The 114,423-nt window shown below is 70.2% G+C and carries 109 protein-coding genes and 2 pseudogenes (2 of these 111 running past the window's edge); 57 read left to right on the forward strand and 54 right to left on the reverse strand.

Features of this window, described 5'->3' with window-relative positions; translation table 11 throughout:
• Positions 1–133: the start of a hypothetical protein gene (locus IF188_RS05580; protein WP_191170808.1), read on the reverse strand. Its footprint begins 686 nt before the window's first position; 133 of the gene's 819 nt are visible here — the first part of the coding sequence; it begins with the start codon at positions 131–133; its stop codon lies beyond the left edge, outside the window.
• A 91-nt stretch (positions 134–224) separates the two neighbouring features.
• Here IF188_RS05580 and IF188_RS05585 point away from each other — a divergent pair, with 91 nt between their 5' ends.
• From IF188_RS05585 to IF188_RS05625, 9 genes are all read left to right on the forward strand, one after another.
• A complete protein-coding gene (locus IF188_RS05585; protein WP_191170809.1) occupies positions 225–1,511 on the forward strand; it encodes an adenylosuccinate synthase in 1,287 nt (428 codons plus the stop codon).
• A gap of 116 nt (positions 1,512–1,627) precedes the next feature.
• Positions 1,628–2,812: a lactonase family protein gene (locus tag IF188_RS05590; RefSeq protein ID WP_191170810.1), complete on the forward strand. Its 1,185-nt coding sequence runs from the start codon at positions 1,628–1,630 to the stop codon at positions 2,810–2,812.
• A 71-nt stretch (positions 2,813–2,883) separates the two neighbouring features.
• Positions 2,884–3,717, forward strand: a complete 834-nt coding sequence (locus IF188_RS05595) for a hypothetical protein (protein WP_191170811.1) — start codon at positions 2,884–2,886, stop codon at positions 3,715–3,717.
• The gene (locus IF188_RS05600) at positions 3,717–4,550 is read left to right on the forward strand and encodes a hypothetical protein (RefSeq protein ID WP_191170812.1); all 834 of its coding nucleotides are present in this window, start codon (positions 3,717–3,719) and stop codon (positions 4,548–4,550) included. The genes IF188_RS05595 and IF188_RS05600 overlap by 1 nt, the downstream gene beginning before the upstream one ends.
• A 58-nt stretch (positions 4,551–4,608) precedes the next feature.
• Positions 4,609–6,231, forward strand: coding sequence for an AAA family ATPase (locus IF188_RS05605; protein ID WP_191170813.1), 1,623 nt, complete (start codon positions 4,609–4,611; stop codon positions 6,229–6,231).
• Between the two features lie 14 nt (positions 6,232–6,245).
• The gene (locus tag IF188_RS05610; protein ID WP_191170814.1) at positions 6,246–6,461 is read left to right on the forward strand and encodes a DUF2997 domain-containing protein; all 216 of its coding nucleotides are present in this window, start codon (positions 6,246–6,248) and stop codon (positions 6,459–6,461) included.
• Positions 6,458–7,267, forward strand: a complete 810-nt coding sequence (locus IF188_RS05615; protein ID WP_224751521.1) for a 4Fe-4S single cluster domain-containing protein — start codon at positions 6,458–6,460, stop codon at positions 7,265–7,267. The genes IF188_RS05610 and IF188_RS05615 overlap by 4 nt, the downstream gene beginning before the upstream one ends.
• Positions 7,264–7,788 carry a hypothetical protein gene (locus IF188_RS05620; protein ID WP_191170815.1) on the forward strand — a complete coding sequence of 175 codons (525 nt, stop codon included), beginning with the start codon at positions 7,264–7,266 and terminating at the stop codon, positions 7,786–7,788. The genes IF188_RS05615 and IF188_RS05620 overlap by 4 nt, the downstream gene beginning before the upstream one ends.
• Positions 7,785–8,663, forward strand: a complete 879-nt coding sequence (locus IF188_RS05625) for a ComEA family DNA-binding protein (RefSeq protein WP_191170816.1) — start codon at positions 7,785–7,787, stop codon at positions 8,661–8,663. Before IF188_RS05620 ends, IF188_RS05625 begins: the two co-directional genes overlap by 4 nt.
• A 119-nt stretch (positions 8,664–8,782) precedes the next feature.
• Here IF188_RS05625 and IF188_RS20650 read toward each other — a convergent pair whose 3' ends face one another.
• The 4 genes from IF188_RS20650 to IF188_RS05645 all read right to left on the reverse strand — a co-directional run bounded on the left by IF188_RS20650 (position 8,783) and on the right by IF188_RS05645 (position 14,110).
• A complete protein-coding gene (locus IF188_RS20650) occupies positions 8,783–9,196 on the reverse strand; it encodes a helix-turn-helix domain-containing protein (RefSeq protein WP_396652741.1) in 414 nt (137 codons plus the stop codon).
• A gap of 722 nt (positions 9,197–9,918) precedes the next feature.
• Positions 9,919–11,037 carry a flavin-containing monooxygenase gene (locus IF188_RS05635; RefSeq protein ID WP_191170818.1) on the reverse strand — a complete coding sequence of 373 codons (1,119 nt, stop codon included), beginning with the start codon at positions 11,035–11,037 and terminating at the stop codon, positions 9,919–9,921.
• Positions 11,038–11,199: 162 nt separating this feature from the next.
• Positions 11,200–12,807, reverse strand: a complete 1,608-nt coding sequence (locus IF188_RS05640) for a LuxR C-terminal-related transcriptional regulator (RefSeq protein WP_191170819.1) — start codon at positions 12,805–12,807, stop codon at positions 11,200–11,202.
• Between the two features lie 61 nt (positions 12,808–12,868).
• A complete protein-coding gene (locus tag IF188_RS05645) occupies positions 12,869–14,110 on the reverse strand; it encodes an AI-2E family transporter (protein WP_191170820.1) in 1,242 nt (413 codons plus the stop codon).
• Positions 14,111–14,258: 148 nt separating this feature from the next.
• Between IF188_RS05645 and IF188_RS05650 the strand changes: the two genes are divergently transcribed.
• Positions 14,259–14,552, forward strand: coding sequence for a chorismate mutase (locus tag IF188_RS05650; RefSeq protein WP_191170821.1), 294 nt, complete (start codon positions 14,259–14,261; stop codon positions 14,550–14,552).
• Positions 14,553–14,659: 107 nt separating this feature from the next.
• Here IF188_RS05650 and IF188_RS05655 read toward each other — a convergent pair whose 3' ends face one another.
• From IF188_RS05655 to IF188_RS05665, 3 genes are read right to left on the reverse strand one after another with little or no spacing between them, the layout of a single operon-like run.
• The gene (locus tag IF188_RS05655) at positions 14,660–15,346 is read right to left on the reverse strand and encodes a hypothetical protein (RefSeq protein ID WP_191170822.1); all 687 of its coding nucleotides are present in this window, start codon (positions 15,344–15,346) and stop codon (positions 14,660–14,662) included.
• Positions 15,343–16,257: an ABC transporter ATP-binding protein gene (locus IF188_RS05660; RefSeq protein ID WP_191170823.1), complete on the reverse strand. Its 915-nt coding sequence runs from the start codon at positions 16,255–16,257 to the stop codon at positions 15,343–15,345. The genes IF188_RS05655 and IF188_RS05660 overlap by 4 nt, the downstream gene beginning before the upstream one ends.
• Positions 16,254–16,643 carry a GntR family transcriptional regulator gene (locus IF188_RS05665; protein WP_191170824.1) on the reverse strand — a complete coding sequence of 130 codons (390 nt, stop codon included), beginning with the start codon at positions 16,641–16,643 and terminating at the stop codon, positions 16,254–16,256. Before IF188_RS05665 ends, IF188_RS05660 begins: the two co-directional genes overlap by 4 nt.
• Positions 16,644–17,001: 358 nt before the next feature.
• Between IF188_RS05665 and IF188_RS05670 the strand changes: the two genes are divergently transcribed.
• From IF188_RS05670 to IF188_RS05690, 5 genes are read left to right on the forward strand one after another with little or no spacing between them, the layout of a single operon-like run.
• On the forward strand, positions 17,002–18,381 hold the full coding sequence (locus tag IF188_RS05670; RefSeq protein ID WP_191170825.1) for a quaternary amine ABC transporter ATP-binding protein: 1,380 nt from the start codon (positions 17,002–17,004) through the stop codon (positions 18,379–18,381).
• A complete protein-coding gene (locus IF188_RS05675) occupies positions 18,378–19,340 on the forward strand; it encodes an ABC transporter permease (RefSeq protein WP_191170826.1) in 963 nt (320 codons plus the stop codon). The genes IF188_RS05670 and IF188_RS05675 overlap by 4 nt, the downstream gene beginning before the upstream one ends.
• 17 nt (positions 19,341–19,357) lie before the next feature.
• A complete protein-coding gene (locus IF188_RS05680; RefSeq protein ID WP_191170827.1) occupies positions 19,358–20,248 on the forward strand; it encodes a glycine betaine ABC transporter substrate-binding protein in 891 nt (296 codons plus the stop codon).
• A 39-nt stretch (positions 20,249–20,287) separates the two neighbouring features.
• The gene (locus tag IF188_RS05685) at positions 20,288–21,124 is read left to right on the forward strand and encodes a patatin-like phospholipase family protein (RefSeq protein ID WP_191170828.1); all 837 of its coding nucleotides are present in this window, start codon (positions 20,288–20,290) and stop codon (positions 21,122–21,124) included.
• 5 nt (positions 21,125–21,129) lie between these two features.
• Positions 21,130–22,185, forward strand: coding sequence for a 1-acyl-sn-glycerol-3-phosphate acyltransferase (locus tag IF188_RS05690; protein WP_191171053.1), 1,056 nt, complete (start codon positions 21,130–21,132; stop codon positions 22,183–22,185).
• Positions 22,186–22,520: 335 nt separating this feature from the next.
• Here IF188_RS05690 and IF188_RS05695 read toward each other — a convergent pair whose 3' ends face one another.
• From IF188_RS05695 to IF188_RS05725, 7 genes are all read right to left on the reverse strand, one after another.
• A complete protein-coding gene (locus IF188_RS05695) occupies positions 22,521–23,468 on the reverse strand; it encodes a hypothetical protein (RefSeq protein WP_318152799.1) in 948 nt (315 codons plus the stop codon).
• 52 nt (positions 23,469–23,520) lie between these two features.
• Positions 23,521–24,315: a hypothetical protein gene (locus IF188_RS05700; protein ID WP_191170829.1), complete on the reverse strand. Its 795-nt coding sequence runs from the start codon at positions 24,313–24,315 to the stop codon at positions 23,521–23,523.
• Between the two features lie 73 nt (positions 24,316–24,388).
• A complete protein-coding gene (locus IF188_RS05705; RefSeq protein WP_191170830.1) occupies positions 24,389–24,526 on the reverse strand; it encodes a hypothetical protein in 138 nt (45 codons plus the stop codon).
• A 15-nt stretch (positions 24,527–24,541) separates the two neighbouring features.
• Positions 24,542–26,872 (reverse strand): phosphoribosylformylglycinamidine synthase subunit PurL, encoded by a 2,331-nt coding sequence (gene purL / locus IF188_RS05710; protein WP_191170831.1) that lies wholly within the window; start codon positions 26,870–26,872, stop codon positions 24,542–24,544.
• A gap of 91 nt (positions 26,873–26,963) precedes the next feature.
• Positions 26,964–28,232: an ATP-binding protein gene (locus tag IF188_RS05715; RefSeq protein WP_191170832.1), complete on the reverse strand. Its 1,269-nt coding sequence runs from the start codon at positions 28,230–28,232 to the stop codon at positions 26,964–26,966.
• 169 nt (positions 28,233–28,401) lie between these two features.
• Positions 28,402–28,848 (reverse strand): hypothetical protein, encoded by a 447-nt coding sequence (locus IF188_RS05720; protein ID WP_191170833.1) that lies wholly within the window; start codon positions 28,846–28,848, stop codon positions 28,402–28,404.
• Between the two features lie 287 nt (positions 28,849–29,135).
• Entirely contained in the window at positions 29,136–32,873 is a 3,738-nt protein-coding gene (locus IF188_RS05725) for a YobI family P-loop NTPase (RefSeq protein ID WP_191170834.1), read from the reverse strand.
• A gap of 501 nt (positions 32,874–33,374) precedes the next feature.
• On the opposite strand from IF188_RS05725, the gene IF188_RS05730 reads away from it, so the two are divergent.
• The 6 genes from IF188_RS05730 (at position 33,375) to IF188_RS05755 (ending at position 42,027) form a co-directional block, all read left to right on the forward strand.
• The gene (locus IF188_RS05730; protein WP_191170835.1) at positions 33,375–36,209 is read left to right on the forward strand and encodes a discoidin domain-containing protein; all 2,835 of its coding nucleotides are present in this window, start codon (positions 33,375–33,377) and stop codon (positions 36,207–36,209) included.
• A gap of 68 nt (positions 36,210–36,277) precedes the next feature.
• On the forward strand, positions 36,278–37,519 hold the full coding sequence (locus IF188_RS05735) for an extracellular solute-binding protein (RefSeq protein WP_224751522.1): 1,242 nt from the start codon (positions 36,278–36,280) through the stop codon (positions 37,517–37,519).
• A 60-nt stretch (positions 37,520–37,579) separates the two neighbouring features.
• On the forward strand, positions 37,580–38,458 hold the full coding sequence (locus IF188_RS05740; RefSeq protein WP_191170836.1) for a carbohydrate ABC transporter permease: 879 nt from the start codon (positions 37,580–37,582) through the stop codon (positions 38,456–38,458).
• On the forward strand, positions 38,445–39,332 hold the full coding sequence (locus IF188_RS05745; protein ID WP_191170837.1) for a carbohydrate ABC transporter permease: 888 nt from the start codon (positions 38,445–38,447) through the stop codon (positions 39,330–39,332). The genes IF188_RS05740 and IF188_RS05745 overlap by 14 nt, the downstream gene beginning before the upstream one ends.
• Positions 39,333–39,340: 8 nt before the next feature.
• Positions 39,341–40,774, forward strand: a complete 1,434-nt coding sequence (locus IF188_RS05750) for a glycoside hydrolase family 5 protein (protein ID WP_191170838.1) — start codon at positions 39,341–39,343, stop codon at positions 40,772–40,774.
• A 17-nt stretch (positions 40,775–40,791) separates the two neighbouring features.
• Positions 40,792–42,027 (forward strand): ROK family transcriptional regulator, encoded by a 1,236-nt coding sequence (locus IF188_RS05755; protein ID WP_191170839.1) that lies wholly within the window; start codon positions 40,792–40,794, stop codon positions 42,025–42,027.
• A gap of 373 nt (positions 42,028–42,400) precedes the next feature.
• Here the strand turns inward: IF188_RS05755 and IF188_RS05760 are convergent, their stop codons facing one another.
• Complete coding sequence (locus tag IF188_RS05760; RefSeq protein WP_191170840.1) at positions 42,401–42,847, reverse strand: very short patch repair endonuclease; 447 nt, start codon at positions 42,845–42,847, stop codon at positions 42,401–42,403.
• 363 nt (positions 42,848–43,210) lie between these two features.
• Between IF188_RS05760 and IF188_RS05765 the strand changes: the two genes are divergently transcribed.
• The 6 genes from IF188_RS05765 to IF188_RS05790 all read left to right on the forward strand — a co-directional run bounded on the left by IF188_RS05765 (position 43,211) and on the right by IF188_RS05790 (position 47,612).
• Entirely contained in the window at positions 43,211–43,597 is a 387-nt protein-coding gene (locus IF188_RS05765) for an ArsR/SmtB family transcription factor (protein WP_191171056.1), read from the forward strand.
• Between the two features lies 1 nt (position 43,598).
• Positions 43,599–44,579: an SRPBCC family protein gene (locus IF188_RS05770; protein ID WP_191170841.1), complete on the forward strand. Its 981-nt coding sequence runs from the start codon at positions 43,599–43,601 to the stop codon at positions 44,577–44,579.
• A gap of 20 nt (positions 44,580–44,599) precedes the next feature.
• Positions 44,600–45,484, forward strand: a complete 885-nt coding sequence (locus tag IF188_RS05775; protein ID WP_191170842.1) for an alpha/beta hydrolase — start codon at positions 44,600–44,602, stop codon at positions 45,482–45,484.
• Positions 45,485–45,523: 39 nt separating this feature from the next.
• Positions 45,524–46,426, forward strand: a complete 903-nt coding sequence (locus IF188_RS05780; protein WP_191170843.1) for a TerC family protein — start codon at positions 45,524–45,526, stop codon at positions 46,424–46,426.
• A 36-nt stretch (positions 46,427–46,462) separates the two neighbouring features.
• Positions 46,463–47,158 (forward strand): helix-turn-helix transcriptional regulator, encoded by a 696-nt coding sequence (locus tag IF188_RS05785; protein WP_191170844.1) that lies wholly within the window; start codon positions 46,463–46,465, stop codon positions 47,156–47,158.
• 88 nt (positions 47,159–47,246) lie between these two features.
• Positions 47,247–47,612: a VOC family protein gene (locus IF188_RS05790; protein ID WP_191170845.1), complete on the forward strand. Its 366-nt coding sequence runs from the start codon at positions 47,247–47,249 to the stop codon at positions 47,610–47,612.
• 176 nt (positions 47,613–47,788) lie between these two features.
• Here the strand turns inward: IF188_RS05790 and IF188_RS05795 are convergent, their stop codons facing one another.
• From IF188_RS05795 to IF188_RS05850, 13 genes and pseudogenes are all read right to left on the reverse strand, one after another.
• Complete coding sequence (locus IF188_RS05795) at positions 47,789–48,466, reverse strand: response regulator (RefSeq protein WP_191170846.1); 678 nt, start codon at positions 48,464–48,466, stop codon at positions 47,789–47,791.
• Entirely contained in the window at positions 48,463–50,988 is a 2,526-nt protein-coding gene (locus IF188_RS05800; RefSeq protein WP_191170847.1) for a sensor histidine kinase, read from the reverse strand. The genes IF188_RS05795 and IF188_RS05800 overlap by 4 nt, the downstream gene beginning before the upstream one ends.
• Positions 50,989–51,100: 112 nt before the next feature.
• Entirely contained in the window at positions 51,101–51,721 is a 621-nt protein-coding gene (kdpC, locus tag IF188_RS05805; protein WP_191170848.1) for a potassium-transporting ATPase subunit KdpC, read from the reverse strand.
• Positions 51,722–51,746: 25 nt separating this feature from the next.
• Positions 51,747–52,493: pseudogene (locus tag IF188_RS05810) on the reverse strand (HAD-IC family P-type ATPase); the annotation flags it as partial.
• A 38-nt stretch (positions 52,494–52,531) separates the two neighbouring features.
• On the reverse strand, positions 52,532–52,834 hold the full coding sequence (locus tag IF188_RS20655; RefSeq protein WP_396652742.1) for a hypothetical protein: 303 nt from the start codon (positions 52,832–52,834) through the stop codon (positions 52,532–52,534).
• A gap of 2 nt (positions 52,835–52,836) precedes the next feature.
• On the reverse strand, positions 52,837–54,519 hold the full coding sequence (kdpA, locus tag IF188_RS05815; protein WP_191170849.1) for a potassium-transporting ATPase subunit KdpA: 1,683 nt from the start codon (positions 54,517–54,519) through the stop codon (positions 52,837–52,839).
• Complete coding sequence (locus IF188_RS05820) at positions 54,519–54,608, reverse strand: potassium-transporting ATPase subunit F (RefSeq protein WP_191170850.1); 90 nt, start codon at positions 54,606–54,608, stop codon at positions 54,519–54,521. The genes kdpA and IF188_RS05820 overlap by 1 nt, the downstream gene beginning before the upstream one ends.
• On the reverse strand, positions 54,605–54,745 hold the full coding sequence (locus IF188_RS05825; RefSeq protein ID WP_191170851.1) for a hypothetical protein: 141 nt from the start codon (positions 54,743–54,745) through the stop codon (positions 54,605–54,607). The genes IF188_RS05820 and IF188_RS05825 overlap by 4 nt, the downstream gene beginning before the upstream one ends.
• Before the next feature lie 187 nt (positions 54,746–54,932).
• Positions 54,933–55,331 (reverse strand): PIN domain-containing protein, encoded by a 399-nt coding sequence (locus IF188_RS05830; RefSeq protein ID WP_191170852.1) that lies wholly within the window; start codon positions 55,329–55,331, stop codon positions 54,933–54,935.
• Complete coding sequence (locus IF188_RS05835; protein ID WP_191170853.1) at positions 55,316–55,573, reverse strand: type II toxin-antitoxin system Phd/YefM family antitoxin; 258 nt, start codon at positions 55,571–55,573, stop codon at positions 55,316–55,318. The genes IF188_RS05830 and IF188_RS05835 overlap by 16 nt, the downstream gene beginning before the upstream one ends.
• A 47-nt stretch (positions 55,574–55,620) precedes the next feature.
• Entirely contained in the window at positions 55,621–56,073 is a 453-nt protein-coding gene (gene sufU, locus IF188_RS05840; RefSeq protein ID WP_191170854.1) for a Fe-S cluster assembly sulfur transfer protein SufU, read from the reverse strand.
• A complete protein-coding gene (locus IF188_RS05845) occupies positions 56,070–57,362 on the reverse strand; it encodes a SufS family cysteine desulfurase (protein ID WP_191170855.1) in 1,293 nt (430 codons plus the stop codon). Before IF188_RS05845 ends, sufU begins: the two co-directional genes overlap by 4 nt.
• Before the next feature lie 213 nt (positions 57,363–57,575).
• The gene (locus IF188_RS05850; protein ID WP_191170856.1) at positions 57,576–59,726 is read right to left on the reverse strand and encodes an APC family permease; all 2,151 of its coding nucleotides are present in this window, start codon (positions 59,724–59,726) and stop codon (positions 57,576–57,578) included.
• 75 nt (positions 59,727–59,801) lie between these two features.
• Here IF188_RS05850 and IF188_RS05855 point away from each other — a divergent pair, with 75 nt between their 5' ends.
• Complete coding sequence (locus IF188_RS05855; RefSeq protein ID WP_191170857.1) at positions 59,802–60,869, forward strand: VanZ family protein; 1,068 nt, start codon at positions 59,802–59,804, stop codon at positions 60,867–60,869.
• Positions 60,870–60,984: 115 nt separating this feature from the next.
• Here IF188_RS05855 and IF188_RS05860 read toward each other — a convergent pair whose 3' ends face one another.
• The 3 genes from IF188_RS05860 to IF188_RS05870 all read right to left on the reverse strand — a co-directional run bounded on the left by IF188_RS05860 (position 60,985) and on the right by IF188_RS05870 (position 65,124).
• Positions 60,985–62,211 carry an amidohydrolase gene (locus IF188_RS05860; RefSeq protein WP_191170858.1) on the reverse strand — a complete coding sequence of 409 codons (1,227 nt, stop codon included), beginning with the start codon at positions 62,209–62,211 and terminating at the stop codon, positions 60,985–60,987.
• Between the two features lie 138 nt (positions 62,212–62,349).
• Positions 62,350–63,369, reverse strand: coding sequence for a LacI family DNA-binding transcriptional regulator (locus tag IF188_RS05865; RefSeq protein WP_191170859.1), 1,020 nt, complete (start codon positions 63,367–63,369; stop codon positions 62,350–62,352).
• A 57-nt stretch (positions 63,370–63,426) separates the two neighbouring features.
• Entirely contained in the window at positions 63,427–65,124 is a 1,698-nt protein-coding gene (locus tag IF188_RS05870) for a glycoside hydrolase family 13 protein (RefSeq protein ID WP_191170860.1), read from the reverse strand.
• Positions 65,125–65,277: 153 nt separating this feature from the next.
• On the opposite strand from IF188_RS05870, the gene IF188_RS05875 reads away from it, so the two are divergent.
• Positions 65,278–65,793, forward strand: coding sequence for an adenine phosphoribosyltransferase (locus tag IF188_RS05875; RefSeq protein WP_191170861.1), 516 nt, complete (start codon positions 65,278–65,280; stop codon positions 65,791–65,793).
• A gap of 18 nt (positions 65,794–65,811) precedes the next feature.
• Here IF188_RS05875 and IF188_RS05880 read toward each other — a convergent pair whose 3' ends face one another.
• From IF188_RS05880 to purS, 5 genes are all read right to left on the reverse strand, one after another.
• Positions 65,812–66,393 (reverse strand): pyridoxamine 5'-phosphate oxidase family protein, encoded by a 582-nt coding sequence (locus IF188_RS05880; protein ID WP_191170862.1) that lies wholly within the window; start codon positions 66,391–66,393, stop codon positions 65,812–65,814.
• Positions 66,394–66,469: 76 nt separating this feature from the next.
• Entirely contained in the window at positions 66,470–66,940 is a 471-nt protein-coding gene (locus tag IF188_RS05885) for an anthrone oxygenase family protein (protein ID WP_191170863.1), read from the reverse strand.
• 14 nt (positions 66,941–66,954) lie between these two features.
• Positions 66,955–67,887, reverse strand: coding sequence for a 2-hydroxyacid dehydrogenase (locus IF188_RS05890; RefSeq protein ID WP_191170864.1), 933 nt, complete (start codon positions 67,885–67,887; stop codon positions 66,955–66,957).
• Positions 67,888–68,011: 124 nt separating this feature from the next.
• The gene (purQ, locus tag IF188_RS05895) at positions 68,012–68,719 is read right to left on the reverse strand and encodes a phosphoribosylformylglycinamidine synthase subunit PurQ (protein ID WP_191170865.1); all 708 of its coding nucleotides are present in this window, start codon (positions 68,717–68,719) and stop codon (positions 68,012–68,014) included.
• Positions 68,716–68,964, reverse strand: a complete 249-nt coding sequence (gene purS, locus IF188_RS05900; RefSeq protein WP_191170866.1) for a phosphoribosylformylglycinamidine synthase subunit PurS — start codon at positions 68,962–68,964, stop codon at positions 68,716–68,718. Before purS ends, purQ begins: the two co-directional genes overlap by 4 nt.
• A gap of 242 nt (positions 68,965–69,206) precedes the next feature.
• Here purS and IF188_RS05905 point away from each other — a divergent pair, with 242 nt between their 5' ends.
• From IF188_RS05905 to IF188_RS05925, 5 genes are all read left to right on the forward strand, one after another.
• Complete coding sequence (locus tag IF188_RS05905) at positions 69,207–70,484, forward strand: ABC transporter substrate-binding protein (protein WP_191170867.1); 1,278 nt, start codon at positions 69,207–69,209, stop codon at positions 70,482–70,484.
• A 222-nt stretch (positions 70,485–70,706) separates the two neighbouring features.
• On the forward strand, positions 70,707–71,726 hold the full coding sequence (locus IF188_RS05910) for a carbohydrate ABC transporter permease (RefSeq protein WP_224751561.1): 1,020 nt from the start codon (positions 70,707–70,709) through the stop codon (positions 71,724–71,726).
• On the forward strand, positions 71,723–72,637 hold the full coding sequence (locus IF188_RS05915) for a carbohydrate ABC transporter permease (RefSeq protein ID WP_191170869.1): 915 nt from the start codon (positions 71,723–71,725) through the stop codon (positions 72,635–72,637). Before IF188_RS05910 ends, IF188_RS05915 begins: the two co-directional genes overlap by 4 nt.
• A 70-nt stretch (positions 72,638–72,707) precedes the next feature.
• Positions 72,708–74,186, forward strand: coding sequence for a glycoside hydrolase family 1 protein (locus IF188_RS05920; protein WP_191170870.1), 1,479 nt, complete (start codon positions 72,708–72,710; stop codon positions 74,184–74,186).
• Between the two features lie 49 nt (positions 74,187–74,235).
• Positions 74,236–75,249 carry a LacI family DNA-binding transcriptional regulator gene (locus IF188_RS05925; RefSeq protein ID WP_191170871.1) on the forward strand — a complete coding sequence of 338 codons (1,014 nt, stop codon included), beginning with the start codon at positions 74,236–74,238 and terminating at the stop codon, positions 75,247–75,249.
• 452 nt (positions 75,250–75,701) lie between these two features.
• Here IF188_RS05925 and IF188_RS05930 read toward each other — a convergent pair whose 3' ends face one another.
• On the reverse strand, positions 75,702–76,670 hold the full coding sequence (locus IF188_RS05930) for an SMP-30/gluconolactonase/LRE family protein (RefSeq protein ID WP_191170872.1): 969 nt from the start codon (positions 76,668–76,670) through the stop codon (positions 75,702–75,704).
• 238 nt (positions 76,671–76,908) lie between these two features.
• Between IF188_RS05930 and IF188_RS05935 the strand changes: the two genes are divergently transcribed.
• Positions 76,909–78,156 (forward strand): sensor histidine kinase, encoded by a 1,248-nt coding sequence (locus IF188_RS05935; RefSeq protein WP_191170873.1) that lies wholly within the window; start codon positions 76,909–76,911, stop codon positions 78,154–78,156.
• On the forward strand, positions 78,156–78,785 hold the full coding sequence (locus IF188_RS05940) for a response regulator (RefSeq protein ID WP_191170874.1): 630 nt from the start codon (positions 78,156–78,158) through the stop codon (positions 78,783–78,785). The genes IF188_RS05935 and IF188_RS05940 overlap by 1 nt, the downstream gene beginning before the upstream one ends.
• A gap of 367 nt (positions 78,786–79,152) precedes the next feature.
• Here IF188_RS05940 and IF188_RS05945 read toward each other — a convergent pair whose 3' ends face one another.
• The 4 genes from IF188_RS05945 to IF188_RS05960 all read right to left on the reverse strand — a co-directional run bounded on the left by IF188_RS05945 (position 79,153) and on the right by IF188_RS05960 (position 83,705).
• The gene (locus IF188_RS05945) at positions 79,153–79,992 is read right to left on the reverse strand and encodes a VOC family protein (RefSeq protein ID WP_191171057.1); all 840 of its coding nucleotides are present in this window, start codon (positions 79,990–79,992) and stop codon (positions 79,153–79,155) included.
• Between the two features lie 287 nt (positions 79,993–80,279).
• The gene (locus IF188_RS05950; RefSeq protein ID WP_191170875.1) at positions 80,280–81,611 is read right to left on the reverse strand and encodes a uracil-xanthine permease family protein; all 1,332 of its coding nucleotides are present in this window, start codon (positions 81,609–81,611) and stop codon (positions 80,280–80,282) included.
• Between the two features lie 124 nt (positions 81,612–81,735).
• A complete protein-coding gene (locus IF188_RS05955; protein WP_191170876.1) occupies positions 81,736–82,716 on the reverse strand; it encodes a phosphoribosylaminoimidazolesuccinocarboxamide synthase in 981 nt (326 codons plus the stop codon).
• 122 nt (positions 82,717–82,838) lie between these two features.
• Complete coding sequence (locus IF188_RS05960; protein WP_224751523.1) at positions 82,839–83,705, reverse strand: DUF4352 domain-containing protein; 867 nt, start codon at positions 83,703–83,705, stop codon at positions 82,839–82,841.
• 165 nt (positions 83,706–83,870) lie between these two features.
• Between IF188_RS05960 and IF188_RS20490 the strand changes: the two genes are divergently transcribed.
• The 4 genes from IF188_RS20490 (at position 83,871) to IF188_RS05980 (ending at position 88,098) form a co-directional block, all read left to right on the forward strand.
• Positions 83,871–85,112 carry a sensor histidine kinase gene (locus IF188_RS20490; protein ID WP_191170877.1) on the forward strand — a complete coding sequence of 414 codons (1,242 nt, stop codon included), beginning with the start codon at positions 83,871–83,873 and terminating at the stop codon, positions 85,110–85,112.
• Between the two features lie 37 nt (positions 85,113–85,149).
• Complete coding sequence (locus IF188_RS20495) at positions 85,150–85,830, forward strand: response regulator transcription factor (RefSeq protein WP_318152802.1); 681 nt, start codon at positions 85,150–85,152, stop codon at positions 85,828–85,830.
• A gap of 82 nt (positions 85,831–85,912) precedes the next feature.
• Positions 85,913–86,533: a PadR family transcriptional regulator gene (locus IF188_RS05975; protein ID WP_191170878.1), complete on the forward strand. Its 621-nt coding sequence runs from the start codon at positions 85,913–85,915 to the stop codon at positions 86,531–86,533.
• Between the two features lie 92 nt (positions 86,534–86,625).
• The gene (locus IF188_RS05980) at positions 86,626–88,098 is read left to right on the forward strand and encodes a DHA2 family efflux MFS transporter permease subunit (RefSeq protein ID WP_224751565.1); all 1,473 of its coding nucleotides are present in this window, start codon (positions 86,626–86,628) and stop codon (positions 88,096–88,098) included.
• A 71-nt stretch (positions 88,099–88,169) separates the two neighbouring features.
• Here IF188_RS05980 and IF188_RS05985 read toward each other — a convergent pair whose 3' ends face one another.
• The 3 genes from IF188_RS05985 to IF188_RS05995 are packed head-to-tail and all read right to left on the reverse strand — an operon-like array spanning position 88,170 to position 90,728.
• Positions 88,170–88,826, reverse strand: coding sequence for a response regulator (locus IF188_RS05985; protein WP_191170880.1), 657 nt, complete (start codon positions 88,824–88,826; stop codon positions 88,170–88,172).
• Positions 88,823–90,013 (reverse strand): sensor histidine kinase, encoded by a 1,191-nt coding sequence (locus IF188_RS05990; RefSeq protein ID WP_191170881.1) that lies wholly within the window; start codon positions 90,011–90,013, stop codon positions 88,823–88,825. The genes IF188_RS05985 and IF188_RS05990 overlap by 4 nt, the downstream gene beginning before the upstream one ends.
• Before the next feature lie 4 nt (positions 90,014–90,017).
• The gene (locus tag IF188_RS05995) at positions 90,018–90,728 is read right to left on the reverse strand and encodes a DUF2306 domain-containing protein (protein WP_224751524.1); all 711 of its coding nucleotides are present in this window, start codon (positions 90,726–90,728) and stop codon (positions 90,018–90,020) included.
• 199 nt (positions 90,729–90,927) lie between these two features.
• Here IF188_RS05995 and IF188_RS06000 point away from each other — a divergent pair, with 199 nt between their 5' ends.
• Positions 90,928–91,083 carry a hypothetical protein gene (locus tag IF188_RS06000; RefSeq protein ID WP_191170883.1) on the forward strand — a complete coding sequence of 52 codons (156 nt, stop codon included), beginning with the start codon at positions 90,928–90,930 and terminating at the stop codon, positions 91,081–91,083.
• Between the two features lie 19 nt (positions 91,084–91,102).
• Here the strand turns inward: IF188_RS06000 and purD are convergent, their stop codons facing one another.
• A complete protein-coding gene (gene purD / locus IF188_RS06005; RefSeq protein WP_191170884.1) occupies positions 91,103–92,377 on the reverse strand; it encodes a phosphoribosylamine--glycine ligase in 1,275 nt (424 codons plus the stop codon).
• Between the two features lie 87 nt (positions 92,378–92,464).
• Between purD and IF188_RS06010 the strand changes: the two genes are divergently transcribed.
• The 4 genes from IF188_RS06010 (at position 92,465) to IF188_RS06025 (ending at position 95,047) form a co-directional block, all read left to right on the forward strand.
• A complete protein-coding gene (locus tag IF188_RS06010; RefSeq protein WP_191170885.1) occupies positions 92,465–93,247 on the forward strand; it encodes an alpha/beta hydrolase fold domain-containing protein in 783 nt (260 codons plus the stop codon).
• Positions 93,248–93,320: 73 nt separating this feature from the next.
• Positions 93,321–94,211: a sigma-70 family RNA polymerase sigma factor gene (locus IF188_RS06015; protein WP_318152803.1), complete on the forward strand. Its 891-nt coding sequence runs from the start codon at positions 93,321–93,323 to the stop codon at positions 94,209–94,211.
• A gap of 70 nt (positions 94,212–94,281) precedes the next feature.
• Positions 94,282–94,653: a sterol carrier family protein gene (locus IF188_RS06020; protein ID WP_191170887.1), complete on the forward strand. Its 372-nt coding sequence runs from the start codon at positions 94,282–94,284 to the stop codon at positions 94,651–94,653.
• A 40-nt stretch (positions 94,654–94,693) separates the two neighbouring features.
• The gene (locus tag IF188_RS06025; protein ID WP_191170888.1) at positions 94,694–95,047 is read left to right on the forward strand and encodes a potassium transporter Trk; all 354 of its coding nucleotides are present in this window, start codon (positions 94,694–94,696) and stop codon (positions 95,045–95,047) included.
• Positions 95,048–95,065: 18 nt separating this feature from the next.
• Here the strand turns inward: IF188_RS06025 and IF188_RS06030 are convergent, their stop codons facing one another.
• Positions 95,066–95,677, reverse strand: coding sequence for a zinc-binding alcohol dehydrogenase (locus IF188_RS06030; protein WP_191170889.1), 612 nt, complete (start codon positions 95,675–95,677; stop codon positions 95,066–95,068).
• A 236-nt stretch (positions 95,678–95,913) separates the two neighbouring features.
• Between IF188_RS06030 and purM the strand changes: the two genes are divergently transcribed.
• Both purM and purF read left to right on the forward strand, forming a co-directional pair.
• Positions 95,914–97,089 carry a phosphoribosylformylglycinamidine cyclo-ligase gene (purM, locus tag IF188_RS06035; protein WP_318152804.1) on the forward strand — a complete coding sequence of 392 codons (1,176 nt, stop codon included), beginning with the start codon at positions 95,914–95,916 and terminating at the stop codon, positions 97,087–97,089.
• Positions 97,090–97,125: 36 nt separating this feature from the next.
• A complete protein-coding gene (gene purF / locus IF188_RS06040; RefSeq protein WP_191170890.1) occupies positions 97,126–98,586 on the forward strand; it encodes an amidophosphoribosyltransferase in 1,461 nt (486 codons plus the stop codon).
• Positions 98,587–98,819: 233 nt separating this feature from the next.
• Here purF and IF188_RS06045 read toward each other — a convergent pair whose 3' ends face one another.
• A complete protein-coding gene (locus IF188_RS06045) occupies positions 98,820–99,386 on the reverse strand; it encodes a DJ-1/PfpI family protein (protein ID WP_191170891.1) in 567 nt (188 codons plus the stop codon).
• Between the two features lie 114 nt (positions 99,387–99,500).
• Between IF188_RS06045 and IF188_RS06050 the strand changes: the two genes are divergently transcribed.
• Together IF188_RS06050 and IF188_RS06055 are read left to right on the forward strand one after the other, a co-directional pair.
• The gene (locus IF188_RS06050; RefSeq protein WP_191170892.1) at positions 99,501–100,265 is read left to right on the forward strand and encodes an IclR family transcriptional regulator; all 765 of its coding nucleotides are present in this window, start codon (positions 99,501–99,503) and stop codon (positions 100,263–100,265) included.
• 73 nt (positions 100,266–100,338) lie between these two features.
• Positions 100,339–101,586 carry an MFS transporter gene (locus tag IF188_RS06055; protein WP_191171060.1) on the forward strand — a complete coding sequence of 416 codons (1,248 nt, stop codon included), beginning with the start codon at positions 100,339–100,341 and terminating at the stop codon, positions 101,584–101,586.
• 73 nt (positions 101,587–101,659) lie between these two features.
• On the opposite strand, the gene IF188_RS06060 is transcribed toward IF188_RS06055, so the two are convergent.
• A complete protein-coding gene (locus tag IF188_RS06060) occupies positions 101,660–101,857 on the reverse strand; it encodes a DUF3073 domain-containing protein (protein ID WP_191170893.1) in 198 nt (65 codons plus the stop codon).
• A gap of 166 nt (positions 101,858–102,023) precedes the next feature.
• Between IF188_RS06060 and IF188_RS06065 the strand changes: the two genes are divergently transcribed.
• Entirely contained in the window at positions 102,024–102,563 is a 540-nt protein-coding gene (locus tag IF188_RS06065; protein ID WP_191170894.1) for a universal stress protein, read from the forward strand.
• A 244-nt stretch (positions 102,564–102,807) separates the two neighbouring features.
• Here IF188_RS06065 and IF188_RS06070 read toward each other — a convergent pair whose 3' ends face one another.
• Together IF188_RS06070 and IF188_RS06075 are read right to left on the reverse strand one after the other, a co-directional pair.
• Complete coding sequence (locus IF188_RS06070; RefSeq protein WP_191171061.1) at positions 102,808–103,416, reverse strand: PadR family transcriptional regulator; 609 nt, start codon at positions 103,414–103,416, stop codon at positions 102,808–102,810.
• Complete coding sequence (locus IF188_RS06075) at positions 103,416–104,315, reverse strand: DUF4097 family beta strand repeat-containing protein (RefSeq protein WP_191170895.1); 900 nt, start codon at positions 104,313–104,315, stop codon at positions 103,416–103,418. Before IF188_RS06075 ends, IF188_RS06070 begins: the two co-directional genes overlap by 1 nt.
• A gap of 153 nt (positions 104,316–104,468) precedes the next feature.
• Between IF188_RS06075 and IF188_RS06080 the strand changes: the two genes are divergently transcribed.
• On the forward strand, positions 104,469–105,239 hold the full coding sequence (locus tag IF188_RS06080; RefSeq protein WP_191170896.1) for a MerR family transcriptional regulator: 771 nt from the start codon (positions 104,469–104,471) through the stop codon (positions 105,237–105,239).
• Between the two features lie 67 nt (positions 105,240–105,306).
• Here the strand turns inward: IF188_RS06080 and IF188_RS06085 are convergent, their stop codons facing one another.
• Positions 105,307–105,471: a hypothetical protein gene (locus tag IF188_RS06085; protein ID WP_185843108.1), complete on the reverse strand. Its 165-nt coding sequence runs from the start codon at positions 105,469–105,471 to the stop codon at positions 105,307–105,309.
• Positions 105,472–105,665: 194 nt separating this feature from the next.
• Here IF188_RS06085 and IF188_RS06090 point away from each other — a divergent pair, with 194 nt between their 5' ends.
• From IF188_RS06090 to IF188_RS06115, 6 genes are all read left to right on the forward strand, one after another.
• Positions 105,666–106,553: an SDR family oxidoreductase gene (locus IF188_RS06090; protein ID WP_191170897.1), complete on the forward strand. Its 888-nt coding sequence runs from the start codon at positions 105,666–105,668 to the stop codon at positions 106,551–106,553.
• Positions 106,554–106,591: 38 nt separating this feature from the next.
• Positions 106,592–106,858 (forward strand): DUF7218 family protein, encoded by a 267-nt coding sequence (locus tag IF188_RS06095; RefSeq protein ID WP_191170898.1) that lies wholly within the window; start codon positions 106,592–106,594, stop codon positions 106,856–106,858.
• A 46-nt stretch (positions 106,859–106,904) separates the two neighbouring features.
• On the forward strand, positions 106,905–107,897 hold the full coding sequence (locus IF188_RS06100) for a DNA topoisomerase IB (protein ID WP_191170899.1): 993 nt from the start codon (positions 106,905–106,907) through the stop codon (positions 107,895–107,897).
• A 178-nt stretch (positions 107,898–108,075) separates the two neighbouring features.
• Entirely contained in the window at positions 108,076–108,489 is a 414-nt protein-coding gene (locus tag IF188_RS06105) for a fluoride efflux transporter FluC (protein WP_191170900.1), read from the forward strand.
• A complete protein-coding gene (gene crcB, locus IF188_RS06110; RefSeq protein ID WP_191170901.1) occupies positions 108,486–108,863 on the forward strand; it encodes a fluoride efflux transporter CrcB in 378 nt (125 codons plus the stop codon). Before IF188_RS06105 ends, crcB begins: the two co-directional genes overlap by 4 nt.
• Before the next feature lie 86 nt (positions 108,864–108,949).
• Entirely contained in the window at positions 108,950–113,293 is a 4,344-nt protein-coding gene (locus IF188_RS06115) for an efflux RND transporter permease subunit (RefSeq protein WP_191170902.1), read from the forward strand.
• Positions 113,294–113,488: 195 nt separating this feature from the next.
• Here the strand turns inward: IF188_RS06115 and IF188_RS06120 are convergent, their stop codons facing one another.
• Complete coding sequence (locus IF188_RS06120) at positions 113,489–114,160, reverse strand: antibiotic biosynthesis monooxygenase (protein ID WP_396652743.1); 672 nt, start codon at positions 114,158–114,160, stop codon at positions 113,489–113,491.
• Between the two features lie 140 nt (positions 114,161–114,300).
• Positions 114,301–114,423, reverse strand: a pseudogene (locus tag IF188_RS20660) (DUF998 domain-containing protein) (its annotated part continues 711 nt past the right edge of the window); the annotation flags it as partial.

Here is a 114,423-nt window from a genome sequence, read left to right on the forward strand (position 1 = left end):
CGGCGAGGTACATCGCGAGGATCGTCACCGGCACCGACAGGCCGATGAGCATCCAGGTGACGCGCGAGATCTGGGCGAGCACCGTCGTCGGCGGTGCGGCACCTTCGGCGCCTTCGGCGGGGTCCGTCATCATCTCGGCAATCCTGTCATGGGGCCCGGAATACGCTCTGACGGACGCCGCCGATAGGATGGGGTGTAACCGTCCATAAACGGGGGAGTAGCCCATGCCAGGCATCGTGATCGTCGGAGTCCAGTGGGGGGACGAGGGCAAGGGCAAGGCCACCGACCTCCTCGGTGAGCGCACCGACTGGGTGGTCAAGTTCAACGGCGGCAACAACGCCGGTCACACGGTCGTGATCGGCGACGAGAAGTACGCCCTGCACCTGCTGCCGTCCGGCATCCTCTCTCCCGGCGTCAACGCGGTGATCGGCAACGGCGTGGTGATCGACCTCGAGGTGCTGTTCGCCGAGCTCGGGGCGCTCAAGTCCCGCGGCGTCGACACGTCGCGGCTGAAGGTGAGCGCCAACGCGCACATCATCACGCAGTACCACCGGACGCTCGACAAGGTCACCGAGCGCTTCCTCGGCAAGCGGATGATCGGCACCACAGGCCGGGGCATCGGCCCCGCGTACGCCGACAAGATCAACCGCGTCGGCATCCGCGTGCAGGACCTCTTCGACGAGAACATCCTCCGTCAGAAGGTCGAGGGCGCTCTCGACCAGAAGAACCACCTGCTGGTCAAGGTCTTCAACCGCCGCGCGATCACGTGCGACGAGATCGTCGACGACCTGCTGTCGTACGCCGAGCGCCTGCGGCCGATGGTCGACGACACGTCGCTGCTCCTCAACGACGCGCTCGACGCCGGTGACGTCGTGGTCTTCGAGGGCGGTCAGGCGACCATGCTCGACGTCGACCACGGCACGTACCCGTTCGTGACGTCGTCGTCGGCGACGGCGGGCGGCGCGGCGACCGGCTCGGGCGTCGGCCCGAACCGCCTCGACCGCATCGTCGGCATCGTCAAGGCCTACACGACGCGTGTCGGCTCGGGCCCGTTCCCGACCGAGCTGTTCGACGAGAACGGCGACTTCCTGCGCTCGCGCGGCTTCGAGTTCGGCACCACGACCGGGCGTCCGCGCCGCGTCGGCTGGTACGACGCGCCCATCACGCGGTACGCGACGCGCATCAACGGCATCACCGACCTGGTGCTCACCAAGCTCGACATCCTCACCGGGCTCGATCAGATCCCGGTCTGCGTCGCCTACGACGTCGACGGCCGGCGCTTCGACGAGGTGCCGGTGAACCAGTCCGACTTCCACCACGCGAAGCCGATCCTGGAGTACTTCCCCGGCTGGAAGCAGGACATCTCCGGCGCTCGCACCTTCGAGGACCTCCCCGTCGAGGCGCAGGAGTACGTCCTCGCGCTGGAGGCGATGAGCGGCACCCGCATCTCGGTGATCGGCGTGGGCCCCGCCCGCGACGCCGTCATCGTGCGCCACGACCTCGTCGACTGACGTCTCTCGCGGCCTGCCCCTCGCTGAGATCAGGAGATCTCGCGTGTGCAGGACCATATTGCGCGGATCCGCCTGTGTGGGCGAGATCTCCTGATCTGGGAAAGGGTGTGAGCCGGGTGAGGTTCTGGCTGGGCGGGTACACCGCCGATATGGGCGGCAACGCGAGCGGAATCGGGATGCTGCTCGCCGGCGCCGCCGACGACGCCTCGGCCGGTGGCGCCCTGGCGTTCGCCGGCGAGGTCGCGCCGACCGAGTCGCCGTCGTGGCTGGCTGCGCACCCGAATCAGGACGTCGTCTATGCCGCGCTGGAGCACCGGCAGGTGGTGCAGGCGTTCCGCCGCACGGGCGAGACGACCTTCGCCCCGCTGGGCGAGCCGGTCGCGGCCGGCGAGGCCGTGTGCCACGTCGCCGTCGCGCCCGACGGCGGGTCGCTGATCGCGAGCTGCTGGGGCGACGGTCGCGTGGTGCGGATGACGGTGGATGCCGCCGGACGGCCGTCTTCGCCGGTCCTGGCTCCGGCGGCCGTGGATCCCTATGGTCCCGACGCCGGCCATGCCGCGTCGGCTCCTGAGCGTGCCGAAGGGCTCGACCTCGCGGCTGCCGCCCGCGCCCTGCGTGAGGCGGCAGGCGAGGAGTTCGCACACCTCGTGCCCGATCACGACAGACCCGACCACGACGAGCACGCCGCGGACGAGGCATCCGGTCGCCCCTCTCGGGCGCATGAAGCAGTGTTCCTGCCCGGCGGACTGGTCGCGACCACCGATCTCGGGTTCGACGTCGTGCGCTTCTGGCGTGCCGGTTCGAGCGGACTGAAGCCGCTGCAGCAGGTCGCACTGCCGAAGGGCAGCGGGCCGCGGCACATGGTGTGGCACCCGAGCGGGCACCTGTACGTCGTGACCGAGCTGTCGTGCGAGCTGTTCGTGCTGGCGGCCGCGGCCGACGGCACCTGGACCGTCGTGGGCGGCACACCGCTCGGCGCCGGGACGCTTGCGGGCGACAGCGCTGCGGAGCTCGCGGCGTCGCGCGACGGCGAGTTCCTCTACGCCGGCGTGCGCGGCAGCAACACCCTCGCCACGCTGCGCGTGCGTGGCGCCGGCGAGTCGGTCGCGCCCGTGGCGCTGGTGGACTCGGGGGTCGACTGGCCGCGCCATCACGTCGTGGTGCGCGACACCCTGCTGGTCGCCGGCCAGCTGTCGGACGAGGTCGCCTCGCTCGCCCTCGACCTGCGCACCGGGGTGCCGGGTCGTGTGCGGCATCGCACGCCCGCACCGTCGCCCACGTGCCTGCTGCCGGTGCGCTGATCCACAGGCCGTCGGGAGGCCGCGCGCGGCCTTGTTAGCCTGGTCGGTGGACGAAAGGGCGAGAGGCGGCGATGAGTTCGAATACGACGCTGAGCGGTGCCGCTCGCAACCGTCTGTTCGCATTCAACGGCACCGCGTGGATCGTCGGCCTCGTGCTCATCGTGATCATCGCGGTGGCGGTGCTCGCGAACGCCGTCGGCGACAGCGGCGGCGGCGCGTCGTCCGACTATGGCTATGAGCCGTGGCTCAACCCCGATCCGCCCGTCGCCACCGACGAGGGCGATGGCGTGTACAGCGGCGTCGACGGGTCGGTGATCCGGCTCACGGGCCTCGATCCGGATCAACCGCTGCTGGTGACCGAGCTGAACGACACCTACGTCGGCAGGGTGTACGTCACCGGACCGGGCGGCGAGGTCCTCACGCCTGGCGAGTACGGCGAGGCTCCCGAGTTCGACTCGTACTCCTCCGACGGCCAGCTGATCCTGGTGCCGCAGGCCGATGTCGAACTGTGGATCGACGGGTTCAGCGACGAGCGGTGGCAGCTCCAGATCACCGAACCCGAGGTCGAGCAACGCTCGGGGGTCGTGAGCGGCATCGGGCCGGCCGCCTTCTTCCTCGGCAGCGACGCCACGACGGCACGAGTGAGCGTGCGCGGTGACGGCTACCTCGACATCGAGACGGTCACTGTGGCCGGTACCACCGACATCTTCAGCTCCAGCGACGCGACCGATCAGTCCATCGCGTGGGCGGATGCCGACCCGGTGCTGTTCCGAATCGAGGCGGGGAGCGACACGGCGTGGAGCATCGACTTCCCTGACGCTCCCGCGGCGTCCGACCAGACGCCGGCGGCCACGCCCACCGAGGGCGCGCCCACGCCGGGCGCGACCGAGGGGGCGACGCCCTGATGAACGGACTGGAGCGCATCCGCCGGTTCTCGCTGGTGACGTGGATCTTCGGCAGCATCGTCGTCGCGGTGATCGCCTTCATCGTGTTCCCGCAGGTCGCGGTGAATCCGCGCACCGGCGAGATCGAGGTGGGAGGCGACGCCTACAACGACGGTCCGCGCCCGTGGGAGGTCGCCGACCCGCAGGAGTACACGGTCGTCGACGGCGAACTGCACGGCACGAGGGCCGGCGGCTTCCTGCGTCTGCCGGCCGGCTCGCCGCTGATACAGCTCACCGGTGGTTCTGACGTCGAGCAGGCTGACTGGGTCGACGTCTACCAGCAGCTGGGCACCCAGACCGACACCGAGGCCGGAGACTGGGATTACCCCGGCTACCTCGGCGCGCTGTACCCGGACGCCGAGGTCCTGGTGCTGGCTTCGACCGACGCGGACGGTCTGCTGTGGTTCGGCCAGTCCGAAGCGGACTGGACGGTGAAGGTGACCGAGCCCGAGGTCACGCCGATGGACACGACGTCCGCGTCGGGCACCGGCAACGCCGTGCTGATGTACGAGGGAGACGCGCTCAGCGGACGCTTCCAGCACACCGGCACGGGCGTGTTCCTGGTCGGTGCCGTCACCGTCGGCGACTGGGAGCGTCTGGTCAACGAGGTCGACGAGGTGGACGAGCGCGTGTCCTGGGACCCGACGGACCGCGTCGTGTTCCAGGTCGAGGCCGACACCGGCGACGGCAGCTGGACGATCACGCTCGACACCCCCGCCGGCACCGCCTCCGAGCCCAGCGCGACCCCCACCGGCGATCCGCCGACCCATGCGACACCGGAGCCGACACCGTGACCGATCGCCGCACACCGGCCGCCGGCATCCATTCGATCCCCCACACCGAGGAGCTGACGTGACGTTCGCCGACACACTCACCGAGGCGTTCAAGGCACGCCTTCCGCTGCTGTACATCGAGACCGGCGAAGAGGTCCGCGCGATCGCGGCGATCTCGGACGCCGCCGAGACGCAGCGCCACCCGCGGGCTCTGTGGACGTGGAGCGCCGCCCTCGGTCTCGTGGGACCCGACGGCAAGTCCGTCGCCAACACCGTCAACCCGGCGCGTGCGCTGCAGCACGTCGCGGGCGTCGATACCCCGAGCGTGTTCGTGTTCTGCGACCTGCACGCGTACCTCGGCGGCGACCACCGCCCCGGCGACCCGGTGCTGGTGCGCACGGTGCGCGAGACCGCTCTGGAGTTCCGCCACGGCGACGTGTCGCGCACGCTCGTGATCACCGCGCCGGTGCGGATCATCCCGCCCGAGCTCGAAGAGGTCACGCACCTGCTCGACTTCCCGCTGCCGACCGCGGCCGAGATCCGCGATCTGCTCGAGACGATGATCGAGAACAACGCGTCCGGCGACGGGCGGATCCGAGTGGATGCCGACGACGCTGCCCGCGAGCAGCTCGTGCATGCCGCACTCGGGCTGTCGATGGCCGAGGCCGAGAACGCCTTCGCCCGGGCCATGGTCAACGACGGCAGCCTGTCGGCGCAGGACGTGCCGATCGTCCTCGACGAGAAGCGCCAGGTGGTGCGCAAGTCGGGCGTGCTGGAGTTCGTCCAGGCCGACATCGACCTCGACGACGTCGGCGGTCTCAACAACCTCAAGCGCTGGCTGTCGCGCCGCGACGGCTCGTGGCTCGGCAGCGCCCGCGACTACGGGCTGCCCGCACCGAAGGGCGTGCTGATCACCGGCATCCCCGGCTGTGGAAAGTCGCTCACCGCCAAGGCGACCGCCGCGTCGTGGGGGCTGCCGCTGCTGCGCCTCGACATCGGCCGCATCTTCTCGGGCCTCGTTGGCTCGAGCGAGCAGAACCTGCGCACCGCGATCGCGACCGCCGAGGCCGTGGCGCCGTGCGTGCTGTGGGTCGACGAGATCGAGAAGGGCTTCTCGAACACGACGGGCCAGGGCGACTCGGGCACCACCGCGCGTGTCTTCGGCACGTTCCTGACGTGGATGCAGGAGAAGCGGCATCCCGTCTTCGTCGTCGCCACCGCGAACAACATCGACTCGCTGCCGCCGGAGTTCCTGCGCAAGGGCCGCTTCGACGAGATCTTCTTCGTCGACCTGCCGACCGCGCACGAGCGCGAGGCGATCTGGCGCCTGCAGCTGCGCTCACGCGCATCCGAGGCGAACGGGCTGGAGGCGATCGCCTCGGACGACGCAGCGGTGGCGGCGCTCGCCGCCGCGAGCGAGAACCACTCCGGTGCCGAGATCGAGCAGTCGGTGGTGGCGGCGCTGTACGAGGGCTTCGGCGGGCGCGCGTCGATCGGGCTCGACACCGTGCGTCAGGTCGTCGACACCATGATCCCGCTCGCGGTGACGCAGGCCGAGCAGGTGCAGCGCATCCGGGCGTGGGCGACCGAACGTGCGGTGCGCGCGACCGGGACCGAGGACCTGGATGCCGCCGAACTGACCGGCGCCACGACCGAGGGCGCACTGTCGTCGCGCCGCGGCGGCCGCACGGTGGACTACTGAGGAGGAGCCGGGACATGGCCAAGCAGCTCGTGGTTCGGCTCCGCGCCGACGGAACGGTCGACGCCGAGACGATCGGCATGCACGGCGCGGAGTGCCTCGACCATATCGAGGCGCTGGAAGCCCTGCTCGACGCCGAGACGGTGTCGTCGAGCTTCACGCAGGATTACACCTCTGCCTCGATCTCGGAGACGGCTTCGCAGGGCGTCGACCAGTCGGACGGCGCGCCATGACGACCGTCGTCGGCCCTTCCGCCCCCATGGCGCAGTCGCCCGGCCGGGGCGGGGCGGACTCGCTGCTCGGCACGGTGGCACCGCCGCCCCGCGCGGCGACCGACGTGCGCTGGTCGCGGTTCCTGCCGGCCACCGAGGCCGAGGGCCCGGGGGTGCGGGCCGCGGTGTGGCTGCAGGGCTGCGCCGTCCACTGCCCCGAATGCTTCAACCCGCAGCTGTGGGCTCCACGCGGCGGCATCGTGACCTCCGTCGAAGAGCTCGCCCCGGCGTGGGTCGAGCAGGCGCTGGCCGCCGGGGCCGACGGCGTCACGCTGCTCGGCGGCGAGCCCTTCGAGCAGGCGCGGGGTGCGGCATCCATCGCGGAAGCGTTCCGCGAGGCGGGCCTGGGCGTCATGACGTTCAGCGGGCATCCGTACGAGCTGCTGCGGACGTGGGCCGACGGTGGGCGCGACGACATCGCGGCGCTGCTCGCTGCCACCGACCTGCTGTGCGACGGACCCTACCTGCGCGACCTGCCCGACACGGCACGACCGTGGGTGGGGTCGCGCAACCAGGGCATCCGCGCGCTCAGCGAGCGTTACGCGGCCGAGGTGCGTCAGATCGCGGCGTCGGGCGGCGCCGATCGCGTCGAGGTGCGGATCGCCCGTGACGGCACGGTCGCGGTGAACGGGTGGGCGACGGATGCCGCGCTGGCGGCGCTGCTCGACGACCTGGGCGTGCGCGCCGACAGCCCGGCCCAGATCGCCGCGGCAGACAGACTCGCCGCGGCAGACAGAGAACGAACGAGAGCGGAGGCCACGCGATGAGCGTGTCGCTGATCCTGATCCCCGCGGCGCTCGCCGCCGCCACCGCCATCTCGGCCGCCGGCGGCATCGGCGCGCTCACGCAGCTGGGCGGTGCGCACGAGCACGACGAGACGCCCGACGCCGCGACCGCCGACAGCGGGCCCCGGCCGATCGAGGTGCGCACCCGCATGAAGGACCCCGACCTGCTCGGCGACGCGCTGCGCGACCTCGGGGCGACGCACGTGACGCAGGCAGCCGATGACGTGACCGCGGTGATCGACGGGATCGAGCTGCGCATGACGCGCTCCGAGGACGGGGTGTGGGCGGCGCACTTCGAGCGCGAGGACGGCCTCGAGCTGGACGAGGCGACGGCCGCCGGCATCGTCGCGCGGCTCGACGCCGCGTACGCCCTGCGCGTGCAGCAGACGGTCGCGGCCCGCATCCGTGAGCGGGCGGAGTCCGCCGGCTTCGAGCTGGTGTCCGAGACGCGGGACGACGACGACACCGTGACGATGGTGCTCGACGTGAAGGACTACGCATGAGCAGCACCGCCCGCACCGCCCCGGCGACAGACGTGCCGAGCGTCGGCTGGCTGCTCGGCATGAGCTCGTGGATGCTGCTGACGCTCGTGCCGGGGCCGATGTTCGCATGGCTCGGGTTCGGGATCGTCGGCGTCGCCTCGCGAAGCCGACGCCTGATCATCCTGGGCGTGGTCTGGGCCGCGGTCGCGATCCTGGTCAATCTCGAACTGTGGGGGCAGGCGCAGCCGATCGTGCGTGCGGTCGCCTACCTCGCCGGCATGGTGTGCGCGCTCGCCGTCAACCCGGGGTGGCTGCGCACGATGTGGCAGCGACGGCTCGACAAGTCCGGCATGGGTGTGACCTCGGCACGTGCCGCCGCGACCGGAGCCGCGGCCTCAGGCGCCGCGACGAGCGGCAACCGGGCGAGCCGCCGCAGCCAGGCCAAGAGCACGCAGCGCGCGCAGCAGAAGGCGGCGCAGCAGAAGGCGGCGCAGCAGGCGAAGACGCAGGCCGCGCCGGCCCGCGATCGCACGGCCGAGCTCGCCGCGGCGGTGGGCGCGACCACCTACGATCTGCTGGACACCCCGGCCGAAACTGCCGCGGAGAGACCGGGGACGTCGAAGCCCGCGGCTGCCCAGGTGCCGGACGCGTCTGCCGAGCCCGTCGACGTGAACACCGCGACGGCCGCCGAGCTCGAGGGCCTTCCCGGGGTGACCAAGGCCCGTGCACGCAAGGCCGTGTCGGAGCGCGAGGAACAGGGCGGCTTCAGCTCACTGGAGGACTTCGGCGAGACGCTCGGCCTCCAGCCGCACGAGATCGTCCGCCTGCGCAAGGTCGCGACGTGCTCGCCCCGCCCCCGCGGCGAACGCCGCTTCGGGCGCCGCGTCGACTACTGATCCGCGCTCGCCGGCCGCTCAGTCCGGGCATACGCGGCACGTCCATGCCCGCACGTCGTCGAGGCACTCGGGCCTGCCGCCGACGCGTACGAGGTTGTTCTCAACGTGTTCGAATCACATCAAACGGATCGGTCGAGGCCGCTGGGGGGCGGGAGGTCGTGTCCGAGTCGTCGTACAACGAGTTCGGGTGGCCTCGAAGAGTGATCTTCCTGTCTGGTGGGAGGATCCGTTTCTCGACTGCCCGCCGACGGGCGAGCCGCAGCCTCGTCTTGATACGCGGCACTCGCCCGAGGCGGTTCCACACCCAACGCTACGAAAACGCGCAGGATCGTGTCGAGCGTCGGATTCGCGCAAGCGCCAGAGGGCGTGCGTCCGCGCTCCAGACACCCATAGGCATGCGCGGATAACCCCGCCTCATTGGCCACCTGTTCCTGAGACCGCCGCTGTGCATTTCTCGCCTGACGTAGTACAGATCCCAGGGATTCGGCCGCTGTCTGCTGACGGGTCACGTGTTCGGCCTCGTTAACTTGCACAGTCCGCTCCTCTTCCTCAAGAGCTTGTATGCGTGAGGATCGCGTCCACGGGCCGAACCAATCTCGCGCTTGGCGCCCGGCATGCCTGTTTCGACCTATGGCTGACGTAGATCTCAGATCTCGTTACTGAATCGTGATATGTGTCCGGGAGTGAGCTTGGTGCGGTCGGTCGGCAGTGTCTCCGAGCGTCGGCGATGTCCGACGCATACTCGCGTCCACTGGATCAATTTCCCAACTGGAGTTTATTGTGCAGCTACGACGGCCCGGATAGCCTGCAGCCAGCATATGACCGAGAGGAAGCGTATAGAAAGTGACACGGTAGTGGTGGCCATTGCTTTGCGCCGACGCGTCTGGTTGATAAGCACACTCCTTGCGGGTTCGGCTTTGGGTTTGTCGGGGTGCGCTGTAGAAGCGCTCCCTGCATACCTCAGGGCTCCGCAAGATTCGTCTGATCAACTCGATATTGACATTTCTACGAGTGGAATCGTCGACTCGAGCACGAGGTATCTCGGTGAAGATTCTCTGGGGGACAGTATCTTCGCGGCGAGCCGTTCGAGAGAGGACGGGAGGACGGACGTTTGCCTTCTGATCGTCGATCCCTCGAACAACTGGGTGAGCGGGTGTGGTGCGGAACTGCCTGTTTCCGTTTCCACCTCAACCGTCACTGGAGTGCTATTTGATGAACCCGTTCAGTCGACTGATACTGGTGAGGTGGTTGGCGACTATGTTGTCGTCACTCCATATCGGCCATGAACGGCTCTGGATCCCGCGCGATCGTGGATGCGGTCGACCACGTACTCGGCGTCGCGCCCCATGCCCATGAGCGTCGGCGATGCGACGGAGTACTGGAACGGCAGGCCGACGAAGGCCAGCCCGGGCACGCGCGTCGCGAGCCCGCGCTCATGGTCGGGCCAGGCCTCGGCGTCGAACGCGTCCGCGATGTCGATGAACGCCAGATCGGGCCGCGAGCCCGTGCACCACACGACCGTGGTGGCGTCCGATGCCTCGACGCCGTCGAGCACCGGTCGCCCGCCCGCGACGCCGGTGACGCGTCCGACGCGACGGATGCCCGCGCGATCGAGGTCCGACAGATGGTTGCGCACGAGGTTGACGCCGTGGCCGCGGTGCTCGGCCGCGAACCGGCGTCCGCGCTCGGTGTCGAGCGTCAGACCGCGCAGCCGCCGGATCGCGACGCCGGCGATGAGGTTTCCTATCACGGTGTCGACGCGGCCGGGGACCTGCCCCGGGTGGCGACCCGCGATCGTCGTCGCGTGGCCCGCGCCTGCCGCCTCGAGGGCGAGGTCGGTGCCCGAGTTGCCCGCACCCACGACGAGCACGGAGCCCGGGGCGAGGTCTTCGGGTCCGCGGTAGTCGAGCGAGTGCACTGTGCGGATCGCCGGATCGAGGTCGCGCGCGAACGGCGGCACGATCGGCACATGGTGGGCGCCGACCGCGATCACGACGTGATCGGCGACGAGCTCATCGCCGCTCGAGAGCGCCAGCCGGAACCGGCCGTCGCCGTCGCGCGAGAGCCGCCTCACGCGGGTCGAGAGGCGCAGCGGTGAGCCGATGGCAGTGGCGCAGCGTTCCAGATAGTCGGCCAGCTGCACGCCTGTCGGGTACGCGAACCAGCCGATGTCGAGGCGCATCCCGGGCAGCTCGGCCCACCGTCGCGGGGTGAAGAGCCGCAGCGAGCGGTAGCGCTCGCGCCACGTGTCGCCGACGCGCTCGGAGCCGTCGACGATCTCGTGGTCGATGCCGCGCGCGGCGAGCAGCCGCGCGGTGTGAAGCCCTGCGGCGCCGGCGCCGATGACGACGGTGTCGCGGTTTGTGGTGTCCATGTCGTCCTCCCTGCGCTCACGGTAGGTCGCGCCTCGGCGCCCGGGCATCGGCAGAATTGACCAATCTGTTCATCCGTCACAGATGTACGCGAACAGCCCGGTTGGGCGTACATCTGTGACGGATGAAAGTGAGTCGGGGGTGGATGCTGCCACCCGCAGCGTCTACCGGGTCGGGGCCAGACCGTGCTCGAACGCGTAGGCGGTGGCGGCCGACCGGCTCGGCACGGCGAGCTTCGCGAGGATGCTGCCCACGTGCCGGGCGACGGTGCGCTCACTGAGGAACAGGTGCTCGGCGATCCGCCGGTTCGACCACCCACGCGACACCAGCGACAGCACCTCGAGCTCGCGCCGGCTGAGTCCTGGATCGGCGGCTGCGGGCGATGCGGCGGCCGCGCGTTCCAGGCGCATCAGATCGGGGATCGCCCCGAGGCCCTCCAGCACAGCCCGTGCCGCGTCGAACTCGAGCTCGGCCCCCTCGAAGTCGCCGAGATCTCGCGTCGCCGTCCCGATCGCGACCCGTGTGAGCGCCGCGTCGTACGGGGCGTCCAGCCGCCGCCACGCCGCCCACGCGGCGCGCAGCCGCGGCAGCGCGTCCGCCGGTCGGCCCTCGGCGATCGCGAGCTCGCCGTCCGCGCGCGACGTCAGCGCCCGCAGGTGCACCGTGTCGAACAGCGCAGCGCACGCCGCGAGCTCGGCTGCGGCATCCCTCGCGTCATCCGTGCGCCCGCGGTCCAGCGCGATCCGCACCGCAGCGGTCAGCACCTCGGCGCGCGTCGACGGATCGACGGCCGCGCCGCGTGCCGCTGAGACCCCGGCCCACGCCCCCGCGATGTCGCCCGCGTCGCGGTGCAGCAGGGCGAGCGCGGGCTGCACCGCGCGCCCGAGCGCGGCCGCGCGTCGCAGCGCGTCCCGGGCGGCCTCGGCGCGCCCCGCGACGCGGTGCAGGTCGGCCACGCGGTACCAGGCGTTCGCGAGCGTCTCGGTGCGCTCCTCGGTGGCGCACACCTGCTCGGCGGCAGCGACGGCGCCGGCCCATTCGCCGCCCAGCTGCATGACGCTCGCGCGGTGCAGCGTGCACTCGCCGCGGAACGGCGCGAGCCCCCGCTGGGCGTCGCACCAGTCGCCGAGTTCGCGCGTCCACACGCGGGCGCGTTCGATGTCGCCGCGGGCGAGCAGGCTCGCGATCACCGCGCAGTACGCGGGGCCCGCAGCGCGGTCGCTCACGAGTCCGTCCGCGATCCGCAGCATGACGCTGTCGAACGTCGCGAACGCCTCGGGCACCCGCCCGTCGGCCAGCAGCGCGCGGCCGAGGCCCATCGTGGCCAGGGTCGCGGTGTCGTGGTCGGCTGCGGCATCCGCCTTCTCGATCGCGTCGCGATAGAGCGGAAGGGATGCCGCAGCCTCACCGTGTGCGAAGGCCGCCGTCGCCGCGCACAGCACGCGAACCGCCTCGGTCGCCGGTGTCGCGGCGGGCCGGGCGCACAGCTCCATGAGCCGCGCCATCCACGCACCTGCGCGGATGGCGTCGCCATGCTCGCTCAGCGTGAAGCCGAGCCAGAACACGCAGCGGACGGCCGCCACGAGGTCGCCGTCGTCGAGGAAGCGCAGCTGCGCGCGTTCCCACGCGCGCTGCGAGACGTCGTCGCGGCCGACGAACCACGCCGCCTGGCCGAGCTCGTCCAGCTCGTCGCCGGCCAGGGTGGCCTCGTGGGCGACGAGCTGCTCGAACCGTCCGGTCCAGTCCACGACGGCGGCGCCGCGGATCGCCATGCGCAAAGTATGGGCGCGCGGGGGTCCGGCGGCAAGACCGCCTACGGCAAGACGCTCCGCGTCAGAACTTGGCGTCCTGCTTGGGGATGAAGACCTGCTTGATGATCAGCAGGATCGAGGCCGTCACCGGGATCGCGACGAGCGCGCCGAGCAGGCCGAGCAGCGTGCCGCCGACCATCGCCCCGATGACGACGAGTGCGCCGGGGACCGCGATCGCCTTGTTCATGACCTTCGGCGTCAGCACATATGCCTCGAGCTGCATGTAGACGAGGTAGATGATCGCGAAGATCAGCGCCGGCAGCCACCCCGTGAACAGCGCGATCACGGTCGCGGTCATCCAGTACAGCACCGAACCGATGAGCGGGATCAGCGTGATGCAGAAAGCCAGCACGCCCATGAGCGCCGGGAACGGCAGCCCGAGGAACAGGTGCAGCAGGAACGCGACGATGGAGTTGCAGAACGCCAGGACGACCATGCCCATGAGGTACGCGCCGATCGAGTCGGTGATCTGGTCGGTCATCGCGCCGGCCTTCGCGCGGTTGCGCGCCGGCGCGAACCGGACGAACGCGACCTTGATGCTCGGCAGTCCTGCGAGGAAGTACAGGCTCAGCACCAGCACGATGATGAGGCCCGAGATCGTCGTGCCGACGTTCACCGCGAAGTTGACCACGCCGCCGCCGATCGCGGCGATGTTCGCGGGGTTGGTCAGGAACTTCTCGACCTGGTCGGTGATCTGACCGACCTGATCGCCGAACGTCGAGCTCAGCCACGCATAGAAATCGGACGCTTGGAAGTCGTCGACGATCTGCGGCAGATCCGAGATGAAGGCCGAGACCTGCTTCACGAGCGTCGGGATCACCAGCAGCAGGACGCCCGCGAAGACCAGCGCGAAGGCCGTGTACACGATCACGATCGCCCACGGCCGCGACACGTGGTGCGTGCCGAACCAGCGCACCACCGGGTCGAGGCCCAGCGCGGCGAACAGTGCGAACACGACGTAGATGATGATCGTCGAGAGGTTCCAGAAGGCCAGGCCCAGTGCCACCGCGACGAGGGCGCCGAGGGTGAGCAGCAGGCCGAGCTGGAACGGGCTGTTGAGGTTGGCCCAGAACGTCTTTCCCGCGGGGGCCTCACCGGTGAACACGGGCTGGCCGTCGGGACCGGTGACGCTGCCGTCGGCGTTCGCCGTGAGGTCGGCCGAGGTCGCCGCAGGCCGCGCGTCGGTGCCCGCGAGCGGATCTGCGGAGAGGGGCTCGGCGGCTTCGGCGCGCGTGGCGCCCAGCGAGGACGAAGCATCGGTCATGCGACACACTCTAGGGCCGCCCACGCGGGCGCACGAGCGACGGGCGGCAACATCACACGGATGACATGACGTGCCGGCACGGCATCACTCCGCCCGGAGATCCGGCGTCAGGCCCCTCGGGTAGGGTCGAGGGGCGAAGGAGGACCCCATGACCGAAGACCCCTCGGCGACGCTCACGCGGCTGCGCAGCAGCATCGACAACATCGACGCCGCCCTGGTGTATCTGCTCGCGGAGCGCTTCAAGGCGACCAAGCAGGTGGGGCACCTCAAGGCCGAGCACGGCATGCCGGCGTCCGACCCGGCGCGCGAGGAGCAGCAGGTCGCGCGCCTGCGCAGCCTCGCCGAGCAGGCCGACCTCGATCCGGCGTTCGCAGAGAAGTGGTTCAACTTCGTGGTGGCCGAGGTCATCCGCCATCACACCGAGGCCGCCGACAGCCGTTGAGAAAGTGGGATGCTGCCCACGCCCTGTCCACGCATCGCTGTGCGGAGCCTCGGGGCCGCGAGGGCCCAGACGCCCGGCATCCCACTCCTCCCGCTGTCGAAGCCGATTCAGGGAGTCGCGCGCCGCAGTGTGAAGAACGACGCCACCGCGATCACCGCTGCCAGCAGGAGACCCCACAGGCTGAGCCCGAGCGCGCCCTGCGTCATGATCCACTCGAACAGCGCCGCCCACGCGTTCGCGCGGCCGACGAGGTACATCGCCGCGACCAGCAGCACGCCGATGCCGACGAGCGTGAGGGTCAGCCCCAACGCGCCGAACCGCTTGTAGAGCAGCGCGCAGCCGAAGCCGACGACGAACAGCAGCATCGCGACGCCGAAGTAGACGACCGCGGCCGCCGCCGGACCCTGCTCCCACACCCACGGCAGGCGGAAGAACCAGCCGTTGAGCCCCCACCCGTTCGTGGCCTGCTCGAGGAAGCCGCCGACGACGAACACGGCCGCGAGGATCACGGACGTCAGCACCGCGGTGAGCAGCGTGCCCAGGTAGAACTCCCGGCGCGTGATGCTCAGCGCCTGCGAGAACGGGAACGACAGCGTCATCGCCTGGACGCCGACCGCGAGGAAGTACCACAGCGGAGCCTGGGCGCCGCCCCCGTACTTGGGGCCGTCGACCGGGATCATCGCGTAGATCGCGAGGCTCATCAGGAACGAGGCGCCGAGGATGATCAGCGGCAGCCAGATGAAGGTCTGCCGGTTGATCAGCTGCATGCGGATCACATTGACCGTGCGGTTCATCGGAGTGCTCCTTCGTCGAGGGCGGACTGTTCCGCGGCGTGCTGCGTCGTGCGGACGATGAGCTGCTGCAGCGAGACGGGTGCGACGTCCAGGCCCGCAACGGCCAGGCGCTCGCGGTCGGCGAGGGTGAGCGCGCCGAGCACGGTGACGGATGCCACATTGCCGAGGCTCTCGCGGTGGATCACCTGCCGACCCTGTACGAAGGCGTCCACGGCCGACGCGTCGCCGACGATGTTCGCCGCGCGATCGCGGACCGCGTCGGTTGCCTCGTCCATCACGATCCGGCCCCGGTCGATCACCAGCACGCGCTCGATGAGGTTCGCCACCTCGTCGATCAGGTGGCTGGAGAGGATGACGGTGCGCGGGTGCTCCGTGTAGTCCTCGAGCAGCCTGTCGTAGAAGATCTGGCGCGCGACCGCGTCCAGTCCGAGGTACGGCTCGTCGAAGAACGTGATCTCGGCGCGCGCCGCGAGCCCGATGATCACGCCGACGGCCGAGAGCTGACCGCGCGACAGCTTCTTGATGCGGCGGTTCATCGGCAGCTGGAAGTCCTCGACGAGGCGATCGGCGAGCTCCTGGTCCCAGTTCGGGAAGAAGAGGCGAGCAGCGCCGAACGCATGACCCGGCTTCGCGTCGTCGGGGTATTTCTGGCTCTCGCGCACGAAGCACATGCGTGAAAGCACCTTGGCGTTCTCGTACGGCTGCATCCCGAAGACGCGCACATCCCCGCTCGTCGCGAAGTTCTGCGCGGTGAGGATCGACATGACCGTGGTCTTGCCGGCGCCGTTGCGGCCGAGCAGGCCGTAGATGGTGTCCTTCTCGATGGTGAAGCTCACGTCGTCCACTGCGACGACGTCGCGGTAGCGCTTGGTGAGGCCCTTCACCTCGATGACGTGCGTCCCGGTCGTCATCGTGGGTTCCCTTCGGTGGTGGCGGCCGTCGCCGAGGCGCGGTCGCGAATGAGCTGTTCCAGGTCTTCGGGCCCGAGCCCGAGCTTGCGGGCTTCGATGAGCAGCGGCTCGACGAAGCGATCGGCGAAGGCGCTGCGCCGCTCGTTCAGCAGCAGCTCGCGCGCCCCCAGCGCCACGAACATGCCGATCCCTCGGCGCTTGGAGAGCACGCCCTTGTCGGTGAGCATGGCGATTCCCTTCGCGGCGGTGGCGGGGTTGATGCGGTAGAAGGCGGCGAGCTCGTTGGTCGACGGCGCCTGTGCCTCTTCGGCGAGGCTGCCGTCGATGATCGCGTCCTCCACGCTCTCGGCGATCTGGAGGAACAGCGCCCGGCCTTCTTCGATCACGTTCCGCTCCGCTTGGTCGGTTAGTTACTTGAGTAACTAACCATGCAACGACGCACGGTGCGGTGTCAAGCCTGGTCGGCGCCCATCCTTCGGCCGCACGTGGTATCACGCGTGCGCGGAGTAGCGAAACGGCCGATCGGTGTCGAATTTGCGACCCATGCGGTCGCATGAAACGGTGGGTGAGGTCCTTCACGGGCCCACACCGACCAGTCCGCGGTCTCTGGTGACGTTCACCCGAGCGTCAGACCGGTGAGCGTATGGTCGGCGGCCGCGGCGCGGATCCGACATCCGCAGCGTGAGCGGCCGCCACCCGGGCGCGACCGATGCAGCTCCTGCACCGGAGCTGCCGAGGTGCACAGTGACGCTTCCGCCTGCCATCGAGGCGAAGAACCTGTTCAAGGTCTTCGGACGCAACCCCAAGGACGCCGTCAAGCGGCTCCGTGCCGGCGCGACGCGCGCCGACGTCGCCGACGCCGGCTCGGCCGCGGTCATCGACGCCAGTTTCACCGTCCAACCGGGCGAGATCTTCGTGATCATGGGGCTCTCGGGCTCCGGCAAATCGACGGTGCTGCGCATGCTCAACGGACTGCTGCCGCCCACCGCGGGCGATGTGCGCGTGCAGGGGAAGAGCGTCGTGGATGCCTCGGCCAAGACCCTGCGCGGCATCCGGCGCCGGTCGATCTCGATGGTCTTCCAGCACTTCGCACTGCTGCCGCACCTCTCGGTGCTCGACAACGCGGCGTACGCGCTCGAGATCCAGGGAGTCGGACGCGACGAGCGCCGGGAGCGCGCACGCGAGATCCTCGACAAGGTCGGGCTGGGCGACCGCGCCGACGCGATGCCCGACGAGCTGTCGGGCGGCATGCGCCAGCGGGTCGGCCTCGCCCGCGCGCTCACCGCGGGCACCGACATCCTGCTGATGGACGAGGCGTTCTCGGCGCTGGACCCGCTGATCCGCCGCGAGATGCAGGAGCAGCTCATCGACCTGCAGCGCGAGCTCGGGCGCACGATCGTGTTCATCACGCACGACCTCAACGAGGCGATGTTCCTCGGCGACCGCATCGCGGTCATGCGCGACGGGCGCATCGTGCAGACCGGCACACCGGAAGAGATCCTCACCGATCCCGCCAACGACTATGTCGCGCAGTTCGTGCAGGACGTCGACCGCGCCCGCGTGCTCACCGCGGGCTCCGTGATGGCCCCGCCGGTGGCGACCACGCCCGTGAGCGCCGGCGTCCGCGGCGCCCTGCGTGTCATGCGCGACCTGCAGGTCGGCTCGGTGTCGGTCATCGAGAACCGCCGCTTCGTCGGTGCGGTGACCGACCGCGCCGTCATCCGCGCGGTCAAGGCCGGCAACACCGATCTGTGCTCACTCGTGCGGGGCGGCCGCCCCGCCGTGCACGTCGACGACCCGCTCACCGACGTCGTGGAGCGTGCCGTCGAGAGTCCCGTGCCGGTCGCCGTCGTCGACGACGCCGGGCGCCTGGTGGGCACGATCCCGCGCGTCACCCTGCTCGCGGCCCTCGGCGACGTGCCGGCGGTCACGCGCGAGAACCCCATCATCGACGTGCCGGCGAGCGTGCCGGTCAGTGAGATCACCCAGACGCTCGCCGTCGTGGAATCGCCGGGCTCGGCCACCGCGACGCTCGGCGGCCGCGCGGCACCGCCCACGCGGATCACCCCGGGCGGAGCCGGCGCCGCAGCAACCACCACCGCGACGGAAGGAGCGGCCCGATGAACGACTTCCCGCGACTCCCGCTCGGCGACGCCGTCGAAGGCGGCGTCCGCTGGCTCATCGACGCCCTCGGAGGGTTCTTCGACGTCGTCGCCGTGATCTTCGGCGGCCTCTACGACTGGCTCGACGCGTCGCTGTCGACTCCGCCGTTCTGGGCTGTGATCCTCGTGATCGCCGCGTTCGCGTACTGGTCGAAGGGCCTCATGCTCGCGATCGGCAGCGCGCTGGGCCTGCTGGTCATCGTGGCCGTCGGCCAGTGGGCCAACGCCATGGACTCCCTCGCCCTGGTGATCCTCGCCGCCGTCGTCGCGATCGCGATCGCCGTGCCGCTCGGCATCTGGGCCGCTCGCAGCGACCGCGTGTCGGCGGTGCTTCGCCCGGTCCTGGACTTCCTGCAGACGATGCCGGCCTTCGTGTACCTCATCCCCGCGATGCTGATCTTCGGCGTCGGACCGGTGCCCGGCATGGTCGCGACCATCGTGTTCGCGCTCGCCCCGGGCGTGCGCCTCACCGAGCTCGGCATCCGCGGCGTCGACGCCGAGATCGTCGAGGCCGGCCACGCGTTCGGTGCGTCGCCCGGCCGCATCCTGCGCCAGATCCAGCTGCCGCTCGCGATGCCCAGCATCATGGCCGGTGTCAACCAGGTCATCATGCTGAGCCTGTCGATGGTGGTCATCGCGGGCATGGTGGGCGCCGGCGGCCTGGGCGGCGCCGTGGTGCAGAGCCTCAGCCGCATCGACATCGCCCTGGGCGTCGAGGCGGGTCTGTCGGTCGTCATCCTCGCGATGATCCTCGACCGCGTGACCTCCGGATTCTCGACGCCGCGCGAGCGCGCGCCGAAGACGAAGGATGCCGCCACCGCCGCGACCGCGACCGCCGCCGCGGCGACCGCCGACGAGCCGAAGGCGGCGGCATCCACTTCCACCACCGCCGCCGACGACCGCAGCCCGGTCGCGGTCTGAGACGAGAGGACCCGCACATGACGAAGCGACGCATGATCGCCGCAGGGCTCGCCCTTGCCGGCACCGCCGCCCTGCTCGTGAACGGCGCGGTCGCCCTGACCGGCGGCACGGACGGCGCCGAGAAGGGCACCATCACGGTGGCCGTGTTCAACGGCTGGGACGAGGGCATCGCCGCGTCCGAGCTGTGGAAGGCCGTGCTCGAAGACGAGGGCTACGCCGTCGACCTCGTGTACGCCGACCCCGCTGCGGCCTACACGGGCATCGCCAAGGGCGAGTACGACCTGACCCTCGACACCTGGCTGCCGCTCACGCACGCCGAGTACATGGAGACCTACGGCGACGACCTCGTCGACCTCGGCTCGTGGAACGACGAGGCCAAGCTCACCATCGCGGTGAACGAGGACGCCCCCATCGACTCGCTCACCGAGCTCGCCGCGAACGCCGACCTGTTCGGCAACCGCCTGGTGGGCATCGAGTCGGGCTCGGGACTGGTGACCGTCACGCAGAACGCCGTGATCCCCGGCTACGGACTGGAGGGCATGCAGTTCGTGACGTCGTCGACCCCGGCGATGCTCACCGAGCTGCAGGCGGCGACGGATGCCGGGCGCGATGTCGCGGTGACGCTGTGGCGTCCTCACTGGGCGTACAACGCGTTCCCGATCAAGGATCTCGAAGACCCGGACGGGCTGCTCGGCAATGCCGAGGGCATCCACACCGTGACTTCGACCGGCTTCGCGGACGAGTTCCCCGAGGTCGCCGCGTGGCTGGAGGCGTTCCGCATGGACAACGAGCTGCTGTACTCGCTCGAAGACGCGATGTTCCGCGACGGCGGCCAGGACGACTACGGTCCCATCGTCGCGGAGTGGATCGCCGACAACCAGGACTACGTCGACACCCTCACGCGCTGACGCCCGGTCGTCATGCCCGCACCGCAATAGGGTGTGGGCATGACGGTGGCCTTCGTGCTGGGCGGCGGCGGTGTCCGCGGCGCGGTGGAGATCGGGATGCTGCGCGCCCTGCTCGAACGCGGCATCCGGCCCGATCTCGTCGTGGGCACCTCGATCGGCTCGATCAACGGCGCGCTCGTCGCCGCCGATCCGACTCCCGCGGTGATCGACCGGCTGCTCGACGCCTGGACCTCGCCCGAGGCGAATGCCGTGTACGGCGATTCGCTGTTCGCGCAGTTCGCCCGGCTCGTCAAGACAAAGACGCACCTCAACTCCCCGGCGCCGCTGCGGCACCTGCTCGAGCGCGCGCTGGGCGCCGACACCGCATTCGAGGATCTTCCGGTGCGGCTGCGCGTCGTCGCGGCGAGCATCGAGCGCGCGGCCGAGCACGTCTTCGAGTCGGGGCCGCTCGTCGAGGCGGTGCTCGCGTCGTCGTCGGTGCCGGGGCTGCTGCCGCCGACGCGCATCGGCGACGAGCACTTCATCGACGGCGGCATCGTCAACTCGATCCCGATCGCCCAGGCTGTCGACGCCGGCGCGCACACCGTCTACGTGCTGCAGGTCGGCCGCATCGAGACGCCGCTCGAGCCCCCGCGCACCGCGGTCGACACCGCGCGGGTGGCATTCGAGATCGCGCGTCGGCACCGCTACGCCCACGACATCGCGAACCTGCCGGAGGGGGTCGCGCTGCACGTGCTTCCCACCGGCGGTGCGCTCGACGGCGACGACTCGCTGATGTCGTACCGGCGCATGACCACCGTCCGCCGCCGCATCGACGCGGCGTACGACGCGAGCCGCGAGTTCCTGGATGCGCGCGGCATCGGGGACGAGTCGTGAGCTGGATGCCGCCCACCTGGGCGCGTCGGATCGTCCTCGCCCCGCTCGTCATCGTCGCGGCCGTCGCGATGCTCGCCCTGGCCCCGCTGTGGCTGCTCGTCGCACTCGCGCTGACGTCGCTCGTGCCCGGCCGGTTCCGGCTCCCGCGCGTGCTCTGGCTCGTGACCGTCTACCTGCTGTGGGACGCGATGCTCGTCATCGCGATGCTCGCGCTGTGGATCGCGTCCGGGTTCGGGTATGCCATCCGCCGCCCCGGCTTCGTGACGGCGCACTACCGGCTGGCGGCGTGGGGTCTGCGCCTGCTGTTCTGGATCTTCGGCGGGGTCCTGCGGCTCACGATCACGACGACGGGATCGGAAGAGCCGGATGCCGGCGGCCGAGCCGCTTTCGACGCCCTCTTCGCCCCGGGCACACCGCTCATCGTGGCGAGCAGGCACGGCGGCCCCGGCGACTCGTTCATCCTCATCCACACGCTGCTCAACCAGGTCGCGCGACGGCCGCGCATCGTGCTCAAGTACACGCTGCAGTGGGACCCGGCGATCGACATCCTGCTGCACCGGGTGCCGTCCCAGTTCATCGTCCCGTCGGGCTTCGGGCGCAGCGCCCACGGCGGCGGTGCGCGGGTCGAAGAGGCGCTCGGCCGCCTCGCGGCAGGACTCGGGCCGCAGGACGCGTTCGTGATCTTCCCCGAGGGTGGCAACGTCAGCGCCGCGCGCCGCGCCTCGCGCATCCGGCGGCTGCGCGACGCGGGACGCGAGCAGCTCGCCGAGCGTGCCGAGGCGCTGCGTCACGTGATGGCCCCGCAGCCGGGCGGCATGCACGTCGCGCTGAACGCCGCCCCTGACGCCGACGTCGTGTTCATCGCCCACACCGGGCTGGATCGCCTCGTCACGCTGCGCGACATCTGGCGCGAGCTGCCGATGGACAAGGGCATCACGATGCGCGCGTGGCGCGTCCCCCGCTCCGAGATCCCCGTCGACATCGACGCGCGGTCGCGGTGGCTCTTCGACTGGTTCGCGCGCATCGACGACTGGATCGACACCCAACCCCCCGGTCGTTGAGCGAAGCGACGAAGGAGCGGAGACGAAACGCGGCGAGCCGCACTCGAGGACTCCGCACTTCGCGGACGTCGCGGGCGTGGCTGGGTCCGACGGGCGGGTTGCGGCGTTTCGGCTCGCTGGCGCTCGCTCAACGACCAGGAGGGCGCGCGGATCGTCGCGCACGATCATCCCCCCGGTCGTTGAGCGAAGCGACGAAGAGCGGAGACGAAACGCGGCGAGCCGCACTCGAGGACTCCGCACTTCGCGGACGTCGCGGGCGTGGCTGGGTCCGACGGGCGGGTTGCGGCGTTTCGGCTCGCTGGCGCTCGCTCAACGACCAGGGGCTGGGAGAGGGATCAGCGCTGGGGCTTGGGGTGGATCACGCGGCCGGGAGCGTCGCCGTTGCCGCGTGAGGGAACGGGCCATTGCGCGGGCGGCGTCGTGCTCGGGCGCGCCGGGGCGCGCAGCGGCTCGGGCTCGGGTGCCGCGGCCGAGGCAGACGGGTGCGCGGCGGGGGCAGCATCCGTCTGCTGAGCCGCCGTGGTCGGACCGAGCTCGAGCATCACCTTGTTCTCGAGCACCTCGACCGCCTCGTCCGAGATCGAGATGAGCCCGTCGAGCTCCTCGCGCACGCGGCGGTAAGCCAGCTGCCGCTCGGCCGGCGTCGCGGCCTCGTCGATCGCGACCGTCAACAGCTTCTTCGCGGTGTCCAGACGCTTGCGCTCGACCTCGCTGAATCCCGAGTCGCGCAGGCGTCGCGCGTCGCGCTCCGCGACATCGAACGCGACCTCGAAATCGGCGACGGCGTTGCGGTACTCGGTCAGCTGCTCCTTCGTCAGCTTGGCCTTGGCAGAGGCGGGCCGCAGCCCGTCGGCGACGCGTTTGGCACGCAGGAACGCGGCGGTCAGCGGCTGACGGCCGTCGCTCATGGCGGGGAAGGCGATGATCTTCGCGACGTCGAGCTCGTACTCCAGCCAGCGCGCCGTCACCGCGTCATGCGTCGCGAACAGGCGCTCCAGCTGCGTGGCCTGCGTCTCGCGGGCCGGGGCGTCGGCGGCGCCCACCGTCGCCGTGGGCGCGGTGAAGGAGGGGAGGGATGCCGCCGGCACCGCCTTGCCGCGGGCCGCGGCCTGCGCGGATTTGAGCTCGGCCTTGGCGTGGATCATCTCGAGGCGTCGCTTGTGGCGCAGACGCGCACCGCGCTCCCAGGCGCTGCCGACCCAGCCGATGACTCCCATAGCCGGGAACACGACCCACCAGTTGCTGCCGATCCACGCGAAGAACGACCCGAGGACCTCTTCCACCCTGTCATGCTAACGGCCGCCGGGGACCCTGTGTCGGGTCCGGAGCAGGCTGTCAGGTGGGCGGCCTCTCGCGCGACGGTGCGCTCGAGGGTGGCCGCGAGATGAGGGTCGGCAGGCGGTCGGCGAGGTCGGCGATCATCGAAGCTGCGGCGCTGATCGTCGCGGCCGTCGTCGCCGCCGCAGCCTGTGCTGCGCTCGGCGGCGCGGCGCCCGGAACGCCGGCTGCCCGCTCCGCCTCGACCAGCGCCGCCTGCAGCGCCCGCACCGCACGGCGGTACTCGAGGTACTGCTGGGGCGACACGCGGTCGCGCAACGTGGGTCGTGCGGTGAGCGCCTCGCGCTGCGCGCGGAGGAACACGACGGTCGCGGGATGCCGCGAATCGGTCACCTGCGAGTACTTCAGGGCCTTGTCGACGTCGGTCTCATACGAGAGCCAGCGCGCGTTGGCGGCGTCATGCTCGGCCCACAGCCGCTCGATCGGCAGCGGATCGCCGGGCGAACCGGCGCGGTACTGCGAGTACCCGGCCTTCACGCGCGAGCGGCTGGCGCGGAGGGCCAGCGAAGCGGATCTCTCATCCTGCCGGGCGAGCTGCAGCTCGCGGCGGGCCTCTGCGGCTTGCGGCGTCGCCGCCCGCGCCTTGGCCGTCATGACGTCGGCCTGTGCGACCCGCACACGCGCCTTGGCGGCGACGAGTTCGCGGTATGCCTGCGATTCCTCGTGGCGGGCGGCGTCGAGCTCGAGCCGCCGGGCACGGCGGCCTCGGGTCGTCAGGCCGACGTAGGTCGCCGCTCCGGCGCCCGCGACCGCCGGAACGACCCATGCCCAGCCGAGGAGGATCCACTCCACAGTGTCATGGTAACCCGGTGCGACGCGTCGCCGGCCGGGAGTGCGCTGAGTGCGGCTCAGGCTTCGACGAGGCTCAGCCGAAGAGCAGCGCGAAGACCGTCGCGCCGCCGCCGACGAGGATGAGGGCGACGATCGTCACCCACGCGACGATCTTGACGCGGCGCTGCCGTGCGTCGTTGAAGTCGCTGTACTCGTCGTCGTCCGCCGCCATGCCTCAATCCTAGGGTCAGGCGGGCTCGACGACCGTCGCGCCGAAGGCGTCGGGCAGCGTCGAGGTCGACAGGCCCCGCAGCTCGGCGAGCGGAACGGTGAACAGGCCCTGCACCTCGAGTGCCGGCTCGTCGCCGTCCGCCGCGGGGTCGGTCACGCCGATGCGCAGCACCGGGTAGCCCCGGCCCTCGCACAGCCCGCGGAACTTGACGTCGTCCTCGCGGGGCACGCTCACGATGACGCGGCCGGTGGACTCCGAGAAGAGGGCGGTGGCGGCATCCACTCCGTCACGCTCCTGGATCTCGTCGAGCCAGACGCGCGCGCCGACGCCGAAGCGCATGACCGACTCGGCGAGGGCCTGCGCGAGACCGCCCGACGAGAGGTCGTGCGCCGACGACACGAGCGACTGCTGGCCGGCGGCGTGCAGCAGCTCGGCGAGCTTCTTCTCGTTGGCGAGGTCGACGGCCGGCGGGCGTCCGCCCAGGTGGCCGTGGATCGTGCCGGCCCACTGCGAGCCCGACAGCTCGGTCGCGGTCACACCGAGCAGGTAGATGTTCTCGCCCGCGTCCTGCCAGCCCGAGGGGATGCGGCGCGCGACGTCGTCGATGATGCCGAGGACGCCCACGACCGGGGTCGGGAAGATCGGCTGGTCGCCGGTCTGGTTGTAGAACGAGACGTTGCCGCCGGTGACGGGGACGCCGAGTTCGAGGCATCCGTCCGACAGGCCGTCGACGGCCTGCGAGAACTGCCACATGACCTCGGGGTTCTCGGGGCTGCCGAAGTTGAGGCAGTCGGTGACGGCGGTCGGGACGGCGCCCGACACGGCCACGTTGCGGTACGCCTCGGCGAGGGCCAGCTGCGCGCCCTGGTACGGGTCGAGCTGGCAGTAGCGGCCGTTGCAGTCGGTCGCGATCGCGAAGCCGAGGCCGGAGTGCTCGTCGACGCGGATCATGCCGGCGTCGTCGGGGAACGACAGCGCCGTGTTGCCCAGCACGTAGTAGTCGTACTGGTTCGTGATCCACGAGGTGTCGGCGAGGTTCGGGCTCGCGACCAGCCGGGTGAACTGCTCGCGCAGCGTCGCAGCATCGGTCGAGCGGGGGAGAGCCGACGCGGAGTCGTCGCGCAGCGCGTCGATCCAGGTCGGGTAGGCGACCGGGCGCTCGTACACCGGACCGTCGACGGCCACCGTGGACGGGTCGACGTTCACGATCTCTTCGCCGTGCCAGAAGATCTGCAGGCGACCGTCGCCGGTCACCTCGCCGAGGACGCTCGTCTCGACGTCCCACTTGTTCACGACGGCCAGGAACGCGTCGAGCTTCTCGGGCGCGACGATCGCCATCATGCGCTCCTGGCTCTCGCTCATGAGGATCTCCTCCGGCGTGAGCGTGGGGTCGCGCAGCAGCACGTTCTCGAGGTCGACGCGCATGCCCGAACCGCCGTTGGCGGCGAGCTCCGAGGTCGCGCACGAGATGCCGGCGGCGCCGAGGTCCTGGATGGCCTCGACGAGCTCGCCCTTGTAGAGCTCCAGGCAGCACTCGATGAGCACCTTCTCGGCGAACGGGTCGCCGACCTGCACGGCGGGGCGCTTGGTCGGGCCGCCCTCGGAGAACGTATCGGAGGCGAGGATCGACGCGCCGCCGATGCCGTCGCCACCCGTGCGGGCGCCGAACAGCACGACCTTGTTGCCGGCGCCGGTGGCGTTGGCGAGCTTGAGGTCCTCGTGGCGCAGCACGCCGACCGCGAGGGCGTTGACGAGCGGGTTGCCCTGGTAGACCGCGTCGAACACGGTCTCGCCGCCGATGTTGGGAAGGCCCAGGCAGTTGCCGTAGAACGAGATGCCGCTCACCACGCCGTGCACGACGCGTGCGGTGTCGGGATCGTCGATGGCGCCGAAGCGCAGCTGGTCCATCACCGCGACCGGACGCGCGCCCATCGAGATGATGTCGCGCACGATGCCGCCGACACCGGTGGCGGCGCCCTGGAACGGCTCGATGTAGCTCGGGTGGTTGTGCGACTCCACCTTGAAGGTGACGGCCCAGCCCTCGCCGATGTCGACGACGCCGGCGTTCTGGCCCATGCCGACCATGAGCCGTTCCTTCATCTCGTCTGAGACCTTCTCGCCGAAGCGGCGCAGGTAGATCTTCGAGGACTTGTACGAGCAGTGCTCCGACCACATCACGGAGTACATCGCCAGCTCGCCCGAGGTGGGGCGGCGACCGAGGATCGTCTTGATCTGCTGGTACTCGTCGTCCTTCAGCCCGAGTGCCGCGTACGGCTGCTCCTTGTCGGGGGTGGCGACGGCGTTCTCGACGGTATCGGCGACTGCGGTGGAAGCGGGGGTGGTCACGCGGCTCAGCTCCAGAGAATCGGGGATGCCGGACCCCACCAGTCTATTCGCCGTGAGAAGTGGGTGATGGATGCCGGCGGCCGCGGCATCCTCAGCGCCCGAGCAGGGCCAGCGGCACCACCGCGACTCCGTCGCGACGCCGGTACGCGTCGCGACCCGTTGTCACGACGACGCGGTCGACGAGGCGGTCACCGATCTCGGACCGCAGCCAGTTGAGATGGCGGACGTCGTGATCGCTGACGGTGGCTGCGAGTTTGACTTCGACGGCAATCACTCTGCGATCTTCGCCTTCGAGGATGAGGTCGATCTCATGGTCCGTGTTCGCGGTGCGCAGATGATAGGCGCGTACGCCCGCGATGCCAAGAGATGCTCGGATGCTCTGCACCACCAGGGATTCGAAGAGGGCGCCGAGCCAGGTTCCCGATTCCGCCGCGACGCGCTCGCCTTCGCCGCGTAGGAGGCCGTCTCTTCCGACGCCGACGACGCGGGCCGCGAGCGCAGCATCGACGAGGTGGTGTTTAGGCGACTTCGTGAGTCGCTTGAGGGGCGACAGCGCAGGATGCCAAGCTTCGAGCGGGTCGAGGACGAACAATCGGTGCAGATGCTCGCGGTATGCGGCGACCGTCTGACGTGTCGGCTTGTCTCCCTCGCCGGGCGTCGCCGCATCGAGGATGGTCGAATACGACGCGTCCGTGGCTGTCGCGGCCGCATACGCGTTCAGCCACGCGCGGAGAGCGGCCGGGCGGCGGACGAAGACGCCGTTCTCAGGCAGGTCGCGGTCGACGATCCGCTCCAGGTAGCTGTCGAGCTGGACCCTGCGGGGTGCATCGGGAAGGTGCCTGATGCCGGGGAATCCGGATCGGAGGATCTCATCGACGTAGACCTCGACGTCGACGTCGGTACGTCCGGAGATGTCTTTCGTTCCGTCGAACAGGGAGGACAACGACACCGTCGGTGTGACGATCCCTCGCTCTGGGAACGACAACGGTCGCATGTGCATTCTCACGATGCGCCCGGCTCCGGAATGGACCCGCGTTTCGGCGCTGACCCCGGCCGACCCCGCGAGCAGGAATCGCCCGCCATGGGCATCCTCGTCGACGGCGACGCGCACGCGCTCCCACACATCGGGGACGAGCTGCCACTCATCGATGAAGACGGGAGGCTCGCGGTCGACGATGTAGTCGGAATCGCTGCCGACGAGCTCGCGATCCCTGGCCTCGTTAAGGGAGATGACCGTCGTCGCGCGTCGCGTCGCGGTCGCGGTCTTGCCCACGCCTTTCGCGCCTTCGATCGCTATCGCCGCCAGATGCGGGAAAAGTTCGTCGAGATCGTCGTCGATCGCCCGTCTGGTGTACGCCACGAGGGTGAATCTAACAGATGAGCGGAAATCTATCTAACATCTGAGCGGACTTCTATTCAACATCTGAGCAGGATGCCTGACCCCGCCCGGTCGTGATCGCACGCTTCGAGACGCCGTGCTTCTCGGCGAGATAACGGGGGGCGTCGCTCCGCCGCGGCTGGCTGTCGCCTCAGGGGCCGACCTCGGTCATCAGCACCACGCCCCGTGCTGCAGCGCCGCAGTACCGCCCGAACGATGCGAAGTATGACGACGAATCTGCCGCGTCCGGGAGGGCCCCGAGGTCGATGTAGGCGCCGGCACCCTCGATGTGGTCTCCCTGCGTCAGTGTGCTGCCAGAGTCGAGAACGACGGACTCACCGTCCTGATGGGCAGTGTCCGGCCAGATGATCCATGCATGCGTGTCTTCATCGCGCGACCCGTCGTCGAATGTCATGCAACCACTGGGCTCGATCCGCAGGTCGCCGTCAAGCGGCACGGGCGAGCGATCGGAAGCCTCAAGGACCAGATGCCGAGCTTCGGCAGCGAGCGTCGGCAAACCGAACCCGCTCTCGGTGGATACGGAACACCCGCATATCCCGACAATGACAGCGGCAGCCGTCAGTGCAAGCGTCGACAAGCGCCTCATTGTGCTCTTCCAGGTCTGCTGACGGTTCGCACGTCTGCGCTCTCCCGTCGGCGTGCAACGCCGCATACCGCTGCTGATGTTGCTGCCGGACCGGCGAGGCGTGTCCTCGCATCGTATCCAGCGGCCACTCTCCCTGATGTAGGTGTCGGGTGACATCCGCGTTGACAGCCGCTGTCACGAAGTAGCAGTCGATATTCGCTCGGGTAGTGACACGGTCGGTGACAGCAGCGGGATGCCATGATTTCGTCGTGCCGCTCAGTTGGGGGTGCACCCGCGTGCTAGGGCCGCCGCAGGTAGACCCTGCGTCTGCCGCGTTCAGGTCTGTGGTTGGTGACGATGGCGCCTGCTTTCAGACGGTCGAGTACGCGGCGATGTGCGTCGTCGTCCGGGACAAGGGGTCGGGTCGTGCCGCGATCCGCGATGGAGGGGTACGGATCGTTGAGCGCTCTCAGTTCGGCGCGGAGTTCATCCAGCGAGATCGAGGTGGAGTTCGCGAGTAGCGCGATGATGATCGGATCTGTAACGCCACCGATCCGCAGTTGATCGATCGCGGCGAAGATCAAGTCCTCGTTCGAATCAACCGCGAACGTGGCCGCGGCGCGGATCCCGTCACGACTTGCCCCGGAGAAGAACGCGCTGAGCTTGGCGAAGACTGCGCCCTTCTGCGCCGACGGCACCTTCACGCTTCGGAAGAAGTTCGCGAGTTCAGCCGGCGGCAGAGAAGCTGGGGATAGGAATGCGGCTGCGTTCTGCGATCTTGCGAGTGCACTTTCCCGGGTGGGCCAGTCGACGATGAGCGTGCTGCTGAATGTGTCTTCGTCGTCGGCTAGCAGGCCGGACTCGATCATGAGGCCCGCGAGATCCCCGCTCTCGGCTGCGACCGAGGCAGGAGCTAGTGGTGACGGTGTGTTTAAGCTCAGGGCGAGCCTCAACCTGTGCGTGGGGGAAGGGATCGCTTCGGCAGCGCCGAGGACCGCGACCGCAAGTCGAGTACCGTCCACGTCCGATACCGGGGCGGGTGAGCTGATCTCTTCGACCTGGGCGAGGAGAATGCCGATGTTGTCATCGACTGTTCCAACGTGGTCGAGATACGCGAGGAGGTTCTGCACGGATGGGACCATCCGTTTTGTGGCGGCAAGGGCCGGCCACACTTGCTCTGGTACCTCGGTGATGTCGTCGACGTGGCAGTTCGTCGCTGCCCGCCGGACGAGTTGAGTGAGTTGCTCGTCGTTGACGCCTGCCTCGCGTGCTTCGTTGAGGATCGAAATGAACTGGTTTGGATCCTCGATGGTCAGGGTGCCTTCGCGTGCAGCGACGAGGTCGAGGTACTCACCCGCTCGATCCAGAGCAACGCGGTAGACGGCCTTGCTCTTGGACCGGATGGCGTCCAGCGCCAGCGACGACTGTCCCGTCAGATCCTCGACGTTGGTCGCATTGAGCTCGTACGCACCGACTTCCCGGACGCGGCTGCGGGCGATCTCGGTGAGCGGGGTCGTGTCCGGGAGCCGGGTGCCGAGCTTGGCGATGGCGTCTATTGTTCGGTGCTTACGGGGGTTGAGTCCATCACCCTTGTTCGCGGCTGCGCTGATCGAGGGGAATTGCTCGTAGTGGTCGATGATGAGCCAGTCGTTCGGGGGGCCCTCGATGCTCTCGCCGGCGTAGTCGAGTGCGGCGTCGACGAGCTCAGCGAGGATGTCTTGCGACGCGTCGGACACGAAGCTGAGGATGATCTCGGGCATGAGCGGTGCCAGCAGCTGGACGAAGCGGACCCGTTGGGTGCCACCGCGCAGATACGCCTCGCCGAACTTGCTGTCCTCGCTGTCCAAGGCAGTGAGTTGATGGACGATCATCTTCGCTTCTTCGGGGCGCTTTGAGAGGAGGTGGTCGAGGATGTTGATGTTGTATGCGGCTCGGTCACGGAAGATGTCAGTGCCCTTGTCGCCGATGATCGCTTCGACGTCGTCGCCGTCGAGCGGGTAGTGGAAGTCGGCGACGCCGCGATCGAGAGCGTGGACGACGTAGTTGATCGCCTGGGGGCGCAGGTGCTCTCCGTAGTAGATGGAGACGTACAGTGCGTAGTAGTCGTTGATGTAGCCGCTGGCCACCAGGGCGCGTGCCAGTCGTGAGCGGAGGATCCGCTGGGCGGCGTCGGCGAAGCTCTCGCGGTTTCCGCCGGCGGGGCGTGACCGGTACTTTTGCCGATCGTGCATTTCGCCCCACTCGTCGTGTCGGAGGAAGGCGATGTCTTGCCGAGCGGACCGTTGCGCGAGCAGCTCAGCGGCGCGGTCGACCCGCTGCCACTCCGTCGGGTCGAGCGGCTGCCCGAGGAGCGTTTGAAGCTGATCCCTCGTCACTGATAGTTGCGGACCCGTGTTCGGGTTGACGATAACGATCGCGGACGGAGGGGGATCCCCGGCGATGCGTTCCCAGAGCGCGCGGTCTCGCAGTTCCTCACCTCGGAACTGCTGCCCATCGACGCCGAGGTAGGTGTTGCTCACGTAGCGCTTGTTCGGTGTCAGGGCATGAAGGACCAGTTCGGCCCGGATTCCGAGTGTCTGGGCTCGCGCATCCGTCACTCCGTCCAGGGCGAGTCGTTTGGCCGCGGTTCGCTCGCGGTCGTACGCGTCCGCGAGGCTGTCGGTCACGATGTTTCGCCATGCGTCATGAAGTTTGTCGAGGTCGCTGTGGCCGAAGCGGATGGCTTCGAAGTCGGCCATGTGGACGCACTTGTAGAGGATGATGGCGAACAGCCGGTCGGCGTCGAGACCCGGCATCTGATTGGGTGTGCCGAGAAGCCGGCTGGCATAGATGTCGTACTCGTTGCGCATGTCGGTGATCAGTCGCATGTCGGCGACGAACCGTGCCGCTACGTTGATGAGGTCGCGGGAGACGCCGGTGCCCTTCATCGCGTCGAGCATGAGGTCACGCGCGTTGCGGTGGGTGATGAACGGGACGATCGGGATGACGATGTCGAAGAACTTGGTGCGGTTGGCGCGGCGCACCTCGTCGTCTGCTTGGTCGGGCGCTGCGGGCTCGCTCTCCTTCGCCTGATCCTCGCCGACCGTCGCGTCGGCGTCGGCGTCGGTGTTGTCTCCGAGCTTCTCGAACACGCTGTCGCGGAGGGCATAGATGAATTTGATGTCCGGTCGATGTCGATCCTTGGCCTGATCCGGCAGGTTGACGCGGCGGCGGCGCCGGACCTGCTCGGATCCGTTCAGGAGGGTGTTGAGCGCTCGGAGCGTTTCGAAGATGTGAACGTCCTCGAATCGGTCGATGTCTTCGAAGATGACGATGTCGCGCCCGCTCTTCTCGAAGTAGTACACGATCTCGTCCATGTACTGGTCGAAGTAGCTGGACGAGGTGGCGGCGAGTGACACCGTCGCGGGGCCGGCACTCAGCTTCTCCAGAAAGACACGATTGTGCGTGAGCCAGCGAACGGCGTAGACGACCCCGGCAAGCAGCATCAGCAGCGCCACGTTCGCCAGTACGAACCATCCGGCGGCCGGGTCTGGCCCGAGCACGCGCATGAGCGGAGCGGCGAGCCCGACAATCCAGAGGACCACGAACAGCAGCGCGCCGAGGCCGAATGCGACACCCACCTCGCGTTCCCAGCGAAACTGCGACAGCCGACGAAACCTGGAGCCGCGGGTCTTCTCGGGCGCGTCCCGGTACAGGATCTGCTTGACGATCTCCTTCTGGATCAGGTTCGTCTTCGTCCAGGCCGCCGGATTCGTATCGGACTCGCCCTCGGGCCGCTCCTGTGCCACTCCGACGGTCGACAGGGACAGCTCGAGCACCCGGCCCTGGAACTCCGGCATCTCGGTGAGGCGTCTGAGGACGCTGCTCTTACCGGTCCCGTACGCGCCCGTCAAGGCGATGTTCCGGACGTCGTCCTGCTCGCGGAGCGCCCTGACAACCGCGGTGACGTACACGCCGTGCCGCTGCTCGTCATAGCTCGGCGCCAGGCTCCTCAGAGTGATCGGATTCTCAACGGCTGGCAGCGGAGCGTCGGGCATAGCCGGATGCTACCGAGACCCGCCGACGGTGAGAGCCATAGCACGCACTGGATGTCGTGCGTGGACCGCCCTGCGCATCTTTGTCGTTGACGAGGGACGGCTAGCAGTCCAGTCGTGACCTTCGTTCGGACATTGCGAGGATGGCGGGCAAGACCCCAACACTCCCGAATCCAGTCGCCGATGCCGCTCAACGTCCGACAGCAGGTCACGTGAGGGCGAGTCGTGCTCGGCGACGCGCAGCCACGGACGACCTGCGTTCGATCCGAGGGTCGACCATCTCACGACTGCTGGATTCCGGCGGGCGTTGCCGATCAAGAAGTGAGGATCAGCTCGTCGGGCCGTGGACGGCACCGACATTCGACTCGCTGACGCGGCGGACTCGGTGATCAGGCGTGCCCGGAAGAACTATCTAAAGAACTTATTACAAGGCATTGACAAAGCCGCCTGGATTCTTCAGACTGACTGTGCCCGGCGCGGGCGCTTTCAGGATCGAGGAGGATCGTGAAGAGAACGGCTCTTGCAGCGGTGGTGGCCATCGCTGCGTTGATCGGCACGGAGCTGGCTCCCGTCCAGGCGGCCAATGCCGCACCCCTGACCGCGGCCGACTTTCTCAAGGCGAGCGGCAACGTCCTCAAGACCAACTCCGGCACGGGTGCCACGGTCAATCTTCGTGGCACGAACATCGGCGGGTGGTTGACGCAGGAAGACTGGATGTCGCCACTCGGCGAGTTCGCGGCTGACCGCACTGGCTGGTCGGCGACCGCATCGTCCGGCACCGCAGGCAATGCGCTCGACGGCTCCGGAACCTCGGCGTGGACGACCGGCGCCAACCAGTCCGGCACCGAGTGGATCCGCCTCGACCTCGGCGCGAACACGCTCTTCAACCGGATCGCTATCGACAACCCGACCGCGGGTCAATGGCCCCGCGCGGTCAACGTGGAGACCTCAACCAACGGCACCACGTGGACCAGCGTCGCGACGCAGCCGGGTACGGATGGCGTGACGACGATCCGCTTCGCCCCCCAAGTGGCACGCTACGTCCGCGTGAGCCAGACGGGCACCGCCTCGACCCCATGGTCGGTGGGCGAGATCAACCTCTTCAGCGACCCCGCGCTGCACAACGGCACACACACCGCGACCGCATCGTCCAGCGCCCCGGGAACGACCGCCGGGATGACGCTCGACGGGAACGTGTCTACGGTGTGGCAGTCGGGCTCGGCGCAGGTGCCCGGGCAGACACTCACGATCGACCTCGGCCGCAACGTCGACATGGACAAGCTCCTACTAGATGCGGGTGCCGCGACTGCCAACGACTACCCCCGCATCTGGGACGTGTTCACGTCATACGACAACACCAACTGGACGCAGGTAGCCAGCGGCTACGGCACCAACCGCATCGTGCAAGCCGACTTCCAGGGCACCAAGAACGGGCGCTACCTGCGTGTCGTGTCCAACGGGACCTCCGGCCAGTGGTGGTCGGTCGCCGAGCTCGCTATCCAGGCAGGCACCGCCGTCGACCGCGGCGGATGGGGCGTGACGGCGTCGGTGGGGGCATCCCCGTCCCTCATGCTCGACGCGAACACCGCGACGCGCTGGACCACGGGCGCCGCGCAGACGCCGGGGCAGTCCTTCACTGTGGACATGGGCGCGTTGGTCACCCTCAACAACGTCACCACCGACACCGCGAAGAACGCAACCGACGAGGACGACTGGGCACGCGGCTATACGCTCGAACTGTCGCGCGACGGCTCCTCGTGGACTTCGGTGGCCACCGGCGTGGGAACCCGCAAGGCCACCACGATCGGATTCGTCGCTCAGGCGGCACGGTACTTCCGGCTGACGCAGACCGGGTCGGCGGGCAACTGGTGGTCGATCGGAGAGGTCACCGCTGGGCTCTACAACGACGACTACTCCCTCACGCGCACGATGACGTCACGCTTCGGCACAGGCACCACGGCATCGATCGTGGCGACGCACCAGGACACGTGGTTCACCGCCGCCGACCTCGACAACATCCAGGCGGCGGGCATGAACTTCCTGCGCGTCCCCATCGGGTGGAACGTCTTCCTCAACCTCGACGGCACCTGGAAGTCCAACCCCTGGACGAAGATCGACTGGGTCGTTGACCAAGCTGCGGCACGCGGCATCTACGTGCTCCTCGACCTCCACACCGTTCCCGGTGGCGGCTGCCCGTGGGGTTCCTGTGGCCGTATCGGCCCGAACCCGAACGGATTCTGGGGCAGCGCGACATCCCAGGACTGGGTCGAGGACATCTGGGAGGCCATCGCGACCCGCTACGAGGGCAACCCCGCCGTCGCCGGGTACGACCTTATCAACGAGCCGCTGATCGACTACGGAGAGGATGCCGCGGACGTTGCGCAGAAGAGCGACTACTACGACCGGCTCTACGACGCGGTGCGGGCGATCGACCCGGACCATGCGATCTTCCTCGGCGCCTTCTTCGGGCTGAACGCCATCGCGTCGCCGTCGACCTATGGCTGGACGAACGTCGTCTACGAGTACCACCCGTACGACATGCCCAACTCGAAGGACTGGACCGCGCAGAACCAGCTGGTGACGAACGAGCTGGGCGGCCTCGCCGCGAAGCTGTCGAACCCCGGCGTCCCGATCTACTACGGCGAGTACTCGCTGTACTACAACGACGACGTGTGGGCGCGGTTCATGGCGGGGCTCAATGCCGCGAACGTCTCGTGGTCGAACTGGACCTACAAGGTCAAGGGCACCGCCGGCGACGGGTTCGCGTACTGGGGCATGTACTACAACAACCAGAAGCCGGTCCCGGTAATCAACAGCGACGACGCCGCGACGTACCAGGCCAAGCTCGGCCAGTTCGGCACCGCGAACTTCACCGCGAACACGCGGTTCATCGCGACGATCTCGAAGTACGCCGGCGGTCTGGGCACGTTCTCCCCGACCGCGGTCAGCCACAGCGGCTGGACGGCGACGGCCTCGTCGACGGCTTCCGGGTCATCCACGGCGGCGGGCATCGACGGCGCGAACGGCACGTCGTGGCAGAGCGGTCAGGCGATGGCCGGCGGCGAGTGGTACCGGATCGACATGGGATCGGCCCAGACCGTCGCCATGGTCACCGTCCAGACCGCCAGCGGGTCCCGATGGGACTACCCCCGCGGGTTCACCGTGGAGGTTTCGACGAACGGCACCAGCTGGACGACCGCGGCGACGGGCATCGCGTACGGCTGGAAGCGGCCGATCTCGATCGCTCCGACGACGGCCCGCTACATCCGGATCACCCAGACCGGAACGGCACCCCAGTGGTGGACGATCGACGAGATCACCGTCTACTCGTCGTACTGATCCGCCGCTTCTCCCTCCCGGCGGCGCCGAAAGCGCCGCCGGGCACCACCACCCGAAAGGAAACCTCAATGAAGAGAATGCACTGGCTCGTCGCGAGTGCAGGCGTGCTCACACTCGGCCTGGCCGGGTGCTCCTCGTCCGGCGACAGCCCCTCGGACGCGGAGGACGGCGAACTCACCGTATGGGTCATGGGCGACAGCTCCGAGCACTTCGACACCCTCATCGCGCCGTTCGAGAAGGACAGCGGCATCGACGTCGAGACCGTCGCAATCCCCTGGGACAGCGTCGATCAGAAGTTCACGACGGCCGTCGCGTCCGGTGAGGGCCCGGATGTCTTGCAGATCGGGCTCTCGAAGCTGCGGACCTATGCCGACAGCGGCGCCCTGCTCACGCTCGATGACAAGACGATCGCCGACTACCCGAACCTCGCGGCATCCAACTTCATCGACGGCATCGCCGGCGACGCGACCGCGATCGACGGCAAGATCGTCTCGGCCCCCTGGGTGTCCGACACGCGTGTGCTGTTCTACCGGTCCGACATCCTCGCCGAGGCGGGGATCGACACACCCCCCGCGACGTGGGACGAGCTGCGCGAGGCGGCGAAGACCCTCGCGGATCGGGGCGACGGGCAGTACGGGTACTACATTCCCCAGTGGGACAGCGCCCTACCTGTCGTGATGACGTGGGACCAGGGCGGCGACATCGTCGCCGACGGCGCAATCGACTTCGACACCCCCGAATTCGCGCAGGCCGTCGACCTGTACACCGGGCTCTACGCCGACGGCAGCGTGCCGACCAACAGCGACTTCGATCAGACGCAGGGCTTCGTGTCGGGCATCACTCCGATGCTGGTCAGCGGCCCCTACCTGGGGGCTGCGATCAAGGACGCCGCCCCCGAACTCGACGGCAAGTGGGACGTCACCACGGTCCCTGCGGGGACCGACAGCACGTCGCTGCTGGCCGGCTCGAACCTCGGAGTGTGGGGCGCGACCGACAACCAGTCCGGAGCGCTCGAACTGCTCGACTATCTCTCGCAGCCCGAGGTCCAGGTCCAGTGGTACGAGCTGGACGGCCAGCTGCCGACGGTCAAAGCGGCGCTCGCCGACGACGCGCTCACCACCGACCCGCTCGTCGCGGTGTACTCCGAGCAGCTCGCGAACTCGCGGTTGCTGCCGCTCGTGCCCAACTGGGACGGCGAGACGGGGAAGGCGCTGCTGGACGCGCTGAACTCGATCGTGCTCACCGGCGCGGACCGAGACGCCGCGATGGAGACACTGTTCACGACCACGGCCGGAACACCGGCCAACTGAGATCGAACCGGGGTGCGGGGTGGTGCGCTCGGCACCACCCCGTTCCCTGACTATGAGGACATGAAGACCCGACTCACGCCCTACGTGTTCATCACGCCGGCGATGCTGCTGCTCATCGCCTTCGGCGTCCTGCCGATCGCGGTCGCGCTCGTGGTGAGCTTCACTGACATGAACCTCGCCGGCCTGGGCGACTGGTCGCGCATCCAATTCATCGGCGCCGCCAACTACGAAGCGCTGCTTGCGGATGCCGCGTTCTGGCAGGCCCTCGGCAACACCGCCGTCTTCGCGATCCTCGGAGTCCCGAGCGTCATCGCGGTGTCGCTGGTCGTCGCGCTCGCACTCAACCGCTCGCAGGGGCGCTTCTTCCGGATGCTGCGTTCCTTCTATTTCGTGCCCGCGATCACGGCGATCGTCGCCATCGCCCTGGTCTGGGGCTACCTGTTCAACACCCAGTTCGGCCTCTTCAACTACCTGCTGTCGCTGATCGGGCTGCCGCCGGTCCCATGGCTGTCGGATCCTGTCGTGGTCAAGTTCTCCGTCGTCCTCGTCGCGGTGTGGCGAGGGCTCGGGCTCAACATCATCATCTTCCTCGCGGCCCTCCAGGGCGTGCCCAAGGAGTATCTGGAGGCGGCAGCGATCGACGGCGCCTCGGGTCTTCGGCGCACCGTGTCCATCGTCATCCCGCTGCTGCGCTTCGCGATCTTCTTTGTGACGATCACGACGATCATCGCGTGGCTGCAGTTCTTCGACGAGCCCTTCGTGCTTACCAAGGGCGGACCGCTCGGCGCCTCGACGTCGATCTCGCTCTTCCTCTACCAGGAGGGGTTCTCGTCGAGCCAGTTCGGGTACGCCAGCGCCGGCTCGGTCGTGCTCTTCGCGATCATCGCAGCCGTCACCGTCACCCAGCTGCGACTGAGGAGGGCCGATGTCGACTACTGAGCTGCTGATCCGCGGAACCCGACAGATCTCCGCCGAGCCCGAGCGTCGCCGTCGTGCGTCACGAGGGCGCACCGGCACGATCGTGATCGGGGCGTTCCTGGCCGTCGGCGCGCTGGTGACGGCGTTCCCGTTCCTATGGATGGCGTTCGCGTCGGTCAAGCCCCGCAGCGAGTCCGTCGCGTACCCGCCGCAGCTGCTGCCGCAGCAGCCGACGTTCGAGTACTACGTCGAGCTCTTCGCGCAGCTCGACTTCGGCCGCTACCTGGTCAACACGCTCCTGATCGTCGCGATCTGCATGGTGGGCCTGCTTCTGATGGCTGCCGCGGGCTACGGGTTCGCGAAGTTCTCGTTCCCCGGGCGCGACGCCCTGTTCTTCCTGGTGCTGGTGACGATGATGATCCCCGGCCAGGTCACGATGATCCCGAGCTACCTCATCCTCAACGGCATGAAGCTGACGAACACGCTCATCGGGATCGCGCTGCCCATGCTGGTGTCGGGGTTCGCGGTGTTCTTGTTCCGCCAGTTCATGACGACGATCCCGACCGAGGTGCTCGAGGCCGCCCGCATCGACGGGGCAGGCGAGTGGCGCATCTTCTTCCGCATCGTGCTGCCCATGTCGGGCCCGATCCTCGCGGTGCAGGTCGTGCTGACCTTCATCGCGGGGTGGAACAGCTTCCTCTGGCCGCTCATCATCGCGAACGACCAGAACCTCTACACGCTCTCGGTCGGGCTGTCGCTCCTCAACCAGCAGATCGCCACCAACCCCTCGCTGCAGATGGCCGCGTCGACCCTGATGGTCGTCCCAATCCTCATCGTCTTCGTCGTCTTCCAGCGCTACGTCGTACAGGGCTTCGCCCTTTCAGGTCTCAAGTGAGGATGCCGATGACACGCCTATTTCGTCCGGGAGTGGTCCGAGCCGAAGGAGCGCGCCTCGTCGACGACGCCGGCCCGCTGCTGCTGCGAGGCGTCGGCCTGGGCAACTGGCTCCTCCCCGAGGGGTACATGTGGAAGTTCGGCGACGAGCAGGCCTCGCCCCGCCTGATCGAGCGACGCATCCAACAGCTGGTCGGACCGGACCACGCCGCAGAGTTCTGGCGACGCTTCGCGGATACGTTCATCGCGGAGGACGACTTCGCCCTCATCGCCCGTCTCGGGTTCGACCACGTACGTCTGCCGATCAACGCACGGGGGCTCATCGACGACGCCGGCGGTCTGCGCGAGTCCGGGTTCGAGCTCATCGAGCGCGCGGTCACATGGAGCGAGCGGTTCGGACTGCGCATCCTGCTCGACCTGCACGGCGCGCCCGGCGGGCAGACGGGCACGAACATCGATGACTCGCCCCACGGCAAGCCCGAGCTGTTCATGTCTGCCGACCATCGGCGCCACACGATCGCCCTGTGGCGTGAGCTCGCCAAGCGATATGCCGACCGCGACGCGGTGCTCGGCTACGACCTGCTCAACGAGCCACTCCCCGGAAAGTGGCAGCACCGCTACGCCGACGAGCTGGTCGAGCTCTATCGACAGCTCACCTCCGCCATCCGCGAAGTCGACGACCGCCACCTCATCATGTACGAAGGGAGCCACTGGGCCACCAACCCCGACCCGGTCTCGACGCGGTTCGACGAGAACGAAGTCGTGCAGTTCCACCGCTACTGGTGCCCGCCCGACGAGACCAGCATCGACGCGTTCCTGCGGCTTCGGGATGAACTTGACGTACCCATCTACATGGGCGAAGGCGGTGAGAACTCCCCGGCGTGGGTCTTCGCCGCGACCCGGCTGTACGAACGTCACGACATCGGCTGGAACTTCTGGCCGTGGAAGAAGCTCGACACTGTGACGTCGCCGATGTCGGCCAAGCCACCACACGAGTGGGACGTCATCGCCGATCCGGCGAGGACGCCATCGCCTGAACGGGCCCGGCGAATCCTCGACGAGTTCCTGGATGCGGTCGCCGCCTCGAACTGCGACCTGCGCACCGAGATCGTGGACGCGCTGTTCGGCCGGACGGTGCGTCAGCTCCCCGGATGGGCAGGGGTGCGGGATGAGGAGGAGGCGTCCATCGAAGACCTCCTCGGTGCTGTCGTGCCCGACGGGTTCTGGAGCAACACCGACGAGTCTCGCCACAACGCCGGCGAGGTCGCCGCGGTGACGCTGGCGGCCGGGCAGCGGTTGGGGTTCGCGCTCTCGGATGAGCCGCGCGAGATCCGGGTCCACGCGGACCCTGCCGACGCCGTCACTGCCCGATGGGATGCGGGAAACCTCACCCTGCACGCGGTGGACAGGGTGCGGGTGCGTGGCGTCGAGGTCGCGGTGTGACCGGCTATCTTCGAACCATGAGACCGCGCGACTCCCGCGGCGACACCGGCGGTCGTGAGTCGGCGACGGTCACGTCGCTGCGGCATCACAACCGCGCCGCGGCGTTGCGGTTCATCCTTCGCGAACGCGAGACCACGAGGGCCGACCTCGCGCGCAGCTGCGGCCTCTCGGTGGCATCTGCGGCCAACATCGCTGCGGAGCTGATCGACGACGGACTCGTGGTCGAGAACGGCTCGATGGCATCACGCGGCGGACGCCCGATCGCGGTACTCTCCCCGAACGTCGACGGCGCGTACGCGATCGGCGTGGACGTCGGAGAGCGGGGAGTCGCCGTCGAACTCTTCGACCTCAGCTTGCAGATGGTGGACCGCGAGTTCCGTGGCGGGCAGCGACAGGAGTCGCCCGACGACATCCAACGCGACCTCCGGGAAGCAGTCGACGCTCTGCGCACCCGCAACTCCGAGCGATGGGGCCGCGTCCTCGGCATCGGCTTAGGCCTTCCCGGAGTCGTCGAAGAGTCCGCCACGGGAGAACAGACCCTGTACGCGCAGAGCCTCGGCTGGGACCCGCAACCCATCCCCGCCGGGCTCGACGACCGGCTTCCCGTGTTCGCCGACAACGGCGCCAAGACGCAGGCCCGCGCCGAGCTCTGGTACGGCGCCGCGCGCGGTATCGATCATGCTCTGGTCGCCCTCCTCGGTCGCGGCGTCGGACTGGGAATCATCACGGGGGGCGAGCTCTACCGCGGCGCGTACAGCGGTGCCACCGAGTGGGGGCACACCAAGATCCGCTACGACGGCGAGGTATGCCGATGCGGACAGCGCGGTTGCGTCGAGGCATACATCGGCGCCGACGCGCTGTTGGAGGCGTGGCGACGGCGAGGCGGAGAATTCGAAGGCACGGGGTGGCACGCGATCGGCGCGCTGCTGGATGCCTCACAGAGCGACCCTGCGGCAACCGAGGTCGTGGACGCGGGGATCGACGCGCTCGGGGCCGCGTTGGGAAGCATGGTAAACCTCACCAACCCCGAAAGGATCGTGCTCGGCGGCTGGGTCGGAATGAGGCTGATGGAGCACCACCGCGACCAGATCATCGACGCAGTGAGGCGCAACAGCCTCGACCGCCTCGCTGCCCAATTCGAACTCGTCCCTGCCACCTTCGGCGGCGATACCGTCGCACTCGGATCGGCTCTCATGCCCGTCGAGGCGCTCATCGACACCCCGCGCAGCGACCTTCTCATCACCCGCGGCTGAACCCGATGCCTCACCGCGGCGTCCGGCTAGCTTGTGAGAGCGCTCAACGCGGGGCGCCTCGGATCACAGCGGCCAAATTCTTGGCTCACTGAGCCAAGAATTCACTCGCGCCATGCGAGAAAGGTGAGCATGAGCGATCTGGTCTCCGCCGAGTGAGCGTGGTGCGCAAGGGCGTGACCAGAATGGCCGAGAGATTCTCGGCCCAGCGAGCCGAGAATTGACCGCGGCGCTCGACGGCATCCCGGGGTCTCGGGCACGTGAGGCTGCAGCCTGCGGCACACCCGCATGGCTGTAGCGGGTCGGCTGGTCGTCGCCCGTTTCGCTCTCGCATTTCCCCGCTCCGCGGGCGAGGGACTCGACGCGGCGCCGCACGTCACGGGATCAGGTCGTCGCCCCCGCTCAGGTCCACGAGCGCCTCGGCGATATGCGTAACCACGTTGTCGAGTGGCTCGTCCTCCCAAAACCTGAGCACAGTCCATCCGGCGTCTTCTAGCGCCCCGGTGACGGCCTCGTCTCGAGCGCGGTTGCGCTCGAGCTTCTGGAGCCAATAGTCGGCATGGGCGGTCGGCGACGTGCCGTGCACGGGACATCCGTGCCAGAAGCATCCGTCCAGATACACGGCGACGCGCCGTCGGGTGAAGACGATGTCGGCTCGGGTGCGCACGCCCGGAGCCGGCGCGAAGTCGACCCGATACCTCAGCCCGCGGCGGTGCAACGCACGACGCACCCGAAGCTCCAACGACGTGTCGCGGCTGCGCTTGGAGCGCATCGACCGCTCGGTCGCGGGGCTCGTCGCCCACGACGTCGACGTTCCCGTCATGGCTACGACGATAGACACGGCCGACGTCGCTGGAAAGAGCTCCTGTGCGAGGTGATATGGGAAGGACCCCCGACCTGGAAGGCCCTGATCGTGTCCCATGCGGCCGACCATAGGGCCGCATTCGAGCCAGATGCCGAAGCAAATCGACCGCAATTTCAGCCTGAGTGCGGAGCAGCCTGATAAACGAGGCGGTTTCCGGATGTCGTGCCCACGCGCGACACGCCGGTAGCTGTCAGGGAACATGTCAATCTCTCACGAGCTTGTCACGTGCTGTCACGAAACGTGTCAGCTGTCACGATCCGTGTCACCCGACAGCAAGAGAAGGGTTGACGGATGCCGCAGGCCGGCGTAACGTACAACCAAATGGTTGTAGGAATTGAGCTCAGCGATGACGAGATCGACCGCGTGTTCCACGCGCTCGCTGCGGCGACCCGGCGCGACATCCTGCGGCGGACCATCGACGGCGAGCACTCCGTCTCCGCACTCGCCCGCGATTACGACATGTCGTTCGCGGCCGTCCAGAAGCACGTCACCGTGCTCGAGGCCGCGGGCCTCATCGTCAAGCGCGCCGAGGGGCGGGAGCGCCTCGTCCGGGCGGATCCGACGATGATCGCCCGAGCCCGCGCGCTGCTCTCGCGCTACGAGGAACTGTGGCGCACCCGCATCGATCGCCTCGATGCGCTGCTCGCCGAGCCGGCTCAGGACGCCGGCATCCACGATCCGCAAGACCCCAGGAACGAAGGAGATTGAGATGCCGGTCACCGACGTCACGACCGACCCCGAAGCGCTCACCATGACGCTCACCGCCGAATTCGCCGCCCCCGTGGAGCGGCTCTGGCAGGCCTTCACCGATCCGCGGCAGCTGGAGCGGTTCTGGGGGCCTCCGGGCTGGCCCGCCACGTTCACGACCTTCGACATGCAGCCGGGCGGGCGCGCGATCTACCATCTGACGGGCCCGCGCGGCGAGACGTCGTACGGGTCGTGGGAGTTCCTCGGTGTCGACGCCCCGCGCACCTTCGAGGTGCTCGACGCCTTCGCCGACGAGGACGGCACGCCGCAGGCCGAGATGCCCGAGTCGCGCATGGTATTCGCATTCGAGCCGACGGCGGACGGGTCGCGGCTGCGCAATGTCACGTACTTCTCATCCGCGGACGCGCTCGAGCAGGTCGTCGCGATGGGCGTCGTCGAGGGCACGAGGATGGCGATGAACCAGCTCGATCGCGTGCTCGAGGGCCTGCGAGCGTACGCCGGGGGCAAGGGCACGCAGACCGAGATCCTCGATGACACGCACGTGCGGATCACCAGGCTCATCGACGGCCCGGTCGACCTCGTCTGGCGCGCCCACCAAGAGCCGGCCCTGATCCAGCAGTGGCTGCTCGGACCCGACGGCTGGCGCATGTCGGTCTGCGAGGTGGACCCCACGGTCGGCGGCCGCTACCGGTACGAGTGGGAGCCGTTGGAGGCCACCGAGGGCGAGCGCTTCGGGTTCGACGGCGAGACGCTCGTGAGCGAGGCCCCGCGCCGCGCCGTCACGACCGAGCACATGACGGGCACCGACTTCCCGTCGACGCTCAACGACCTCGCGCTCTACGAGGAGGACGGCGCCACCCTCATCACGCTCGTCATCGAGTACCCCGACGCGCAGACGCGCGACATCGTGCTCGCCACCGGCATGACCGACGGCATGGAGGCCAGCTACGCCCGCCTCGAAGGCGTGCTGGCCGGCGTATGACACCGAGAGAAGGAAGAGACATGACCGAGAACACCGCACAGCGCACGGTGACCACGCACGTCGTCGGCTCCGGTGCCGACGCGATCACGTACGACATCCACGGGGACCTGGCCGAGGCGACCGCCGACCGGCCGGCGCTGTTCCTGTTCGCCGCGCCCATGGACGCGCGCGGGCTGGCGATGCTCGCAGAGCGGATCACCGATCGTCCGGTGATCACCTACGACCCCCGCGGGGCCGGACGCAATCCGGTCGACACGACCGACATCAGCGTCGAGCAGCACGCGGCGGACCTGCACCGCGTCATCGCGGCGCTGGAAGTCGGCCCCGTCGACGCGTTCGGCAGCAGCGGCGGAGCGGTCAACCTGCTCGCACTGGCCGCGACGCATCCTGAGGACGTGCGCATCGCGGTCGTGCACGAGCCGCCGCTCGCCGAGCACCTGCCCGACCGCGCGGCCGTGCTCGCGGTCGTCGACGACATGAAGCGCACCTACGCCGAGAAGGGAGACGGTGCGGCCATGGCCAAGTTCATCCCGTTCGTGATGTTCGACGGCGTGGTGCCGGACGACTATCTCGACGCCCCCGCGCCCGACCCCGCGATGTTCGGCATGTCTTCCGAGGACGACGGCACGCGCACGAACCCGCTGATGCGGAACATGCCGGCGACCCTCGACTACCGCATCGACGTCGAGGCGCTCCGGGCGCTGGGTGACCGCATCGTTCCCGCGGCGGGCGTCGAGTCCGGTGACACCCTCGCCGCGCGCGGCGCCCGCGCGGTGGCCGCGGTCATCGGGCAGCCGGTCACGGACTTCCCCAGCCATCACGGCGGCTTCACCGAATCGCCCGGGTACCCGAGCGACCCCGACGGCTTCGCCGCCCGGCTCCGGGAGGTGCTCGACAGGGCGTGAACCCAAGGGAAGTCCACGCCGCCCACCTACGATGGCGGCGTGGACTTCTCCTTCGCCTTCACGCCCGATCTGATCGCGGTGTTCCTGACGCTGTTCGTCCTCGAGGTCGTTCTCGGCGTCGACAACGTGATCTTCATCTCGATCCTCGCCTCCAAGCTCCCCAGGGAGCAGCAGGCGAAGGCCCGCAATCTCGGCCTCACCCTCGCGATGCTGATGCGCGTCGTGCTGGTCCTGTTCGCCGGGTGGATCGTGACGCTCAAAGAGGACGTGTTCTTCATCGGCGAGATGGGCTTCTCGTGGAAGGACCTCATCCTCATCGCCGGTGGTCTGTTCCTCGTCTACAAGGCCGTGACCGAGATCCACCACAAGCTCGAGGGCTCCGAGGAGGAGCACGGCCCCGGCGGCCGCAAGGCCGTGACGTTCGGCTCCGTGATCGCGCAGATCCTCGTGCTCGACCTCGTCTTCTCGCTGGACTCCGTCATCACCGCCGTCGGCATGACCGAGAACCTCGTCGTGATCATCACCGTGGTCGTGCTCTCGTTCGGCATCATGCTCTTCGCGTCGCGCTACATCTTCGCGTTCGTGAACAAGCACCCCACGGTCAAGATGCTGGCCCTGTCGTTCCTCCTGCTGATCGGCGTGTTCCTCATCGCCGAAGGCTTCGGCTTCCACATCGACAAGGCGTTCATCTACGGCCCGATGGCGTTCGCGATCTTCGTCGAGGCGCTCAACCTCTGGGCGGCCGCCGCGAAGGCCAAGCGCGAGCAGCGTCGCCGCAACCCGGTGCAGCTGCGCCCGCAGTACCCCGACGTCGACGAGTCCATCGCGGTCTCTGCCGCGCTGTCGAACGATCCGCACGCGGGTTCGGTGGGCCTGTCGTCGCGCCCGGTGGACGGCGACGCCGCTCCCGGCTCCGGCGACGAGCGTCACGGCCTGGGCTGACCGCCGCGTGCACATCCGGCTGAGGAGCGTCTTGCGGTGACCCGCACCGACCGGCTCTACGCGCTCGTGGAAGAGCTGCGTGCCGCGGCACCCGCTCGACGCAGCGCGAGCTGGCTCGCGGGCCGGTTCGAGGTGAGCGTCCGCACGATCGAACGCGACATCAGCGCACTGCAGGCCTCGGGGGTGCCGATCTGGGCGGACGCCGGTCGCACCGGCGGCTACACGATCGACGCCCGCCACAGCCTGCCACCGCTCGGTCTGACCGTCGACGAGGCGTTCGCGGTCATGGTCGGGCTGGGGCAGCTGGCGACGAGCCCGTTCCAGGATGCCGCCCGCAGCGCAGCCCGGAAGGTCCGGGCCGTGATGCCCGACGAGGATGTGCGTCGCATCACCGCCCTCACCGATCGCGTCCATCTGCTCGAGGACGACGACCGCGCGGGTGCGCCGCGGCTGCTCGCGGACGCGCTGCGCAGCAGGAGCGTGCTGCGGATCCGCTACGCCGACGCGGGCGGCGCCGAGACCGCTCGTGAGATCGAGCCGCTGGGCTACATCGGCAAGGGGCTGGACTGGTACCTCGTCGCCTGGTGCCGCTTGCGCGGCGGCGTGCGCGCCTTCCGCGGCGACCGCGTCCTCGCCGTCGAGCCTACGGGGGAGCGACCGCCCGCGCGCGCCATCCGCGCGGAGGACCTCGAGATCCCGTACGGGCGCCTGCGTCCCCTCAGCGCGGAGTGACTCCGCACGGATCGGCGAAACACCGACATGACGGTGTCGCGAGCGCCATCCACTCTGGAAGCCGCAACCGATCCCAGAGAGGGCACCCATGCAGCTCGCATCCATCCGCATCATCACGCGCGACGTCGCACGACTCGCCGCGTTCTACGAGGGCGTCACCGGAGCCACCGCGACGTGGCCGGCACCTGTGTTCGCCGAGATCCGCACCGCGCGGGCGACGCTCGCCATCGGCGACATCACCACGATGGGCATGATCGCCGCGGACCTCGCCCACGGCCGGTCCTCAGGCGTCATCATCGAGTTCGAGGTCGACGACGTGGACGCGCAGTTCGGGCGGCTGCGCCTGGAGCCCGAGGCGATCGTGCTCGCCCCGACGACGATGCCGTGGGGCAACCGCTCCGCCGTCGTGCGCGATCCGGACGGCAATCTCGTCAACCTCTTCGCGCGACCCTGACGAAGGCTGCGGCATCCATCCCCCACTCCGGCGCTTCGCCGAACCAGGGGATCTGATCGCCGAGCCAGGGGGTCCGACGCGACACAGAGGACGCCGCCCTCGGTCTCGCCGCGAATCCCCTGTCTCGGCGAAGCAGGGGATTCCGGCGGCCGCGCGCGAGGGCGCGCGACGAGATCTCAGCCCTCGACGACCAGGCGATAGCCCATGCCGGACTCGGTCAGCAGATGCACGGGATGCCCGGGATCGGCCTCGAGCTTCTTGCGCAGCTGCGACATGTACAGGCGCAGATAGCCGGTGTCGGCGACCTGCTCGGTGCCCCAGATGTCTTTCAGCAGCGCCTGCCGGGTGACGAGCGAACCCGGGTTGCGGGCAAGGAACTCCAGGATCCGCCACTCGGTGGGCGTCAGATGCACGCGCTCGCCGCCGCGTGTGACGGTCTTGGTCGACAGGTCGATGACGACGTCGCCGAAGCTCACGACGGGAGCGGTGGATGCCGCGCCCGCCCGCCGCGAGAGCGCCCGCAGCCGCGCGAGCAGCTCGTCGATCTGGAACGGCTTGCTGACGTAGTCGTCGGCTCCGGCATCCAGCGCCTCGACCTTGTCGGCCGAGCCGGTGCGGCCGGAGACGACGATGATCGGCGCCCCGCTCCAGCCGCGCAGCGCCTCGATCACTTGGATGCCGTCGAGCCGCGGCATCCCGAGGTCGACCATGACGATGTCGGGGTTCTCTTTCGCGGCGAGGGCGACCGCCGCCACGCCGTCAGGTGCGGCGATCACCTCGTAGCCGTGGGCGGCGAGGGTGATGCGCAGGGCGCGGACGAGCTGCGGGTCGTCGTCGGCGATGAGGACCTTCACAGAGCGGCTCCGCTCGGGCGGGCGCTCTCCGCCACGGGCAGTGCGACGACCATGGTGAGTCCTCCTCCAGGCGTGTCCTCGGGGGTGAGCGTACCGCCCATGCCCTCGGTGAACCCCTTCGACAGGGCCAGCCCGAGTCCGAGCCCGGCCGTGTTGTCGGTGTCGCCGAGACGCTGGAAGGGCGTGAACATGTCGTCGCGGCGCTCAGGGGCGACCCCGGCGCCGTGGTCGACGATGCGGATCTCGGCGACGCGGCCCAGGTGACTCGTCGACACGCGCACGCGGGCCCCGGGCGGCGAGTGCCGTGCCGCGTTGGCCATGACGTTGACGAGCACGCGCTGCAGCAGCACCGGATCGGCGCGCACAGCCGGCATCTCGGGGTCGAGTGCGAGCTCGAACCGGTCTGGTCCGCCGCCCAGCTCGTCGAGCGCCGAGAGCACGATGCCGGCGCCGTCGACGTCGGCGAGCGACACCGCCAGCACTCCCGCCTCGACACGGCTGACGTCGAGCAGATCGGTCACGAGCGCCGACAGCGTCGCGAGCGACTCGTCGGCGGTGGCGACCAGCTCGGCGCGGTCCTCCGGCGACAGGTGCGGACCGGCGGCGCGCAGGCCGCCGACGGCAGCCACCGCGGCCGCGAGGGGACGGCGCAGATCGTGGCTCACCGCCGACAGCAGGGCGCTGCGCACCTGGTCGGTCTCGGCGAGCATGCCCGCCGCGCGGGCGGTGGCGGCGAGGTCCGTGTGCTCGAGGGCCGCGGCCAGCTGCGCCGCGACGGCGTCGACGAGGCGCCGCTCGGAGGCGTCCAGGGGGTGCCCGTGCAGCTCGAGGGTGGCCCGCGGGCTGCCGTCGATCGTGCGGCCGATCGCGACGGTCTCGTGCCGGCCGTCCCGCACCGGCTCGCCGTCGGTGGCGATGACGCCCCCGTCCGGGGCGATGAGGCGGACGCCCGCGAGGCCGAGCGACTCGCGGGTGCGGCTGACCATCGCGGGAACGGCGGATTCGCCGCGTAGCACGCTGCCGGCGACGTTCGCCAGCAGCTCGGCCTCGGCCTCGGACCGGCGTGCGGCGCGGGCGGCGCGGGCCGCGCGGTCGACCACGAAGCTCACCAGCACCGCGATCAGCACGTACAGGATGAGGGCCCACACGTTGCGAGGATCGGCGACCGACACCGTGTAGTACGGCGCGACGAAGAAGTAGTTGAGCGTGAAGGCCGACATGACCGCGGCGAACACGGCGGGCCAGATGCCGCCGACGAGCGAGACGAGCACCACCAGCAGCTGGTAGGCCAGCACATCGCTCGTGATGGTCTCTTCGCTGCGCAGCGACACGAGCATCAGCGTCAGCAGCGGACCGCCGACGAGGGCCAGTACGAACCCCAGCACGCGCCGCTTGACGCTCAGCGCACCGCCGCTCAGGCGGGGGAGCGTGAAGCGGTCGCCGGCCTCGGCGTGGGTGACGATGTGCACGTCGATGTCGCCGGACTCGCGCACCACGGTCGAGCCGATGCCGGGGCCGGTGAGCGCCGTGGCGAGGCGGCCCCGCCGGCTCACGCCGATCACGAGCTGGGTGGCATCCACCGACCGCGCGAACTCGACCAGCGATCGCGGCACGTCGTCGCCCACCACCTGGTGGTAGCTGCCGCCGAGCGACTCGACGAGCGCCCGCTGCGCGGTGAGCGCGGCGGGGTCGCCCGAGCGCAGCCCGTCCTGGCTCGACACGTGCACGGCCATCAGCTCGCCGCCGGCAGAGCGGGCGGCGATGCGGGCGCCCCGCCGCAGCAGCGTCTCGCCCTCGCCGCCACCGGTGAGCGCCACCACCACGCGCTCCCGCGCCTGCCACGTGCCCTCGATCCCGTGCTCGGCACGGTACGTCTTCAGCGCGCTGTCGACCTCGTCGGCCACCCACAGCAGCGCGAGTTCGCGGAGCGCCGTGAGGTTGCCCAGGCGGAAGTAGTTCGACAGCGCCGCATCGATGCGCTCCGCCGGGTAGACGAGCCCCGCCGACAGCCGGTCGCGCAGCGACGGCGGCGACAGGTCCACGACCTCGACCTGGTCGGCGCCTCGGACGACGGCATCCGGAACCGTCTCGCGCTGCGCGACGCCCGTGATCTGCTCGACCACGCCCCCCAGGGATTCGAGGTGCTGCACGTTGACCGTCGTGATGACGTCGATGCCGGCGTCGAGCAGGTCGTCGACGTCGCGCCAGCGCTTCGCGTGACGCAGCCCGGGAGCGTTGGTGTGCGCGAGTTCGTCGACGAGGGCGATCTCGGGATGCCGTTCCAGCACGCCTTCGACGTCCATCTCGGTCAGCTCCACCCCGCGGTGGACGACCGTCGTGCGCGGGACGACCGGCAGGCCGTCCAGCAGCGCGGCGGTCGCGGAGCGGCCATGCGTCTCGACCACCGCGATCACGACGTCGCGGCCGTCTTCGGCGAGACGGCGACCCTCTTCGAGCATCTCGTACGTCTTGCCGACGCCCGGCGCGGCGCCCAGCAGCACCCGCAGCCTGCCGCGCTTCATGTGGTCACCTTAGTTCCTCGTTCCCCTGTCGCATCCGGGTCCCCGGTGCGGACCATCTGTGACAGGGGAGCAGTGCGCGTTGAGAAGGGGGATGCCGCGGCCCGGGCCCGCATCATCGACCCAGCGCGTCCAGCGCGAGGTTGAGCTCGAGGACGTTCACGTGCGGGTCGCCGAGATACCCGAGGTCCCGCTGCTGGATGTGCGCCTCGACCACCTCGCGGACGGCCGCCTCGTCGAGCCCGCGGGCCGCCGCCACCCGCGGCAGCTGCAGCAGCGCGTAGGCGGGACTGATGTCGGGGTCGAGGCCCGACCCGGAGGTCGTGACGGCGTCGGCGGGGACCTGCGACGGGTCGACGCCCTCGCGCTCGGCGATCGCGGTGCGGCGCTCGTGGATCGCCGAGACCAGGTCGGGGTTCTCGGGGCCGAGGTTGGAGCCGCTGGACGCGCCGGCGTCGTACCCGGTGCTCCCGTCGGCGGTGGCCGCCGACGGGCGGGGCTGGAAGTACTGCGGCAGGGCGTCGCCGTCGGCGTCGAGGAAGGTCTGGCCGACGAGGGCGGAGCCGACGGTGTCGCCCGACCCGTTCTGCACCGGCGAGCCATCGGCCTGCCACGGCAGGGCGAGCTGCCCGATGCCGGTGACGAGCAGCGTGTAGCCGACGCCCAGCACGAGGGTGAAGACGAGCATCGCGCGCAGGGCGACGCCGGTGGTGCGGACGGTGGTCCGGGTGGTCATGGACACGATGTCTCCCGTCGGAGGGTCAGAAGCCGGGGATGAGGCTCACGACGAGGTCGATGAGGTTGATGCCGAGGAAGGGGGCGATCACGCCGCCGAGCCCGTAGACGAGCAGGTTGCGGCTGAGGATCTGCGAGGCGCTCGCTGCGCGGTAGGCGACGCCGCGCAGCGCCAGCGGGATGAGCACGACGATGATGATCGCGTTGAAGATGATCGCGCTCGTGACCGCGGATGCCGGCGAGCTGAGCTGCATGACGTTCAGCGCCGCGAGGCCCGGGAACACGCCCATGAACATCGCGGGGATGATCGCGAAGTACTTGGCGATGTCGTTCGCGAGCGAGAACGTCGTGAGCGCGCCCCGCGTGATGAGCAGCTGCTTGCCGATGCGGACGATGTCGATGAGCTTGGTCGGGTCGCTGTCGAGGTCGACCATGTTGCCGGCCTCTTTCGCGGCCGACGTGCCGGTGTTCATCGCCACGCCGACGTCGGCCTGGGCGAGCGCGGGCGCGTCGTTCGTGCCGTCGCCGGTCATCGCCACGAGGCGGCCTCCCGCCTGCTCCTTCTTGATGAGGGAGAGCTTGTCTTCGGGCGTCGCCTCGGCGAGGTAGTCGTCGACACCGGCCTCTTTCGCGATCGCGGCCGCGGTGAGCGGGTTGTCGCCGGTGATCATCACGGTGCGGATGCCCATCGCCCGAAGCTCGTCGAACCGCTCGCGCAGGCCGTCCTTCACGATGTCCTTGAGGTGCACGACGCCCAGCACGACCCCGCGGCCTTCGGCTACCGACTCGGCGAGGTTCGCGAACAGCACGGTCAACCCAGCCAGACCGCGATGCCCCACGTGAAGCCGAACGGCACGGTGGTGCCGCCGGATTGCTCGGCGCCGCCGAGGAACGGCTCGGCGATCGCGATGACGGTGGTGAGGGCGGCGCCGACCCACACCAGGAACATGACCGGGTTGCGCCAGAGGGCCGCGGGATTCAGCTTGCGCAGCGCTCCGGGGAGCGCCGCCCACAGCTGCGCGGCGCTGAACGCGCGCGACGACGGCTTCGGAGGCGTGACCTCGACCGAGCCCGAGACAGGTGTGCCGGCCGGAGTGAGAGTGGACATGGACATGTTCAGACGAGACCTTCCGCCAGGGGACCCAGCGTGAGCACGGGGAAGTAGGTGAGTGCGGTGATGATCACCGAGACGACGGCGAGCAGGCCGACGAACTGCGGACGGTGCGTCGGGAGCGTCCCGGCGTTGGAGGGCGTGGACTCCTGAGCGGCCAGCGAGCCGGCGAGAGCGAGCGCCAGCACGATCGGGATGAAGCGCCCGAGCAGCATCGCGACGCCGAGTGCCGTGTTCAGCCAGGGCGTGTTCGCGGCGAGTCCCGCGAACGCCGAGCCGTTGTTGTTCGCCGCCGACGTGAAGGCGTAGAGCACCTCGCTCAGGCCGTGGACGCCCGGGTTCCAGATCGACGTCGCCTCGACATCGGCGCGGATCGCGGGGATGCCGAAGCTCAGCGCCGTGCCTGCCAGCACCAGGGTGGGCGTCACGAGGATGTACAGGCTGGCGAGCTTGATCTGCGTCGGCCCGATCTTCTTGCCGAGGTATTCGGGTGTGCGACCGACGAGGAGCCCGCCGACGAACACCGCGATGACCGCGAGCACGAGCATGCCGTACAGGCCCGAGCCGACGCCGCCGGGGGCGATCTCGCCGAGCATCATGTTGATCATCGGGATCATGCCGCCGAGAGGCGTGTACGAGTCGTGCATCGAGTTGACCGCGCCGGTGCTCGTGAGAGTGGTCGCGCCGGCGAAGAGCGTCGAGCCCCAGATGCCGTACCGCACCTCCTTGCCCTCCATGGCGGAGCCCGCCAGCTGCGGGGCGGTGCCGAGGCCCAGAGACTCGAGCCACGTCACGGCCGCGATCGAGACGATCGCGATCGACCCCATGACGGCGAGGATCGCGTAGCCCTGGCGGTCGTAGCCGACCATGCGGCCGAAGGCGCGAGGAAGCGCTACCGGGATCGCGAGGATCAGCAGGATCTCCAGCACGTTCGACCACGGCGTGGGGTTCTCGAACGGGTGGGCCGAGTTGGCGTTGAAGAAGCCGCCGCCGTTGGTGCCGAGGAGCTTGATCGCCTCTTGGCTCGCGACCGGGCCGCCGGGGATCGACTGCGTGCCGCCGGAGACCGTCGTCACGTCGGTGAAGCCGGCGAAGTTCTGCACGACACCCGCGGCGACGAGCGCGATCGCCGCGACCAGCGCCAGCGGCAGCAGCAGCCGGATCACCGCGCGGGCGAGGTCGACCCAGAAGTTGCCGATCGTCGAGGCGCCGCGCCGGGCGAATCCGCGCACGAGGGCGACGGCGACGGCGATGCCGACGGCCGCCGAGACGAAGTTCTGCACCGCGAGGCCCGCGAGCTGCACCGTGTGCCCCATCGTGAGTTCGGGGGAGTAGGACTGCCAGTTCGTGTTGGCGACGAACGAGGCCGCCGTGTTGAACGCCAGCCCCTCGGGCACCGCCGGAAGGCCCAGCGAGTAGGGCAGCACCGCCTGGAAGCGCTGCAGCGCGTACACGAACAGCACACCCACGAGTGAGAACGCGAGCACGCCGCGGGCGTACGCCTGCCAGGTCTGCTGCGAGCGGGGGTCGACGCCGACGAGCCGGTACAGGCCGCGCTCGACGCGCCAGTCCTTCTCAGAGGTGAACACACGGGCGATCCAGTCGCCGAGGGGCCGATACAGCAGCGCGAGGATCAGCAGGACGGTGGCGATCTGAAGGATGCCGGTGGTGATGGTTGCGGCATCCATCAGAACTTCTCCGGCTTCACGAGGGCGATCACGAGATAGACGACCGCGGCGAGGCCGAGCGCGGCCGCAAGGAGCGAGAAGGCGATCATCCCCACTCCCCTCCACGCATCGCTCCGCGCTGCGCGGAGCCTCCGGAGCGTGGGCCCAGCTTCTCCGCCCCCTTCGCGATCAGCCCGACGAGCGCGAACAGCGCGAGCGTCAGGGCGAGGTAGATGACATCGAGCACAGGGACTCCCGGTTGACTTCCGCCCGCGGTGCAGCGGGCGCGGGATCGATGCAACTCCCCGATGGATGCTGTCAGCCCGGTCCTCACGGAATACGAACGCCCCCGCGCCCATGCTCACGCGACGCTGACGCGACGCTGACGCCGGGCGACGGTCAGGGCCGTCTCGGCCGTTGAGTGAGCGATGCAGCTACCGGTCTTCGACCACGACTCCCGGGAGGTCTCCGAACCGTGCGTTGGCATCGCGGCTCACGATCATGCGGCCGGATTCAGCAGCATGAGCAGCGATGATCAGGTCGTGCGCCCCCCGGGCGCGACCGAGCCGATGAGTATGCGCCAGCAGGCGGGCGTGCTCCGCAGCGGTGGCCGTGGTGTAGTCGAGCACGTCCACGGTGTCGACGACCGCATCGACGAACCGTGCCCGCGCCGCCGCCTGCGCTACAGTCGCCGCCAGTTCGATCCCGACGCGGAACTCGGCGACGGTCACCGCCGCGACGGCGACTTCATCGTCGTCGAAGGCGGTTCGGTCGATGCTGCCTCGCTCGAACGCGATGAGGACGTTCGTGTCGAGGATCAGCCTTCGTGCCACGGATCCCGCCAGTCGCCCGTGACTGCATCACGTGCCGCCGCGACGTCGGCCTCGAACGCGTCGTCGAGCGGTGGCAGGGCATCGAGCGCCAGCCGAAGGTCGCGTCCTGTGCGCCGACGGGCAGGCCCGATCTCGGCGATCGGCCGGTTCCCGCGCGTGATCGTGACCGCCTCGCCCCGCTCGACCGCGTCCAGGAGCGCCGAGAAGTTGCGGGACGCCTCGGTCGCCGACATGGTGCTCATGCGACCATTCTATATCTGATTATCAGATTAGGTCGGACGGGTCGCGGTCAGGCGCGGCTCAGGGCATCCTCGAAGGCGACCCACGCGAGCATCGCGCACTTCACGCGCGCGGTGTACTTCGACACCCCCGACAGCGCGGCCGCGTCGCCGAACACCTCTTCGTCCAGCGGCAGCTCGCCGCGCGAGCGCAGCGCCTCGCGGAAGCCCTCGATGAGAGTGGATGCCTCGGCCCGCGGCATCCGTCCCTCCTCCTCCAGCAGCGACACGAGCATCGACGCGGACGCCTGCGAGATCGAGCAGCCGGCGCCGTCCCACGTGACCTCGGCGACCTCGGAGCCGTCGTCGGTGACGCGCACGCGCAGGGTGATCTCGTCGCCGCAGATCGGGTTGCGCTGGTGCGAGGTCGCGGTGTGCGCGGCCTCGTCGGCGAGGCCCTTGCCGTGCGGGCGCTTGGAGTGATCGAGGATGAGCTCCTGGTAGAGCGATTCGAGGCCGGTCATGCGCTGACTCCGAAGAACGAGCGGACGCCCGACAGCGCATCGAGGAAGACGTCGACGTCGTCCGCGGTGTTGTAGACCGACGTGGAGGCCCGCACCGTCGCCGTCAGACCGAACCGGCGGTGCAGCGGCTGGGCGCAGTGGTGCCCGACGCGCACGGCGACCCCGCGCGCGTCGAGGAACTGGCCGACGTCGTGCGCGTGCACGCCGTCGACGTCGAACGCCCAGAGGCCGACGCGCTCGGCGTCCGGCGCGTCGCCCAGCAGCCGGATCCCGGGCAGGGCGCGCAGCCCCTCGCCCATGCGCGCCTCGAGCGCCTTCTCGTGCGCGTGCACGGCAGGCATGCCGAGCCGGTCGAGGTAGCGGACGGCCGCGGCCAGCGCGATCGCCTGCGACACCGGCTGCGTGCCGGCCTCGAAGCGCTGCGGCGGCGGAAGGTACTCGGCCTCGTCGAGCGTGACGGTGGTGATCATCGAGCCGCCGGTGAGGAACGGCGGCAACGCCTCGAGCACGTCGGCGCGGCCGTACAGGCCGCCCACTCCGTACGGCCCCAGCATCTTGTGACCCGAGAACACCGCGAGGTCGACGCCGAGCGCGGGCAGATCGAGCGGCAGGTGCGGCGCCGACTGGCACGCGTCGAGGACGGTCACCGCGCCGACGGACTGCGCCAGCGCGACGAGCTCGGTCACGGGGTTCACGATGCCCAGCACGTTCGACACATGCGTGAACGCCACGACGCGCGTGCGCTCGCCGATGATCCCGGCGGCGGCATCGAGGTCGAGGGTGCCGTCGTCGTGCACGGGAATGTGGCGCAGCACGGCGCCGGTGCGGGTCGCGAGCTCCTGCCACGGGATGAGGTTCGCGTGGTGCTCGATCTCGGTCACGACGATCTCATCGCCCGGCCGCAGCGCGAAGCGCGCGCTCTCAGGGGCGCCTCGGCCCACCGACGCGTTGCCGATCGCGTACGCGGCGAGGTTCAGCCCCGCCGTCGCGCCGCTCGTCCACACCAGCTGCTCGGGCGGTGCGCCCACGAATCCGGCGACCGTGGTGCGGGCGTCCTCGAACAGCTCGGTGGCCTCGGCCGCGAGCGTGTGGGCACCGCGGTGCACGGCGGAGTTCGCGCGTGTCAGGAAGGCGACCTCGGCGTCGATGACCGCCTGCGGCTTCTGACTCGTCGCACCGGAGTCGAGGTAGACCAGGCGCTGCCCGTTGACGTGCTCGCCCAGGATCGGGAAGTCGGCGCGGACCGCGTCCAGGTCGAGCGCGGTGGCAGGGACGGGTGCAGAGCTCACCCCTCAAGGCTACGCGGGATGCTGCCGGCCGGGGCCGCCGGCATCCATCTCCGCGGGCGTGAGCCGCCGCACTTGGGCGTGGGGCGCCGCAGTCTGGACGCGGGTGTGTGGCGTCTCGTGCGGATGTGTCGCGTATCGCCGGGATGGGATGCTGCCGACCGGGGCCGTCGGGTCGGCCGGGGCCGCCGGCATCCACTCCCCGCCGACGGCGGGTCAGACCTCGCGCGAGGCCTCGGCGCCCTCGCTCGGCGCGGGCGGTCCGGCCGGACGGACAGCGCGGCGGCCCCGGCTCTCGACGGCGGGGACGGCGTGCTGGCCGCCGCGCCCGGCGCGGTCGTCGCCCGGCAGCCCGCGCGAGCGGCGGCCGTAGATGAGCTCGGACGAGTCGAGCAGCCACGGCACGAGCGTGATCGAGACGCCGTGAACGAGCATGAGCTGCTGCGCGATGCGGCGCGCGCGGCGGTTGTGCAGCAGGCCCTCCCACCAGTGCCCGACGATGTACTGCGGCAGGTACACGGTCACCACCGACGAGCCGTGCTCCTCGCGGTACTTGCGCACCCACTCGGCGATGGGCCCGGCGTACGTGCGGTAGGGCGACTCGATGATCTTCAGCGGGATCGGCATGCGATGCTTGCGCCACTCGGCCTCGATGGCCTCGGTGTCGTCCTTCGAGACCGCGATGTGCACGGCGAAGGTCTTGTCGTGCTTGGCGGCCAGGGCGTAGTCGACGGCCTTCACGACCGGTTTCTGCAGCTTGTTGACGAGGATGATCGCGACGTCTCCCGACGAGCCGAAATGGGTCTGGTCGTCCATCTCGATCTCGTGCTCGACATCGCGGTAGTACCGGTGCACGCCGACCATGAGGAACGACAGCACCGGGATGGCCAGGAACACCAGCCACGCGCCGTGCGTGAACTTCGTGATCGTCACGATGACGAGCACGGATGCCGTCATGGTGGCGCCGAGCGAATTGATGAACAGGCCCTTGCGCAGGCCGAACAGCTCGCTGCGCACGCTCTGCGAGCTGCGCTGATCCGGCGGCAGCTTGCCGATCTGACGGATGCCGCGGGTCCAGTGCCGGATCATGCCGATCTGGCCCAGCGTGAACGACACGAACACGCCGATGATGTACAGCTGGATCAGGTTGGTGAGGTTCGCCTGGTAGACGATAAGCACGCCGATGGCGACGAGGCCGAGGATGATCATGCCGTTCGAGTACACCAGGCGGTCGCCGCGGGTGTTCAGCGCCTTCGGGGCGTAGCCGTCGCGCGCCAGCACCGAGCCGAGCAACGGGAACCCGTTGAACGCGGTGTTGGCCGCCAGCAGCAGCACGACCGCGGTCGCCGCCTGGATGATGAAGAACGGGATGGAGTTCATGCCGAACACCGCCGCCGACACCTGCGCCATGAGGCTCGGCTGCGGGTTGCTGCAGTCGAAGCCGATCAGGTCGCACGGGTTCTCGGCATAGTGCACGCCGGCCACCAGCGCGATCGCGGTGAGACCGGCGAACAGCAGGATCGCGATGCCGCCCATCATCGCGAGCGTCGTCTGCGCATTGCGCACCTTCGGCCGGCGGAACGCCTGCACCCCGTTCGAGACCGCCTCGACGCCGGTGAGCGCCGAACAGCCGCTGGAGAAGGCCCGCAGCACGAGCAGGATGACGGCCGCCTGCGTGAGGCTCTGCGTCTCGACGGAGTACTGGGCGCTCGACGCGACCGGCGCATTGCCCGTCACGATCTCGAAGAGACCCACGACGATCATCACGCCGACCGAGCCGATGAAGATGTACGTCGGGATCGCGAAGGCGGTCGAGGCTTCCCGGACGCCGCGCAGGTTGACCACGACGATGAGGATGACAAAGCCGACCGCGAGCTCCACGCGCCACGGGTTCAGCACCGGCAGTGCCGAGATGATGTTGTCGACGCCGGACGCGACCGACACCGCGACCGTCAGCACGTAGTCGACGAGAAGAGCCGACGCCACGATGACGCCGGGGATCTCACCGAGGTTCTTGCGCGCCACCTCGTAATCGCCGCCGCCGGACGGGTACGCCTTGATCAGCTGGCGATAGCTGATCACCACGACGATCAGCAGCACGATCACCGCCACGGCGACCCACGGCGCGAAGGCCAGGAACGCGAGCCCTCCGGTCATCAGGATCAGCAGCAGCTCCTGTGGCGCGTACGCGACCGACGACAGGGCGTCCGACGCGAAGATCGGCAGCGCCCGCTTCTTCGGAAGCAGGTGCTCGTCGGAGTCCGTGGAGGCCAGCGGATCCCCCAGGATGAGGCGCTTCGCGATCGGCGCCTCATCGACCGACTGCTCGCGGCTTTCGTTCGTCACGGCGGGCGATGTTACCCGCATGAAAACCGTGAGGACGCATCCATACGGCCATCCTCACGGAATCCATGCGGCCCCCTCCTCTGAGAGACTCAAAGCGTGGGTGAACAGGTCATTCTGGGGGTGCTCGCGATCGTCGCCGGCCTCGTCGCCGGGGTGCTGCTGTTCGTGCCCTTCGTCGCCCTCAGCTATCGTCGCCGCGGCGGCTTCGGCGTCGGCAGATTCGTGCTGTGGGGCGCCGCGCTGGTGTACGTGATGGCGATCTGGACGTACACCCTGCTGCCGCTGCCCGACCCCGACGCGATCCGCTGCGCCGGCGTCAACCTCGACGTGTGGGCGTTCGTCGGCGAGGTGCGCGGCGCCATCTCGAGCCCCGGGCGCACCCTCACCGACCCGGCCGTACTGCAGCTGCTGCTGAATGTCGTGCTGTTCGTGCCGCTCGGCTTCTTCGTACGCGTGCTGGGTGGCCGCGGCATCCCCACGGCGCTGCTCGCCGGGCTCGGCGTCTCGGCGTTCATCGAGACCACGCAGCTCACCGGAGTGTGGGGGTTGTACCCGTGCGCCTACCGCGTGTTCGACGTCGACGATCTGCTGACCAATACGCTCGGCGCCCTGGTCGGGTCGGTGCTGGCGCTGGGCGTGCCACGCCGTCACTGGGGCACGCCGAAGTTCGCCGACGCCGAGTCGCCGCGCCCGATCACGCGTCGTCGCCGCTTCCTCGCGATGCTGTGCGACGTGCTCGCCGCGTGGGTGCTGGGCGCTGCGGTCGCGATCGGGTTCCAGCTGCTGCTGTACGCCCTCGGCGCCGATCGGGCGGTACGCGACGGCACCGCCGCGACGGTGGTGGCCGGTGCCGTGCCGATCGCCGTGTGGCTCGTCGTCACGCTCGCCACCGGACGCACGATCGGCGACCACGCCGTGCAGCTGCGGTACACCGGCGGGCCGCTGCCCGTCGGTCTGGCCAGGCCGCTGCGGTTCCTCGGCGGCATCGGCGGCTACCTGCTGCTGAGTGCCCTGCCCGGTGCGTGGGGCCTCGTCACCGGCACCTTCGCGCTCGTCTCGGCCGTGCTCGTGCTGACCACCGACGATCGCCGCGGCCTCCCCGGCATCGTGTCGGGCCAGCGCCTGGTGGACGCCCGCGAGCCCGTCGAGCCCTTCGAGAGCTGAGTGGATGCCGGCGGCCTCGGCCGCTCGTCAGCCCCTGCTCGCCCCGCGGAGCGACGAAGGAGCGAAGACGAAGCGCCTGTGCCGACGGTCGGCGCGGGCCGCCGGCATCCGCCGACTACTCGGCAGCCGACCCCAGGAACTCGCGCGCGGCGACCACGAGCGCGTCGACGCCGCGGCTCAGCGTCGGCTGGATCACCGGCGCGAAGAACGGCGAGTGGTTCGTGGGGATGTCGTGCTCGACCGTGCCCGCGGCGAACGCCTTCGCGAACGCCTCGGGGTCGACGCCTCCCCAGAACCAGTAGACGAGCGGCACGCCGGCCTCGCGGGCGAACCACGAGACGTCCTCGCTGCCGGTGAACATGCCCGGGTCGATGACGGTGCCGGCACCGAAGGCGGTGCCGAACGCGCCGGTCAGACGGGTGGTGGCGTCGACATCGTTGATCGTCGGCGGCAGGGTGTGGTCGGTGACGATCACCGGCGGCTCCTCGGCGCCCGAGGCCTGCGCCTCGGCGCGCACGATGCGCTCGACCTTCTCGAGCACGCGGGCGCGGGCCTCGTCGTCGGGGTAGCGCAGGCTCAGCTCGAGCTTGGCCTCCGCCGGGATGATGTTGTTCTTGAGGCCCGCGTGGATCGAGCCCACGGTGACGACCGCGACATCGCGCGGGTCCACCTCGCGCGACACGATCGTCTGCAGCCGCATGACGGTGGCGGCCGCCATGACGACCGGGTCGATCGTCGCCTGCGGGCGCGAACCGTGGCCGCCGCGGCCGTGCAGGGTCACGGTGAGCCCGTCGGAGGCCGCCATCTGCGTGCCGCTGCGCACCCCGATGGTGCCGGCAGGCAGCGGCGTGACGTGCTGGCCGAGCACGATATCGGGCTTCGGGAACCGGTCGAGCACGCCGTCGGCGATCATCGCCTGCGCGCCCGAGCCGTACTCCTCGGCCGGCTGGAAGACGACGACCACGGTGCCCGACCACTCGTCGGTCGTCGCGACCAGGCGCTCCAGTGCGCCCAGCATCGCGGTGACGTGCATGTCGTGGCCGCACGCGTGCATGACGGGCACGTCGTTGCCGGCAGGGTCGGTGCCGCGCGCGGTGCTGGCGTACTCCAGTCCGGTCTGCTCGGGCACCGGGAGCGCGTCCATGTCGGCGCGCAGCCACACCACGGGGCCCTCGCCGTTGCGGATCACGCCCGCGACGCCGGTCTTGCCGATGCCCTCTTCGTACTCGATCCCGAGGTCGGTCAGGTGCTGCGCGATCACCCCCGCCGTACGCGTCTCTTGGAACGACAGCTCCGGGTGCCGGTGCAGATCGATGTACAGCGCTTCGAGGTCGATCGTCATGACCCGAGCCTAGCCCCGAGGCATCCGCACCTCCGGCTCGGAATGAATCGGTTCACTTGCGCTGTTTGTACACGAAACCGCGGCGCGGGCGTACAAACAGCGCAAGTGAACCAGGGGGTGGTGCGGCGGCGTGCGGCGTCAGCCGGGCAGCCGCGCCGTCGAACCGCGCACGATCAGCTCGAACGGCAGTTCGCCGGGGCGGTGCGTGGGCGCCTCGTCGTCGGCCGCTTCGAGCGCCCCGAGGATCGCCTCGGCCGCGCGCTCGCCCTGGCCCATCGGGAACTGGTCGACCGTCGTCAGCCGGAAGAACTCGCCCAGTTCGTGGCCGTCGATGCCGATCACCGAGAGGTCCTCGGGCACGCGGTAACCGAGGTCGCGGGCGGCCAGCAGCGCGCCGATCGCCATCTCGTCGGAGGCCGCGAAGATGGCGGTCGGGCGACCGCCGGGCTTGCCGAGCAGCTGCTTGGCGGCGCGGAATCCGCCCTCGATCGTGAAGTCGGCCGGCTCGAAGAGCGACGGGATGACCTCGATGCCCGCATCCGCAAGTGCCTGCTCGAAGCCCTGTCGCCGCTGCGTGGGGATGTGGAAGTCGATGTCGAACTCGGGGCTGGCCCCGATGTGCGCGATCTCGCGGTGGCCGAGCGCCAGCAGGTGCTCGGTGGCCAGGCGCGCGACGGCGACGTCGTCGACGGTCAGCGTCGTGAGCAGGGGGTTCGGGCCGCCGATCGCGATCACGGGCAGGTCGAGCTCGACCAGCCGCTCGGTCTCTTCGGCACCGAGCTCCAGCGAGATCGCGATCACGCCGTCGACCCGCCCGCGGCGCAGGAACGTGTCGAAGACGTCATGCCGTTCAGCGCGGTCGGCGGTCAGGCTGTAGAGCGTGATGTCGTAGCCGCGGCGCATGAGCGCCGACGCGATGCCGCTCAGCACCGTCGAGAAGAACCAGCGGTCGAGGAACGGCACCAGCACGCCGATGTTGCGCGTCCGGCCCGAGGCGAGGCTCGAGGCCGACGCCGACACGACGTACCCCAGGTCCTTCGCGGCCGCCTCGACCTTCGCCTTCGCGCCGGCCGAGACGTGGCCGCGCCCGCTGAGCGCGCGCGAGACGGTCGCCGTCGAGACGCCCGCCGCGCGGGCGACCTCGTCGATGCTGACCACGTCGTCACCTGGCTTTCGAGAGGAGGAGAAGGGATGCCGCGGCTCGTGGCCGCCGGTTCAGTCTCGGTCGGCCACCCAGACCGCCGTGTCGGCGGGGATCACGTCGGTGACGGGATCGCTCGACGCGATCACGATACCGCTCGGGAGCGGAACGGGCTCAGAACCGGTGTTGGCGACGACTGTGACATTCCCGTTGCGGAATGCGACAGCATCCGCTCCGTAGCCCTTGAGCCACTCGAGCGAACCCGCACCGAGGCCTCGTGCGCGGCGCTCGGCGAGCAGTGTGCGGTACAGCTCGAGTGTCGAACCGGCCACGCCGCGCTGGGCGTCGCGCGCGAGCCCGGCCCACGCGGCCGGCTGCGGCAGCCACGAGGCGCCGGTGTCGTTGAAGCCGTACGCCGGGGCGGTCGCGTTCCAGGGGAGCGGCACACGGCAGCCGTCACGGCCGTAGCGCTCGCCATTGGTGCGGAACCACGTCGGGTCCTGGCGGGCCTCGCCCGGGATGTCGATGACCTCGGGAAGGCCGAGCTCCTCGCCCTGGTACAGGTAGGCGGACCCGGGCAGTGCGAGCATGAGCGTCGTCGCCGCGCGGGCGCGGGCGAGTCCCACCTCGGGGATCGGCTGCCCGGGGGACTCCGGGCCGATGCCGTGGCCCTGCGGGTTCTCGGCCGTCAGCGCAAGACGCGACGCGTGACGCACGACGTCGTGGTTCGACAGCACCCACGTCGACGGTGCGCCGACGCCCGGGAAGGCGCGCAGCGAGACGTCGATGACCTCGCGCAGGTCGGCGGCGTTCCACTCGGTCTGCAGGTACGGGAAGTTGAAGGCCTGGTGCATCTCGTCCTCGCGCACCCACTCGGCCGTGCGCTCCGCGGTCGGCAGCCACGCCTCGGCGGCCAGTGCGCGGTCGCCCGCGTACTCCTGCAGGATCTTGCGCCAGTCGCGGTAGACCTCGTGCACGGCGTCCTGGCCCCAGTAGGGCACGTTCTCTTCTTCGCCGCCCATCGAACCCGCCTCGGGGTCCGGGATGTAGTCGGGCAGGCCCTCGGCCTTCATCAGGCCGTGCGCCACGTCCACGCGGAAGCCGTCGACGCCGCGGTCGAGCCAGAAGCGCAGCACGCGGCGGAACTCCTCGCGGACCGCCTCGTTCGACCAGTCGAAGTCGGGCTGCGACGAGTCGAACAGGTGCAGGTACCACTGGCCCGGCTTTCCGTCGGCCTCGACCACGCGGGTCCACGCGGGCCCGCCGAACACGGACTCCCAGTTGTTCGGGGGCAGTTCGCCGTTCTCGCCCCTGCCGTCGCGGAACATGTAGCGGGCGCGCTCGGCGCTGCCGGGGGCCGCGACCAGCGCCTCCTGGAACCAGACGTGCTGGTCCGACGAGTGGTTCGGCACCAGATCGACGATGACGCGGATGCCGCGGGCATGCGCCGCCGCGAGCATGTCGTCGAAGTCGCCCAGGGTGCCGAAGAGCGGGTCGACGTCGCAGTAGTCGCTGACGTCGTAGCCGGCATCCTTCTGCGGAGAGCGCTGGAACGGGCTCAGCCAGATCGCGTCGATGCCGAGGCTCTGCAGATCGTCGAGGTGCGACGTGATGCCGGGCAGGTCGCCGATGCCGTCGCCCGACGCGTCGGCGAACGACCGCGGGTAGATCTGGTAGATGACGGCGGTGCGCCACCACTCCGAGCCGGCGGGCGTGGGCTCTGCGGGCGGGAAAGGCGCGGCGGTGCGCTCGGCGGTCTCTGCGGAAGTCATCCGGCCAGTGTACTGCAAGCGCTTACATTCGCGATCTCGATGACTCGTCCGACCTCGACTGAGGATCGGTGCCCGGCTGCGGACGCCCGGCGGTCGCCCGCTCCTCATCTCGGCGATGCTCCTCGGCTGAGGGCACGGCGTAGGGTGAAGCGCGTGTCCGAAGCCCTCGCCCGCGCAGAATCGCTCATCCGCTCGATCCCCGACTACCCCGAGCCGGGAGTGCTGTTCCGCGACATCACGCCGCTGCTGGCCGACGCTTCGGCCCTGCGCACCGTCATCCACGCGATGATCGCGCCGTTCGAGGGCTCGTTCGACGTCGTCGCCGGCGTCGAGGCCCGCGGGTTCCTGCTGGCCGGCGCCGTGGCGATGGAGGCGGGCGTCGGCCTCGTGCCGATCCGCAAGGCGGGCAAGCTGCCGCTGCCGGCGGCATCCGTCACATACGACCTCGAGTACGGCACCGCGACCATCGAGGCGCACGACGACATCACCCCCGGCACGCGCGTGCTGCTCGTCGACGATGTGCTCGCCACCGGCGGCACGCTGGTCGCCGCGCACGAGCTCGTCGGCGCACTCGGCGGTGTCGTCGTCGGCACCGCGGTGCTCATGGAACTCACCGCCCTCGGCGGCCGCGACGTCGTCGGCGACGTGCACACCGTCTTCACCGCCTGACCGCCCGGCCGCAGCGCGTCACCCCGGCGGCTCGACCGGCGGCGTGGTCGGAAGGGCACCCGTCGCCGGCCCGAAGTGGGGGATCGGCTCCGGTCGATCGCCCCTTGAGGCGCGTGGCGACGGCTGCTCGGCAGGGGCGACCGCCTCCTGCTCGAACGGGATGAGCCGCTCGGTGTGCGCGTCCCGCGGGAACCGGCGGCCTGTCACCGCGTTCACCGTCACCTTCATCGCGAAGAACTTCGCGGTGGGACTCCACGACGCCAGTCCTCGCACTCCACTGTCGCGGATCTCGTCGTCGCGCATGACGCGTTCGGCTCGTCCGCGGGCGACGACGCTCCACACCTGGTCGTCCGTCATGCCGTCGACCTCGTACGCGACCAGCGGGTGCGCGGCGATGTGCACGAGCTTCGCGTCCCGCGCGGTGCGGATGTAGAGCGCGCCCTCGTGGGCGAGGTGGTTGACGGGAAAGATGTCGGGCGCGCCGTCGGCGTGGATCACCGCGAGCCGCCCGAACTCCGCCCGCTGCAGGTACTCCCAGCACTCCGAAGACGCCAGCCGCTCCACCCCCGGTGTGCGTGCGGCCCGTGAGGAATCGTTCATCGGCTGACCTCCGTCCCCTCTCTTCCGTCCTACCCCAGTGGCATGGCGAACAGAAGGGGCGTCGGCGGCCGGGGGCTCAGAGCAGGAGGGTCGCGATGAGGATGCCGGCGCCGACGAACGCCGACCAGCCGCGGACGTGGTTGCCGATGGTCCACTGCCGGCTGATCGTGCGCCACGCCTGCAGGTCGGCGGCCGCGCCGGGTGAGAGGCGGTCCACGGCGTTGTTGCGGGGGATGTGGAAGGCGCCGGTGATCACGAAGTGCAGGGCGATCAGCACGTCGCCGACGACACGCCACGCGGACTCCGCCCCCTGCCACGCGACGAGCTCGGCGACCGCCGATGCGACGGCCACGAGCGCCGAGCCCAGGAACAGCAGCAGGAACACCGGCCGGATCGAGCGGTTGATCTGCTGCATCGCGCGCAGCGCGGCGTCGTCGGGCGTCCGCGCGAGCCCGGGCATCACGAGCAGCGAGAAGCCGAAGTACAGGCCGCCCATCGCGGCGCCGAGCAGCGCGGCGGCCGCCGCGAGGGTGTCCTGCAGGTCCATCCGTCCTCCGTGGTTCAGTCGCCGAGCACGATGTTGAGCGGGGGCTCGCCGGCGACGAGGCGCTCGATCTGCGCGCGGACGAGCTTCGCCACCCGCGGACGCATCGCGCTGGAGGCGCCGCCGACGTGGGGCGTGATGAGCACGCCGGGGAGCGTCCACAGCTCGTGCCCTTCGGGCAGCGGCTCGGGCGACGTCACGTCGAGTGCGGCGCGGATGCGGCCTCGCCGCACGTGGTCAACGAGCGCGTCGGTGTCGATGAGCGAGCCGCGGCCGACGTTGATGACCAGCGCGCCGTCGGGAAGGGCGGCGAGGAACGCGTCGTCCACGATGTTCTGCGTCGCGGCGCCGCCCGGAAGGGTCACGATCACGATCTCGGTGCGGGGGAGCAGGTCGGGCAGCTCGTCGACGCCGTGCACCGGGACGCCGTCCTCGTCGCGCGCCCGTGACGCGACGGCGGTGAGCTCGACCTCGAACGGTGCGAGTCGCGCGGCGACGGCCTTGCCCACGCCGCCGTAGCCGAGCAGCAGCACGCGGCGGTCGGCGAGGCTCTGCGCGAACACGGGCGCCCAGCGGCCCGCGGCGGTGTCGACGGCGAACTCGCCGAGGTGACGCTGCGCGGCGATCGCGAGGCCGACGGCGAGTTCGGCGGTCGATGTCTCGTGCACGGACGCCGCGTTGGCGAACCTCAGACCGGCGGGAAGGATGTCGGCGACACCGTCGTACCCGATCGACTGGCCCTGGACGAGCCCCACATCGACGCCCTCGAGACGCTCGAGCACGCGCGCCATCGACATGTACGGCGGCACCACGATGTCGAACCGGTCACGCGGGGCGGCAGCATCCATCGGCCAGATCACGAGCTCGACGTTGCCGGGCAGCTCGCCCAGATCGGCGGCGAGCTGTTCAGTGGGGACGCTGACGACGAGATTCGGGATGCCTGTGCTCACTCGCTCCACGCTACCGGGGTCGTCCTGCACCGAGATCAGGAGACCTCGCGGACACAGGACGATTCAGCGCAGATCGTCCTGTCTGCGCGAGATCTCCTGATCTGGAGAACGGGGATGCCGGGGCTCAGGCGGCCTGGGCGACGACGGCCGCGATGGCCGACGTGAAGAACGCCAGGCCGTCCTCGCCCGAGCGCATCGCGGCCGGGGTGTTCGGGCCGAAGCCGGGCTCGACGGCGTGCTCGGGGTGCGGCATGAGGCCGACGACGTTGCCGCGCTCGTTCGCGATGCCGGCGATGTCGCGCAGCGACCCGTTCGGGTTCACGCCCAGGTAGCGGAACGTGACGAGCCCCTCGCCCTCCAGGCGGTCCAGCTCGGACTCCGAGGCGATGTAGCCGCCGTCGGCGTTCTTGAGGGGGATCACGATCTCCTGCCCGGCCGACAGGTCGCTCGTCCACGCCGTGTCGGCATTCTCGACGCGCAGACGCTGGTCGCGGCGGATGAACTGCTGGTGGGCGTTGCGGATCAGGCCGCCGGGCAGCAGGTGCGCCTCGACGAGCATCTGGAAGCCGTTGCAGATCCCGAGGATCGGCATGCCCTTGCCGGCGGCATCCTTCACCTCGGTCATGATCGGCGCGAGGGCCGCGATCGCACCCGCCCGCAGGTAGTCGCCGTAGCTGAAGCCGCCCGGCAGCACGAGGGCGTCGACGCCCTCGAGGTCGTGCGAGCCGTGCCACAGGGCGACGGGCTCGGCGCCCGCGATCCGGATCGCGCGCTGCGCGTCGCGGTCGTCGAGCGAGCCGGGGAAGGTGATGACGCCGATGCGTGCGGTCATTCCACGACCTCGATGCCCACGACGTCCTCGATGACCGAGTTCGACAGGATCTCGTCGGCGACGCGCTTGGTCTCGGCGAGGAGCTCCTCGGTGACCTCGCCCTCGACGGTCAGCTCGAAGCGCTTGCCGATGCGGACGGCCGAGAAGTCCGAGACGCCGAGCCGTGCGAATGCTCCGGCGACGGCCTTTCCCTGCGGGTCCAGCAGTTCGGCCTTGGGCATGACGTCGACGACGATGGTGGGCATGTGACAGCTCCGGATGTCGCGGGAAGGGGTCGCCTCCAGTCTAGACGCCCCGGCATCCGCCCCCTCGCAGAGCCGTGACCAAACCGTGACCCGTCCGTGGGAGCGCTCCCTTGACATTCGTGGGAGCGATCCCATAGCGTTGCCTCTCGGTTGGTGGGAACGCTCCCACGACCAGCCGGCGCGGCACCCGCCCGAGTCGGTCCTGCAACACACAGAACCCCTGAAAACACAAAGGAGTGACAGTGAACGCACGCGCCTTCCGCAGAAGCGCCGTGGCACTCGCCGCATTCTCGGCCTCGGCCCTCGTCCTCGCCGGCTGCGCCAGCAGCAACGGTGACGACGCCGGCAGCTCGGACGAGCAGATCACACTGACCGTCGCCACCTTCAACGACTTCGGCTACACCAAGGACCTCCTCGCGGAGTACACCAAGGAGCACCCGAACATCAAGGTCGTGCACAACAAGGCGGCCACGTCGAACGACGCCCGCGCCAACTACTTCCAGAAGCTCGGCAAGAAGGGCCTCGCCGACATCGAGGCCATCGAGGTCGACTGGCTGCCCGAGGTCATGAAGTACTCCGACCTGCTTGCGCCGGTCCCGGACGACCTGACCGACCGCTGGCTCGACTGGAAGACCGAGGCGGCGACCGACGCCGACGGCAACCTCATCGGCTACGGCACCGACATCGGCCCCGAGGCCGTCTGCTACCGCCAGGACCTCTTCGAGGCCGCCGGTCTTCCGACCGACCCGGCTGACGTCGCCGCGGCGATCGACGGCGACTGGTCGAAGTACTTCGCGCTCGGCGACCAGTACACGGCCGCGACGGGCGACGCGTTCTTCGACTCGGCCGGCAGCACCTACCAGGGCATGATCAACCAGGTCGAGGCCGCCTACGAGGACCCCGACAGCGGTGACATCATCGCGACCGAGAACCCCGAGGTCAAGGACATCTACGACCAGGTGCTCGCCGCCAGCGCGACGCAGTCGGCTCACCTCGGCCAGTGGTCGGACGACTGGTACGCCGGCATGTCGAACGGCGCCTTCGCGACGCTGCTGTGCCCGGGCTGGATGCTCGGCCAGATCACGGGCAACGCGCCCGACACCACCGGCTGGAACATCGCCAACGTGTTCCCGAACGGCGGCGGCAACTGGGGTGGCTCGTACCTGACCGTCCCCGCCAACGGCGCGCACGTCAAGGAGGCCCAGGAGCTCGCCGACTGGCTGACCTCGCCCGAGACGCAGATCAAGGCGTTCGAGAACGCGGGCAACTTCCCCAGCCAGGTCGAGGCCCTCGAGTCCGAGACGCTGCTGAGCTCGACGAACGAGTACTTCAACGACGCGCCGGTCGGCCAGATCTTCACCGACCGTGCCAACGCTGTGACCGTCGCTCCGTTCAAGGGCCAGTACTACTTCCAGATCAACGACGCGATGCAGCAGGCGCTGACCCGTGTCGAGGACGGGACGCAGGACGCCACGACCTCTTGGGACCAGTGGGTCGCCGAGGTCGACAAGATCGGCTGATGATCCCGGATGCCGGGGGTCGCTGCCGCAGCGACGGCCCCCGGCACACCGGCTGAGACCCGGACGGGGCGGGTTCTGATTGCGACCCGCCTCGTCCGCACCATGTCACCGCGCCCCGCGCCGGTGCCCCATTCGTCCGCTCCGGACCCGAACTGAGGAGCCCCCGTGACCACCACCGTCCCGAGCTCGCGAACTCCCAAGCGCATCGGCTTCGGCCATCGGATGACGGCGTGGGACCTGAAGCTCTCCCCGTACCTCTACATCTCGCCGTTCTTCATCCTGTTCATCGTGGTCGGGCTGTTCCCGATCGCCTACACCGCGGTGATCTCGTTCATGGACTGGGACCTCGTCCGCAACTCCGGCGAGTTCATCGGCTGGGGCCAGTACGAATGGGTCCTGACGAACCCCAAGTTCTGGACCGCGCTGCGCAACACGTTCAGCATCTTCCTGCTGTCGAGCATCCCGCAGCTCATCGCCGCCATCTTCATCGCCGCGATGCTCGACCAGAACATCCGCGCCAAGACGTTCTGGCGCATGGGTGTGCTCGTCCCCTACGTCATGGCTCCCGTCGCCGTCGCGCTCATCTTCAGCAACATGTTCGGCGACCAGTACGGCATCATCAACACGATGCTGAACCGGATCGGCATCCCTGACATCCCGTGGCACTCCAACGCCTTCGCGAGCCACATCGCGATCGCCACGATGGTCAACTTCCGCTGGACCGGCTACAACACCCTCATCCTGCTCGCCGCGATGCAGGCCATCCCGCGCGACTACTACGAGGCGGCCACCGTCGACGGCGCGGGCAAGATCCGCCAGTTCTTCTCGATCACGGTGCCGAGCCTGCGCCCGACCCTCATCTTCGTGATCATCACGTCGACGATCGGCGGCCTGCAGATCTTCGACGAGCCGCGCATGTACGACCAGTACGGCACCGGCGGCGCGAACTCGCAGTGGCTCACGATCAGCCTCTGGCTGTACAACATCGGCTGGGGCGAGTGGAACTTCGGCCGGGCCGCGGCGCTGGCCTGGATCCTGTTCCTCATCATCCTGGCGATCGGCATCGTGAACCTGTTCGTGTCGCAGAGCCTCATCCGCGACGAAGGCGGGCGCGGTCAGCTGACCCGCAAGCAGCGGCGAGCCGCAGCACGTGCGGCCCGCGCCTCGGTCGCCGCCGATGCGCAGCTCGCCGCCGCCGGCACCTCGTCCGCCGCCAGCGCCCAGAAGGAGGTCGTGCGATGAGCGCGACGACTGCGATGCCCCTGCACCTCGACGACAGCGAGATCGCCCCCGAAGAGAACCGTCGGCGCCGTCGGCGCCGCGGCGGGGCGGGCGAGCGACCCGGCTGGTTCGTCTACACGGCCCTCAGCTTCGTGCTGCTGGCGTCGCTGCTGCCGTACTACTGGTCGCTGCTGATCGGCTCGGGCGACTCGTCCACGATCCGCGACCCCAACATGTCGTGGATCCCCGGCGGCAACTTCTTCGCGAACGCCGCCGCCGTCGTGAACAACGAGGCCGTCAACTTCTGGACGGCGCTGTGGAACTCGATCTGGAGCTCGACGGTGATCGCGCTGTCGGTCGTGTTCTTCTCGACCCTCGCCGGCTGGGCCTTCGCGAAGCTGCGCTTCAAGGGCGGCAACATCCTGCTGATCTTCGTGATCGCGACGATGGCGGTGCCCACGCAGCTCGGCGTCGTGCCGCTGTACATCCTGTTCGCCGACCTCGGCTGGACGGGCCAGATCGGCGCGATCATCGTTCCCGCGCTGGTCACGGCGTTCGGTGTCTTCTGGATGACGCAGTACCTGCGCCAGACGGTTCCCGACGAGCTCATCGAGGCCGCACGCGTGGACGGCGCCAACTCGTTCCGCACGTTCATGACGGTCGGCCTGCCGGCCGCGCGACCGGCTGCGGCGATGCTGGGCCTCTTCACGTTCGTCACCGCCTGGAACAACTTCTTCTGGCCGTTCATCGTGCTCGACCCGCAGAACCCCACGCTGCCGGTGGCCCTGCAGCTGCTGCAGTCGAACTACTTCGTGGACTACTCGATCGTGCTCGCCGGTGTGCTGCTCGCGACCATCCCGTTGCTCATCCTGTTCGTCTTCACGGGCAAGCAGCTTGTCAGCGGCATCATGGCCGGCGCCGTCAAGGGCTAGGGCCTACCGCCCGGCCGAGGCCCCCGGCATCCTGAATTCAGACGTTTATCCCAGAGAGGACTCTCCCCTCATGACGACCGCGATCTCGCGCGCCTTCCCGTCGGACTTCCTGTTCGGCGCCGCGACCGCTGCCTTCCAGATCGAGGGCGCCGCCCACGAGGACGGCCGCCGCGACTCCATCTGGGACGCCTTCTGCCGCGTGCCGGGTGCCGTCATCAACGCCGACAACGGCGACGTGGCCTGCGACCACTACCACCGCTACCGCGACGACGTCGCGCTGATGAAGGACCTCGGGCTGCAGACCTACCGCTTCTCGACGTCGTGGTCGCGCGTGCGCCCCGACGGCGGCGCGGTCAACGAGCAGGGGCTGGACTTCTACAAGCGCCTGGTCGACGAGCTGCTCGGCGCCGACATCCTGCCGTGGCTGACGCTCTACCACTGGGACCTGCCGCAGGCGCTGCAGGAGCAGGGCGGCTGGGCGAACCGCGACACCGCCGACAGGTTCACCGAGTACGCGCTGACGATGCACGACGCGCTCGGCGACCGCGTGAAGGTGTGGACGACGCTCAACGAGCCGTGGTGCTCGTCGTTCCTCAGCTACACGGCGGGTCTTCACGCACCCGGCCACTACAGCGTCGAAGAGGGCGTGCTCGCCGCGCACCACCTGATGCTCGGCCACGGCCAGGTCGTGCGCGAACTGCGTGCGCGCGACGAGTCGCTCAACCTGGGCATCACGCTGAACCTGACGGTCGCCGAGCCCGTCGACGCGAGCGACCCGGCCGACGTCGACGCCGCGCGCCGCATCGACGGCCAGTTCAACCGCTGGTTCCTCGACCCGATCTTCCGCGGGCAGTACCCGGCCGACATCGTCGAAGACATCCGCTCGGTGGATGCCGACGCGATCGCCGCGTGGGAGGCCGCGGTGCGTCCGGGCGACCTCGAGGTGATCTCGACCCCGATCGACACGCTCGGCGTGAACTACTACCACGGCGAGTACGTCGGCGGCCACGAGCCTGTGAACCCGCCCATCGGCGGCGACGCCCCGACCGACCGCCCGGGCGGTTCGCCGTTCCCGTCGCACGAGGGCATCTTCTGGCACGAGCGGGGCCTGCCGCGCACGCCGATGCACTGGGAGGTTCAGCCCGAGGGGCTGACCGAGCTGCTGCAGCGCGTGTGGGACGAGTACGCCCAGCCCGCCGGCACGGTGCTGTACGTCACCGAGAACGGCGCGGCCTACGACGACGAGCTCGTCGTCGACGGCGGCGAGAAGCGCGTGCACGACGCGGATCGGGTCGAGTTCCTGCGCGGTCACCTGGGCGCGATCCTGGATGCCGCCGACGCCGGCGTCGACGTGCGCGGCTACTTCTACTGGTCGCTGCTGGACAACTTCGAGTGGGCGTGGGGCTACGAGAAGCGGTTCGGCATCGTGCGCGTCGACTACGACACGCAGGAGCGCACGCCGAAGGACAGCGCGCTGGAGTACCGCCGGATCATCGCGGCCCGCGCGCTGGACGTGGCGGCCGCAGGAGCCGCGGCGACCGCGTCGTAGCGCCACTGGCCTAGATTCGGACCGTAGTGTCGGTGAGGGAGGGACAGCGATGAGCACGGATGTCGCGCGTCAGGCGGTGACGATCGAAGAGGTCGCCGCCACGGCCGGTGTCTCGAGGTCGACCGTGTCGCGCGTGGTCAACGGCTCCACCGCTGTCAGCCCCGAGGCGCTCGAGGCGGTCACGAAGGCGATCGCCGAGCTCAACTACGTGCCCAACAGGGCCGCGCGGTCTCTCGCGAGCCAGAAGACGCACGCGATCGCGCTGATCGTCCCCGAAGACACCACGCGGTTCTTCGGCGACCCGTTCTTCGCTGCCATCGTGTCGGGCATCAACTCGCGTCTGAGCCGCTCGGACTACGTGCTCAACCTGTTCATCGCGAGCGACGACCCGGGCGACAAGACCACGTCGTACGTGCGCTCCGGGGCGGTCGACGGCGCGATCGTGGTGTCGCACCACACCAGCGACACGTTCATCGACCGCATCGCGAGCGTCGTGCCGGTCGTCTACGGCGGTCGCCCGGTGCGCGAGCGCGAGCGCGATTACTACGTCGACGTCGACAACGCCCGGGGCGCGTTCGACGCGACGGCCTACCTGATCGAGAGCGGACGCAGCCGCATCGCGACGATCGCGGGCCCGCTCAGCATGCCCGCCGGCGTCGACCGCCTGCGCGGCTACCGCGATGCGCTGAAGGCCTTCCACCTCGAAGAGGTCGCGGTCGAGGACGGCAACTTCACGGCGGACGGCGGGGCCGAGGCGATGCGTCGCATGCTCGAGTCGGGCGCGAAGCCCGATGCGATCTTCGTCGCGAGCGACCTGATGGCCCGGGGCGTTCTCACGGTGCTCGCCTCGGCGGGCCTGCGCGTCCCCGAGGACGTCGCGGTGGTCGGCTTCGACGACTCGCCGGTGGCCACCTCGGTCACCCCTTCGCTCACCACGGTGCGTCAGCCGTCGTTCGCACAGGGCGAGCGCATGGCCACGGTGCTGCTCGACATCCTCGCCGGCCGGCATCCGCGCCACGTCACGATCCTCGAGACCGAGCTGGTCGTCCGCGACTCGGTCTGACCTGTCGCCCCCTCTCCCGCGCACGTCCTCGCCTCGGTTCCGCAGTCACTTCTGGCGCGGTGCGGTGTGCGGGACGCGCAGGTTGTGACTGCGGAGCAGAGGGGACCATCAGTTCCGCAGTCGGCTTCTGCGCCGACCGGTCGATGTCGGCCGCAGGTTGTGACTGCGGAGCATGGGAAGAAGAACCGTGGATGCCGCCGACCCGGACCTGCGTGGGGCCTGGCGCGGTGGTGCTGTTCCGCGGTCAGTTTGTGCGCGGTGCGGTGTGCGGGACGCGCAGGTTGTGACTGCGGAGCAGAGGGGACCATCAGTTCCGCAGTCGGCTTCTGCGCCGACCGGTCGATGTCGGCCGCAGGTTGTGACTGCGGAGCATGAGAAGAAGAACCGTGGATGCCGCCGACCCGGACCTGCGAGAGGGCCGGGGCGGCGGCATCCGGTGATCCGAACCGGGGTCAGAACGGGTTCGTCGTCACCTGATACGGCGGCGTGGGCGCGTCGGGTCCGAACTCGCTCTCGACGAACAGGATGCGGCCGTGGAGGGTCTTCGCGGTGGTGAAGACCTTGTCGGCGGCGGTGGCCTCGTCGGCGACCAGCGTGGCGCCGGCGCCGTCGGCCGTGACGCGCAGGGTCGTCAGCGCGTGCGAGAAGTTGCGCACGACGGTGAGGGTGCTGCCCTGGCGGACGAGGCCGTCGGCGTTCACGAGGTCGGCGCCGCGCACGACGATCTCGTTCACCGAGCCGTCGAAGCCGAAGCGCCACATCTTGCCGACATTGCCCTGCGCGACGACGAATGCGCTGCGGTCGGTCGACAGGACGATGCCGCCGAGGTTGAAGCCCGCGGCGCGGTCGATGACGTCGCTCGCGTCTGCCCACACGGCCGCGGTGAAGCCCGCGCCGGCGTCGGCCACGCGGTAGATGCGCGCGTCGTTCGAGTCGGTGAAGTACGCGGCGCCGTCGGGGCCGATCGCGACGTCGTTGACGAACACGTCGTCGGCCGGCATGCGCAGCGCGGCGAGCAGCTCGCCCTCGGGCGAGTAGACCCACACGTCCGGGCGGCCGGTGCCGAGGCCGTTCGGGCCGCCGGCGATGTAGACGTTGCCCGCCGCGTCGACGGTGATGCCGCGCGCGGTGAAGCGTCCATCGGCGCCCTCGGGCAGCCACTCCTCGGTGGCCGACGAGCCGACGGTGCCGCGGTGGATCTCGCCGCCGGTGACCTCGCTGACGTAGAAGACGCCGCGGCGCTCGTCGGCGCCGATGCCCTCGAAGCGGCTGCCCGCCGCGTCGCCGGTCAGCGCGTACGAGCTCGGGCGGCCGTTGCCGGCGTCGTTGCCGGGTGCGGCGACGGCGGGTGCGGCCGCGGCGATGCCGGCGAGGCCGAGGGTCGTGGCCGCGACGATCGCGGCGAAGGTGCGGTGAGCCATGGTTCCTCCTTGGTTCGGTGGGCGGGGACGCCCGGGGCTGGGCTGGGCGGGTTGACCCGGCGCTGGGCCGGTTGACCCGGCGCTGGGGCGCTGGGCCCGGGTGGATGCGGGGGGCCCGGGTGCTCGGGATGCTTCCAGCCTGCTCGCGCCCGGGCACCCGCACATCGGGAGGTCGGCTCTGCGTCGATAGCCGATCGGATGATGCCGGCGGCCCGGCCCGGCTCGTAGGGTGGCCTGCATGACGGACGATCAGGGCGTGCGCGGCATCCTCGCGCCGGTGCGGTTCGACCGCGTCCTGAACGTCGTGCTGCTGGTGCTGCTGGCCGCCAGCGCGATCCGCTACCTGCTGCGGCACGAGCTCGACGCGCAGGCGGTGGGCGTGCTCGCCGGGGCGGTCGTGCTCGGCGTGGCGGCATCCCTGCGCGGGATCGTCCCGCGCCGCGGCGTGTGGCCCACCGTGTGGACCATCGTGGTCGTGCTGCTGTGGGCGGTCCTCACCGTGATCGCGCCGTCGTTCGCGTGGTGCGCGGTGCCGATCGCGTTCGGCGTGCTGCGCATCGTGCCGTTCTGGCCGGCGGTCACAGTGGTGGCGCTCATGACGGTCGTCGTGATCGTCGCTCAGCTGCGGCTGGCCGACGGCTTCGACCCGACGATGATGTTCGGGCCGATCGGCATCGCGCTGGCGACGGTGGTCTCGTACCGGGCGCTCGATCGAGAATCGGCCGCGCGGCAGTCGCTGCTCGACGAGCTCTCGACCGCGCAGGCGGCGCTGGCCGCCGAGCAGCACCGCGCGGGAGCACTGGCCGAGCGGGCCAGGCTGTCGCGCGAGATCCACGACTCGATCGGCCAGCAGCTGTCGAGCATCAACCTGCTGCTGCAGGCCGCCGAGCGCAGCTGGGACGCCCGCCCCGACGCCGCGCGCGCCCAGGTCGAGACGGCGGCGGCGACGGCCCGCGCGGGCCTCGACGAGGTGCGGCGGGTCGTGCGCGGCCTCGCCCCCGGCGAGCTCGACGGCACGGCGGGTTCGCTCGCCGTGGCCCTCGGCAAGGTCGCGGACGAGGCATCCATCCCAGGACTCGAGGTGACGTTCCGCACCCACGGCGACGCCGGCGACGTGCCGCTCCCGGTGGCGGCCGCGCTGATCCGCACGGCGCGGGGCGCGCTGGCGAACGTCGCCGAGCACGCCCACGCGACCCACGCCGTCGTGAGCCTGACGGTGCAGCCCGACGAGCTGCGCCTGGATGTGCGCGACGACGGCGTCGGCATGGACCTGCGGCCGGCAGCGACCGCGGCGCGTGTCCGCACCCGGCGTGCGGCGGGCCGCGGGCGCGGCATCGAGGGCATCGCCGAGCGGGCCGCCGAGCTGGGCGGCCGCGCCACGGTCGAGAGCGCCCCCGGCGAGGGCACCACGGTGTCGGTCTCGCTGCCCCGCGCGGCGGGCGACGCCCCGCCGGCTGCACGGCCGGTGGAGCAGGAGGGGGAGTGATGGACGGCATCCGCATCGTCCTCGTCGACGACCACCCGGTGGTGCGCGCCGGACTGCGTGCGCTCATCGAAGGGAGCCCCGACCTCGTCGTGGTCGGCGAGGCCTCGGCCGCGGCGGAGGTGATCCCGCTCGTCGAGGCGGAGCGGCCCGACGTCGTGCTCATGGACCTCAACCTCGGTGACGGAGCCGGCGGGATCGACGCGACGGCGAGGGTGCGTGGCATCCCGGACCCGCCGGGCGTGCTCGTGCTCACGACGTACGACACCGAGTCCGACATCCTGCGCGCGCTGGAGGCGGGAGCCTCGGGCTACCTGCTCAAAGACACACCGCCCGAGCAGCTGTTCGCGGGCATCCGTGCCGTCGCGCGCGGCGAGCCCGCACTCGGCCCGTCGGTGTCGTCCCTGCTCATGCGCCGCGCGGCGTCACCCGAGCCGCGCATGACCGAGCGCGAGGTCGAGGTGCTCGAGCTGCTCGCCGACGGCAAGGGCAATCGCGAGCTGGCCCGGGCGCTGCTGGTGTCGGAGGCCACGGTGAAGTCCCACTTCTCGCACATCTACGGCAAGCTCGGCGTCGACACGCGCGCGGGGGCGGTCGCGGCCGCGATCGAGCGGCGGATCATCCGGCGCTGAGGCTCCGGCTCGACCTGGGGTCCCGAATTCGGCGCGGGATCCCCGGGTTCGGCGCGCGGATCCCCTGTCTCGTCGAGGCAGGGGATTCTCGTCGAGACCGGCGGCGAGGCCCCTTGGCTCGCCGGGAGCCCCTTGGCTCGGCCTGCAGATCCCCGGTCTCGCCGAAACCGGGGCGGGCCGGATGCCTCCGCCCGCGGTGTTCGGCCGTATCCCCCTGTTGCGGCGAGCCAGGGGATTCGCGTCGAGACCGAGGGCGACGTCCCCGGTGTCGGTCGGAATCCCCTGGCTCGGCATGCAGATCCCCGGTTTCGCGAAACGGGGGCAGGTGGATGCCGTCGGCCACGGCCTTCCGCCGGACCGACCCGGCTCAGCCCCGCCCCGGCACCGTCGCGTGCAGCAGATTGCGCCACGGGTCGTCGAACGACACCGTGCGGCCGTCGTCGCGCACCTCGAAGCCGTGGTGGCGCAGGCGCTCCGAGAGCTCGCCGAGCGTATCGGCGTCGGGCAGCTCGAGGTCGACGCGGCCGAGGCCGAGCGCGGGCATGCGCGGCCCGGCGCCGCGGGAGTTCCACACGTTCATCGCCATGTGGTGGTGGTACCCGCCGGCGCTCACGAACAGCGCCTGTCCGCCCATCGCGGCGGTCTGGTCGAAGCCGAGCGCGTCGACGTAGAAGGCGCGCGCGGTCTCGACGTCGCCGACCGAGAGGTGCACATGTCCGACGGATGCCGCCTCCTGCGCGGTCCCGCCGCCCGCGGCGCTCTCGGTCAGGTGTTCGCGCAGGAACGCGTTGGGGTCGAGATACAGCGTCGCCATCTCGATCGAGCCGTGCGTCCACGACCACTCGGTGCGCGTCCGATCCCAGTACAGCTCGATGCCGTTCCCCTCGGGGTCGGTGAGGTAGAACGCCTGGCTGACGAGGTGATCCGCCGAACCCGTGAAGGTCTGCGGTGCGCGCGTGGCGACGCTGTAGAGCGCGGCGGCCAGGGCCTCCTGCGTCTCGAACAGGATCGCGGTGTGGAACAGCCCCGCCGCTCCGGGCACGGCGTGACGCAGCGCCGGTTCGTGCTGCAGCACGACGATCGCGCGGCCGGCGCGGCCCAGCATGACCCGGTCGCCGTCGGCCGCCAGCACCTGCAGGGTGATGACGTCGCGGTAGAACGCCGTCATGGCGTCGAGGTCGCCCACGAGCAGCGTGACGGCCCCCATCGCGGTGTCGGGGGCGAGTCGGTCGGCCTGTGCATTCACATGAATCGAAACCCCCGGCATCCCCCGTTCATTCCCCGGCCTTCGGTGCGACGCCGCCTGGTCGTCGACAACGCGGTTACTCGCCGAGGCCGCATGTCATCGACGCGAACAACGTGCGATCTCGGCGAGTGACCGCGTTCTGGACAGAAAGGGTGGGTCGGCCGGACGGGCTCGGCGCCGAGGGAGGAACGAGGGATGCCGCCGCCCGGGCAGACGAGAAGCCCGGGGCGGCGGCATCCATCGTTCGACTACTGCGGGTCGCCGCCCAGCTGTCCGACGGCGGGAATGGGGCCGCCGTCGTCGGCGCCGGTCTTGCGCCAGCGGGCGATGAGGTTTCCGAGGTGGTAGATCAGCAGCGCCGCGGCCGCGCCGATCACGATCGCGCCGAGCTGGAAGTCGCCCCACTGCATCGTGAAGCCGGCGATCGCGATGACGAGCGCGACGGCGCCGGTGTACTGGTTGACGGGGCGCGAGAAGTCCACGCGGTTGTCGACCCAGATCTTGATGCCGATGATGCCGATGAGGCCGTACAGGGCCGTGGTCACGCCGCCGAGCACGCCGGCGGGGATCGAGTTGAACACCGCACCGACGACCGGCGACAGCGACAGCAGGATCGCGAAGATGCCCGCGACCCAGTACGCCGCGGTCGAGTACACGCGGGTGGCCGCCATGACGCCGATGTTCTCGCCGTAGGTCGTGGTGCCCGAGCCGCCGAAGGTTCCGGCGAGCACCGTGGCGGCACCGTCGGCGATGAGCGCGCGGCCGGTGTACTTGTTGACCGACGCGTCGGTCATGGTCGCGACACCACGGACGTGGCCGACGTTCTCGGCGATGAGCACCAGCACGACGGGCAGGAACATCGCGATGACGCTCCAGGTGCCGGGGTTGCCGAAGTCGGCGATGTGGAAGGTCGGCAGACCGATCCACTGGCCGTTCGCGACGAGCTCGTTGACGGCGGTGAAGTCGACCTCGCCCGCGATGAGCGCCGCGATGTAGCCGACGATCACGCCGAGGAAGATCGAGATGCGCCCCAGGAACCCGCGGAACAGCACGCTGCACAGGATGACCGCGACCAGCGTGATGGTGGCCGTGACCGGGGCCTTCTGGTAGCTCTGCCACGCGACCGGCGCCAGGTTGAAGCCGATGAGCGCCACGATCGCGCCGGCGACCACGGGTGGCATGAGCTTCTCGATCCAGCCGAGCCCCGCGAACTGCACGATGAACCCGACGGCCGCCAGCAGCACGCCGACCGCGACGATGCCCGCGAGCGCCGACCCCATGCCCTGCGAGGCAGTGGCCGCCGTCACCGGGGCGATGAAGGCGAACGACGAGCCGAGGTAGCTGGGCAGGCGGTTGCGCGTGACGAGAAGGAACAGCAGCGTTCCGATGCCCGAGAACAGCAGCGTCGTCGACACCGGGAACCCGGTGAGGATCGGCACCAGGAACGTCGCGCCGAACATGGCGATCACGTGCTGGGCGCCGATGGCGATGGTCGCCGGCCAGTTCAGGCGTTCCTCGGGTCTGACGACCTGGCCAGGTTCGACCGTCCGGCCGTTGCCGTGCAGGGTCCACAGGGGCATGTGCGCTCGCTCCTTCGCGCTCGGGTGTTGTGCTCGCCTCACCCTAGCGGCGCGACAGGGCGCGGATCGGCTCTCCCCGGTCGTTGACCGGGGGCTCAGGTGGGAGAGCGCCCGAGCACCCCGGTCAACGACCGGGGGCGGAGGTCAGCAGCTCCAGCAGCTCGCGGTAGCGGGCGGCGGTGCGCTCGACGATGTCGGCCGGCAGCGCGGGCGGCTCGCCCTCGCGCGGCGGTGCCCAGTTGGCGGCGAGCCAGTTGCGCACGATCTGCTTGTCGAAGCTCGCCATGCGCTCGTCCGGGGTCGCGCCCGAAGCCCAGGCGGCGGCATCCCAGTACCGCGACGAGTCGCTGGTGAGCACCTCGTCGGCGAGGGTCAGCACGCCGTTCTCGTCGAGACCGAACTCGAACTTCGTGTCGGCGAGGATCACCCCGTGCGCCTCGGCGATGCGCGATGCGCGCGTGTAGATCTCGAGAGACAGGTCGCGCAGCTCGGCGGCGCGCTCGGCGCCGACCAGCTCAACGGTGCGCTCGTACGAGATGTTCTCGTCGTGCTCGCCCATCGGAGCCTTGTACGCGGGGGTGTAGATCGGCTCGGGCAGCCGATCCCCGTTCGACAGACCGGAAGGCAGAGGGATGCCGCACACTGTGCCGCCCGCCTGGTACTCGGCCCAGCCCGACCCGGTGAGGTAGCCCCGCACGACGCACTCGATGGGCAGCATGTCGAGACTCTTGACGACCATCGCACGCCCCACGACAGCATCCGGGATCAGGCTCTTCAGGTCGTCGGCCGTGTTCGCCACGCCGTCCTCGCCGAGCCCGAGCGTGTGCGACGCGACGAGATGATTCGGGATGCCGCGCCCGCCGTCGCCGCCTGCCAGCTGGTCGAACCACCACAGGCTCAGCGTCGTGAGCAGCTCGCCCTTGCCCGGGATGCCGGGCGAGAGCACGTGGTCGAACGCGCTGACCCTGTCGCTCGCGACCACGAGCAGGCGCTCCGGCGCCGCGCCCTCCGGCGTATCGGCCGGCACGTAGAGGTCGCGGACCTTGCCGGAGTACACGTGTCGCCAGCCGGCGAGTTCGGTCGAGGGGGAGGGGGTAGCCGTCACCAGGCCATTATCCCCGGCCAGGCCGCGGGATCTGCGCGTTCCGGCAGCTCGGCACGGGCGCGCAGTCCACGGCAGCGGGGTGCGTGCGCCCTCGGAACGTCACACACCCCGCCCGCCGGGACTTACTGGACCGCGACGAAGACGTCGTCGGCGAGCAGGCCGGGGGTGACGACGAGCACACCCTGCGCGGCGGTCGCCGACGGCACGGCCAGCGTGATGTTGCCGGTGGCCGAGGCTCCGGAGTAGAGCTCCGACAGCGTGTCCAGCGCATCGGGGGCGATGGCGATCGAGTCGAATCCGTTCACGGTGACGCCGTCAGGTGTGACATAGGCGATCTGCACGAGCGCCGGCATCCCCTTGTCGGATCCGGTGTAGGTCGTCGTCACGTTCACGAGGATGTACTCGTAACCGGGCTCGGGCTCCTGGTTGACCGGGCTCGCGGCGACGACGTCGGACGTCGCGCCCAGGGTCACGCTGTTCACCGTGACGTCCCACTCCCGGCCGCTGACCGTCGAACCGATCGGCGCGGGAGTGTCGCGCGAGGATCCGTCGGCGGCGACGGACTCGTCGGCGGGTTCCTCGGCCGTCTCGGCGTCGGTCTCGGCGTCCTCCGATTCGCTCGGCGCGGTCACCGAGCTGCCCGTGGAATCCTCGATCGCGTCGCCGACCGCGAGCGCGGCGAGCGAGAAGAACACCACGAACCCCACGATCGTGCCCACCACGCTGAGGATCAGCGCGACGATACCCGGCCACTTGCGCCCGGTCATCACGAGGGCGACGATCGCGAGGACGAAGGCGACCGGCAGCAGGATCCAGCCGACGATCAGCGCCCCCGGGATGCACGCGAACACGAAGCCGAGCGCCGCGGCGCCGAGCGCCACCCACGCGAGCGGCCGGACCGCCGGCTTCGTCGGCGTCGCCTCGGCGGGCATGCCCACCGGTGCGGCGTGGCTCGGCGGGGTCGGCGGCTGCGAGTTGTCGAAAGACATGTGATTCCTCCTGGTCTGGTCGGACGGGCGTCCGCGCTCCACAGCGTCCCGAACGGGCACAGCGGCCCGCCTCCGCCGTTCGACCGGACTTCGTCGGTCGAAAGTCCGGCGATACGCAGACGGAAGAGGGAGGACGGCGTCGGTGGGGCTGTCTACGCTCTATCCGTGACCACTGCCGCCCCCGCGAAGCCGAGACGTCTCGTGCGGCTGCTCAACGGCGGATGGTCGACCGGCCTGTTCCTCATCGGCGCGCTGTTCGATACGCTGTGCGTGATCAACGTCCCGGGCGGCGCCACCCTCACCGCAGGCGAGGCGCCGAAGGCCGAGGTCACCACCATCGGCGTGCTGCTCGTGCTGCTGGTCTTCGCATGCTGGACCACCGTGTACGTGCGCTCCCGGGCGCCGTGGGCGCCGCTGATCGCCGGGGGACTGCTGATGCTGATCGGCGTCTCGTATGCGCTCGTGCTCGTGGGCGTGTACTGCGCACTGGTGCGCTGGCCACGGCGGACGGTCCTCATCTCGGGCATCACGGCCGGCGCCGTCGCACTGTTCGTCCTTCGCGAAGTGCTGACCGATTGGGGGCACGCGCTCGCCTGGCTGCTCGGCATGGATCCGATCGGTGCCGACCCGGCCTGGATCGGCGGTGCGATGGTCATGGCGCTGCTGTCGCTCGGGCTGGTGGCCGGACTCGTGGCGTACCGCCGGGCTCGGGACGAGGCATCCATCAGCCGTGTCGAAGCCGAGCAGCAGCACGAGCGGGCCGACGCGCTCGATGAGCAGCTCGCCCGTCAGGCGGAGCGCGAGCGCATCGCGCGCGACCTGCATGACGGGCTCGGGCATCGGCTCTCATCGATGGCGCTGGCGGCCGGGGCGTTCGAGTCGCAGGCGGCGGCGGCCCACGGCGGCCCGGCGCTCGCGGAATGGGCGCGCGTGGTGCATCGACAGGCGCACGCCGCGCTCGAAGACGTCCGGGGCGTCGTCGGCGGGCTGCGGTCCGATTCGGGCGGGGTCGCGGACGCGCCGGTCGCCTCGATGCGTCAGATCAGCGGGCTGATCGCCGATCTGCGCTCGGCGGGCCATCGCGTCGACGCCTACGTGTTCTTGGAGGGCATAGATCGGACCAGTCCGGCGTTCGATGCCGCGGCCTTCCGCATCGTGCAAGAGAGTCTGACGAACGCGCTCAAGCATGCGCCGGGTGCGGCTGTCTCGGTGCTGGTCGATGCAGCGCCGGATCGCGGCATCCGGGTCAGGACCGTCAATCGGCTGGTTTCGGTGTCATCGGGGATCCCCGGCGGCGGACGGGGGATCGCAGGCATCAGGGAGCGCGCCGTCGCGCTGGGCGGAACGGCGTGGATCGGGCCGTATCAGGGCGAGTTCATCGTCGACGTGAGTCTGCCCTGGGGGTGAGGTCTCGCGCGTCGGTGGCCGGCACTATCGTGGCGTTGTGCCACCCGTCGATGCCGATCGCCCCATCCGGGTGCTCGTCGTGGACGACGACTTCCTCGTGCGCGAGGCGATCAAGGCGATGCTCCAACCGCACCCGGACCTCGAGGTCGTCGGCACCGCCGCGGACGGGATGGATGCGGTCGCGCAGGCGCGTGCGACCCGGCCTGATGTGGTGCTGATGGACGTCCGCATGCCCGGGATGGACGGCGTCGAGTCGACGCGGGCCCTGCTCGGCCAGGTGGACACCCAGGTCGTGGCGATGACGAGCCTCACGACGAGCGAGACGGTGTGGCGGATGATCGATGCCGGTGCCTACGGATATGTGCTGAAGGACGACGCCCCTTCGGAACTGGCCGGAGCGGTGCGGACGGTCGCGCGCGGCGACGCGTTCCTGTCGCCGAGGCACACCCGCGAGCTGCTGGAGCGGTCCGCCTCAGACACCACGGCGGACACTCGCCGCTCGGCGGCGGAGCTCTTCGACCGTCTCACCGACCGGGAGCGCGACGCCGCCCGCCTCGTTGCCGCCGGTGCGAGCGACGGAGAGATCGCCCGGACGCTGCACGTCGCCCTGTCCACCGCGAAGGCGCACGTGCAGCAGGCGCGCGAGAAGCTGGGCGTTCGCAATCGCACCCAGATCGCCGTCATCGTCGAGCGAGCGGGCCAGACCCCGGCGACCTGAGCGTGGGTGCGTGAGCCGAAGGGCTCGCCGATCGTGCTGCGCGCGTGTATAGTCCATGTGGACTAGTCGACATGGAGTGAACATGAAGGACGCCGTGACCCGCCTGACCCCACTGGGGGTCATGGTGCTCGCGCTGCTCGCCGAGGGCGACATGCACCCGTACGAGATGATCCGGCTGATGCACATCCGGCGCGACGATCGGCTCGTGACGATCACGAACGGCACGTTCTACCACACGGTCGCCCGGCTCGAACGGGCCGGCCTGCTCGCCGAGGTCGGTGTCGACCGCGACGGCAACCGCCCCGAGCGCACCACCTACACCCAGACCGAGGAGGGCGCCGCCGCGGTCACGGAGTGGGTGCGGCGCGAACTGTCCCGCGTCGACCGGCCGGCGCAGTTCCGCGTCGCGCTCGCCGAGGCCCACGGCCTCGAGCGCGGCGAGGCCCTCGCCCTGCTCGGCGAAAGACGCGACGCCCTGTCCCAACTGCTCGACAGCGTGTCGGCCGGCCGGGCGGACGCACTGGCCAAGGGCGTGCCCGAACAGTATCTGCTCGAACTCGGACGCGAAGAGGCCCTTCTGCGCGCCGACCTCGAATGGCTCGACGCGACGATCGCGCGCATCGAGCGCTCCGACTTCGAGTGGGGGCCTGAGCGGCTCCCCTCGGAACGCTATCTCGCCCAGAGAAAGGCAGCACGACAGTGACCGAGACCACCTCCGGTGCGGCATCCACCTCCGCGCACCCGCCCACCGGCGCCTACGCCGCCGGGCACAAGCCCCGAAGCCCCTGGCCCGCCCTGTGGGCGCTCGTCATCGGCTTCTTCATGATCCTGGTCGACACCACGATCGTCTCGGTGGCGAACCCCGCCATCAAGGCCGCCCTCGACCCCGACACCAACAACCTCGACAACGTCGTGTGGGTGACCTCGGCCTACCTGCTCGCGTACGCCGTGCCGCTGCTGATCACGGGCCGCCTCGGCGACCGGTTCGGCCCGAAGTACATGTACCTCGGGGGCCTTGCGATCTTCACGCTCGCCTCCCTCGGCTGCGGTCTGTCTCCTACGCTCGGCGCGCTCATCGCGTTCCGCGCCGTGCAGGGCCTGGGCGCGTCGCTCATGACGCCGCAGACGATGGCGATCATCACGCGCACGTTCCCGCCGAACCAGCGCGGCGCCGCCATGGGCCTGTGGGGCGCCACCTCGGGCGTCGCGATGCTCGTCGGCCCGTTGGCCGGCGGCCTGCTCGTCGACGGCTTCGGGTGGGAGTGGATCTTCTTCGTCAACCTGCCGGTCGGCGTGATCGGCTTCGTGCTCGCATGGATCCTCGTGCCCAAGCTCGAGACGCACCCGCACCGCTTCGACCTCGTCGGCGTCTTCCTGAGCGCGGTCGGCCTCTTCCTCATCGTGTTCGGCCTGCAAGAGGGCGAGACCTACGACTGGGGCGTCATCTGGGGTCCGATCACCGTGTGGGGCCTCATCATCACCGGCGTCGTCGTCATGGCGCTGTTCATCTGGCAGCAGGCCAAGACCAAGAGCGAGGCGCTCGTGCCGCTGGAGCTGTTCCGCGACCGCAACTTCTCGGTCGCGAACATCGGCATCGCGACGGTCGGCTTCACCGTGACGAGCATGTCGCTGCCGCTGATGTTCTTCCTGCAGCTGGCGCGCGGCCTCACCCCGACCGAGTCGGCGCTGCTGCTCATTCCGATGGCCGTCGCCGCGGGTGTTCTGTCGCCGCTGGCGGGCAGGTGGCTCGACCACACCGATCCGCGGGTGCTGCTCGTCCCCGGACTGCTGCTGGTGGCCGGGTCGCTCGTGGGCTACTCACTGCTCATGAATCTCGACACGCCCATCTGGGTGTTCCTCATCCCCTCGTTCGTGATGGGCGTCGGCAACGCGGGCATGTGGGGACCCCTCGCGACCACCGCCACCCGCAACCTCGCGCCGCGGCAGGCGGGCGCGGGCGCCGGCATCTACAACACGACGCGCACGATCGGCTCGGTGCTCGGATCGGCGGCGATCGCCGTGTTCATGCAGAGCCGCCTCGAGGCGAACATCCCCGGCGCGTCGGACTCGAGCGCCGGCGGCGGCTTCGGCGCCGGTCAGCTGCCCGAGATGATCGCCGACCCGTTCGCTACCGCCATGGCGCAGACCATCCTGCTGTCGGCCGCCGCGATGCTGGTCGGCGTGGTCGCGGTGCTGTTTCTGCGGCGGCCGAAGGCGACGTCGACCGACGACTGGCATGCGGCGCACGCCGCGGATTCCGCCGGCTGACGAGAGAGAAGTGGATGCCGGCGGCCGCGGGCGCCGGCATCCACCCCCCTGCGCACGCGGGCCCGCAGACGTCAGCCGCGACGACGGCCTCGCCTCTCATGCGCCCACACCGCGAGCTCGACGCGGTTGCGGGTGCTGGTCTTCGTCATCAGGCTCGCGAGGTGGGTCTTCACGGTGCTGAGCGAGATGTGCAGCTCGTCGCCGATCTCGGTGTTGCCGAGCCCGCGCGCGACAGCATCGAGCACCGACTGCTCGCGCCCGGTGAGCGGGCTCGCCGGCGGACGCGGCGAGGCGGGCGCGCTGCCCGCGAACGCCTCGAGCAACCGCACCGTCACCGCCGGATCGATCAGTGCGTCGCCTCGCGCCGCCGCGCGCACCGCTTCGGCGAGCAGTTCGGGCCCGGAGTCCTTCAGCACGAAGCCGCGCGCCCCCGTGCGCAGGGCGGCGTACACGTACTCGTCGAGGTCGAAGGTCGTGATCACGACGACCGGGATCGGGTCCGTGGTCTCGGGGCCCCCGAGCTCTCGCGTCACCGCGAGCCCGTCCAGCACCGGCATCCGGATGTCGACCAGGCACACGTCCGGTCGCAACCGGCGGGCGAGCCCGACCGCTGACGCGCCGTCGGCCGCCTCGCCGACCACCTCGATGCCGTCCTGCGCGTCGAGGATCATCCGCAGCCCGGTCCGCACCAGGTCCTGATCGTCCGCAATCATGACCCGGATGCTCATGGGCGCCACCCCGTCCTCGGCAGCGATACGACGACGCGCCATCCGCCGTCCGGCCGCGGCCCCGCTTCGCACCGGCCACCGAGCAGGTCGGCGCGCTCCTGCATGCCGCGGATCCCGTAGCCGGCAGTGATGGATGCCTCGACGGCTCCGGTTCCGGGCGCCGCCGGTGCCGCGCCAGGCGCCTCCGAGCGCCGAGACCCGTCCGAACCCCGCCCGTCGTCGTCCACGGTCAGCCGCACGCCATCGGCGCCGACCCGCACGTCGACCTCGATCCGCCGTACGCCGCGGGCGTGGCGCCGCGCGTTCGTGACCGCCTCCTGGGCGAGGTGGAAGACCGTGGCGGCGACCGGTGCGGGCACGGCATCCGCATCCCCCTCCACCCGGACCTCGATCTCGGGCACACCGTCGGTGCGAGCGAGGGCGTCCAGCTGCGCGAGCGACGGGGTCGGCGCCAGCGGTGCGGCATCCGCCCGCAGCACGCCGACCATCGCGCGCATCTCACGCAGCGTCTGTGTCGCCTCGGCCTCGATCGTGCGCAGCACCTGGGCGGTCGCCGACGGATCCTTCGCCGCCGCCACAGTGCCCGCCTGCGCCTGGACCGCGATCGCCGACACGTGGTGGGCGACGGTATCGTGCAGGTCGCGGGCGAGCTGCACCCGCTCGGCGAGGCGCGCCTGTTCGAGGTCGCGGGCGCGCACGCGAGCCCGCCAGCGCAGGGCGGCGCCGAGCGAGCCGGTGGCGACCACCACTGCGATGCCCCCGGCGACGTCGCCCGGCGTCGTGTCGGACGACGTCAGCGAGAAGGCCGTCCCGAGCACCACGAGCGCCCCTCCGACGAGCACCGCTCGGCCGCTCGCCCAGCGGAACAGCGCATACAGCAGCACCAGGAAGTACGCGGTCGTGAACAGCTGCGGATCGCCGCCGGTCGCGAGGCCCACGGTCGTGGCGACCAAGAACGCGATCGTCAGCATGAGGAGCGGGTGCGTCCGCCGCCACAGCAGCGTGGCTGAGAGGCCGATGAGCACGACCGCCCACAGCCACCGCCACGGCACCTCGCTCCGCAGCAGCGCCTCGACGACGGCCGCGACCGCGACGACGCCGGCGAGCACCGCGTCGCGCCACACGTGCCGCGGCGGCGCGGGGGCGGCCTTCGGGGCGTCCCAGAGAGCGCGCACCGGGCTCGTCATGCCCTCATGATAAGGGCGCGGCGGTCGGCGCCGAGGGGCGGTCCGCCCGCCTGGCACGAGGCCCTGGCGACCGCCGGATCACGATCTCGGCGACGGCGAGGTTGATGCCCCAGCCGGCGGCCATGAGCAGCGTGTGTACGACGGGGCTCGGCGTGCCCGCGACCAGCGTCCACGGCAGGAACGTCAGCACTTGCGTGCCCGCGCCGAGGCCGATCGCGTATGCGCGCACCATCCACGCCCGGTGCGTGCGCACATCGCCGCGCCGGATCGCCGCGAAGGCGACCACGATGCCGCCCGCCATCGCGGCCGCGAGCACGAGGCGCAGCGCCGACAGCCCGGGGCCGGTCACCGTCGACGGCAGGTCGTAGAAGAGGGTCATCCACGCCGCCGACAGCGCCGACAGCAGCCCGGCCGGCGCGACGAGGCGCCCTGAGCGTCGATGCCATGCCCGTCGTCGCAGCTCGGGGGCGAACTGCAGCGCACCCAGGAGCAAGAAGACGGTGGAGCCGATGATGTGCACGATCACTGGAGCCGGAGAGTCGAAGAAGCGGGCGTTCGCCGCCGTGACGGGCCCGCCGCCGGCGAGCTGCGAGACGCGTGCGGCTCCTGCCACGACGGGCACCAGGCTCAGTGCGATGAGGCCGGCCGGGATGAGCCGGCCGCGCCACGTGGCGCGCCGGGCGGTGCGGGGCGGAGCGATGGGCTGCGAGGTCATGCCGCCATGCTCGCGGCCGCGGCCGCGGCGCCGCATCGGCCGTCAGGCCCGACCCGCCTCGTCCGATCGGCCGAGGCCACGAGGACGCGCGGTGCGCGGCATCCCCCCGCGCCCGCGCGAAGCCGGCCACGGCTTGCGCGCCGCCGGCGCCTTGTCAACCCGTTGGCGCGCACCCGTGCCGTCGCGTCAGCATGACATCATGACCGCACTCGCAGTGATCCTGCTCATCATCGGAATCGTGCTGCTGCTGTTCGGCGTGTTCGTCGAGGCGGCGAAGTTCCTGCTGTGGATCGGCATCGTGATCATCGTGATCGCGATCATCGCGTGGCTGCTGCGCTACATCCGCCGCAGCTAGCCCGCATCCGTCGGCGGCGTCAGAGGCCCTCGGCGACGCGGGCGGCGATGTCGCTGCGGTGCTGGCCGCCTTCGAGCCCGATCGCGTCGATCGCGCGGTAGACGCGCTCGCGCGCCTGGGCGAACGTGGTCGCCACACCCACGACGTTGAGCACGCGACCGCCGGTCGCCACGAGGCCGCCGTCGGTCTCGGCGGTCGCCGCATGGGCGAGGTGCACGCCGTCGACCGCTTCGGCGTCGCGCAGTCCGCTGAGCGGCCGGCCGGTGACGGGCGCTGCGGGGTAGCCCTCGCTCGCCACCACGACGGTCACGGCGACGTCGTCCGCGAATGCGGGACGCGGCAGATCCTCCAGGTGACCCGATGCGGCGGCCAGCAGCAGCTCCGAGAGCGGGTCGACGAGACGCGGCAGCACGACCTGCGTCTCGGGGTCGCCGAAGCGGGCGTTGAACTCGATGACCTTGACGCCGGCGTCGGTGATGATCAGTCCCGCGTACAGCAGGCCGATGAAGGGCGTGCCCTCGGCGTCGAGCTGGCGGATGACCGGCTCGGCGACATCCCGCGTGACGAGATCGACGAAGGCGGCCTCGCTGCCGAAGCGGCCGTCGAGCCACGGCAGCGGCGAGTAGGCGCCCATGCCGCCGGTGTTGGGCCCCTCGTCGCCGTCGAGCAGGCGCTTGTAGTCCTGCGCGGGGGTGAGCGGAAGGACGTGGTCGCCGTCGCTCAGGAAGAACAGCGACACCTCGGGGCCGTCGAGGAACTCCTCGACGAGGACCGGACCGGACGGCAGGTATTCGTCGGCGTGCGCGAGCGCGGCGTCGCGGTCGGACGTCACGATGACGCCCTTGCCCGCGGCCAGGCCGTCGGCCTTCACCACGTACGGGGCGCCGAGCTCGTCGAACGCGGCCTCGACCTCTTCTCGGTTCGCCGCGCGCACGGCGCGCCCGGTGGGCACACCGGCAGCATCCATGATCCGCTTCGCGAACGCCTTCGATCCCTCGAGCTGGGCGGCCATGCGGCTGGGGCCGAACACGGGGATGCCGCGCTCGCGGACGGCGTCGGCCACGCCGGCGACCAGGGGCGCCTCAGGGCCGACGATGACGAGGTCGACGTGGTTCTCGTTGGCGAAGTTCGTCACGGCCGCGGGGTCGTTCGCGTCGAGCGCGACGAGCTGCGCGTCCTGCCCGATGCCCGCATTGCCGGGGGCGGCGAAGATCTCGTGCTCGGCCTCCTCGGACCGCAGCGCCAGGATGATGGCGTGCTCGCGCGCGCCCGAACCGAGGACCAGGATCTTCACCCGCCCAGCCTACCGGCGGGCGTCGCGGGGTTTCGGGGATCGGGAAGGGGCCGATTCCTTTCGGGGCGCGGCCGCGTCTGTACAGGCATGACCATCGATCGCGACCTCGACCGCACGACGCCCGACGCCAACCGCCGCCATTGGCAGGCCGTCGCCGCCGGCGGCGAGGTGCCGCCGTGGCAGGAACTCGGCGCCGAGCCGACGGGCATCGTGGCGACACGCATCGACGACCCGCCGGGGCTGTGGCTGCAGCCTGCGGGCGGCGACACCTCAGCTGCGGTGCTCGCGGTGCACGGCGGCGGATTCGTCGGCGGCTCGGCACTCACCCACGCCCGCCTTTTCGGCCACCTCGCGCTCGCCGCCGGGGTGCCCGTGTTCGCGATGGACTACGGACTGGTGCCCGAGCACGTGTTCCCGAGTCAGCTCGAGCAGACCGCGCACGCCTACCGCTGGCTGCGGGCCCGCGTGCCACGCGTCGCGCTCGCGGGCGATTCGTGCGGTGCGCTGCTCGCGCTCGGACTCGCCCTGCAGGCGGAGGACCGGGATGCCGCACCCCGGGCGCTGTTCCTGATGTCGCCGTGGACCGACCTCGATGCCGCGGGGGCGTCGTACGACCACGGCACCGACCCCTTCTTCACCCGCGATGTGGTGCGCTCCCTCGCCGACGCGTACCTCGCCGGTGCGTACCGGCACGACCTTCGCACCGCGCCGCTCGACGCCGACCTGCGCGATCTGCCGCCGACGCTCGTGCAGGCGGGCGGCGACGAGGCCCTGCTCGACGACGCCGTGGCACTGGCTCGACGGCTCGGCCTCGCGGGTGTCGACGTGCGGCTCGACATCGGCCCGGCCAGCTGCACACGTTCCAGATGACGGTGGGGCGATCGGATGCCGCCACCCGGGCGATTTCGGAGGCCGGCGTATGGCTGCGGTCGATACTGGTGCCGTGAGCGTCTTCGAGGCCGAGACGGCGGCGGCGCGGCACGAGCTTCTCGTGCACTGCTACCGCATGCTCGGCTCGCCCGACGATGCCGAGGACGCCGTGCAGGAGACCCTCGAACGGGCGTGGCGGGCGTGGGACGGGTTCCAGCACCGCTCCAGCGTGCGCACCTGGCTGTACCGCATCGCCACGCATGTCTGCCTGGACCGGCTGCGCACACGGCCGGCGCAGGCGACCGTCGGGCTGGACGGCATCCCCGAGTCGACGCACGCGACCGCGGTCGTCCTGCCGTTCCCGGGCGGCGGTGACGACCTGCGCCTCGCGTTCGTGGTCGCTCTGCAGGATCTTCCGGCGACGCAGCGCGCCGTGCAGCTGCTGCGCGATGTGCTGAGGTTCTCGGCCATCGAGACCGCAGAGGCCCTGGACACGACAGTGGCGGCGGTCAAGAGCGCGCTGCAGCGGGCACGGGCGCGGATCGCGCGCACCGCCCCTCGTGCCGAGGCGGTGACCGAGCCGACGGATGCCGCCAGCCGGCGCGCGCTCGACACCTATGTCGACGCGTTCACCTCCGGCGACGTCGCCCGCCTCGTCGACCTGCTGCGCGAGGACGCCGTGCTCGAACTTCAGCCCGAGGGAGGCGTGTACGAGGGGAAGATCGCCTGCGCCGCGGTGCTGCGCTCGGCATCCGGCCAGGGCGCATGGCACATGCGCCCTGTCGTGGCCAATGGCCAGCCGGCCGCCGTCGTTCACCGGGACGGCGACGCGTTCGGGGTGGCGGTGCTCGACGTGGGGCCTGACGGCATCGCCCGCATCACCGTCTTCGCCGACCCTTCGCTCGTCACCCGGTTCGGAATTCAGTCCGCACGCCCCGGCGGTGGCCAGCCCCCGGCGGAATGACGCGAGTCGGCCGGCAGCCACGTGCGCGCAGACTGAATTCTGGACGCGCCGGGGCGCGTACGGTGGAGGGGTGGCCACCCGCAGGATCTCCACCGATGACGGCCGCGCCGCACTGAGCGCGGTCGCGGCGGCGGTGGTGGCATCCATCCCGCCCTCTCGCACCGACAACGCGACGGCGGTGCGGTACCTGCTGCAGCTGCTGGTCGAGAAGGCGCCGGGCAACTCGGTCGAGGTGCGGGTGCCGCCGTTCGGCGCCGTGCAGGTGGTCGAGGGGCCGCGGCACACGCGAGGCACTCCGCCCAACGTCGTGGAGACCGACGCCGCCACCTGGATCGCTCTCGCGACCGGCGCCGAGAAGTGGATGGATGCCGCACGCGCGGGCCGCATCAGCGCCTCGGGCACGCGCGCCGACATCTCGCACCTGCTGCCGCTGCGGCCCTGAAGCCGACGCGCACGGCGCGCACGAGTGGGACAATGGACACATGCCCGAGCACAGCCAGGACCGCCTCGAGACCGTGCGGGTGCGCCGCGCGCCGAAGATCTCGGTGTTCCTGATCCTCGGCGCCGCGGTCGGCGTCTTCGTCGCGATGATCCTCACGTTCGCCTTCAACGGCACCGCCGAGGCGAGCCCCAACACCGGCATGGAGTACTCGCAGGGCCAGGTGTTCGGATTCCTGGTGCTGATCTGCGCCCCGGTCGGCCTCGCGCTCGCCGGCATCCTCGCGCTCATCCTCGACCGCAGGTCGCGTCGCCGCACGCACGAGATCGCCGTCGACCACGAGTCCGTACACGTCGACCCCGAGCCCGGCACGAACGGCGACGGCCCGGGCCACTGACCCGCGCCGCCCGCGGCGTTACGCGAGCTCGGCGATGATCGGGTGGATCGCGGCGTCGAAGGCCGCGACGTCGCCGCGCAGCCCGTCGGTCACCGCGATCGTGAGCGACCCGATCCACCACAGTCCGCGCTGCCCGAGCGGCAGCACCTGGACGTTCAACTCGAACGAGTGTGCGCGCCGGCCGACCTGGCGCTCGTGCTCCGCGATCGCCCCGGCGTAGGCGCGATACCTCGTGCCGGTGCCGTGCGACGCCTCTCTGCGGTACCGCTCGTTCGCGGACTTCGCGTACGCGAGCGCTTCGGCGGCGTGTGGCACGACGGCCCGCCGCAGTTCCGCGGCGCCCTCGGACGGGAGCGCCAGTGAGGTGCCGAATTCGTCCACGAGCTCGAGGGGCACGGCGGAGGGATGCGCCTGCGGTTCGACGGTCATCGCCCAGTGCACGCGCCACTGCTGTTCGAGTGCTTCCTGAGCGGCGGCGCTGCGGTCGTTCGCGCGAGGAGGGATGCCGCGCAGCTGCGGCAGCTCCTCAGGCGAGCGGATGCCGAGGACCTGGCGCAGATAGAGGGCGAGAAGAACCGGCTGACCGGCGTCTTCGCGGATCAGCCACTCCGGAGCACCGGCGCCTCCCATGCCCCTCATTCTAGGTCCGCGGCACCGCACCCGGGCGGGCTTCCGCGCCTCGACCCACCCGCTCTCGCAATGGCGTGACCTTGGCGCGCGCCACGCTGATTCAGTTCACTTGCGCTGTTTGTACGCCGATCGGCCGTGCGGGCGTACGTTCAGCGCAAGTGAACCGATTCAGACGGGGTGCTGGGGCGACCTGACATCCGGCGTCCGCTCAGGCAGGCCGCCGGTAGGCTGGAGGCGTGGCCTCATCCGATCGCGATGCCCCCTCCCGCCCCCAACCGCCCGTGAACCCGTACGCGGCTGCCGGTGTCGACACCGCCGCCGGCGACCTCGCCGTCGAGCTCATGAAGTCCGCCGTGCGCCGCACCCACGGACCCGAGGTGCTCGGCGGGGTCGGCGGTTTCGCCGGACTCTTCGACGCCACGGCCTTCAAGGCCTACGACAAGCCGCTGCTGGCGACCAGCACCGACGGCGTCGGCACGAAGGTGGCGATCGCCCAGGCCATCGACAAGCACGACACGATCGGGCAGGACCTCGTCGGCATGGTCGTCGACGACATCGTCGTGGTCGGCGCGAAGCCGCTGTTCATGACCGACTACATCGCGTGCGGCAAGGTCTTCCCCGAGCGCATCGCCGACATCGTCCGCGGCATCGCCGACGGCTGCGCGGCCACCGGCACCGCCCTCGTCGGCGGCGAGACCGCCGAGCACCCGGGCCTGCTCGGCGTCAACGACTACGACGTCGCGGGCGCCGCGACCGGCGTGGTCGAGGCATCCCGCGTCCTCGGCGCGGAGCGCGTGCGCGACGGTGACGTGGTGCTCGCCCTCGCGTCGAGCGGCCTCCACTCCAACGGCTACTCGCTGGTTCGCCACATCGTGGCAGGCGCCGGCATCCACTACGGCGACAACGCCGCAGACTTCGGGACGACGTGGGGCGAGGCCCTGCTCGAGCCCACCCGCCTGTACACGCTGCCGCTGCTGCGCCTCATCGCCGGCACCGGCGACGCCGTGCGCTCCCTCAGCCACGTCACGGGCGGCGGCATCGCCGCCAACCTCGCGCGCGTGCTGCCGCAGGGCACGTGGGTCGAGGTCGACCGCTCGACGTGGTCGCCGTCGCCGGTGTTCCGCGTCCTCGCCGACCTCGGCGGCCTCGACCTCGAGGCGACGGAGGGCACCTGGAACCTCGGCATCGGCTTCCTCGCGGTCGTGTCGCCCGAGCAGGCGCAGGCCGCGGCATCCGCTCTCTCCAGCGAAGGCATCGCCACCTGGCAGGTGGGCGTCGTGCGCACCGGCACGCGCCCGGACGACACGAACGGCCACTGGGAACAGGGCGCCAAGGGCGTCGACGGCGGCGCGGTGCGCCTCGTCGGTGCCTACGCGGACCACGGGCGCCACACAGACCACGCCGCTCGCTGAGCGCGCGCAGACACAGAACGAAGGCAAGCAACACCCATGTGCGGAATCGTCGGGATGGTGGGCCGCGGGTCCGTCAACCAGGAGATCTACGACTCCCTCCTCCTGCTGCAGCATCGGGGCCAGGACTCCACGGGCATCGCCACGGCCGAGAACAGCGGCGTCGTGCACATGCACAAGGCGAGCGGGCAGGTGCGCGAGGCGTTCCGCACGCGCGACATGCGGGCGCTCCTCGGCGAGATCGGCCTCGGTCACGTCCGGTACGCCACCAAGGGCACCGCGTCCAGCGAAGAAGAGGCGCAGCCGTTCTACGTCAACGCCCCTTACGGCATCGTGCTGGTGCACAACGGCAACCTCACCAATACGCGTGAGCTGACCGATGAGCTCTTCCACAAGGACCGCCGCCACCTCAACACGAGCTCCGACACCGAGCTGCTCGTCAACGTGCTGGCGAACGAGCTGCAGTCCTCGATCTCGGGCCTCGAGCTCGACCCCGAGCAGGTGTTCCACGCGGTCACGCGCGTGCACGAGCGCGTCGAGGGCTCGTACGCGGCGATCTCGCTGATCGCCGGCTACGGTCTGCTGGCGTTCCGCGACCCGTTCGGCATCCGCCCGCTCATCCTCGGAACGCGCAAGAACGCCGAGGGGCAGGACGAGTGGGTCGTCACGAGCGAGTCGCTCGTACTCGAGAACGGCGAGTTCGAGGTCGTCCGCGACGTCGAGCCTGGCGAAGCGGTGTTCATCGACCTCGACGGCACGCTGCACACGCGGCAGTGCGCGACCGACCCGCAGCTGATCCCGTGCTCGTTCGAGTACGTGTACCTCGCACGCCCCGACTCGGTCATGAACGGCATCTCGGTCTACGAGGCGCGTCTGCGCATGGGCGAGCGGCTGGCCGACACCATCGCGAAGCACACGCCGCGAGAGGCGATCGACGTCGTCATGCCGATCCCGGACTCGTCGCGCCCCGCCGCGATGCAGGTCGCGCGCAAGCTCGGCGTCGAGTACCGCGAGGGCTTCTACAAGAACCGCTACGTCGGCCGCACGTTCATCATGCCGGGGCAGGCGGTGCGCAAGAAGAGCGTGCGCCAGAAGCTCAACGCCATGTCGAGCGAGTTCAAGGGCAAGAACGTGCTGCTGATCGACGACTCGATCGTGCGCGGCACGACCTCGAAAGAGATCATCCAGATGGCTCGGGATGCCGGGGCCAAGAGCGTCACGTTCGCCTCGGCCGCGCCGCCTGTGCGCTACCCGCACGTGTACGGCATCAACATGCCCTCGCGTCACGAGCTGGTCGCCCATGGCAGGACGATCCCCGAGATCGCCGAGGAGCTGGGCGCCGACTTCGTCGTGTACCAGGAGGTCGAGGACCTCAAGGCCGCGATCCTCGAAGGCTCGGACGTCGAGGACCTCGACATGAGCTGCTTCGACGGCCGCTACGTCACCGGCACCGTGACCGACGAGTACCTGGCCTGGGTCGAGGGCTCGCAGGAGTCCTGAGCAGCACCGGCGCGCTCCGGCGCCGGCCGCGCCGCGCCATCGTGCCGGCCGCCGGCCTGTGGCCGCGGCATCCACCCGATCCTGCGCCGCGCGTCGAGAACGCACGTTCTCGCCGAGAACGCATGTCGTGCACGCCGATGACGTGCGGTCTCGGCGAGTACGCGCGTTCTCGACGGGCTGTGTCGCACCGGCCCGCGGCGTCCCCCCGGAGGCCGCGGGCCGGTGCGCCCGCGTCAGGCCGTGACCTTGGCGCCCTCGAGCACCTCGAGGAACGCCTTCATCCACGTGCCGTTGTCGGGCCAGGCGCGGGCCGAGACGAGGTTGCCGTCGACGACCCCGCCGCCGTTCTCGAACACGCCGCCGGCGAGCTCGACGTCGATCGCGAGCTCGGGGTAGGCCGACGACGTGCGTCCCTGCAGCACCCCGGCGGCGGCGAGCAGCAGCGGGCCGTGGCAGGTCGCCGCGACGGGCTCGTCCGCCTCGAAGAAGTGCCGCACGATGCGCTTGGCGTCCTCGTTGTTGCGGATGTACTCCGGTGCGCGCCCGCCGGGCACGACGATGGCGACGTAGCCGGCCGGATCGACGTCGGCGAACGCGATGTCGGCGTCCCAGGTGTGACCGGGCTTCTCGGTGTAGGTGTCGAAGCCGTCGACGAAGTCGTGCACGACGAACTGCAGCTTGCGCTTCTCGGGAGCGCCGATGTGCACCTCGTAGCCCGCTTCCTGCAGGCGGTGGTAGGGGTAGAAGACCTCGAGGGTCTCGGCGGCATCGCCGGTGAGGATGAGGATCTTGTCTGACATGGCGGGTTCCCTCTCTGGACGTCGGTGTCTGATCCCAGGGTCCGTCCGCGCCCGTCGGCGCCGCGAGCCGGATTCTCACGATGTGCGAAACGGGCCGGACGTACACTGACGGGCATGAGCGCACCCCTGCGCGACGCCGGCGGCATCCGCTCGGCCGATCGCGTGCTGCAGATCCTCGACGAGGTGTCGAGCGACGCCGAGGGGCTGACCGCCGCCGAGCTCGCGACCAGGCTGGAGCTGTCGACGGCCACGACCTACCGGCTGCTGTCGACCCTGCAGACCCACGACTACCTGGTGCGCGGAGGTGATGCGCGCTACACGCTCGGCCGCGCCGTTGACGGCCTGGGCCGGGCCGTGCGCTCGCAGCTGGTCGCGACCCCCGAGGTGCGCGAGATCCTCGCACGCATGCGCGACGCGGCGCGCGCACCGGCCTATCTCACGGTGTTCCGCGGCGACGACATCGCGGTGGCGCACGTCGCCGATTCGGCCGCGCACCCCCGGATCGGGCAGCTGCATGTCGGATTCGCGGAAGCCGCCCACGTCACGGCGTTCGGCAAGCTGATGCTCGCCGCGCGGGACGACGCCGAGGTGCGCCGCTTTCTGGAGCGTCGCGGCGCGCCTGCCGTCTCGCGGCGGTCGATCACCGGTGAACGCGAACTGCTCGAACAGCTCGACGAGGTGCGCGCGCAGCAGATCGCCGTCGAGGTCGAGGAGTACATGCCCCGCCTCGCGTGCATCGCCGCGCCGGTGAAGTCGCGCAGCGGACGCACGGTCGGCGCGGTGTCGCTCTCGACGACCGCCGACGACTTCGCGTCGCGGGCGCACGAGCTCGAGCGCATCGTGCGGCGCGGCGCCTGGCACGTGTCCAGCAGTCAGTAGCGCGCCTCGCGACGGCTCCGCCGAATGGATGCCGCGGCCCCGGGCATCCGGCGCCGCCTAGGCTGGAGGGGTGATGTCGACCCCGCGCCCGTTGTGGCAGGGGCGGACCCTCGCGGTGGTCGGGATCGTGCTCTTCGCGTTCTCACTGCGCTCCGCGGTGGCCTCGCTCTCACCCCTGTTCGACCACATCTCGGCGGAGTTCGAGCTGCCCGCGGCCGTCATCGGCCTGATCGGCACGGCACCGCCCGTCTGCTACGCCGTATTCGGTCTGCTGACACCCGCGCTGGAGCGCCGCTTCGGGCTGGAGCGGCTCGCGGTGACCGCCATGGTGGTCGTCGCGGCCGGACTCGTCGTGCGCAGCCTCGCGCCGAACCCGGGTCTGCTGCTCGCCGGCACCGCGCTCGTGTTCGCGGCCGTCGGCACCGGAAACATCCTGCTGCCCCCTCTGGTGAAGCGGTACTTCCCCGACCGCATCGGCCTGATGACGACCGTGTACTCCACCACCATGGCGGTGTCGACGGCGCTGCCCGCGCTCATCGCGGTGCCCGTCGCCGACGCGTCCGACTGGCACCTCTCGCTCGGGCTGTGGTCGGTGTTCGCGCTCGTCGGCGCCATCCCCTGGATAGGACTCGCGGTGCGTCACCGCGCCGAGACGGCGGCCGCGGCGGCGGTCTCGGGCGACGATGAGGACATCGAGGAGCCCAGCCCCCGCGCGTTCGGCCGGATGTGGCGCGTGCCGCTCGCGTGGGGTCTTCTCGCGACGTTCGCCGCCTCGGCCACGATGGCGTACACCTCGTTCGCGTGGCTGCCGAAGATCCTGGTCGACATCGCGGATGTCACCCCCGCCGCGGCCGGCGTGCTGCTGTCGCTGTTCGGCTTCATGGGGCTTCCGGCATCCCTCGCCGTCCCGCTGCTGGTCGCCCGCTGGAACGCGACCCGACTGCTCATCGGCATCGCCATCGCGTGCGGGTTCGTCGGTCTCGGCGGACTGCTGCTCGTGCCGACCGTCGCACCATGGCTGTGGGTGGCGCTGTTCGGCCTCGCGCCGCTGCTGTTCCCGCTCGTGCTGGTGCTGCTGGGACTGCGCACGCGCACGCACGAAGGGGCCGTGGCCCTGAGCGGCTTCGTGCAGAGCATCGGCTACGGGATCGCCGCGCTGTTCCCGCTCGGCATCGGCCTGCTGCACGACGCCACGGACTCGTGGACGGGCCCGCTGATCGTACTCGCGGTCGTCGTCGCCGCGGTGATCCCGGCCGGCATCGTCGTGGCGCGACCGCACACCGTCGAGGACGAGTGGGAACGCCGACACGGCGCCTGGTGACAGGCGCCGTGCGCAGGCGACGGTCGACGTCGTCGCGCGTGAGCGCGGTGCGACGGACGGTGTGTGCGGCTGCTTACGCCTGCGACGACGAGAGCGGCGACGTCTCGTCCTCGTCTTCGTCGGCGTACTTGTCAGCCCACTTGTCGACGTACTCGTCTTCTGATGGGTGTCCGAGCTCGCGCTCAAGTGCGGAGTAGTTCACGTTGTACGTGTCGTACTTCAGCTCACGGGCGATCTTGGTGTGCTTCGCCTTCTGACGGCCACGCCCCATGCGAGACCCCCTCATTTAGAGTTGCGGGCTTTTGCGGGCTGTCAGCCTCGCAAACCCGGGCATTCACGAATCCGGCTTCGAACCGGTAAGAGTAGCATTCAGGATAACACGGAGCCCCCGCACCCCGGCGGCTCCGACCCCACCGGTGCGGGAGGAGTGCGGACATATGACCGACGAGGCATCCGAGACCGGGGGCGACGCCGTCAGCAACGAGGCGCTGCACGGCGCGGTGATCGTCGGCGTCGTACCCGACCAGTCCGCCCGTGTCTTGAAGGAGGCCGCGCGCTACGCGAAGCTCTTCCAGGCGCCGCTCGTCGTCGTGCACGTCGATGTCACGCGCTTCGTCACATATGAGGACCCGGACGGCTACGTGCACTCCGCCCCCATCGACCTCAACATCGCCGCCGGCGAGGGCGATCTCTCGAGGGTGACGGATGCGGCCGCCGCCGTGCTGGAGGGCACGGGCGTCGACTGGACCACGCGTCAGCTCGTCGGAGATCCCGCGATGGCGATCAAGCACCTGGCCGATCAGATCGACGCGCGGCTGCTCGTGGTCGGCACGCGCAAGCGCGGCTTCGGCGAGTCCGTGCGCGAGTTCTTCACGGGCTCGGTGGGCGCACGGCTCGCGCACCGGCAGCACCGGCCGATCCTCATCGTTCCGCTGGGAGAGCCCGTTGCCGACGACGAGGAGATCTGGCCCTCGTAGCCCGGTGTCGCCCGCTCGTTGAGCGAGCGAGGAACGAGCGAGACCAGCGCCGCCGGCATCCGCGCCCTCCCGCTCGTTGAGCGAGCGAGGAACGAGCGAGACGAAACGCCGCGAGCCGCCCGCCGAACCGGCCACGTGCGCGACGCACGCGTCGTGTCGAGTTCGAGAGAGCGTCTTGCGACGTTTCGTCTTCGCTCCTTCGTCGCTCCGCTCAACGAGCGGGGAGGAACGAGCCGCCCCAGGGTCAGCCGCGCAGCGCCCTGGTCACGTCGCGGGCGACGCGGTCGAGCTCGGCGGTCAGCTGATCGACCACGGTCGCCGCGAGGTCCCCGCCCCGGGCGACGTGGGTGCGCAGGTCGCTGCGCACGCGGGCGCGGAACTCGTTCACCGATGCGTCGGCGCGCTGCAGCTGCTCGCGGGCGAACACGCGGGGGTCGTCCTCGCGCGGGCCCTGAGGCGTGGCGGCGCGCTCTTCGCGGGACGCGGCGGCGAGGTCGGCCCGCAGGCTCTTCATCGCCTCGCGCACGCTGCCGCGCACCTCGTCGGCGATGAGGCGCACCGAATCGGCGAGACCCGCTTCGATGCCCTCGAGTTCGCCGGCGCGAGCCTCGACCTCGGCGTGGCCGGCCTCGGTGATCGCGTACACGGTCTTGCGGCCGTCGACGGTCTTGGTCACGAGGCCCTCCTCTTCGAGCTTCGCCAGGCGCGGATAGATGGTGCCGGCGCTGGGCGTGTAGGTGCCGCCGGTGCGGTCCGACAGGGCCTGCATGATGTCGTAGCCATGCCGCGGCCCTTCATCGAGCAGGTTCAGCAGGTACAGGCGCAGATCGCCGTGCGAGAAGACGGGGGCCATCATCCCTGCTCCCATTCGGCTTCGTCTGCGGCGCCTGAAGCCTCGGATGGAGTGGATGCCGGCGGTGTCTCATTCCCGAAGAACTCGGTCCGGCGCAGCACGGTGACGTCGCCCGACACGCTGTGGGCGCGGACGTCGGCGAAGCTGCCGCTGAGCTCGCCCACCGAGCCCGTGTAGTTGGTCGTGGGGCCCGAGCCGTTGCCCGAGCGCACGACGCCGTCGATCTGGACGCGACCGCTCACGCTGCGCACGACGTAGTTCGCGGGGTAGCCCTCGTCGAGGCGCACGGTCGCGTTGCCGCTCACGGTGTTGACGCTCACGGTGAGGATGTCGCCGGCCGAGTCGACCAGCGCCGCGCCCGAGACGGTGTCGATGGTGGCCTTGCGCAGCGCGCCGGTGGCGGCGACGTCGCCCGAGACGCTGTTGGCGTTCAGCGAGCCGACGAGCTCGCGCACCTGGACGTCGCCCGAGACGGCGTTGACCGAGAGGTCGCCGGCGAGGCCGTCGACGATGAGGTCGCCCGACACGGTGTTGAGCGAGGCGTTGCCCCGCAGCCCTGCGACCAGGCCGCTGGCGCTGACGACGCCGAGGGTCAGTGCGACCTCGCGGGGGACCGCGACGCTGATCTCGGCCTTGGGGCCGCCGGCGCCGAAGTTGCGGAACACTTCGAGGAAGTTGTCCCATCGCAGCTGCGGGTGGTCGATCTCGACGTGGTCCTCGTCGACCTCGATGCGGAGGTCCTTCACGGTGACGCCGTGCACCTCGATGCGGGCGCCGGGCTCGTCGTGGGCGATGACGTCGATCTGGCCGCCCACGAGGCCGATCTTGAGCGTGCGCACGGTCTCGATGTCGATCACGCGCGTCTCGCCCGGGTGGATGATCCACTTCTCCAGGGTCATGACTGTTCTCCTGCGGTTCTCTCTTGGGGGGTGATCCATGTCGCGATATATCGCGTATAGAAGAACGGTAACACGATATATCGCGATCTTGTCAAGAGTCCGGCGAAATCAAAGGTTGACCTTGACGCTACGTCAACCTTTACCGTGGTGGACATGAACGACGACGAGGAATGGTCGATCCAGCAGATCGCCCGGCTCGCCGGCACGACGAGCCGCACGCTCCGCCACTACGACGACATCGGGCTGCTCGCGCCGTCGAGCATCGGGCACAACGGATACCGGTACTACGACCAGGCTGCGCTCGTGCGCCTGCAGCGCATCCTGCTGCTGCGCGAGCTCGGGCTGGGGCTGCCGCAGATCGGCGAGGTGCTCGGGCGTGAGGCATCCGAGGCCCACGCCCTCGAGAGCCATCTCGCGTGGCTGCGGCAGGAGCGGGACCGGCTGGCGCGGCAGATCGCGTCGGTCGAGAGCACGATCACGGCATTGAGAGGAGGTGAACGACTGATGGCAGAGAAGATGTTCGACGGCTTCGACCACACGCAGTACAAGGACGAGGTCGAACAGCGCTGGGGCAAGAAGGCGTACGCCGACAGCGACCGCTGGTGGCGTTCCATGAGCGCAGACGACAGGGCCGCGTGGCAGAAGCGCGTGGCCGACCTCGGCAGCGACTGGATCGCGGCCGCGCAGTCCGGCATCGCGCCCGACAGCGACGAGGCGCAGGCGCTCGCGAAGCGTCACGTGGAGTGGCTGACCGGCGTGCCCGGCACCCCCGCGGCGACGCCGGGTGGCGACGTCAAGGGCTACGTGCTCGGGCTCGGCGAGATGTACGTCGCGGACCCGCGCTTCGGCAAGAACTACGGCGGCACGCAGGGCGCCGAGTTCGTACGCGACGCGCTGCGCGTGTACGCGGAGGCGCACCTCTAGACCGGAGAAAGCGGATGCCGCCACCCCGAGTGGGGTGGCGGCATCCGCTTTGTCGTCCCTGGTGTCGTCAGGTGTTGCGGTTTCCGCTCAGTACGCGGAACAGGAACGCGATGAGGGCGATGACGCCGACGATGATCGCCACCCACAGCAGCCAGTTGAGGGCGGAACTCAGTCCGCCGACGATGGCGAGAATGATGGCGATGACGATGATGATGATGAGGGCGATGTTCACGGGGGTCCTCCTCCTTCTGGTGCCGGCGTCTCTGCGCCGGTTGCCTCGTGGGCACATCACGACACTGGCACCGCACTCGGGGGTCACGTAGTGGGTTGACGCGGTCGCATCGCCGGTGATAGGCGGCCTAGAGGCGCACGGCGCGGAAGTCAACCCCTGTGAAGGCGGTGGTGTGCGCTCCTAACGTCGGCTGCATGAGCACTTCGACCGGCACCGACCCCACCACGGCCCATCGCGCGGACGGATTCCCCGCCCAGCAGCAAGAGCAGCCCGGCACGACCGACGAGACGCGCCCCACTCCTGATCACGGTGAACGCTCGTACCGCGGCGCGCTGAGGCTGAGCGATCGCCGCGCACTCATCACCGGCGGCGACTCCGGCATCGGCCGCGCCGTCGCCATCGCCTTCGCGCGAGAGGGCGCCGACGTGGCGCTGACCTTCATGCCCGAGGAGCAGCACGACGCCGACGAGACCGTCCGCTGGGTCACCGAGGCCGGCGCCAAGGCTCTGCCGATCGCCGGCGATCTGCGTGACGAGGCGTTCTGCGCCGACATCGTGACCCGCACCGTCGACGAACTCGGCGGCCTCGATGTGCTCGTGCTCAACGCGGCCTACCAGAAGGACCGCGACGGCCTGGAGACCATCCCGACCGACGAGATGGACCGCGTGTTCCGGACCAACCTCTACGCGCCCATGTTCACTGCGCGAGCGGCGATCCCGCACCTGAAGCCCGGAGCGTCGATCATCGTCACGACGTCGATCCAGGCGTTCAATCCGTCGCCCGGGCTCATCGACTATGCGATGACCAAGGCCGCACACGTCGCCTTCGTCAAGGCGCTCGCCGAAGAACTCGGGCCGAAGGGCATCCGCGTGAACGGGGTGGCACCGGGACCGATCTGGACGCCGCTCATCCCGGCGACCGGGTGGGACGCGGAGCGGCTCGCGACGTTCGGAAAGGACACGCCGCTCGGGCGCGCCGGACAGCCCGCAGAGCTCGCCGGCGCCTATGTCTACCTCGCGAGCGACGACGCGACGTACACGTCGGGCGCCATCCTGCCGGTGACCGGCGGCAAGGGACTCTGACACCGCCGCTCGGGCGGTGTCGACGAGAAGGAGGAATCATGCCCGGACGACGGGGATCCAACCTCAAGGATCGTGAACTGTACGAAGAGCTGCGCGAGGACGGCGCCTCGAAAGAGAAGGCTGCCCGCATCTCGAACGCGGCGGCGAGCCAGGGGCGCAAGAAGATCGGCAGCCGCGGCGCGAACGCCAAGGACTACGACGACCGCACCGTGCCTGAGCTGCGCAAGCGTGCGAAAGAGCTCGGACTGCACGGATACTCGGACAAGAAGAAGTCCGAGTTGATCTCGATGATCCGCAACCACTGACGACGCGGCGCGGGCCGGCATCCGGACTCGCAGGAAGGGAGGACGGATGCCGAAGCTCACGCGCGTGCGCCCGTATCACGACCCCGGGTTCCGTCGCCTGCGCGCCGGCTCGGGGTTCCGGTACGTCGACGCGAAGGGGCGCACCCCGGGGGATCGCCACCTCGACCGCATCCGCGCGCTCGTCATCCCGCCCGCCTGGCACGACGTGTGGATCAGCGCCCGCCCCGACGGGCACATCCAGGCCGTCGGCGTCGACGACGCGGGCCGGACGCAGTACCTGTACCACCCCGCGTGGACCGCCGGCAGGGACCGCGGCAAGTTCGCCCGTTCGCTGGCGCTCGCCGAGGCGCTGCCCCGGGCCCGCGCCCGTGTCACGACCTCGCTGCGCCGCTCCGCGCTCGACCGCGAGCGTGTGCTGGCGGTCGCCTTCCGCCTGCTCGATGAGGCCGCGCCCCGGATCGGCTCGGAGCGCTACCTCGCCGCGCACGGCAGTCGCGGATTGACGACGCTTCAGAGACGGGATGCCGCGGTGGAGGCATCCCTCGTCTCTCTCGCCTTCCCGGGCAAGAGCGGCAAGCGGCAGCTGCTCGAGGTCGACGACGCCGATCTCGCCGCCGTGGTCGAGCTGCTCGCAGCGGGGCGCCCGCGCTCGCCGCTGCTGGCCTGGGACCGGGCGGGGCGCCGGGTCGCGCTGACGCCGGCCGAGGTGAACGCGTACGTGCGGTCCCTGACAGGAGCCCGCTTCACCGCGAAGGACTTCCGGACGCTGCGCGGCACGATCCTCGCCGCCGACGCCCTCGCGCGCATCGGCACCGTCGACACCAAGAGCGATCTGAAGCGCGCCGAGGTGCTCGCCGTGCGGGCGACGGCCGAGGCGCTCGGCAACACCCCCGCGGTGGCGCGCGGCTCGTACATCGACCCGCGCGTGTTCGCCCGCTATCGCGACGGCCACCTGCTCGACCTGTCGATCACGCCCGAGTCCGCGATCCGCGCGCTGCTGCGCCCCGGGCGAACCGCCGGTGGAACCCCTGGTCGTTGAGCGGAGCGAGGAACGAGCGAAGACGAAACGTCGCACGCCGCCCGTCGGACCTCACACCTCGCCGACGAGTGCGCGGGCTGCGTCTCGAAAGCGGCTTGCGGCGTGTCGTCTCGCTCCGCTCGCTCAACGACCAGGTGGGGCGGACGGGCGGAAGAGGCGCCCGGAGTAGCGTGGGGGGATGCCGCAGCCCGTCGATCCTCGCGTGCTCGGGGTGACGGTCGCCGGCGGGGCCGTCGGCGTGCTGGCGCGTGGGCTGATCATCGCGCCTGTCGTCGACCCGGCCGCCGTGCCGTGGGTCACGCTCGCGATCAACGGCGTCGGTTCGCTGCTGCTCGGAGTGATCGTGGGATGGCTCGACGACCGGCATCCGCTTGCGCGCGCCTTCCTCGGCACCGGAGTGATGGGCGGTTTCACGACCTACAGCGCGTTCGCGGTGGCGACGGCGCTGTGGGTGTCCGCCCCGTGGCTCGCGGGCGGGCTGGCTGCGGCATCCCTTCTCGCCGGCGTCGCCGGAGCAGTCGCCGGGCTGTTCATCGGACGGCGCATCGCCGACGTGCCCGGCGAGATCGAGCCGATCGAGGACGCCGAGTGAGCCCCTGGCTGCTTGTCGCGGCGCTCGCCGGCGGCGTCGGCGCCGGGCTGCGCTACGTCGTCGACCGCCGGCTCACACCCGGCCGCGGGGCGCGGTTCCCGGTCGGCATCCTCGTCGTCAACGTGTCGGGCTCGTTCGTGCTCGGGGTGGTCACGGGTCTCGGCTCGGCCATCGCTCCCGAGCTGTCGCTGGTGCTGGGGCTGGGCCTGCTCGGCGGTTACACGACGTTCAGCACCGTCTCGGTCGAGACGGTGCTGCTCGCGCAGCGGCGGCGGTGGCGGGACGCCGCACTGAACCTCTTCGGAACGCTCGTGCTCGCCGCGGTGGGCGCCGGGCTGGGGCTCTGGCTGGGAGCGGTCCTCGCGCGCGTTTGACCGCATGAAATACTGAAAACCGATACACGTTCGTATCGTGCGGATTCCCGCATCCATGCACCACCTCACCCAGCGAAGGCATTGCTGTGTCGAACCTCGCCGTCCTGAGTCTCAAGAACCGCGCGCTGATCGCGCTGATCACGATCGTCGCCGCCATCTTCGGCGGCCTCGCGCTGACGAATCTCAAGCAGGAGCTCATCCCGTCCATCGAGTTCCCGGCGCTGATCGTCGTCTCGACGTACCCGGGCGCGTCGCCCGACGTCGTGAACAACGACGTGTCCACGCCGATCGAGTCGGCGATCCAGGGCGTGCCCGGGCTGGAGGGGACCACCGCGACCAGCACCACGAACGCGTCCATCGTGCAGGCGACCTTCGCCTACGGCACGGATCTCGCGACCGCCGAGCAGAAGATGACGCAGGCGATCAACCGCATCCAGTCGACGCTTCCGACCGGGGTCGAGCCGAACGTCCTGTCGGTGAGCATCGATGACCTGCCCGTCATCCAGATCGCCGTGACGGGCTACGACGACGAAGAGACCATCCAGGCGCAGCTGGAGGCATCCGTAATCCCCGATCTCGAGGACGTCGACGGTGTGAACGCCGCGCAGATCGTCGGCGGCGTCGGGCAGCGCGTCACCATCACGCCCGACCAGGCGGCGCTCGCGGCGGCCGGCTACTCGCAGCAGGCCATCAGCGACGCCCTCAAGCAGAACGGCGTGCTCTTCCCGGGCGGCGAGATCACTGAGAACGACCAGACGCTGACCGTCCAGACCGGCAGCAAGATCACCTCGGTGGACGAGATCGCAGCCCTGCCGCTCGTGCCGAGCGACGCCGAGCAGTTCGCCGGCGGGCAGAAGACCATCGGCGATGTCGCCACCGTCGTGCAGGAGACCGACCCGGTGACGAGCATCTCGCGCGTGAACGGCGAGCCGGCGCTGACGATCGCGGTGACCAAGCTGCCATCGGCGAACACCGTGGACGTCTCGCGCGGCGTGACCGCGCTGCTGCCGAGCCTGGAGGACGACATCGACGGCGTCGAATTCACCGTCGTGTTCGACCAGGCGCCCTACATCCAGCAGTCGATCGACTCGCTGGCGCAGGAGGGCCTGCTCGGCCTGGTGTTCGCGGTGATCGTGATCTTCCTTTTCCTGCTGTCTGTGCGCTCGACGCTGGTCGCGGCGATCTCGATCCCCACGAGCGTGCTGATCACGTTCATCGGCATCCAGGCGTTCGGCTTCTCGCTGAACATCCTCACCCTGGGCGCGCTGACGATCGCCATCGGACGCGTCGTCGACGACTCGATCGTCGTGATCGAGAACATCAAACGCCACTACGTCGGCGACGCCGACAAGAAGACGGCGATCCTGCGCGGCGTGCGCGAGGTCGCCACGGCGATCAGCGCCTCGACGATCACCACGGTCGCGGTGTTCCTGCCGATCGCCTTCGTGGGCGATGTCACCGGCGAACTGTTCCGACCGTTCGCGATGACCGTCACGATCGCGATGCTCGCGTCGCTGTTCGTGGCGCTCACGATCGTGCCGGTGCTGGCGTACTGGTTCCTCAAGCCCGGCAAGCCGATCCTCACGTCCGAAGGCGTGGCGATCGACCCCGAGGACCCTGCGGCACCGCCGAGCCGGCTGCAGAAGTCGTACCTGCCGATCCTCACCTGGACGCTCAAGCACTCGTGGGTGACCCTGCTCATCGCGGTGCTGGTGCTCGGCGGCACGATCGCCATGGCGCCGTTCATGAAGACGAACTTCCTCGGCGACTCGGGTCAGAACACGTTCACCGTCACGCAGGACCTCGGTCCCGCGCCCAGCCTCGAGTCCGAGGACGCGGCCGCCCAGCCCGTCGAAGAGGCGCTGCTCGGCATCGACGGGATCGAGACCGTGCAGGTGTCGATCGGCTCCAGCGGTTCGGCCCTGCGCGATGCCTTCAGTGGCGGCAGCGCCGGGATCACGTACTCGATCACGACCGACCCCGACGCCGACCAGGTCGCGCTTCGCGAGGATGTGCAGCAGGCGCTCGCCGACCTCGACGACGTGGGCACGCTCACCGTCGGCACGGGCAACGGCGGCTTCGGCTCCAGCGACATCGAAGTGGACGTGACGGCCCCCGACTCCGAGACGCTCGCCGATGCGACGGACACCGTGGTGGATGCGGTCACCGGCGCCGACGGCGTCGGCCAGGTCTCGAGCAACCTCTCGGCCTCGCTCCCGTACATCGCCGTCGAGGTCGACCGCGACAAGGCCGCACAGCTCGGCCTGTCGGAGGTCGCCGTCGGCGGTCTGGTCTCGGCGGCCATGCAGCCGCAGCAGGGCGGCACGGTCGAGATCGACGACACCACGCTGACGGTCTACATCGCGGCATCCGATCCGCCGGCTTCGCTCGACGAGCTGCGCGCCCTTCCGGTGCCGAGCGCGACGGGCCTGGTGACGCTGTCGGACGTCGCGACGGTCGAAGAGAGCACCGGCCCTGCGTCGATCACCACCGAGGACGGCCGGCGCACCGCGACGGTGACGGTCTCGCCGTCGACCGACGACCTGGCCACCGCGACCGCATCGGTCACGCAGGCGATCGCCGACGCCGAGCTGCCGAAGTCGGCCGACGCCGCCATCGGCGGCGTGGCCTCGCAGCAGGGCGACGCGTTCTCGCAGTTGGGTCTGGCGATGCTCGCCGCGATCCTCATCGTGTACATCGTGATGGTGGCCACGTTCCGCTCGCTGCGCCAGCCGCTGCTGCTGCTCGTGTCGGTTCCGTTCGCGGCGACCGGTGCGATCCTGCTGCAGATCATCACGGGCGTGCCGCTGGGCGTCGCGTCGCTCATCGGCGTGCTGATGCTCATCGGCATCGTCGTGACGAACGCGATCGTGCTCGTGGACCTCGTGAACCAGTACCGCGAGAAGGGTCTGTCGACGCACGACGCCACTCTCGCGGGTGGGTCCCGCCGACTGCGGCCCATTCTCATGACCGCGCTCGCGACGATCTTCGCCCTCACTCCGATGGCGCTGGGGATCACCGGCCACGGCGGGTTCATCTCGCAGCCCCTCGCGATCGTCGTGATCGGCGGACTGATCTCGTCGACCGTGCTGACCCTGCTCGTGCTGCCGACTCTCTACAACCTCGTCGAGGGCGCCAAGGAGCGTCGTGCGGCCCGTCGCCGCGGCGGCGACGGGCCTGGCGACGGCGGCGGTCCTGGTGGCGGCGGCGACGGCCCGGCTCCCGAGGGCGAGGGTTCTGATGGAGCGGATGCCGGTGACGACCGCGAGGGTGAGCTCGTGGCTGTCGGCGCATCCGGCGCTGCCGCGGCGGCCGCCGGTGATGAGGGCGGTGCCGGGGGCGCCGCTGCCGCAGGCGCCGCGGGTGCGGCCGTGTTCGAGACGCGCCGCGAGCGTCGAGCGCGTGAGGCGGCGGGCCGACGCAAGGGCGCGGTTGCCGCGGAGACCGCCGCGACCGCTGTGCCGGTGATCGAGGAGGGCCCCGACGTCGAGGTGTCGTCGACGCAGCCCGCGCCGGATGCGGTGGCGGGTGAGGCGGGCGTCGAGGCTATGGCCGACGGTCCCGAGCTCGAGGCGTCTCCTGCCGAGGCCACGCCGGATGCGGCGGCGACCGTCTCCGACGAGCGTGCCGTGGAATCGACTTCTGCAGAGGGCGAGCCGGAGGCCGGTGCGGCCGAGTCGGCTGCGGCTGACGTTCCCGAGGCGGAGGCGTCCGAGGTGGAGGCGTCCGAGGTGGAGGCGTCCGAGGTGGAGTCTTCCGAGGCTTCGCCGATGGATGCTGCCGAGCCGGCCTCCGACGAGGCCGCGGCCGCGCCCTCAGCCGCCGAGAGCGTCGAGTCGGTCGCGGCCGACACAGCTGAGGCAGCCGAGACGACCGACGCCGAACCCCAGGACACGTCGGAGGAGCCGGCAGTCGTGGAGTCCGCGGTCGAGGCGGCCGAGGATGGGGCTGCGGAGGATGCGAGCGTCGACGAAGCGGGTGTCGAGGAAGCCGCTGCGGAGGAGCCTGCGGACGAGGCAGCCGACGCAACGGAGACCGCGGACGACGAGGGCTCTGCGGACGCCGCAGGGCAGGCGGAGCCCGGGGAGCCCGGGGAGCCCGCGGAGGCTCAGGAGTCCGAGGCTCCTGCGGAGCCCGAGGGGGCCGAGGTTCCCGCGGCGTCCGAGGTGCCTGCGGAGCCCGAGGGGGCCGAGGTTCCCGCGGAGACCGAGCCCGCGGCGCCGACGGACGGTCCGGAGCTCGAGGCGGCCGTCGACGAGTCCGAGCCGCAGTCCGAGTCGAACGTTCGCGAGGATGAGTCCGCCGCGACGGCGGATGCGGGATCCGACGAGGAGTCAGAGCATCCGGAACAGGCTGACCCGCAGCAGGCCGACCACGATCAGCCAGAGCCCGACGACACCGCGAAGCCGGAGCGCCGCGACGACGCCTGACGGTTTCACAGAGAGGGATGGTTGCTCCGCGGCTTGCGGCATCCATCCCTCTCTTCGTTTCGGGCACCGCGAACCAGGGGATTCCGCACCCGAACCAGGGGATTCACACCGAGACCGGGGGCCACGTCCCCGAGTTCGCCGAGATCTCCCCGTCTCGCCGAGACCGGGGATCTGCTCGCCGAAGCAGGGGCGAGGTCAGCGGCCGCGCTGCAGCCAGGGGCGCAGCAGTCGGGTGACCGCGGGGAGCACGGCGTACGTCATCACCGGCGTGAGCAGCACCGTCGACAGCAGCACGCGGGCGATCAGCGGCCACTCCGCGAAGCCGGGCACGTAGCCGAGCAGCCATGAGGCGAGGAGGTTCGTCGGGAAGAACCCGAGCCAGATCGTGACGGCCTGCTTGTACCGCGGCGGGGCGGCCGGGATGGGCTGCTGGATCGGGCCGGTGGCCGGCGCCGCGGGGCCCCTCGTCTCGACGTTCCCCACGCCCTCTCCACTCGCCGCTGGCGCGTCGAGCGGAGCCTCTGGGCGCGTGGGCCCAGTCGCGAACGGAGCGTCGAACCAGCCCTCGATGCCGGTGCGTCGCTCGACCTTGACCTCGCGGGCGAAAGCACGGCCGGAGTCGAGCCACCAGCCGCGCTGCGGCGAATCCTCCCAGCCCTCCAGGGTCGGGATGTCGCGGAAGCGGTACAGCATGTACCAGAGGTCGCTGCCTTCGCCCGCGCGGACCCAGCCCGACCCGAGGAAGCCCTCGAAGCCGGCGGCCAGATCGGTGCCCGCCTGCATCCAGCTCGTGGCCTCTGCGGTGCGGGACGGGTCGATGCGACGTTCGATCGCGACGGTGACGGGGTGGGCCACGGGTTCTGCCATGGCATCCATTCTGAGTCCGCTCGCGCGGGTTCGGCGTCCAGCGGCTCTGCAGGTGCGGACGCGGAGGCGAGCGCGCGGGGCAGGCACAGCAGCCAGATGCCCATCGTGACGAACGCGACGAACTCGAACAGCGCGAGCGTGATCATCCCCGCCGTGAGCACGACCATGCCGACCGCCAGCAGCGTGACGCACAGTGCCGTCGCGCTGCGGAAGCGCCGGCTGCGTCCGGGCAGCGCGAGCCCCGATGCGACCGTCGACAGGAA

The organism is Microbacterium helvum (genome assembly GCF_014779795.1).
GTDB lineage: Bacteria > Actinomycetota > Actinomycetes > Actinomycetales > Microbacteriaceae > Microbacterium > Microbacterium helvum.

Bases quoted from the DNA above. Each gene is read 5' to 3' on its own strand.
- IF188_RS05585 (WP_191170809.1), top strand. From the start codon at position 225: ATGCCAGGCATCGTGATCGTCGGAGTCCAGTGGGGGGACGAGGGCAAG.
- IF188_RS05595 (WP_191170811.1), top strand. From the start codon at position 2,884: ATGAGTTCGAATACGACGCTGAGCGGTGCCGCTCGCAACCGTCTGTTC.
- IF188_RS05600 (WP_191170812.1), top strand. From the start codon at position 3,717: ATGAACGGACTGGAGCGCATCCGCCGGTTCTCGCTGGTGACGTGGATC.
- IF188_RS05610 (WP_191170814.1), top strand. From the start codon at position 6,246: ATGGCCAAGCAGCTCGTGGTTCGGCTCCGCGCCGACGGAACGGTCGAC.
- IF188_RS05615 (WP_224751521.1), top strand. From the start codon at position 6,458: ATGACGACCGTCGTCGGCCCTTCCGCCCCCATGGCGCAGTCGCCCGGC.
- IF188_RS05620 (WP_191170815.1), top strand. From the start codon at position 7,264: ATGAGCGTGTCGCTGATCCTGATCCCCGCGGCGCTCGCCGCCGCCACC.
- IF188_RS05625 (WP_191170816.1), top strand. From the start codon at position 7,785: ATGAGCAGCACCGCCCGCACCGCCCCGGCGACAGACGTGCCGAGCGTC.
- IF188_RS05635 (WP_191170818.1), bottom strand. From the start codon at position 11,037: ATGGACACCACAAACCGCGACACCGTCGTCATCGGCGCCGGCGCCGCA.
- IF188_RS05640 (WP_191170819.1), bottom strand. From the start codon at position 12,807: ATGGCGATCCGCGGCGCCGCCGTCGTGGACTGGACCGGACGGTTCGAG.
- IF188_RS05645 (WP_191170820.1), bottom strand. From the start codon at position 14,110: ATGACCGATGCTTCGTCCTCGCTGGGCGCCACGCGCGCCGAAGCCGCC.
- IF188_RS05650 (WP_191170821.1), top strand. From the start codon at position 14,259: ATGACCGAAGACCCCTCGGCGACGCTCACGCGGCTGCGCAGCAGCATC.
- IF188_RS05655 (WP_191170822.1), bottom strand. From the start codon at position 15,346: ATGAACCGCACGGTCAATGTGATCCGCATGCAGCTGATCAACCGGCAG.
- IF188_RS05660 (WP_191170823.1), bottom strand. From the start codon at position 16,257: ATGACGACCGGGACGCACGTCATCGAGGTGAAGGGCCTCACCAAGCGC.
- IF188_RS05675 (WP_191170826.1), top strand. From the start codon at position 18,378: ATGAACGACTTCCCGCGACTCCCGCTCGGCGACGCCGTCGAAGGCGGC.
- IF188_RS05680 (WP_191170827.1), top strand. From the start codon at position 19,358: ATGACGAAGCGACGCATGATCGCCGCAGGGCTCGCCCTTGCCGGCACC.
- IF188_RS05685 (WP_191170828.1), top strand. From the start codon at position 20,288: ATGACGGTGGCCTTCGTGCTGGGCGGCGGCGGTGTCCGCGGCGCGGTG.
- IF188_RS05690 (WP_191171053.1), top strand. From the start codon at position 21,130: ATGCCGCCCACCTGGGCGCGTCGGATCGTCCTCGCCCCGCTCGTCATC.
- IF188_RS05705 (WP_191170830.1), bottom strand. From the start codon at position 24,526: ATGGCGGCGGACGACGACGAGTACAGCGACTTCAACGACGCACGGCAG.
- IF188_RS05725 (WP_191170834.1), bottom strand. From the start codon at position 32,873: ATGCCCGACGCTCCGCTGCCAGCCGTTGAGAATCCGATCACTCTGAGG.
- IF188_RS05735 (WP_224751522.1), top strand. From the start codon at position 36,278: ATGAAGAGAATGCACTGGCTCGTCGCGAGTGCAGGCGTGCTCACACTC.
- IF188_RS05740 (WP_191170836.1), top strand. From the start codon at position 37,580: ATGAAGACCCGACTCACGCCCTACGTGTTCATCACGCCGGCGATGCTG.
- IF188_RS05745 (WP_191170837.1), top strand. From the start codon at position 38,445: ATGTCGACTACTGAGCTGCTGATCCGCGGAACCCGACAGATCTCCGCC.
- IF188_RS05750 (WP_191170838.1), top strand. From the start codon at position 39,341: ATGACACGCCTATTTCGTCCGGGAGTGGTCCGAGCCGAAGGAGCGCGC.
- IF188_RS05755 (WP_191170839.1), top strand. From the start codon at position 40,792: ATGAGACCGCGCGACTCCCGCGGCGACACCGGCGGTCGTGAGTCGGCG.
- IF188_RS05760 (WP_191170840.1), bottom strand. From the start codon at position 42,847: ATGACGGGAACGTCGACGTCGTGGGCGACGAGCCCCGCGACCGAGCGG.
- IF188_RS05765 (WP_191171056.1), top strand. From the start codon at position 43,211: ATGGTTGTAGGAATTGAGCTCAGCGATGACGAGATCGACCGCGTGTTC.
- IF188_RS05770 (WP_191170841.1), top strand. From the start codon at position 43,599: ATGCCGGTCACCGACGTCACGACCGACCCCGAAGCGCTCACCATGACG.
- IF188_RS05775 (WP_191170842.1), top strand. From the start codon at position 44,600: ATGACCGAGAACACCGCACAGCGCACGGTGACCACGCACGTCGTCGGC.
- IF188_RS05790 (WP_191170845.1), top strand. From the start codon at position 47,247: ATGCAGCTCGCATCCATCCGCATCATCACGCGCGACGTCGCACGACTC.
- IF188_RS05800 (WP_191170847.1), bottom strand. From the start codon at position 50,988: ATGAAGCGCGGCAGGCTGCGGGTGCTGCTGGGCGCCGCGCCGGGCGTC.
- kdpC (WP_191170848.1), bottom strand. From the start codon at position 51,721: ATGACCACCCGGACCACCGTCCGCACCACCGGCGTCGCCCTGCGCGCG.
- IF188_RS20655 (WP_396652742.1), bottom strand. From the start codon at position 52,834: ATGTCCATGTCCACTCTCACTCCGGCCGGCACACCTGTCTCGGGCTCG.
- kdpA (WP_191170849.1), bottom strand. From the start codon at position 54,519: ATGGATGCCGCAACCATCACCACCGGCATCCTTCAGATCGCCACCGTC.
- IF188_RS05820 (WP_191170850.1), bottom strand. From the start codon at position 54,608: ATGATCGCCTTCTCGCTCCTTGCGGCCGCGCTCGGCCTCGCCGCGGTC.
- IF188_RS05835 (WP_191170853.1), bottom strand. From the start codon at position 55,573: ATGAGCACCATGTCGGCGACCGAGGCGTCCCGCAACTTCTCGGCGCTC.
- sufU (WP_191170854.1), bottom strand. From the start codon at position 56,073: ATGACCGGCCTCGAATCGCTCTACCAGGAGCTCATCCTCGATCACTCC.
- IF188_RS05850 (WP_191170856.1), bottom strand. From the start codon at position 59,726: ATGCGGGTAACATCGCCCGCCGTGACGAACGAAAGCCGCGAGCAGTCG.
- IF188_RS05860 (WP_191170858.1), bottom strand. From the start codon at position 62,211: ATGACGATCGACCTCGAAGCGCTGTACATCGATCTGCACCGGCACCCG.
- IF188_RS05870 (WP_191170860.1), bottom strand. From the start codon at position 65,124: ATGACTTCCGCAGAGACCGCCGAGCGCACCGCCGCGCCTTTCCCGCCC.
- IF188_RS05880 (WP_191170862.1), bottom strand. From the start codon at position 66,393: ATGAACGATTCCTCACGGGCCGCACGCACACCGGGGGTGGAGCGGCTG.
- IF188_RS05885 (WP_191170863.1), bottom strand. From the start codon at position 66,940: ATGGACCTGCAGGACACCCTCGCGGCGGCCGCCGCGCTGCTCGGCGCC.
- purQ (WP_191170865.1), bottom strand. From the start codon at position 68,719: ATGACCGCACGCATCGGCGTCATCACCTTCCCCGGCTCGCTCGACGAC.
- purS (WP_191170866.1), bottom strand. From the start codon at position 68,964: ATGCCCACCATCGTCGTCGACGTCATGCCCAAGGCCGAACTGCTGGAC.
- IF188_RS05910 (WP_224751561.1), top strand. From the start codon at position 70,707: ATGACGGCGTGGGACCTGAAGCTCTCCCCGTACCTCTACATCTCGCCG.
- IF188_RS05915 (WP_191170869.1), top strand. From the start codon at position 71,723: ATGAGCGCGACGACTGCGATGCCCCTGCACCTCGACGACAGCGAGATC.
- IF188_RS05920 (WP_191170870.1), top strand. From the start codon at position 72,708: ATGACGACCGCGATCTCGCGCGCCTTCCCGTCGGACTTCCTGTTCGGC.
- IF188_RS05925 (WP_191170871.1), top strand. From the start codon at position 74,236: ATGAGCACGGATGTCGCGCGTCAGGCGGTGACGATCGAAGAGGTCGCC.
- IF188_RS05930 (WP_191170872.1), bottom strand. From the start codon at position 76,670: ATGGCTCACCGCACCTTCGCCGCGATCGTCGCGGCCACGACCCTCGGC.
- IF188_RS05935 (WP_191170873.1), top strand. From the start codon at position 76,909: ATGACGGACGATCAGGGCGTGCGCGGCATCCTCGCGCCGGTGCGGTTC.
- IF188_RS05940 (WP_191170874.1), top strand. From the start codon at position 78,156: ATGGACGGCATCCGCATCGTCCTCGTCGACGACCACCCGGTGGTGCGC.
- IF188_RS05945 (WP_191171057.1), bottom strand. From the start codon at position 79,992: ATGGGGGCCGTCACGCTGCTCGTGGGCGACCTCGACGCCATGACGGCG.
- IF188_RS05950 (WP_191170875.1), bottom strand. From the start codon at position 81,611: ATGCCCCTGTGGACCCTGCACGGCAACGGCCGGACGGTCGAACCTGGC.
- IF188_RS05960 (WP_224751523.1), bottom strand. From the start codon at position 83,705: ATGTCTTTCGACAACTCGCAGCCGCCGACCCCGCCGAGCCACGCCGCA.
- IF188_RS05975 (WP_191170878.1), top strand. From the start codon at position 85,913: ATGAAGGACGCCGTGACCCGCCTGACCCCACTGGGGGTCATGGTGCTC.
- IF188_RS05985 (WP_191170880.1), bottom strand. From the start codon at position 88,826: ATGAGCATCCGGGTCATGATTGCGGACGATCAGGACCTGGTGCGGACC.
- IF188_RS05990 (WP_191170881.1), bottom strand. From the start codon at position 90,013: ATGACGAGCCCGGTGCGCGCTCTCTGGGACGCCCCGAAGGCCGCCCCC.
- IF188_RS05995 (WP_224751524.1), bottom strand. From the start codon at position 90,728: ATGACCTCGCAGCCCATCGCTCCGCCCCGCACCGCCCGGCGCGCCACG.
- IF188_RS06000 (WP_191170883.1), top strand. From the start codon at position 90,928: ATGACCGCACTCGCAGTGATCCTGCTCATCATCGGAATCGTGCTGCTG.
- IF188_RS06010 (WP_191170885.1), top strand. From the start codon at position 92,465: ATGACCATCGATCGCGACCTCGACCGCACGACGCCCGACGCCAACCGC.
- IF188_RS06025 (WP_191170888.1), top strand. From the start codon at position 94,694: ATGCCCGAGCACAGCCAGGACCGCCTCGAGACCGTGCGGGTGCGCCGC.
- IF188_RS06030 (WP_191170889.1), bottom strand. From the start codon at position 95,677: ATGGGAGGCGCCGGTGCTCCGGAGTGGCTGATCCGCGAAGACGCCGGT.
- purF (WP_191170890.1), top strand. From the start codon at position 97,126: ATGTGCGGAATCGTCGGGATGGTGGGCCGCGGGTCCGTCAACCAGGAG.
- IF188_RS06045 (WP_191170891.1), bottom strand. From the start codon at position 99,386: ATGTCAGACAAGATCCTCATCCTCACCGGCGATGCCGCCGAGACCCTC.
- IF188_RS06050 (WP_191170892.1), top strand. From the start codon at position 99,501: ATGAGCGCACCCCTGCGCGACGCCGGCGGCATCCGCTCGGCCGATCGC.
- IF188_RS06055 (WP_191171060.1), top strand. From the start codon at position 100,339: ATGTCGACCCCGCGCCCGTTGTGGCAGGGGCGGACCCTCGCGGTGGTC.
- IF188_RS06060 (WP_191170893.1), bottom strand. From the start codon at position 101,857: ATGGGGCGTGGCCGTCAGAAGGCGAAGCACACCAAGATCGCCCGTGAG.
- IF188_RS06065 (WP_191170894.1), top strand. From the start codon at position 102,024: ATGACCGACGAGGCATCCGAGACCGGGGGCGACGCCGTCAGCAACGAG.
- IF188_RS06070 (WP_191171061.1), bottom strand. From the start codon at position 103,416: ATGGCCCCCGTCTTCTCGCACGGCGATCTGCGCCTGTACCTGCTGAAC.
- IF188_RS06075 (WP_191170895.1), bottom strand. From the start codon at position 104,315: ATGACCCTGGAGAAGTGGATCATCCACCCGGGCGAGACGCGCGTGATC.
- IF188_RS06080 (WP_191170896.1), top strand. From the start codon at position 104,469: ATGAACGACGACGAGGAATGGTCGATCCAGCAGATCGCCCGGCTCGCC.
- IF188_RS06090 (WP_191170897.1), top strand. From the start codon at position 105,666: ATGAGCACTTCGACCGGCACCGACCCCACCACGGCCCATCGCGCGGAC.
- IF188_RS06095 (WP_191170898.1), top strand. From the start codon at position 106,592: ATGCCCGGACGACGGGGATCCAACCTCAAGGATCGTGAACTGTACGAA.
- IF188_RS06100 (WP_191170899.1), top strand. From the start codon at position 106,905: ATGCCGAAGCTCACGCGCGTGCGCCCGTATCACGACCCCGGGTTCCGT.
- IF188_RS06105 (WP_191170900.1), top strand. From the start codon at position 108,076: ATGCCGCAGCCCGTCGATCCTCGCGTGCTCGGGGTGACGGTCGCCGGC.
- IF188_RS06120 (WP_396652743.1), bottom strand. From the start codon at position 114,160: ATGGCAGAACCCGTGGCCCACCCCGTCACCGTCGCGATCGAACGTCGC.